This window comes from Ectopseudomonas composti, from assembly GCF_900115475.1.
Taxonomy (GTDB): domain Bacteria; phylum Pseudomonadota; class Gammaproteobacteria; order Pseudomonadales; family Pseudomonadaceae; genus Aquipseudomonas; species Aquipseudomonas composti.
Window position 1 is genome coordinate 284,273 of the sequence record NZ_FOWP01000001.1, and the last position, 115,343, is coordinate 399,615.

Below are 115,343 nucleotides of genomic sequence, written 5' to 3' on the forward strand. Positions count from 1 at the left end.
GATGGCGAGCCGATCACTCAGATCATGAAGCCGCTCAAGGTCGTGCCGGAAAGCATGAACGTGGAAAACCTGATGACCCTGCTCATGCAGGAGCGTCAGCACATGTGCCTGGTGTACGACGAATTCGGTAGCTGGCGCGGTCTGGTGACGCTGGAAGACATCATGGAAACCATCATCGGGAAACCGATCCTCGATGAAACCGACGACATCCCCAACATGCGCCGCTTCGCCAAGCGCCGCTGGGAGCATCGGATCAAGGCGATCCGCGCAGACTGATCACCAGTAGTTTTCCACCGCCACCTGACCCGGCCTACGGGTCAGGCTCAGGTTAAGACCGCGCGCCTTCAGCCGCTGGCGAATGTCGTCGATCATCTGCGGATTGCCGCAAATCATCACCCGCGAGTGTTCGGGAGTCAGCTCAAGGCCTGCTGCCCGCTCCAGCTCGCCGTTGTCGAGCAGCTCGGTGATACGCGCATTCAGGCAGCCCGGCGCCTGCTCACGGGTGACCACCGGCAGGTAGGTGAGCTTGTCGGCGAACTCAGACAGGTGCTCTAGCTCGGCGAAACCCCGGATCATCGGCTGATAAGCCAGCTCGGCGACACTGCGCGCGCTATACACCAGCACAATGCGCTCGAAGCGCTGCCAGACTTCGAAGTCCTGCAGGATCGACAGGAACGGCGCGATGCCGGTGCCGCTGCCGAGCAACCAGAGGTCGCGGCCATCGACGAAGCGATCGAGGGTCAGATAACCGGTGGCCATTTTCTCCACCAGCAGGCTGTCGCCGACGCGCAGACGGCTGAGTTCGCTGGTGAACTCGCCGCCCGGCACGACGATGGAGAAGAATTCCAGATGTTCGTCGTGCGGCGCGGAAACCAGTGAGTAGGCGCGCCACACCAACGAACCGTCGGCCTTTTCCACGCCGAGGCGAACGAACTGCCCGGCACGGAAACGAAAACCCGCATCGCGCGTGGTGCGCAGGGTGAACAGACTCGGCGTCAGCGTCTGCACATCAAGCAGGGTCTGACGGGTGAACTTGTCATCGCTGACGGTCATGCGAAGCTCCTGAGCGAATGATGTCGGCAGTGTCGCGCAAAAGGCAGACGACAAAAACCGGCAGATCGCAGGGGCATCAGGCCACGGTCATGCGCCCATCCGGCTCGCGGCGCAGGGCTGCCGCCAGCCAGCGAGCAATGTTCGGCACCTGCTCATCCTGCCCACGGGCGATGACGAACTGAGTGCCGACACGCAGGGCATAAGCCCCCGGGGTCGTCGGGTCGTTGCAGGTACCGACCAGAATGCCCTCCTGCTCCAGCGCCTTGATCGTCGCCGCGGCGTCTCTGACCGAACTCATCGGCACCAGCACCTGATGGGTGAAGATCTCGCCTGCGACCGGCGCTATCACACTCACGTTCAGCTCGCGCAGCACTTCGGCGAAAGTCTGGCTGGCCGTGCAGATGCGACGAGCGTAGGCGCCGCCATCGGCTTCAGCCTGCTGCAGGGTGACCAGGAAGGACGGCAGCTTGCCGGCGTCGTAGTTGGCCAGCAGCGCGCGGTCGATGAACCGTGCCAGGCGTTCGCCGTCCTCGGCATTGCCACCGGCGATCAGGCTGTGCGGCCGGCCCGGCAGGGTCTTGTAGGTGGAGCTGGTGAGGATATCGACACCCAGCGCCAGCGGATTGGGGAAGGTGCCGCCCGCGATCAACCCGGACACGTGCGAGGCGTCGAAGATGGTCTTGGTACCCACCTCGCGCGCGGCAGCCACCACCGGTTGGATGTCGTCGGGCGTGATGATCACCGAGCGCCCCAGCATCACCAGCGACGGGCGCAGCGTGCGTACCTGCTCGGCAGCAGCTTGAGCATCCAGGCGGCAGCGGCGGCTGTCGAACGGCAGCTCGGCAACCCGCAGCCCGGCCAGCTCCGGCGTACCACCACGGCGCTGGCTGAGGTGCCCGCCATGAGCCGCGGCCGGCGCCAGCAACAGGTCGCCCGGCCGACTGAAAGCATGAAACACAGCCAGGTTGGCGATGGTGCAACTGGGCAGTCGCGGCTCGGCCCACGCGGCGCCGAACAGGCTGCAGATGCGCTCGCGCACGGCCACTTCGAGGCCAGAGACCAGATCGGTATCAGGCTGTTCCTTGGCGTAGCTCGGCCCCATCGCCGGGTAGGCGCTAAGCTCGACGCTGTAGGCCTGCTGAGCCTCCTCGCTGGGCAGGTTGGCACCGGCGTAGAGCACCACGCGTCCGTCACGCAGCGCAGCGCCGCGCGCAGCCGCCATCGCCAGCAGTTGCTGCTCGTTGGGCATTTCCATGGTTTTCGTCCGGCGTCAGTGAGAGAGAATTTTCGACAGGAACTGCTGGGCGCGATCGGAGCGGGCGTTGATGTCGCCGAAGAACTCCTCCTTAGGGCAGTCTTCGACGATCTGTCCGGCGTCCATGAAGATCACCCGGTCGGCGACTTTGCGCGCGAAGCCCATCTCGTGGGTCACGCACATCATGGTCATGCCTTCGTGGGCGAGTTGCACCATGACGTCGAGCACTTCGTTGACCATCTCTGGGTCGAGCGCCGAGGTCGGTTCATCGAACAGCATCACCACCGGGTCCATGGCCAGGGCGCGGGCGATAGCCACGCGCTGCTGCTGGCCGCCGGATAGCTGGCCCGGATGCTTGTACGCCTGCTCCTTGAGGCCGACGCGTTCGAGCAATTGCAGCCCCTTCTTCTCGGCCTCGACCTTGCTGCGACCGAGCACCTTGATCTGCGCCAGCATAAGGTTCTCCATGATGGACAGGTGCGGAAACAGCTCGAAGTGCTGGAACACCATGCCGACGCGCGAGCGCAGCTTGGGCAGATTGGTGCCCTTGGCGGTGACGCTGACGCCATCGACACTGATCTCGCCGCTGTCGATGGGCTCCAGCGCGTTGACCGTCTTGATCAGGGTGGACTTGCCGGAACCGGAAGGCCCACACACCACCACCACCTCGCCCTTGGCAACGGTGGTCGAGCAGTGCGTCAGCACCTGGAACGAACCGTAGGATTTACAGACATCGCTGATGGTTATCATGGCGAAGGCACTCTTAGCGAATGATGGCGACGCGCTTTTGCAGGCGGCGTACGGCATAGGAAGCGAGCAGGGAGATCACGAAGTAGACCAGCGCGGCGAAGACGTACATCTCCAGCAGGCGGCCGTCGCGCTGGGCGATCTTCGCCGCCGCGCCGAGGAAGTCGGTGATCGAGAGGATGTAGACCAGCGAGGTGTCCTGGAACAACACGATGGTCTGCGTCAGCATCAGCGGCAGCATGTTGCGCAGTGCTTGCGGCAGCACCACGTAGAACAGGCCCTGGCGGCCGGTCATACCTAGCGCCATCGACGCCTGGGTCTGGCCCCTGGGCAGCGACTGGATACCCGAGCGGATGATCTCGCAGAAGTAACAGGCCTCGAACAGGGTGAAAGTGATCACCGACGACCAGAACGGGTCGATGCGCACAGGCCGTGACGCGCCGGTGATCCACTGCACCACGAAGGGCACCATGAAGTAGAACCAGAAGATCACCAGCACCAGCGGCAGCGAACGCAGCAGGTTGACGTAGCCACCCGCGAACATCGACAGCGCGCGATAACGCGACAGGCGCATGATCGCCAACAGCGAACCGAAGAAGATGCCGCCGATGGTGGCGAACAGCGTGAGCGTCAGGGTGAAACTCATGCCGGTGTAGAACAGATAGGGGAGCGAGTCGACCACCACTCCCAGGTCGAAACTGCCAAACATCTTCAGCTCTCCTTACGCAGGCCGTAGCCCGGCACAGCGGCCTTGCGTTCGACGGCGCGCATGGCGAAGACGATGAGCAGGTTGAGCACCAGGTATAGGGTGGTTGCCGCCGTGAAAGCCTCGAAGGTCTGGAAGCTGTTCTCCTGCATCGCGCGGGCGCTGCCGGTCAGCTCCATCAGGCCGATGGCCAGGGCGACGGAAGTGTTCTTGGTGCAGCTGAGAAACTCGGAGGTGATGGCCGGCACGACGATGCGGTAGGCCATCGGCAACAGCACATAACGGTAGGTCTGCACCAGCGTCAGGCCCATGGCCAGACCGGCCATGCGCTGCCCGCGAGACAGGCTTTCCAGCCCAGCGCGCACCACTTCGGCCATGCGCGCGGCGTGGTAGCAACCCAGGCAGATCACCGCCGTGTAGAACGCGGAATTCGGCAACTGCTTGAACCAGCGCCCCAGATCAGGCGGCAGCAGCTCCGGCAGCACGAAGTACCAGAGGAACATCTGCACCAGCAGCGGGATGTTGCGAAACAGTTCGACGAAGCCGGTGCCCAGCGCACGCATCCAGCCTAGCGGCGAGGTCCGTGCCACGCCGACCAGCGAGCCGAGCACCAGGGCAATAGTGAAGGCGCCGATGGCCGTGGCGACCGTCCAGCAGGCGCCCCAGATCAACGTCATCAGGTAGGTGTTGGTGCCATCGAGCGAAGGCTCGAAAAAGATCCACCAGTTCCAGTTGTAGCTCATGGCCTAGCCCGTCCAGTGCATGTCATGTCCCGGCCAGCGCGAATGCCGGCCGGGTTCGGCGACGCTCGATCAGCGATACAACTCGGGATTCGGGTCGTCGGTGGGCTGGGCGATGACTTTCTTCAACTGGCTGGACATCGGGAAGTTCATGTTGATGCCGCGTGGCGGAATCGCCTGAACGAACCACTTGTCGTAGATAGCGTTGATTTCACCACTGGCGTACAGCTCGTCGAGCGTGGCATTTACCAGCTCCTTGAAGGCCTCGTCGTTGCGACGCAGCATGATGCCGTATGGCTCGACCGATAGCGGTTCAGCCGACATGACAAAATCATCGGGGGTCTTCGAAGTGGCCGCAGCGCCAGCGATGGACACGTCATCGAAGATCAGCGCCACGGCGCGCTCGGTCTGCAGGGTGAGCATACCTTCGGCCAGGTCCTTGACGCTCAGCACGTTGAGACCGAGGTTCTGCGCAGCATTGATGTCGCTGATGACCTTGACGCTGGTGGTACCAGCGAGGGTGACCACGGTCTTGCCCTTGGCATCAGCCATGGTCTCGATGGGGGCGCTCTTCTTCGACAGCATGCGCACACCCGCGACGAAATAGGTGTTGGAGAAGCTCACCTGACGCTGACGCTCGGCATTGTTGGTGGTGGTACCACACTCCATGTCGATAGTGCCGTTGGCCAACAACGGCATGCGGGTGGCGCCGGTCACGGGCAGGTAGCTGACCTTCAGATCCGGCTCGTCGAGTTTGAGCTTGATGGCATCGACAACCTTCGCGCACAGGTCCATGGCATAGCCAATCGGGCGCTGCTGATCGTCGTAGTAGGAAAAGGGCACGGCCCCATCACGGTGACCGACGCTGATCTCCCCCAGCTCTGCGATTTTCTCCAGCGTGCCTTCCTTTGCCGATACACCCGCCGCCGCAAACATCAGCATCATCGACGAAGTCGCAAGAATCTTCTTCATGGTTTGCCCCCTGTTTTGTTATCGCGCAACGACTCCCTTTGATGGGGGCCGGCGTGCCCTAGCAAGCATCGCCAGGCCACTCTGCGGGACTGCAATCGGCACCGTCAACAAAAAAGAATAATAAATAATGAATTCATTTTAATTGCACGAGGATGGGGCAATTTTTCCTGCAAATGCTCGAATATCGGGCGCAAAACCGCCCACCCATAAAGAGATTTATACCGAGAGTGAACGGCTATTCTTGATCGCTGACGAACGCCGAGTCCTGCAGCTCGTCGATGGAGTGGCGCACCGTGCGTGCGGTGTTCATCACGTGCTGACGCATGATCTTGCCGAGCCGACTGCCATCCCGTGCAGCAAGGGCCTGAAGGATCTTCTCGTGGTCGCTCACCGCCTCTTTCCAGTCCCGCGGGGCCTGGCGCACGGTGTGGCGGATGTTACGAATGCGCAGTTCCAGGTTGCGGTACAACGCCAGCAGCGACGCATTGTCGGCCGCCTCGAAAATGGCGAAGTGAATGGCTCGGTTGAGCCGCGAATACTCCAGCGAGCGTGACGCCCGATAGGCCTCGATCATGTCCTCGTGCATCTGGCGGATTGCGTCGATCTGCGCATCACTGATCTTTTCGCAGGCCAGCTCGCCAGCCAGCGCCTCGATGCTGGCGATGATCGGGAACAGCTCCTGTAACTCCTCGTCGGTGATGGTGACCACGCGGGCCCCGCGCTGTGGCAGCAGTTCGATCATGCCTTCGGCGGCCAATGCCTTGAGCGCCTCGCGCAGCGGGGTGCGTGAGATGTCGAAGCGCTCGCACAGGGCTTTCTCCGGGATTTTCTGACCCGGCTCCAGCTCGCCGCTGACGATCAGCTCACGCAGATGGTCGACGATCTCGCTGTGCAACGTACGGCGCCGGATGGGTCTTGCTTCGGAAACGCTCAATCTTGTCTCTCGCTCATGCCTCACCAAGGTCTGCCGGCAGATCGCCCGCCAGACCACTGGTGTGAGACTTAGCCATTGGCGCTCACACTTGTCCAGCGACACATGTGGCCGCCTTCAGGAATGTTGGGGTGCATCGGCGCCAGCGGCTATGATGCGCCAGCTCCACACGCCTCCGGAAAACGCCTGCCATGCCGTCACTCGTCACCCCCTTCGCCGCCCTCGACCTGATTCGCCAGCCCGAACAGCAGAACGAACCACTGCAAGCCTTCGATGCTGCCGACGAATACCTGTTGAGTCATTTGCACGAACAGGGCATCGATGTCGCAAGCCGGGTGCTGGTGCTCAATGACAGCTTCGGCGCCCTCGCCTGCTCTCTGGCCGGGCAATGCCAGGTGACCAGCAGTGGCGACTCGCACCTCGGCCACCTGGCATTGCAAAAGAACCTGGCGCGCAACGGCCTGCCGGTGGAGGCAGTCCCCTTCGTGGCATCCAGCGAAACGCCGCAGGGGCCGTTCGACTGGGTACTGATCCGCGTGCCGAAGACCCTGGCATTGCTGGAGGAGCAGCTGATTCGCCTGCATGGCCAACTGGCACCGAATACCCGTGTGGTCGCCGGCGCGATGATCAAGCACCTACCGCGTGCCGCCGGTGACCTGCTGGAGCAATACATTGGCCCGGTGCAAGCCTCGCTGGCGGTGAAGAAGGCCCGGCTGCTCGTGGCCACGCCTGAAACCAAGACAGCACCGCACTCGCCCTACCCCACCCGCTACCGCCTGGATAAACCAGCGCTGGAGCTGATCAACCACGCCAACGTGTTCTGCCGCGACGGCCTGGACATCGGCACCCGCGCCTTCCTGCCGCACCTGCCGCGCCACCTGGAAGCGCGTCGCGTCGCCGATCTTGGTTGTGGTAACGGCGTGCTCGGCATCGCCTACGCCTTGGGCAGCCCACAAGCAGAGCTGACGCTGGTGGACGAGTCCTATATGGCGGTGCAATCGGCGCAGGAGAACTGGCGGGCGGCCCTTGGCGAGCGACCGGTGACGATCCGCGCCGGCGATGGCCTGGCCGAGCAAGCAGCCGACTCGCTCGATCTGGTGCTGTGCAATCCGCCGTTCCACCAGCAACAGGTGGTCGGCGATTTCCTCGCCTGGCGCATGTTCCAGCAAGCCCGCGCGGCGCTGGTCACCGGCGGCGAACTGTGGATCGTCGGCAATCGCCACCTGGGCTATCACGCCAAGCTGGCGCGCCTGTTCCGTGGCGTCGAGCAGGTGGCGGCCAATCCGAAGTTTGTGGTGCTCAAGGCGAGAAAGTGACCCGTTGATTGTAACGGCCGAAAAGTATCACTAAAGTGGCACTTTCATCTGCGCAGCGGGCACCGTCCATGAAAGTCGAGTTGGTCACCAACCTGAAGCGACAGGCCACCAAGATTCTGGCCGACCTTCACGAGTCCAAAGAACCTGTACTGATCACCGAACATGGAATGCCTTCGGCTTATCTGGTGGATGTCGATGATTACCAGTTCATGCAGAAGCGTCTCGCCCTTCTGGATGCTCTGGCTCGCGGTGAACGTGCCGTAATCGAGGGCAACACCCTGAACCATGAGCAGGCCAAGGAAAGGCTGAGCAAATGGCTGAAATAGTCTGGACGAACACCGCCCTCGAGCAGCTCGACGATCTCGCGCACTACATCGCCCTCGACAAACCGGATGCCGCGCGAGCACTAGTCAGAAGAGTCGTTGAAACAATCTCACGGTTAGTGGATTTCCCCCTCTCGGGCCGCGTTCCTGATGAGCTTCCACACTCGGTGTACCGCGAAATCGTCGTCCCACCCTGCAGAATTTTCTACCGCTATACAGACACAACGGTTTTCATCATCCACATCATGCGAGAGGAGCGCGTGCTGCGCGTCCAGATGCTCGAGTGATCGTCATAACGTCAGGGTAAAGCGCGACAACAACGCGCCCGGCAAGGCCATCGAGCCCGTCTGCCTGGCGCCGTAAGTGCCGCCTGGCAGCAGCAGCTCAGGTTCGCGGGTCAACGCCTCCAGGTGCGGGCCGAGGAAGTCGAACAGCGAATCATCGAAACGCATGGTGTCCACCGGCGCCTGGATCTGCCCATCCTCGACCCAGAAGGTGGCGAAGCGGGTCATGCCGGTCAGGCGCGCGGCGGGCAGGTCGGAGAAATTGCCGTACCACAGGTTGCCGATATACAGCCCGGTGCCGAGCCGTTGCAGCACGTCGTGCTCGTCCAACTCACCGCCTCGCATGTGCAAGGACAGCGGATATTCGCCACTGCACGCACCATTTGCGATCAGTCCATATTCTGCGGCACTGCGCGAGCTGATCAGGCGTTCGCCAGGTCGCCCCAGGCTGATCAGGCTAAGCGGCTGGCGTGGCCCCTCGGAGGTGAAAGCCGGCGCCAAGCCACCCTCGATACGTTCGTCCATCGTCAGCAACGGGCTGAGCTCGGCCTTACCGTTGAACAGACGCTGCAACGGGCTGCCACCTGACGCCAGCGCCTGGGCGCCGAAGCCCCAGCAGCACAGGCTGACCAACTCTTCCAGCGCAGCCGGCGCCAGATAGGCGCGATAGGCCCCTGGCTGCAGCGCCTTGGCCGGTCGACCGAGAAACTCCAGCTGTTGCCGTGCACGCTCCAGCTTGTGAGCGAACGCCTGGGCGTCCCACTGCTCGCCGGCATAAGCGCTTTTCACTGCCTGGCCGTTGCCGTGAAACAGGCTGAACTCCAAGTTGAAACTGCTCGCGGCGTACCAGCCGAACGCGCCCCAGGAACTGGCGAAGCCCTGGTACTGCGGCCCCACGGCCAGAAAGCCGACCAGATCCAGGCCAGCCGCCGCCGCGACGATCTGCTGCGCCATGGCCGCGCTATCGAGCCGCACCGCTTCGCCCGCCAACTCGCTGCGCCAGGCCTCAGCGTTCACGCGCAGATAAGGGTCGTCACTCAAGGTTGGCAGCACGCCACGCAGGCGCTGCACTATTTGCTGCAGGCGCTGCAAATCCTCGTCAAGCACACCGCTGAGCGCCAGTTTGCTTTCGGCATGGCGCTGGCCCTGGTACAGCGACAGGGTGACGTAGGCCTGCTGCACCTGCCCGGCCTGACGCACCTGGCCCTGATTGAAACGGATAAAGCTGGACACCTCGGCGCCGTAGGCCAGGGTAAAACCCTCCTCGCCCACGACCTGCTCCTGCAGGTGCTCCAGCAACGCACTGAAATGCTGACGTGCATCCATCAGGCAGCCCCTCCGAAAACGTCGATATCGGCGAAGACGCAGGCCGGCGAGGCATGCCCGACACGGATCACCTGGTTGGGTTCGCCCTTGCCGCAATAGGGCGTGCCCATCACCTCGAAGGTGCTGGCGTCGCCTACCGCGCGCAGGTTGCGCCAGAACCGCGAGCTGATGCCGCGGTAATTGGGGTTCTTCACCACGCCCTTGAGTTCGCCGTTTTCGATCAACTGGCCCCATTCGCAGCCGAACTGGAATTTGTTGCGCGCATCGTCGATCGACCAGGAGCGGTTGTTGCTCATCAGGATGCCGCACTCGATACCGCCGATCAGCTCAGCCCGAGTCTTGTCACCCGGCTCCAGATTGAGATTGGCCATGCGGTCGATGGGCGGCCGGTTCCAGTTGCATGCACGGCTGTTGGCCACACCCGGCAGGCCACTGCGCCACTGCGACAGCGCACCGCCGAGCGGGCGCTGCAGGACGCCATCGCGGATCAGGTAGTGGCGCTGCGCCGCGGTGCCGTCGTCATCATGGCTGTAGCTGGCCAGCTCGCCTGGCACGCCCGGATCGAAGGTCACGTTGAGCAGCGACGAGCCATATGGGTAATGACCGAAATCTTCCTGGCGAATGAAACTGGTGCCGGCGAAGTTGCGCTCGTCACCGAGGATGCGGTCCAGCTCCAGTGGATGGCCGATGGACTCGTGGATCTGCAGGATCATCTGGTCCGGCATCAGCAGCAGGTCACGCGAACCGTTCGGGGTGTTGGGTGCCAGCAGCAGTTGCAATGCCTCGTCGGCGATGCGCTCGGCACTGCCGATCACACACAACTGCTGCAGCACCTCGGCACCACCCTGCCGCGCCAGATGAGTGCCGCCGAAACTGCGGCTCTGGCTGTCATGCTCGTCGCTGGCGGTGACGCCCACCTGCGGGAAGACGTAGCGCTGGGCACGGCGCAGGCAGGCGCCCGCGCTGTTGAGGTAGATCTGCTCATGGCAGGTGAAGGTCAAGCCGACATGGCTGTCGACCAGACGCGCATCCTGTGGAATCCGCGCCGACTCGGCCATCAGCAACTCGAACCAGTGGCCGGCACCCGCCAGCGGCTGCGCGTAACCCGGCATCACATCGTCGCTTTGCTCGGTGGGGTACGGCAGGCTGGCGAGGTCGAGCAGGTTGTGCCCAGCCAACGTGCGTGCCATCTGCTCGGCGCGCTCCAGCGCGGCCTGCAAGCCGGCCTGACTGAGATCGCTGGTGGCCGCATAGGCTTCGACACCGGCGATACGTACGGTCAACATGGCGCCAGCATCGTCGACGAAGGAAGGCGCCTGCGCCACACGCCGCCGCACCCAGTAGGACTCCCTGCTCTCGCACACATGGCGCAGCGACCAGTAGTCGGCAGTGGATTTCAGCGCGGCGAAGCGGCGCTGCAGGGTATCGCTGAGGGCGAACATCGGGCTTCCTTGGCTGGCGACGAAAGGAGGCCAGTATGGGAACAAGCACGCGCCGGGATCAACCGCCGACCGGCAAGCAAAAGCCAGACGCCGCCCCGCTCCCGATCAGAAATCGACCGTCGCCGAGACCTTGAAGGTACGCGGCGCGCCCTGGGTCAGGTAGCCACCATTGGCCGAGGCCCAGTAGTTCTCGTCGGCGACGTTCTCCACTATCGCGTTGAAGGTCACGGCGCGCTGGTCGAGACGAGTCTTGTAGCGTGCGCCCAGATCGACGCGGGTCCAGGCCGGGATGCCGTAGTCATTGGCGGTATCGACATACTGACCACCGGTGCGCAACAGCAGGCCATTGAGGCTCAGCCCCGGCACGCCCGGCACATCCCAGTCGGCGCCGACATTGAACTGGAATTCGGGCACCCCGACGGCCTGGTTGCCATCGTTGCCACCACCGACCGTGCCGCGCAGCTCGGCTTCGGTCCAGGTCGACCCTCCCAACAGGCGTAACCCGCTGAGCGGCTCGCCGAACAGGCTCAGCTCGACACCGCGGTTACGCTGCTCGGCATCCACGCCGTAGTTGCCACTGCCGTCGAGCACACCTTGCGGCTGCTCGATACGGAAGACACTCAGGTTGCCCCCGAAGCGCCCCCAGTCGAGCTTCACCCCCCAGCTCGGTCTGCTTGGAGCGGTATGGCGCGAACATCGTCCCGCGATTGTTCGCAGCATTGGGCGCGGTCGGCCCCTGCTGCAGCGACTCCACACGGTTGGCATAGAGCGAGAGGTATTCGGTGGGTTTGATCACCAGGCCATAGGCGGGCGTGGTGATGCTGTCCTGGTAGTTGGAGGTACGGGCGCCACTGGCCGCGCTCCAGGCGTCGGCGCCAATGGTCTGCCGGCGCAAACCAAGCGTCAGCAGCACACGATCATCGACAAAACCCAGGGTGTCGGAGACGGCCAGGCTCTTGTTCTGCACCTTGGCGGTGGTGTCCGGGTCATGCAGATCGCCGGAGACGCTGGTGGCGGGCGGCTCTGCAATCGGCAGCGCTTCGTACAAGTTGCCATTGCCACGGCTACCAGCGGCGGTGGACTCGAAGGCATTGCGCTTTTCCTGCCAGATGCCGTTGGCCGCCAGATTGACCTTGTGGCTGACCGGGCCGGTCTGCAGGTCTCCGCGCAGCCCCGTGGCCAGGCTCAGGGTTTCCTGGTCGAGCGGCGAATACAGGCGGCCGATGCGGGCCGCACCATCGGCGCCGTACACGTAGTTGGAGGCGTACACGCCGTTCTCCCGCGTGTACTTGCCGCCGCCAATGAGGTAGGCGGTCCAGGACGGCGACAGATCATACTCGGCGCTGAACATCCCATAGCTGTCTTCCAGCTGCGACCAGCTCCAGGGCTGGGCATAGTTATGCGTGGAGTCAGGCGCCGAAGGCACCTTGCCATTCAAGGTTGAGGTGCCCCCCGTCGTGGTCAGGTAGACAACTGAACGCCCCTCGTTGACGCGCTGCTTCTGATAGCCAAGATCGGCTGCCAGGCGCAGGCGCTCACCACGGTAATCCAGCGCAACGGTGGCCAGGCTGAAGCGCGAATGCTCGTCGTCGATGCCCGTCTCGCCTTCACGCTGCGCCAGGTTGACCCGCACACCGAAGCGGTTGTCCTCACCGAACCGGCGCCCCAGATCGAGATGCCCGCCCACGCGACTGTCGTTGGCGTAGTCCAGGGTGAAGCTGCGGGTCGGGGTGTCCTCGGCGCGTTTGGAGACCACGTTGATCGCCCCGCCGACGCCGCTGCCGCCAGGCGCCACGCCATTGATGAAGGCGTTGGCGCCCTTGAATACCTCGACGCGCTCGACCGACTCGGTGGAAATGATCTGCCGCGGCAATATCCCGTACAGACCATTGAAGGCGATGTCGTCGCTGTACAGCTGGAAGCCGCGTACGACGAAGACCTGCGAGAAGTTGCCGAAGCCATAGGACTGGCGCACGCCCGGGTCGCTGGCCAGCACATCGGCCAGGGTCTGCGCCTGGCGCGTTTCGATCAGCTCGGAGGTGTAGCTGGAAAAGGCGAAGGGCACGTCCTGCATGTCCTGGTTGCCCAGCAGGCCGATGTTCGCGCCGCGCGCCACCTGACCGCCGGCATAGCTGGCCGGCAGGTCGCGGCGGCCATCGAGCTGGCCGCTGACGGTGGTGGCGCCCAGCTCCAGCACATCGCTGTTATCAGGACGCGGGATCAGCGTGACGGTGCCGTCGGCGCCGACACTGAAGGTCAGGCCGCTGCCCTGCAGCAACTGCTGCAGCCCTTCGCCGACGGAATAATCCCCCTTGAGTGCCTGGCGGCCACTGATCCCGCGAGTCAGGCTGGCATCGTAGAGCAGGCGGATGCCGGCCTGCTCGGCGAAATCGGTGAGCGCCGAATCCAGAGGCTGGGCCGGGATGTCGAGCTCGACGGCCTGCACCTGCGCTGCAGCGAGGCCGAGGGAAAGCACGATCAACGTCGGGAAGAAGGGAATCGAACGCATACGGATATCCTGTGTTCTGCTGGCCATTCATGCGAAAAAGTCGCATTTGCAGAAACAGAAGACGAAGGTAATTCGCATTCCTGAACCGGCACTGCAAATATTTTTGAAAAATGATTCGCGCCATCACCCAGTCGTAGCCCGGATGCAATCCGGGGGCTTTGTTCGCCGCCCCGGATTGCATCCGGGCTACAGCGTTTGTACGACCAAGGCTTGTCCACTATCGGCCTGGTAACGGGGTCGGCCAAAGACGGTGGACAAAAAGAGCGTTGTCCACCCTACGTGGATGCAGTCCGGCAGCAATCAGATTGGAAGATCAACCGTCGGACGACACCAGCAGCACGCCCGGCAAGTGGGTCAACTTGACCGGCAGAGCGGTCTCGATGGCGCGCAGTAAGGCCTGTGGATCATCCAGAGCGAATACGCCGGTGACCTTCAGCTCACGCGCCGCTGCATCGAGAAACAGCACCTGCTGTGCCTGCTGGCGCTGCAGCTCCTCGAACACTTCGGGCAACGGGCGATCACGGAATACCAGCCGCCCCCGTTGCCAGGCCAAAGCCCGCGCGGCATCCAGTGGCTGCAGTGATTGCAGACGACCACCACGCCAGGCGATCTGCTCGCCAGCCTGCACGGCTCGCTCGGTACCCTCGCTGTCACTGACCTGCACATGCCCTTCGCTGACCGCCAGCAACACCTGATCCCCCAGCAGGTTGACGTCGAACCGAGTACCGGTGACGCGAATGCGCGCCTCACCGGCCTCGATCACGAAGGGGTGGTTGGTATCGGCCGCTACCTGAAAATCGACCTGACCGCGATACAGACGCACTCGGCGCTGACCGTCTGCATCGGCGTACCAGTCAAGAGCGGTGGTGCCATTGAGCTGCAACCGCGAGCCATCCTCCAGCGTCACCTCGCGGATTTCTCCGGCCTGAGTACGTACATCGGCATGCCAGCCTGGCGGCGCCAGCCACAGCGCCAGCAGCAGGCAGGCCGCGCTGGCCAGTGGCAGCGGCCAGTGCCGCTTACGCCTGGGCATGGCCTGCACCACGGCAGCCGGCCGCTCGACCTGGCCGAGCAGCGCCCACAGACGCTCCGCCTCGGCCAGAGCACTGGCGTGCTCGGCACTGGCCTGGCGCCAGCGCTCGACCGCCGCGCGATCGGCGGCACTGGCTCGCCCGGAATTCAGCAGCACCAGCCACTCCCGGGCCTGGCTGCGCAGATCTGCCTCAGCGGTCATCCATGCGTTCCTGGCAATATTCGAGGGCCTTGAGGATATAACGTCCGGCCATGCTTTCCGAGACGCCCAGACGCTCGCCGATCTCACGCTGAGTCAGCCCGTCCAGGCGATTCCACAACAGCGCCTGGCGCAGGTGTTCGGGCAACTCATGCATCAGGATCTGCAGGCGAGCCAGACGGCGGCTGTCCTCGATGGCGCGTTCGGGTTCGGGGAGTTCGCTTTCCAGCGCATCGTCGAGCGGTGCCGACTGCGGACGAACCTGCTGCTGGCGATGATGGTCGATGAGCAGGTTGCGAGCGATGCGGTAGAGAAAGGCGCGCACGTTGCCGATCTCCTCGGTCCGGCGCCCTTGCAAGCGCAGCCAGGTTTCCTGGCGCAGGTCGGCGGCGAGCTCGCTGCAGCGTGTCTGCCGGGTGAAGAAGCGCAGCAGCTCCGAGGAATGGCGCCGGAACAGTTCTTCAGGAGGCAGTGGATCGACAGGCAGGGACACGCAGAGTTCTCGGTGCCGGGAAAGCCCGAGAAAATATTACAAACGCAAATGATTTTCAAATATATCCACTCGACCCAATCGGCCGAATGGAAGTTGGCTGGATCGCCGGGCTCAGCCCGGCGTCCCCAACCCCGCCGCGCTCATGAACTGGCGCAACAGCCAGGCCACGATACCCAGCGCGGTGACGCTGCAGGCCCAGATCAGCACCAGCCAACCCAGACGCTGCCACAGCGGTTTCTTCTCTTCGGTTTCGGTCATGACCGTCTCCTAAGAACCTGATTCAAAGCCTCGCGAGCTAGAGCCATGCAAGGCAAAAGCAGGCGAGGACGCGGAGTGTACAAGTGGTACATGAGCAGGCCGAGCCTGCTTTTAACGCCGCAGGGCCGACGCGCAGCAGGCTTTGGACAGGTTCTCAGTGATAGCCATCATCCACCGTCACCTTGCCTCTGAACACGTAGTAGCTCCAAGCGGTGTACATGAGGATGAAGGGAATGATGAACAGCGCGCCCACCAGCATGAAGCCCTGGCTCTGTGGCGGTGCAGAGGCCTCCCAGATGCTGATCGACGGCGGAATCACGTTCGGCCACAGGCTGATGCCCAAGCCGCTGTAGCCGAGGAAGATCAGCGCCAGGGTGAGCAGAAACGGCGAGTAGTTGCGGTTGTTGGCCACCGAACGCAGCAGTGCGTATGTGCACAGCAGCACCAGCACCGGTACCGGCATGAACCAGAACAGGTTGGGCAGGCTGAACCAGCGCTCGGCGATATCCGGGTGGGCAAAGGGCGTCCACAGGCTGACGATGCCCGTCACCGCCAGCAGGACGAACACCAGCGGCCGCGCCAGGTCATGCATCTGCTGTTGCAGGCGGCCTTCGGTCTTCATGATCAGCCAGGTACAGCCAAGCAGCGCGTAGGCGGCGATCAGCGCCAGGCCGCAGAACACCGAGAACGGCGTCAGCCAGTCGAACGCGCCACCGGCGAAGCGGCGATTGACCACCTCGAAACCGTCGATGTACGCGCCCAGTGCCACGCCCTGAAAGAAGGTGGCCGTCAGCGAGCCGCCAATGAAGGCCTTGTCCCAAAGATGACGCTTGGCGGCCTTGGCCTTGAAACGAAACTCGAAGGCCACGCCACGAAAGATCAGGCCCAGCAGCATCAGGATCAGCGGCAGGTACAAGGCATCCAGCACCACCGCATAGGCCAGCGGAAAGGCGCCGAACAGCGCCGCACCACCGAGTACCAGCCAGGTCTCGTTGCCGTCCCAGACCGGCGCGACGGTGTTCATCATCACGTCGCGCTCGCCATCGTCACGTACGAAGGGAAAGAGGATGCCTATGCCCAGATCGAAGCCATCCATCACCACATACATCATCACACCGAAGGCGATGATCACCGCCCAGATCAGCGGAAGGTCGATACCCATGTTCAGTTCCTCTCCGGCAAGGTGTCGGTTTCGCCATCTTCCAGGCCCTCTTCGGCCGCCGACAGCGGACGCGCTGGCGTACGCGGCTGGCCTGGCCCACCTTCGGAGGTTTCCTTACCCTCGTCGATCTTCGGCCCCTTGCGCACCAGGCGCAGCATGTAGCCGATACCCGCACCGAACAGCACGAAATAGACCACCACGAACAGCGCCAAGGTAAAGCCCAGTTGCGTCGCGCTATGCCCGGAGGACGCGTCGGCGGTGCGCATCAGGCCATGGATGATCCAGGGCTGGCGACCGATCTCGGTGGTGTACCAGCCCGCGAGGATGGCGATGATGCCGCTCGGCCCCATCCACACCGCCAGGTGCAGGAACGGCCGGCAGGTGTACAGCCGCTCGCCGCGTCGCAGCCAGGTGCCCCACAGGCCGGTGAGGATCATCATCAGCCCCATGGCGACCATGACGCGGAAGGTCCAGAACACGATCGTGGAATTGGCGCGGTCTTCCGGTGGGAAGTCCTTCAGAGCCGGCACCTGTTTGTCCAGGCTATGGGTCAGGATCAGGCTGCCGAGCGCGGGAATCTCCACCTTGAAGCGAGTTTCCTCACGCTGCATGTCCGGCCAGCCGAAGAGGATCAGTGGGGTCGGCTCGTCGCCAACGTTTTCCCAATGCCCTTCGATGGCCGCGATCTTCGCCGGCTGGTACTTGAGGGTATTGAGGCCATGCAGATCGCCGATGAAGGCCTGTATCGGCGCCACCAGCAAGGCCATCCACAGTGCCATCGAGAGCATCTTGCGGATCGCCGGGTTGTCACGCCCACGCAGCAGATGCCAGGCAGCGGATGAACCCACGAAGAAGGCGGTGGCGAGGAACGCCGCCGTCGCCATGTGCGCCAGGCGATAAGGGAACGAGGGGTTGAATACAACGGCGAACCAGTCCACCGGAATTACCCGGCCATCGATGATCTCAAAGCCCTGCGGCGTATGCATCCAGCTGTTGGAGGCGAGAATCCAGAAGGTGGAAATCAGCGTGCCGATGGCCACCATCACCGTGGAGAAGAAGTGCAGGCCTGGCCCGACGCGGTTCCAGCCGAACAGCATGACGCCAAGGAAACCCGCTTCGAGGAAGAACGCGGTGAGCACCTCGTAGGTCAGCAGCGGCCCGGTGACCGCCCCGGCAAAGTCGGAGAAGGCACTCCAGTTGGTGCCGAACTGATAGGCCATGACCAGGCCGGAGACCACACCCATGCCGAAGTTGACCGCGAAGATCTTCGACCAGAAGTGGTAGAGATCGCGGTACAGGGTATTTCCACTCTTCAGCCACAAGCCTTCGAGCACCGCCAGGTAGCTAGCCAGACCGATGGTGATGGCCGGGAAGACGATGTGGAAGGAAATGGTGAAGGCAAACTGGATTCGGGCGAGATCAAGCGCCTCTAGGCCGAACATGTCACATCCTCATTCAGGGTTATTTCGGCCCCAGCACGCAAAGCCGATCCATAGACTCCAGTCTTGGAGTCAAACGAGCTGAAATTGTTCTTATGGAGTGGAACTCAGCCGAATGGCTGTGGAGTAAAGCGCGAAAAGGCGCATTGATCTGGATCAATGCGCACTAAAAGACTAGCCGCTAAAGGCCCAACTGGCGCTGTGGTGATTTGCCGCGTGACAGGCCGCCACAGGAACCGAGCTCAACCCCCGAGTTCGGTAAGCAACCACTGGCGAAATGCCTTGAGCGAAGGCAGTACCGCGTTGCGCGACGGATAGGCCAGGCAGTAGGTGCGCTTGCTCGGAATCGGCTCACCGACGCTGAGCAGATGGCCATGGCGCACGTCGTCCTCCACCAGCATCTGCGGCACCAGGCCTACACCAATGCCGCTGCGCACCGCTTGCAACAGATGCGAGGTCAGCTCGAAGTTAGGCCCGCTGCGCATGCGTTCCGGCGCCAGGCCATGGCGGGCGAACCAGTTAGCCCAGAGCGGCGGATGGCTAGCCACCTGCAACAGCGTCTGCGCGGCGATGGTCTCGGCGTCGACCGGCGCCCCCGCTGCCAGCAGCGCGGGGCTGGCGACCACCACCATGCTTTCCTCCAGCAGTGGATGCACCACCAACTCCGGCCAGTCACCGCTGCCGACAGTAATTGCAGCGTCGATCTCACCGTCGGTGAAGTCCACGGCCTGGATACGCGAGTGCACATGCACCTGTACTCCAGGGTTGGCCGCGTAGAAACGGCTCAGCCGTGGCAGCAACCAGGTCGAGCCGAATGTCGGCAACAGCGCCAGGCGCAACGTGCCCATGCCAGAGCCGTAGGCCACCGCCTGCAGCGTGGCGCTGCGGATCTGCGCCAGGGCATCGCCAAGTTCGCGCAGGTACAAGCGGCCCACGTCGGTCAGCACGATGTTGCGCCCCTCGCGGCGGAACAGACGCACGCCCAACTGCGCCTCCAGCGTCTGCACCTGGCGGCTGACCGCACTCTGCGTCAGCGACAGCTCCCTGGCTGCACGGGTGTAGCTCTCGTGTCGGGCAGCGGCCTCGAAGGCCAGCAGCAGCGACATCGAAGGCGTCAGACGCCGATAATTCATTCATACTCCTCATGAGTTGACCGCGAAAAATACCTTTGTAGCACGGTCATGACCCTTGGAAAATCGACATTATCCATAACGATAGCGAGCCGTAGCCCTTCGTATTAAGAAGGTTTGAACGGCCATTTGCCGAGAGCCGACCATGATTGCCCGCATTCCCACACCCGCTGCACCGGCGGCACCCTATCTGGCCTTTCTCGACGCCCTGCGCAGCGCTGGCTTTCGCGGCGAGATCGCCCGCGACCATGCCAGCCGCACGGTACTGGCCACCGATAACTCGATCTACCAGCGTCTGCCGCAGGCCGCGGTGTTCCCGCTGGATGCCGACGATGTAGCGAAAGTTGCCGCATTGATGGCCGAACCGCGGTTCCGCCCGATCAAGCTGACCCCACGCGGCGGCGGCACCGGTACCAACGGCCAGTCGCTGACCGATGGTGTGGTGGTGGATCTGTCGCGGCACATGAACCGGATCCTCGAGATCAACGTCGAGGAGCGCTGGGTACGGGTCCAGGCCGGGGTGGTCAAGGATCAGCTCAATGCCGCACTCAAGCCGCACGGGCTGTTCTTCGCCCCGGAGCTCTCTACCTCCAACCGCGCCACCGTCGGCGGCATGATCAACACCGACGCCAGCGGCCAGGGCAGTTGCACCTACGGCAAGACCCGCGACCACGTGCTGGAACTGCACAGCGTGCTGCTCGGCGGCGAGCGCCTGCACAGCCAACCGCTGGATGACACCACCCTCGACGCGGCCTGCGCCCTGCCCGGCCGGGTCGGCGAGGTGTACCGCATGGCCCGGGAGATCGAGGAAACCCAGGGCGAACTGATCGAAAGCACCTTCCCCAAGCTCAACCGCTGCCTGACCGGCTACGACCTGGCGCACCTGCGCGATGACGAAGGCCGTTTCAACCTGAACAGCGTGCTGTGCGGCGCCGAGGGCTCGCTGGGCTATGTGGTGGAAGCCAAGCTCAACGTCCTGCCGATCCCGAAATACGCGGTGCTGGTCAACGTGCGCTACAGCAGCTTCATGGACGCCCTGCGCGATGCCAATGCGCTGATGGCGCACAAGCCGCTGTCGATCGAGACAGTGGACTCGCGCGTGCTGATGTTGGCGATGCAGGACATCGTCTGGCACAGCGTCGCCGAATACTTCCCGGCCGACCCGGACAAACCGACCCTGGGCATCAACCTGGTGGAGTTCTGCGGCGACGAGCCGGACGAGGTCAATGCCCGGGTCGCGGACTTCATCACCCACCTGCGGCAGGACACCAGCGTCGAACGCCTCGGCCACACCCTGGCCGAAGGTGCGGCGGCGGTAACGCGCGTCTACACCATGCGCAAGCGCTCGGTGGGCCTGCTCGGCAACGTCGAGGGCGAGGTACGGCCGCAGCCGTTCGTCGAAGACACTGCGGTGCCGCCGGAGCAACTGGCCGACTACATCGCCGAATTCCGCGCCCTGCTCGACGGCTACGGCCTGACCTACGGCATGTTCGGCCATGTCGATGCCGGTGTACTGCATGTACGCCCGGCCCTGGACATGAAGGACCCGGCCCAGGCCGCGCTGGTCAAGCCGATTTCCGATGCCGTGGCGGCACTGACCCAGCGCTACGGCGGCCTGCTCTGGGGCGAACATGGCAAGGGGCTGCGCTCGGAATACGTGCCGGCCTACTTCGGCGAACTGTACCCGGCGCTGCAACGCCTGAAAGGCGCATTCGACCCGCATAACCAACTCAACCCCGGCAAGATCTGCACCCCGCCGGACAGTACCGAAGGCCTGATCAAGGTCAACGAAGCGCCGCTGCGCGGCGAGCACGACCGGCAGATCGACGAGCGTGTGTGGCAGAACTATGGCAGCGCCGTGCACTGCAACGGCAACGGCGCCTGCTACAACTTTGACCCCGACGACGCCATGTGCCCGTCCTGGAAGGCCACCCGCGAGCGCGTGCAATCGCCCAAGGGCCGCGCCTCGCTGATCCGCGAATGGCTGCGCCTGCAGGGCCTGGCCGGGGTCGACGTGCTGGCCCCGGTCGCCGCTGGCCCACTGCAGTTCCTGCGCACGCTGCCCGCGCGCTGGCGCAACAGCCGCCAGGGCGAAGATGACTTCTCCCACGAGGTCTACGACGCGATGGCCGGTTGCCTGGCGTGCAAGTCCTGCGCGGGGCAATGCCCGATCAAGGTCAACGTGCCCGAATTCCGCTCGCGCTTTCTCGAGCTCTATCACCGCCGCTACCTGCGCCCGCTGCGCGACTACCTGATCGGCTCGCTGGAGTTCAGCCTGCCACTGCTGGCCCACCTGCCCAGGCTGTACAACGCGCTGATGGGGTCGCGCCTGGTCAGCACGCTGTTGGCCGAACGCCTGGGCATGGTCGACAGCCCCACGATCAGCGACTTCGACTTTCGCGACACCTGCCGGCGCTTCGCCGTACAGACGGCAACGCCCAAACGCCTGGCCGCGATGGACGAAAGCCTGCGCGCCAGGAGCCTGATCCTGGTGCAGGACGCCTTCACCCGTTACTTCGAGACACCGCTGTTCGCCGCCTTCATCGAACTGGCCAGCCGCCTCGGCTATCGGGTCCTGCTGGCCCCCTACTCGGCCAACGGCAAGCCGCTGCATGTGCAGGGCTTCCTCAGCGCCTTCGCCCGCACCGCCCGGCGCAATGCCCGGCGCCTGCAGGCGCTGGCAGGCTTCGGCATCCCCCTGGTGGGCCTGGACCCGGCCATGACCCTGGTCTACCGCCAGGAATACGCCAAGCTCGAAGGCCTCGACTGCCCACCGGTGCTGTTGCCGCAGGAATGGCTGGCCAAGGCCCTGCCGAACACCGCTGCCGGGGAGGCGCCGACCGCCAGCTACCGGCTGCTGGCACACTGCACCGAGAAGACCAACGCAACCGCCGCCACCGCCCTGTGGGGCCAGGTGTTTCGCCAGGCCGGCCTGCACCTTACGGCACAGGCCACCGGTTGCTGCGGCATGTCCGGCACTTATGGGCACGAGGCGCGCAATATGCAGTCATCACGGGCGATCTTCGCTCAGTCCTGGGAGCCAGCCTTGGCCCGCGAGGATGCCGCCGAAGCGCTGGCCACCGGCTACTCCTGCCGCAGCCAGACCCAGCGCCTGCGTCAGCAGCGCCTGCGCCATCCGATCGAGGCGCTGCTGGAGCATTGCCGCGCACGCGGCTAGGGCGTACTCAGAAGCCGTAGAGACGAGCGGGGTTATCCACCATGATCTGCCGGATCACCCCCTCGTCATCGTCGGCCCAGTCGTAGAACTCCTCTAGCAGACGCGTATCGTCCGGCATTGGCACGCTCAAGCAGACATGCGGCCAGTCGCTGGCCCAGAGGATGCGCGAGGGGTTGGCCTGAATCAGCGCCCTGGCGTAGGGTGCGGTGTCCACGTAAGGCATATCGCTGCGATTGGTGATGCGCGAGGCACCGGAGAGCTTGACCCAGACCTTGCCCTCACGAGTCAGGCGCAACAGCGCCGCAAAGCCTGGATGCTCGACACCGATACTGGCCGGCATGTGCCCCATGTGGTCGATCACCACCTCGACCGGCAGGCCGGCCAGGGTCTCGTAAAGGTCGGCGAACTCGGAGATATCGATCAGCAACTGCACGTGCCAGCCCAGAGGCGCGACCTTGCGTGCCAGGTTGGTCACATCAGACACCTCCACGCCACTCTTGTAGATCAAGTTGATGCGCACGCCGCGCACGCCCAGCTCATGCATCGCGCGCAGTTCGGCCTCGGTGGTCTGGTCGCTGATCACCACCACCCCACGAAAATCAGCACCACCCTCGCGCAGGGCCTCGAGCATCACGCGGTTGTCGTAGCCATAGACACTGGGCTGCACGATGACCCCGCGCCTGAGCCCCAGCATGGACTGCAGCTGGCGGTACTCCTCCAGCGAGGCCGGTGGCGGCGTGTAGGAGCGATGCGGCGTGAACGGCTGGGTAAGCGGATCGCCAATGATGTGAAAGTGGCAGTCACAGGCATCGGCCGGCAGGGCACGGCGCGGCATGCGGTGCACCGGTATCGGCGCAGCACAGGGCGGCGCATAGCTTTCGCCCAGCGAACTCATGCGCGTTGCCTCCCAGCCGTTGAGCCCGCGCAGGCCGTTACGCTCGGCCGAGTTGATGATGTGCTGCCAGGCGGCGCGCCGTGCCAGATCCGGATCACCCAGGGCAATGGCCTCGACGATGGCCTGGTACTCGCGCAACAGCACGCTGCCGAGCTGGCCACTGCCGTCCATGCGCCGCTCCAGCGATGCCGCCTCGAAGATATGCGCACTGAGAAACAGCATGAAGTTGCGAAAGTATTCGTTGGCCGTCGCCTCGGCGATACCACGCTTGAACGCCAGGCTGCTCTCGATCAGGTTCTGCCTTTGCTCGACCGCCAGGCGGAAGTCATCGACCACCGCGCGGATCTGCGCCAGCTGCAACTTGGAGCGCCGCCGCGCAGCCATACCAGCAGCGGCCACCTCCAGATCGAGCCGCAATTCGTATAGCTGGCGCAGCTTGGGCAGATCGGCGAGCTCTTCATGATCGATACGAAAGCTGTTGCGGTGGGCTTTATCGGACACGAATGCCCCCTTGCCCTGATGACTCTGCACCAGGCCGTCGGACTTCAGCCGCGCCACCGCCTCGCGCACGACATTGCGCCCCACGCCAAAGCGCGCCCTCAGTTGCGCCTCCGAAGGAATCCGATCACCAGGCTTTAGCCGGCCTTCGACAATTTCATCTTGCAGGTAGCGCGAGATATCCACCGACAACGGCTGGCGCCCGGGCACTCCATCGAGTTTCGTCATGCTCTGATCCTAGATTGACTGCGGCGTCCCTGACGCCAAGGGCGACGCCTGCACGGGGTCGCACCGAAACCCGCACATGATGCGCAAAGCGTCATCGGTTTGGAATGCAGACGATAAAAAACCTCTGACAGCCTAAGGAAACGGCCACAGAGAATCCGTTTTTTCTCAGCTTTTCATCACATATAACTTCAATTTATCGGCTTTTAGCATCATGAACCAAGCGCACTCAGCAGCGCTTTACAACGCCTGCGCCACTGTGATCCACTACTTGTAGGACAAGTTGCGCTCCTGCTTTTCACTTCGCAAATGTCCTTAGAACGCCAATAAGAATCCCTACAGGAAGACCGCGCATGGCACCTTCGCTCAAGCCCGTATGTCGGCTGATGACGTACACCCTGATGCTCTCCTCGCTCCTGGCCAGCAGCGCGCTGCACGCTGCTACGACCCTGCGTCTGGGCTGGACCACCTCCGACAGTCCGCTCGATCCCTATGCGATCACCGCGCACTATTTCCAGGAAGAGCTCGAAGCCACTGCCCCAGGTGAGTTTCAGGTTCGCTTCTTTCCGAGCAACCAATTGGGCAACGACACCGAGATGCTGCAGGGCATGCAGTTGGGGATGCTCGATGTCGGGGTAATCACTGGCACGCAATTGGGCACCCTGGATGCGAGCTTCCAGATCAACGACCTGCCGTTCCTGTTCAAGGACAGCGCACAAGCTCACCGCGTGCTTGACGGCGAGCTGGGGCAGACACTGTTCACTAGCCTGGAGCGCCTGGGCATCGTCGGCCTGGGCTTCTCCGAGGCTGGCTTTCGCCACACCATCAACAACAAGCGGCCGATCGAGAAACCGGCAGACTTCGCGGGCATCAAGCTGCGCGTGCAACCCAGTGACCTGTATCTGACCAGCTTCCGCGCACTCGGCGCCAACCCAGTACCGATGCCCTGGAGCGATGCCTTCACCGCGGTTCAGCAAGGCACCGTCGACGGCCTGGAGATTCCGCTGTCGGTGATCTACGCGAACAAATACGCCGGCGCCGTCAAGTACTTGTCTCTGACCAGCCACACCTACAACGCCCTGGCACTGCTGATGTCCAAACAGGCCCTCGAACGCCTGTCCCCCGAGTTGCAGGCCGTGGTTCGCAGCGCAGCACGCAAGGCCATCGAACGTCAGCGCGAAACCGTCGCAAGCAACGAGAAAGCGCTGATCGAGAAAATCAAGGCAGAGGGCATGCAGGTCAACGACATCGGCTCTGCTCAGCCCTTCCGCGATGCCGTGGCACCGGTGTATGAGCAGTACCGCGAGAGCATCGGCGCCGAGTTGCTCGACCGCACGCTCAAGCAGGTTTCCGAATAACCCCTGGGACCTGTTCCCCGACTGCACGGTTGCTCTTCCATGCATAGATTCCTTGATGCCCTCAGTCGGCACCTGGCTGCGCTCACCACGCTGCTCGGTTGCCTGTGCGCTCTGGTCATGGCTCTGGCCCTGATCGCTGGCGTGTTCTACCGCTACGTGCTCAATGCGTCGCTAACCTGGGCCGACGAAGTCGCGCTATTGGCGTTCAGCTGGAGCGTGTTTCTGTTCGCCAGTGAACTGGTACGCCAGCAGTCGCATGTGCGCATCACCCTGCTGGTAGAGCGCCTGCCTCCCACCATGCGCTCGCTGTTCGAGCGCCTGAGCCTGCTACTGGTGGCGATCTTCGGTGCGCTGATGCTGTGGGCTGGCTGGAAATTCGCCTCGTTCACCGCGCATCAGGTGTCGGCCGCGCTGCGCTACCCGCTGTGGCTGCAGAGCGCGTCCGTTCCGGTCAGCGGTGCATTGATCGTGCTGCACAGCCTGACGCAGTTGATGCAACCGACCTCGGCACCCGCGCAAGGAGTAACGCCATGAGCGAAATCGGCATGGTTCTGATCGGCGGGATGTTCATCCTGCTGCTGGCGGGAGTTCCCATCGCCGTCACCCTCGGCCTGCTGACCGTGGTCGGCCTGTGGATGGCTGACTTCAGCCCGTTGATCATGGCTCAGCGCCTGATTGCCGGCAGCACCGTCACCAGCTTGCTGGCCATCCCAGGCTTCATCCTGGCCGGCGACCTGATGACCGCTGGCGGGCTGTCGCGCCGTCTGGTGCGGATTGCCTCGACCTGCTTCGGGCATTTCACCGGTGGGCTGTCGATGTCCACCGTCGCCGCCGGCACCTTCTTCGGCGCGATCTCGGGCTCGGCACCGGCCACCACGGCGGCAGTCGGCTCGATCATGATCAAGGAGCTCGAGCTGCGCGGCTACTCGCGCGGCTACGGAGCCGCCCTGGCCACCGCCATCGGCCCGCTAGGGCAGATGATCCCGCCGTCTATCCCGATGATCATCTGGGGCGTGCTGGCGGAGGAGTCGATTTCCAAACTCTTCCTGGCCGGCATCATCCCCGGCCTGCTCGCCGCCGCCGGCTTCTGCCTGATCAGCGTGATCTATGCACGACGCCTGAACATCCCAAGGGAAAAGCGCCCCAGCTTTGCCGAGATACTCGCTGCACTGCGTGACGGGATCTGGGCTCTGTTGGCACCAGTGGTCATCCTCGGTGGCATCTACGGCGGCATCTTCACGCCTACCGAAGCCGCCATGATCGGCGCCCTGTACAGCCTGTGCATCGGCCTGTTCGTCTACAAGGATCTGAGCTGGAGCCAATTGCCAGGCATCCTGGTCGGAGCCATGCGCACCACCACGCTGATCATGTTCATCATCGTCACCGCCTATGGCTTCGCCTGGGTCATCGCCAGCGAACGCATTCCTTCCCAGATCAGCGAAGTACTACTGGGCATCACCGACAACCCACTGCTGTTGTTGCTGCTGCTCAACCTGATGTTGCTGGTGCTCGGCGCCGTCATGGACACGGTATCGGCAATGGTCATTCTCAGCGGCGTGCTGATCGCTGTCGGCGCCCAGATCGGCCTGGACCCGATCCAGCTCGGCGCCATGGTGGTGATCAACTTCGCCGTCGGCATGGTCACGCCACCTCTGGGCTATTCATTGTTCGTCGCCGCCTCGATCAGTGGCCTGAGCATCGAGCGGGTAACCCGCCACCTCTGGCCCTTCCTCCTGGTGCTGGTGGTCGTCGTCGGACTGGTGGCCTACATCCCGGCCATTACCCTCTTCCTGCCCGCATTGCTTGGCTGAGTCACCCCATGAACCTATCGCAACCGACCATTCCCGGCGCCGACCCAATGCCTCGCGCGCCTCGTGAAGCGCTACCCGCTGGTGCCTGTGACAGCCATGCCCACCTGTTCGGGCCGCAGGAGCACTACCCCTATCAACACATCCGCAGCTACACCCCGCCAGAAGCCAGCGAAGCCTCCTACCGGCGGCTTTTGCATACGCTGGGTTTCCAGCGCGCAGTACTGGTGCAACCCAGCGTCTACGGCACAGATAACCGCCTGATGCTCGACACGCTGGCACGCCAGCGCCCGGATGACGCCATCGAGTGGCGCGGTGTCGCGGTGGTCAATGCCGCGATCACTGACGCCGAGCTGCAGCACATGGACCGCCTGGGCGTTAGAGGGGTACGGGTCAATCTGGTGTTTCCCGGTGGCGTCGAGTTCAGCGACATAGAAGCGCTTTCACGGCGTATCGCAGAACTGGGCTGGCATGTGCAGTTTCTATTGGACGTCTCACGCTTCGAGGATCTGGCCGGCAAGCTCGGACGCCTGCCCACTCCAGTGGTCATCGACCACATGGGTCACCTTCCGGCCCATAAAGGCACGACAGAGCCGGGCTTCGCAGCGCTGTTGAAGATGCTCGACAACGGCAAGGCCTGGGTCAAACTCACCGGCCCCAACCGCATTTCGGCACACCAACGAGCCCCCTACCAGGACGTCGACCCATTGTTCCTAGCACTGGTAGAGGCCAACAGCGAACACTGCATATTCGGCACCGACTGGCCGCACGTGCAGTTGCCAACACCTATCCCAAACGACGGCGAGCTGGTCGATGAGTTACTGCGCCTGCTGCCATCGGCCGCGCTCAGGCAACGCATCCTGGTCGACAACCCCGCCAGGCTGTATGGCTTCGCGCCGAGCTGAACTCCGCAGCCGGCCAAAAAAAGGGCGGCCACGCGCTACGCGTGGCCGCCCGAATCACGGAGTTGCTTACATCGTATGACCGCGATGACATGCGACCACGCGTATTGGATTACCGTTCGAGGATCGCGGTCACACCCTGACCGCCTGCCGCGCAGATGGAAATCAGACCACGCCCCTCTCCGGCCACCGACAGCAGCTTGGCCAGGTTGGCGACAATGCGTCCGCCGGTGGCCGCGAACGGGTGGCCTGCAGCCAGCGAACTGCCCTTGACGTTCATCTTGCTGCGGTCGATGGAACCCAGAGCCGCGTCCAGGCCCAGGCGCTCCTTGCAGTAGTCGGCGTCTTCCCAGGCCTTGAGCGTGCACAGCACCTGGGCAGCGAAGGCCTCGTGGATCTCGTAGTAGTCGAAGTCCTGCAGGGTCAGGCCGTTGCGCGCCAGCAGGCGCGGCACCGCATAGACCGGCGCCATCAGCAGGCCTTCCTTACCCTGAACAAAATCCACTGCCGCTGCCTCGCCATCGCGCAGGTAGGCCAGCACCGGCAAACCACGGGCCTTGGCCCATTCCTCGCTGGCCAGTAGCACCAGCGAGGCGCCATCGGTCAGCGGCGTGGAGTTGGCCGGCGTCAGCGTGCCACGCGGGCCGCGTTCGAAGCAGGGTTTGAGAGTCGCGAGTTTCTCGGCGCTGATGTCCGGGCGCAGATTCTGGTCGCGGGTCAGGCCAAGAAACGGCGTCATCAGGTCATCGTGCCAACCCTCGGCGTAGGCGGCCGCCAGCTTCTGGTGACTGGCAAGTGCCAGTTGGTCCTGCTCGTCACGCGGGATGGCCCAGCGCTGCGCCATCAGCTCGCAATGCTCGCCCATCGACAGCCCGGTGCGCGGCTCGCCATTGCGTGGAATGTGCGGTGCCAGGTGGCGCGGGCGAATCTTCAGCAGGCTCTTGATCTTGTCACCGGTACTTTTGCCACGATTGGCTTCCAGGAGAATCTGCCGCAGCCCCTCATTGACGCCGATGGGCGCATCGGAGGTGGTGTCGACACCGCCTGCAATGCCGCAGTCGATCTGCCCGAGGGCGATCTTGTTGGCCACCAGAATCGCCGCTTCCAGGCCGGTGCCGCAGGCCTGCTGCAGGTCGTAGGCCGGCGTCTCCGGCGCCAGGCGCGAGCCCAGCACGCATTCACGGGTCAGGTTGAAGTCCCGCGAATGCTTGAGCACGGCACCGGCGACTACCTCGCCGAGGCGCTCGCCATGCAGATTAAAGCGCTCCACCAGCCCTTCGAGGGCGCTGGTCAGCATCTCCTGGTTGCTCGCCCTGGCGTAGACGGTGTTGGAACGCGCGAACGGAATACGGTTGCCGCCTACGATGGCGACCCGGCGCAACTGGGTCATGGTGACTCCTTGCTGGTCGAGAAATCGAAGAAACCTGAGGCGAACTATTGTCCGTCAGCCGGTTCCCAGAAACATGAGACTGACACTGTAGCCTTCTGGCCGTACAGGCTAAACCTCGGATAGGCACGAACATTGGCCGCCTTGCCGGCGCGTGAGGCAATAGAGTCAATTGCGCTTTGCCAGCTGCCGCGTACAGTGGCACGACTTTCGATTCGCCCGCAGGAGCCCTTCATGTCTGATCGTTATCTCGCTTTCGCCAACTCTTCCACCGGCCGCCGCCTGGTTGGCGCCCTCGGCCTGCCGGCGCCTGTGCGCCTGGAGCGCTGGATGGCCGGCCGAGTGCGACCGATCGATGGCGCCCTGCTGTTCGGCGGTGAAGGCGATCTGATCAAGGCCATCCAACCCTTCGCCAGCAAACTCACGGATCAGTTGTTCGCCGCGCGTGACGGCCAACTCGACCTGCCGCGCTGGACCGCCGAGCACGGCCCCAAGCTCAAGGCGCTGGTGTTCGACGCCAGCCACCTGACCCGCTTCGAGCAGCTGATCGAGCTGCGCGACTTCTTCCAGCCCGCTTTCAAGGGGTTGGCCAACAGCCCTCGCGTGGTGGTGCTGGGGCGTGCGCCGGAGTCGCTCAAAGACCCGATCGCAGCCAGCGTGCAGCGCTCGCTGGAGGGTTTTACCCGCTCGCTGGGCAAGGAGATTCGCCGCGGTGGCAGCGTGCAACTGCTCTATGTCGGCAAGGGTGGCGATCAGCAGCTGGAGGGCGCGCTGCGCTTCTTCCTCTCGCCGAAAAGCGCCTACGTTTCCGGCCAGGTGCTGCGTCTCGGCGCCTGCGGCGAACAGGTCAAGGACTGGACGCGCCCGCTGGCCGGCAAGAAAGCGCTGGTCACCGGTGCCTCGCGCGGTATCGGCGCGTCCATCGCCGAAGTGCTCGCCCGTGACGGCGCCGAGGTGGTGCTGCTTGATGTGCCCCAGGCGGCCGATGCGCTGCAGGCGTTGGCGGCGCGCCTGGGTGGGCAGGCGGTGACCCTGGATATCTGCGCCGACGATGCGCCGCAGCGCCTGGTCGAAGCCTTGCCCGACGGCCTCGACATCGTCGTGCACAATGCCGGCATCACCCGCGACAAGACCCTGGCGAAGATGAGCGACACGTTCTGGAACTCGGTGATCGACGTCAACCTCAAGGCGCCGCAAGTACTGACCCAGGCGCTGCTCGACGCCGACAAGTTGCATGACAACGGCCGCGTGGTGCTGATCGCCTCGATCAGCGGCATTGCCGGCAACATGGGTCAGACCAACTACGCGGTGAGCAAGGCCGGCGTGATCGGCCTGGCTCAGGCCTGGGCGCCGGCCCTGGCGAAGAAAGGCATCAGCATCAACGCGGTGGCCCCCGGTTTCATCGAAACCCAGATGACCGCGGCCATTCCGCTGGGCATCCGCGAAGCCGGCCGCCGGATGAATTCGATGAGCCAGGGCGGCCTGCCGCAGGACGTCGCCGAAGCCGTGGCCTGGTTCGCCCAGCCTGGCTCGGGCGCGGTGACCGCGCAGGTTCTGCGCGTGTGCGGGCAAAGCCTGCTGGGCGCCTGAGGCAGCGGAGCTGGTGGGCTAAAGCCCACCCTGCAGTCAGCTCCACTCTATTGTAGGGTGGGCTTTAGCCCACCGAATCGGCTCACGCCTTACCGCGTTTACGAAACTCCACCGGCGTTTCCCCGACCCAGCGCTTGAACGCGCGGTAGAAGGTGCTCGGTTCGGAGAAGCCGGTACGCTCGACGATTACTTCGATGCGCTCGTCGGTCTTGAGCAACAGCTCCTTGGCCAGGCGGCAACGGTAGTCGGTGATCAGGTCGTTGAAACGCACACCGGCCATGGCCAGGCGCTCGCGCAGGCGCCGCGCAGGCATGTTCAAGCGCGCCGCCACTTGCTCCAGCGTTGCACCGCCATCGACCAACAACTCGGCGATCAGCTCACGTACCTGACGTACCAGGTCCAGCCTCTCCACTTCCGCCAATTGCCGCCGCGCCAGCGACTCGTGCATGCGCAGCAATTCCGGTGCGGCGTGGCGCGAGGCTTTGTCCAGCACTGCGGCGTCGAACAGCAGTGCGCAGTCCTCGGCGCCGAGGCGCACCGGGCAGCCATAAACCGCCTGGTAGCGTTCCGCAGGTGCGCCCTCGGCATGCATGAAGCGCACTTCACGCGGGCGAAAATCGTTTTCGGTCAAAGCCGCGAACAGGCGGATCACCGCCCCTGCCAGCATCTCCGGGAAATGACGCGGCGTGTCGGCCTCCACGCCCAGCGTCAGCACGGCGATATCGCCGTCTACGTCCAGACGCGCGTTGAGGGTGTCGGAGAGCAGGCGCACGTAGCGCAGCGCATGGCGCAGGCCAACGCCAAAAGTTTCGCTGGAGAGAAACAGGTATTCCAGGAGCAGGCCATGGAAGGCTGGCAGGTGCTGGGCCAGGTACAGCCCGACGTGCTCTTCGCCGCACTCCTCGCTGGCGGCCTTCCAGAAGGCCGCCTGAGCCGCATGCGGAAAGCGGCCGGCCGGCAGCCCGCCGGGAGGTAGGCCAACGCGCACCAGCACGCGGTCAGGATCGGTTCCGCTGGCACGCAGGGCATCGATTACCGGGCGCATCAGCGCCACATCGTCGGTCAGATCACGCATGATTTCTGCTGTTCTTTTTATTAGTGAGCGTTATTCGTGAACGGCGCCATCTTAGGGGCAGCGAGCCACCGCGCGCAAACCGCGTAACAGACGGATTGGCTAGCCTGCGCACGTTCCGGGCAGAACAGCCAATGCCAGCGTGGGTCTGAGGGTTAAGCTGCCGTCATTCACTCGCCAAGGAGTTCGCCAATGGCCATCGACTGGCTCGATCTCGATACCCCCCCGGCCCTGCCCGGCCTGTTTCTGCGCGCGGCCCTGCGCCGCAAGGTAACTGGCCGCCAGTTGCCCAGCATCGGCTTGCGCTGCCGCGTGGAGGTGGACCCGAAGCACCTGGCGCGCTATCGCCAGGTCTGCGCCAGCGCAGACAGTCCCTACCTGCCGCCGGTCTATCCGCATGTGCTCGCCTTCGCTCTGCAGATGCAGTTGCTCACCGACCGCCGTTTCCCCTTCCCATTGCTGGGCCTGGTGCATCTGGAGAATCGTATCCGCGTGTTGCGCCCACTGGGTGGGCTGGGGCCATTTCAGATCAGCGTGCAGGTCACCGACCTGCAACCTCACGACAAGGGCGCCACGTTCAGCCTCATCACCCGCCTGGAAGATCAGCTCGGCCTGCTCTGGGAAGGTGACAGCCGCATCCTCTGCCGCGCCCTGCGGCTCGACGGCCAGGCGCCGGCACGTGCCGAACAACCGCCGCTGGAGCTGACGCCACTGGCCAACTGGGCCGCCCCTGCCGATGCGGGTCGGCGCTACGCACGGGTGGCTGGCGACTACAACCCGATCCACCTGTACGCCGTGACCGCACGCCTGTTCGGCTTCCCGCGAGCCATCGCCCATGGCCTGTGGAACAAAGCGCGCAGCCTGGCGGCCCTGCACGACCACCTGCCACAGGCCGGCTACGAGGTGGAGGTGCGTTTCCAGAAACCGGTGCTGCTGCCCACCCACGTTGCCCTGCAAGCCAGCGAGCCTGGCGCCAGCGGCCAGTTCCGCTTGATCGGCGAAGGTGACACCCCGCATATGGCGGGTAGCTGGCAGCCGTTGGAGGCCTGATTTGCACAGTCTGCCCCCTCTCCCATTCATGGGAGAGGGTGGTTCAGGCGGCACCGGTGTTATCGAACAGCCCTCTCCCCCGGCCCCTCGGCTTTAGCGTCCTGCGTCGCCCTACCTCCTGCATCCATGCAGTCGTCTCCCGCAAGCGGGAGAGGGGAGACAATCCGAAGTAAAGCGCAGCTTGCAGCGTGGGTCGTTCGAGCCGAAGCTATGCGGCTCGAACGGAGCCGCACCATGAACCTCGCTGAACTCACCGCCCGCATGCACGCCATTCGCGATCACAACGATTGGCGTCGTTACCAAAGCCCGAAGAACCTGGCCATGGCCGCCAGCGTGGAAATGGCCGAGTTGGTGGAGATCTTCCAGTGGCTGAGCGAAGAACAGTCGCGCCAGTTGCCTGCCGACCAGCTCGCCCATGCCGGGCAGGAAGTCGCCGACGTGGTGCTCTATCTGCTGCAACTGTGCAGCGAACTGGGCATCGACATGAACCAGGCGGTGCTCGACAAGCTCGCCGATAACGAACGGCGCTTCCTCAAATGAGCGACCGTCACTTCGACGAACTCGCCACCCGCTTCGCCGAGAAGATCTACGGCGGTGCCAAGGGCGCCATCCGTCTCGCCGTGCTGCAGGCCGACCTGGCCGAAGCCCTGCCGGATCGCCCGCTGCGTGTGCTCGATGTCGGTGCCGGCCTTGGCCACATGAGCCTGTGGCTGGCCCAACGTGGCCATCAGATCACCCTGGCCGAGCCGGCCGCACCCATGCTCGAAGGTGCACGCCAGCGTTTCGCCGAAGCGGGCCAGAGCGCCACCTTCATCCAGGCCCCCTGGCAAGAACTGCTCGGCCAGCTACAAGAGCCTTTCGACCTGGTGCTGTGTCACGCCGTGCTGGAATGGCTGGCCGAGCCGGCGGCCATCCTGCCGGTGCTGCACCAGCTGACGGCCAAGAACGGCTGGCTGTCGCTGGCCTTCTACAACAAGGACGCGCTGATCTACCGCAACCTGCTCAAGGGGCATTTCCGCAAACTGCGCAAGGAACACTTCGCTGGCGAGAAACAGAGCCTGACCCCACAACAGCCGGTCGACCCGCGCGAACTGGCCACGCAACTAGCAGCGTACTGGCAGGTCGAAAGCCGTAGTGGCGTGCGCGTATTCCACGACTACATGCCGCAGCAATTCCAGGCCAAGGCCGAACTGATCGACCTGCTGGAAATGGAGCTGGCGCACCGCCGCCATCCCAGCTTCGAGGGGCTCGGCCGCTACCTGCACTGGATCTGCCGACCACGCTGAGCGCGTTGGACGAAGCTGGCAGGCCGGCGTAGCCTGAAACCATCGGGGATGCCGCACGCGACCACGGAGACGACCATGCGCACCGCCATAGCCCTATTCATCTTGCCGCTGCTGGCCGCCTGTCAGAGCAAGAACCCTTACCAGGCCGAGTCGCTACCCATGCCACCGGCGCCGCCCGAAGCGGCCACCACCTTCGACCGCAGCGCCTACCCTGCCGCGCCGCGTGACTACGGCCGCTACCGCAGCTGGAGCTGGCTGGATGGCCGCGCGCCTGGCGGCGATCAATTGGCCGACAGCGTCAGCGCCGGCCTCGACCAGTATGGCCTGCGCCCGGCGCTCAATGGACCTGGCGACGTGCTGGTCAGCGCCCGCATCAGCCAGGAAACCCGCCTGCGCCAATACCAGGACAACGTCGGTGGCCACTACGGCACCGGCAGCCACTGGGATCGACGCTACGGCGCCTACGGCAGCGTCCCCATCGTGCGCACCTACGAACAGAAAGTGGCCGTGGTACGCATCGAACTGATCGACCCACACGACCGCCAGGTGGTCTGGTCCGGCAACGGCGAAGCCGTGGCCGGCAAGGACCAAGCGGCGCAGGCCGATGCCATGCGTGCGGCCATCCGCAGCGCGCTGGACGGCTACCCACCCTATTGATCGACAGCCCTGGAGAGCACCATGCGTAACCTGTCCTACCTGATCGTGGCGCTGCTCCTGAGCGGCTGCGCCAGCGTCAGCCTGGAGCGCGACTTCGACCCCAGCCGCGACTTCGGCGCCTACCGCAGCTGGAGCTGGATGGATGAAAAACTGACCTACCAGCCCGACGACGCACGCCTGAAAAGCGACATCACCGAAGCGCGCATCAGCCAGGCCGTCGCCGAACAACTCGAGCAACGTGGCCTGCGCCAGGCAGCCGATGGCAAGGGCGACCTGAAAGTCCAGAGCGTGCTGATCGTCGACGAGCGCCAGGATCAGATCACCACCCAGTACGGCGGTGGCTGGGGCGGCTATTGGGGTGGTTACTGGGGCGGCCCGGCCTTCACCGAAACGCGCCGCGTGGACTACAAGGTCGCCACCCTGCAGATCGATCTGTACGACGCAAAAGACGGCAAGCTGGTCTGGCGCGGCAGCGGTGAGCAAGTCATGCGCAGCCAGCCGCCGACACCGGCCGAGCGCGAACGGGCAATCCGCGAAACCGTCACCCAGGTGCTCTCGCAGTATCCACCACGCTGAACAAGGACCATTCGGCTTGAACGCAAACCTGCAGCACCGCCCGGCCACGGCCACCGACCTCGGTGACGTGGTCGGCTTCCCGCAGAACGTCGATGAACTGTTCTTCTGCTACCCCAAGGCCATCTGGCCACTCAACGTCGGCCAGCTCGCCGCCGCCATCGCCGAGCGGCGTGAAAGCACCGTGGTGGAACTGGCTGGAAAAGTCGCCGGCTTCGCCAATTTCTACCAATGGCAGCACGGCGAATTCTGCGCCCTTGGCAACCTGATGGTGGCGCCCTGGGCGCGCAGCCAGGGCGTGGCTCAACACATAGTGGAAGTGATGGAGCAGATCGCCCGCGAGCGCTACAAGGCGCCGCTGATGAAGGTGTCCTGTTTCAACGCCAACACTGGCGGCCTGCTGCTCTACACCCGTCTCGGCTATAAGACCGTCGGTATCGTCGAACGCCGCGCTCCGAACGGCAGCCGCGTCGCCTTGGTGCAGCTGGAAAAGCCGCTGTAACCGCGCTCAGTCCTCGCCGAGCAGAGGCGGCGCCAGCTCTGGCTCTTCCATATTTTCCAGAAAATGCAGGCGAAACAGCGTCTGCCGGGCAATGGATACCAGCGCATCGAGCTGCATATCCGGCGTTTCCGTCATGTAGGACACGCAGAAGCGCGCCGGCGCAATCGGTGGGTCGCACGGCAACGTACGCAGCAGGTTGAGCGCCAGCATCTCGCGGATCAGCGGCACCGGCAGGATGCCAATGGCGTGGCCGGCGGAGACCAGCTTGGCCATCAGTCCCAGGGAGTTGCTGGTGTGGAAGGCCTCCGAGCTGGCATTACCACTCTTCAGCCAGCTCTCGACCACCGAGTACAAAGTCGATGGTGCCGAGTGAGTGACGATCGGATGGCCACTGGCGTGCTCGGGTAAAAACGGGTTGGCTGTGATGTCGAACTGCGGCGAAGCGACCCACTGAAAAGTCATCCAGCCGATGAAGATATCGGTGACGTCCTCACGGGTCGCCGGGTTGGTCAGCAGCGCCAGATCCAGCTCGTGATCGTTGAGCTTGCGGTTGAGCACCGCGCCGACATCGATGGTGATTTCCAGGGTGATCTCCGGGAAATGAGCCTTGATCTCGGCGATAACAGCAGTCAGGCCGACCATCGCCGAACACTCGTCGGCCCCCAGACGCAGGCGTCGGTGCTGTTTCTGCTTGGCGGCGAACTGTTCCAGCTTGGTGCTGTTGTTCAGCACCAGCTCGGCATGGCGCAGGGCGATGTGACCATCAGGGGTGAGGGTCATGCGCTGCTTGCTGCGGTCGAACAATTTGACGTCGAGCAGCGACTCCATTTCACGGATGCGCGAAGAGATGGCCGGTTGGGTCAGATGCAGGTGGCGCGAGGCGGCATGAACCCCTCCTAGCCGTGCCGTCCAGTAGAAGGCTTCGATCTGCATCAGGGTAATACGCATGATAAAAATCGCCCTCTGTTCGAGTCGCCCGTTTTTATTATCGTCATAAAAACAGGCTTGTTAGCATCCGGCTCAACCTCTCGGATGACGTGGACAAGAACAACGCATGTACATCATCGAAGCCTTGCCAGAACCGATCGAGCAGAACGCGCTGGACGTGCTTGCCGGTGCCGAACCGGCCACCATCGGCCACTTCATCACCACCGGCATATTGAACCCGCGCATACGCGCGCACTTCAAGAATCTGCGCTGCGTCGGCACCGCCGTGACGGTGAAGATGCCCGGCGCGGACGGCGGCATCTTACATTACGCGATGGGCTGCGCCAGACCTGGCGACTTCCTGATCGTCGACCGCTGTGGCGAGAGCGTGACCGCCGCCATGGGTGGCGCGATGGCCTACGCGGCCAAGCAGGCCGGCATCGCCGGCATCGTTATCGATGGCTACGTCACCGACCTCGGCGAGCTTCGCGATCATGGTGTACCGATCTGGTCGTGGGGCGCCAGCGCCATCACCACACGGGTGAAAGGCGAGGAAGGCGAGTTCTGTACCCCAGTGCAGTGCGGCGGCGTCGTGGTACATCCAGGCGATGCGGTGATCGCCGACGAGAACGGCATCGTCATCCTTCCCAAAGCGCTGGCCCTGCCGCTGGCGCAGCGCGCCATCGAGTTCCAGAACAATGAAAAGCACACCCTGGCGCGCCTCGCCAATGGCGAGAAATTCCCCGATATCGTAGGCTCGCGCGCCGTCATCGATGCCGCCATCCAGCCGCGCTGACGCCCCCGTAACACGAATACCGCGCCACTGGCGCCGCAACACCTGCCAGGCCAGGCGACACGAAAACAATACTGGCCAAGGACATCGTCAGGTTTCTGCCTCGTAGCTCCAAGAAAAACAAAAGGACTACCATGAAACTGCAGTTGCTCCACGGAGTGGTTCTCTTCGTGCTTGGCTGTGCGTTCGCCGCCAGCAGCCCGGCCGAGGAACACCCAACGCTCCAGCTCAATGTCATCGGTGGCGGTAGCCACAACTACAGCTTCCGCACGGTCGAGCGGCCGTTCTGGAGCCAGACGCTGCCAGCCGCCTCCGATGGCAAGGTCACCGCACGCCTGCGCGGCCTCTCCGAAACCGGCCTCAAGGGCCCGGAGATGGTGCGCCTGCTGCGCTCCGGCGCGGTGGAGGTCGGCATGGGCGTGTTCGCCTTCGTCGCCGGTGACGACCCCGCTTTCGAGGGCATCGACCTGCCAGGCATGGCTGCCGACATCGACACCGCCCGCAGCATCGCCAATGCCTACAAACCGGTGCTGCAGCAACGCATGGCCGAGCGCCACGGCGTCAAGCTGCTGGCCACCGTACCCTATACCGCTCAAGTGTTCTTCTGCCGTGATGCCGTCGAATCGCTCGACGACCTGCGCGGACGCAAGGTGCGCGTACGCGGGCGCAACATGGCCGATCTGGTCAATGCACTGGGTGCCTCACCAATCACTCTGCCCTTCGCCGAAGTGGTCACCGCCATGCAGACTGGTGTCATCGATTGCGCGGTGACCGGCATCGGCTCGGGCAATGCCGCCAAGTGGTACGAAGTGGCCAATCACCTCTACAACCTGCCGGTGGACTGGTCGCTCGGTTTCTACGGCATAGGCCTCAAGCGCTGGGAACAATTGCCAGCGGCGACCCAACAGTTGCTGCTGGAGCAGGCCCAGGTGCTGGAAGATGACTTGTGGCAGGAGACTGCCCGCGAGAACCGCTATGCCCTGGCCTGCAACACCGGTGTCGGTGACTGCCAGATCCACCGACCGGCCCACATGCAGGCCAATGCCCCGAGCGCCGAGGAACGGCAGCACCTGCACGAGACGGTGATGAAGATCGCCGAAACCTGGGGCCAGCGCTGCGGCACGGACTGCGTGGAGCGCTGGAACGCCACGGTCGGCAAGACCATCGGCACACGACTCGACACTGCGCACATGGAGCATGCAAATGACTGATGTCCCCGCACCGCTCGAACGCATCGTGCGCGCCAGCGCCTGGGTCGGCGGAATCGCCCTGCTCGCTTGCGCCCTGCTGATCAGCATCGATCTTATCCTGCGCAAACTGTTCGGTATTTCCATGGGCGGTGCCGACGAGATTGCCGGTTACGTGCTGGCCATCGTCAGCAGCTGGGCCTTCCCCATTGCCCTGCTCAAGCGCTCGCACATCCGCGTCGACATTCTCTACTCGCGCCTGCCGCTGAAACCCAAGGTCGGCCTCGACCTGCTGGCCCTGGCCGGCATGGCGGTGTTCGTCGGCGCGCTGCTGTGGCACAGCGGCCAGGTGCTGCTGGACTCGATCCACTACCGCTCGGTATCCACCACGCCCTTGCAGGTACCGTTGTGGATGCCGCAGTCGCTGTGGTTCGCCGGCTACCTGTTCTTCGCCGTGACCATCCTGGTATTGGCCTGGGCCAGCCTGATGCAGATACGCCAGCAACGTCTGACGACAGTCAGCGCACTGATCGGTATCCACTCGGTGGAGGAGGAAATCCATGAGGAAGTCTCCGGCCGCAAAGAAGGAGCACGCTAGATGCTGATTTTCACTCTATTCGTGCTGCTCGGCCTGCTCGCCCTCAGCGTGGCCGCTGCCGTCAGCGTCGGCCTGCTCGGCATGTCGCTGGCCGAGTTCTACTCGACCCTGCCGTTGACCAGCGCACTCGGTGAAATTGCCTGGAGCACCAGCGCCGAGTTCCTCCTGGTGGCCATTCCACTGTACGTACTGATGGGCGAACTGCTGGTCTGCTCCGGCGCCGCCGGGCGCATGTACGGTGCCGCGAGCAAGTGGCTGTCGTGGCTGCCGGGCGGTTTGATGAACTCGAACATCGGCGCGTCGGCATTGTTCTCCGCCACCAGCGGCTCCAGCGTCGCCACCGCCGCGACCATCTCCACCCTGGCGCTGCCGGAACAGGAGCGCAAAGGCTATCCGGCGCCGCTGTTCCTCGGTTCCATCGCCGCCGGCGGCACCCTGGGCATCCTGATTCCACCGTCGATCAACATGATCCTCTTCGCTTTGATCGCCAACCTGTCGGTGCCCAAGCTGTACCTGGCTGCGACCATTCCCGGCATCCTGCTGTGCTTCATGTTCGTGGCTGTGATCGTTCTGGCCTGCCTGATCCGTCCCGAGCTGGGCGGCCATCGCCAGCACGCCAGCTGGGCCGAGCGTCTGTCCTGCCTACCGGATCTGCTGCCGCCGCTGGCAATCTTCGCGCTGGTGGTTGGCGCCATCTACAGCGGCTTCGCCACCGCCAGCGAATCCGCCGCCCTCGGTGTGCTCGCCGCCTTCGGCCTCGGGCTGTGGCGCCGTGCCTTCACCTGGCAGACGCTGGGCCAGGCGTTCGAATCGACCATGCGCACCAGCGGCATGATCATTTTCATCACCCTGGCGGCGTTCTTCCTCAATTTCGTGTTGTCGGCCATCGGTTTGACCTCATCGCTGGTCAGCTTCATCACCGACTTGCAGTTGTCGCCGATGACCACGCTGCTGGCAATCATCATGTTCTACATCGTGCTCGGTTGTTTCATGGACACCCTGGCGATGCTGATCACCACTGCGCCACTGGTCGTGCCGGTAATCGTCGCACTGGGTTTCGATCCGCTGTGGTTCGGCGTGATTCTGATCGTGCTCTGCGAGATGGGCCAGATAACGCCACCCTTTGGCATGAACCTGTTCGTGGTGCAAAGCATCCGTGGCAAGGGCAACTTCATGGACGTGATATACGGCGCACTGCCCTTCTGCCTGGTGCTCTTGTTACTTATCGCCCTGCTTATATGCTTCCCACAACTGGCACTGTGGCTGCCGCAGTTCGCCTGAGACAACACGAACCACAAAAAAAGTTCCAGCAACGCAACTACCACAGCTCAAACAACACGACCCAACGGAAGCATTCAACCAACCGAAAGTTCTCCAACAAGAACCCCTGCATGCAAAAGGACTTTTGCTCATACGTCACCCGCTCTCTCTTGGGTGACGCCAAAACACTGCCGCGAACCCTCTTTTGGCGCGGCACTACGCCCCTGCGCGCGCCCGTTTAAAAACCTCTAAAAACCCCGCCAAACCTGGCATCAGCGCGACTGAAAGCCAGGTCATCTTTTGCTGCGACCGCACGATAAAAGTGCACACCCGCCGCGCCTCCCGGCTTTTATCAGCCTAATAAAAACATTGAATCCGACTCTGCGTGACAGCATCGCGCATTCAGAAAAAAATCGTCACACCTCATACGACGACGTATGACCAATAACAATAAAGGTGACATATGCCCAATGACGACCCTACGGCCGAAGATGCCGAATCGCGAACTTTCACAGTTCCCGAAAACAACAGGCTCGCAACTTTCTTATTTCTCTCAACTGCCGCCCCGCTGGAGAGAACATCGTGAAAACCATCCTCAATTTTTATTTCAGCACCTTGAAAGTGCTGATCTGTAGCACCCTCGTCTGCATCACCACGCTGATCTTCCTCAACGTGGTACTGCGCTACGGCTTCAACTCGGGTCTGTTCTTCAGTGAAGAGATCTCTCGCTTGGCATTCGTCTGGCTGGTATTCGCCGGCGCCCAACTGATGCTCCACGAGAACGGCCACATCGGTGTCGACATGCTGACCAGTCGTGTGTCGCCCAAGGTCGCCAAGGGCATGCTGGTACTCAGCCAAGTGCTGATGCTTTACGTCACCTGGCTGTTCCTGCAGGGCAGTTGGAAACAGACGCTGATCAACCTGCATGTCGGTGCGCCGTCCACCGGTGTGTCCATGGGGATGTTCTACGGTGCCGGGCTGGTGTTCTCGATATTCAGCTTCGGCCTGATCACGGTGCAACTGCTGGATAGCCTGCGCAAGCCGGCCGGCACCTACGCCCAGCAGATCAGTGACGGCCCAGCAACGCTGGCTCCCACTCAAGAAAACGGGGTGCTCAAGTAATGGCCCTCACCGTCTTCATTGGCGTGCTGATGGCCGCCATCCTCATCGGCACCCCCATCGCCTACGCGCTGATTCTCTGCGGCGTAGCGCTGATGTGGCTGCTGGGCCTGTTCGATGGGCAGATCATCGCGCAGAACATCATCAACTCTGCAGGCAGCTTCCCACTGCTGGCGATCCCGCTGTTCATCATCGCAGGCGAGGTGATGAACAACGGCGGACTGTCCAAACGCATCATCAACCTGGCCATCGCCATGGTCGGCCATCTGCGTGGCGGCCTAGGCTACGTGGCAATCTTCGCCGGCGTGCTGCTGTCGAGCCTGTCGGGGTCGGCGCTGGCCGACGCCGCCTCGCTGACGGCCCTGCTGCTGCCGATGATGGTCATCGCCGGCTACAACAAGAACCGCTCCGGCGGCCTGATAGCCTCAGTTTCGGTACTGGGTTCGATCATCCCGCCAAGCATCGGCTTCGTGGTGCTCGGCGTGGCTTCCGGCCTGTCGATCACCAAGCTATTTCTCGCCGGCATCGCCCCCGGCCTGATGATCGCCATGGCGCTATGCGTGGCCTGGTGGCTGGTGTCACGTCGCGATAGTGATGTCGAACTGAGCCCGAAAGCCTCAGGCAAGGAGCGTTTGAAAGCTTTCGTCGACAGCATCTGGGCATTGATGCTGCCGGTGATCATCGTCGTCGGTCTGCGCTTTGGCGTTGTCACCCCGACCGAAGCTGGAGCCGTGGCCAGCGTCTACGCGCTACTGGTCTCGACCCTGATCTACCGTGAGCTGGACTTGAAGAAGCTCAACGAGTTGCTGCTCAACGCCGGCAAGACCACCGCCGCGGTGATGTTCCTCGTGGCCGCCGCCTCGATCCCAGCCTGGATGATCACCATCGCCGACATTCCCGGCCAGATCATCGACCTGATCCAGCCAGTGATGGACAACCCCAAGCTGCTGATCCTGGTGCTGATGCTGCTGATCCTGATGATCTCCATGGTCATGGATCTGACCCCGACCATCCTGCTGCTCGCGCCGATCCTGGTGCCGGTGGTCAGCGCCGCCGGTATCGATCCGATCTACTTCGGCGTGCTGTTCATGATCAATTGCTCCATCGGCCTGATCACTCCACCTGTAGGCACCGTGCTCAACGTGGTCTGCGGCATCGGACGAATGCGCTACGAAGCGCTGCTCAAGGGCACTCTCCCGTTCCTGATTGCAGAAATAGTCGTGCTCATGCTGCTCGTGGCCTTCCCCGAGCTGGTCACCGTGCCCGCTCAGTGGTTCGCCCACTAACGGTTCATCCAATAACAACAGCCAACAAGAAGGACACCACCATGAAAAAGCAACTGACGCTCCTCGCTACCCTGCTGCTCGCCAGCAGCATGACCTTCGCCACCGAGTACAACGCACGCACCATCAAGTTCGCCGCCACCAGCCCCAAGGGCACACCACCGGCCATCGGCATGGAGCTATTCGCCGAGAAGGTCGCCGAGCGCAGTGGCGGCAAGATCAAGGTGCGTACCTTCCCCAACGGCGTGCTGGGTGGTGACGTGCAGGTGCTGTCATCGCTGCAGGGCGGCTTGATCGAGATGATGACTTGGAACGCGGGTCTGATGCTCAACCATGTCACTGACTTCGGCATTCTCGACTTCCCCTTCCTATACACCGATACCGCCAAAGTCGACGCCATGCTCGACGGTGAGGTAGGCAAGATGCTGACCGATCAGTTGCCACAGCAGAATCTGGTCGGCCTGGCCTTCTGGGAATTGGGGGTGCGCAACCTGACCAACAACAAGCGCCCCGTGACCAAGCTCGAAGACATCGCTGGACTGAAGATCCGCGCCCAGCAATCACCGCTGTTCCTTGATGTGTGGCGCGAGCTCGGCGCCAACCCGACGCCGCTGCCATTCACCGAAGTGCACACGGCGCTTGAGACCGGCACCGTCGACGGCCAGGAAAACCCAGCAGCGCTGATTCTCGCCTCCAAGTTCAACGAGGTGCAGAAGTACCTGAGCCTGACTCGCCACAACTACAACCCGCAGATCGTTCTGATCGGCAAGGGTTTCTGGGACACGCTCAACGAAGACGAGAAAAAGTTGCTCACCGACGTCGCTATGGAGGTGCGCCTGGAGCAGCGTCGCATCTCCCGTGAAGCCGATAGCAAGGCCATCGCCCAACTGGAAGCCGCCGGCATGCAGGTCAACGAGGTGCCGGTGGCGGAGATCACTCGTATCCAGGCAAAGATCAAGCCGGTAGTGGACAAGTACGCCGCCCAGATCAACCCGGAGCTGGTGAAGAAAGTCTACGAGGCCATGGACGTCCCCCAGCAATGATGCCGTGTGGGGCCTCTTCAGGCCCCCTGAAATGCCTAAACAACCGGCGCGTCTGATCCGGCACGCCCAGCACATCCATGAGGACACCATGAAGATTTCGGTTGCGCAGATTCACCCCATAGCGGGCAACCCGACCCAGACCATCGAGAAAGTTGCCGAGACATCGCGCCAGGCGGCCAGCGAAGGCTCGCGACTGATCGCCTTTCCCGAGTGCCTGCTCACTGGCGGCTCGTTCGACAGCCGCGAAGAACTCGAGCGCGGCGCCATCGAGATCGAAGCGCTGGCCCCCCTGCTAGCCGTCAGCGCCGAGACCGGCATCTACATCATCGCCGGTTTCTATGAACGCTTGCCGGATGCGATCTTCAACACTGCGGCGCTAATCGGCCCGAAAGGTATCGTCGGCCTGCATCGCAAGCGCCACCTGCCGTTCATGATCGGCGACCGTTTCACCGACACCCCGGATGAATGGACGCCGCCGGTATTCGACACCGACATCGGTCGCATCGGTATGGCCATCTGCTACGAGATTCGCTTCCCGGAAGTGGTGCGCACACTGGCTCTCGAAGGCGCCGATATCGTCGTCCTGCCTGCAGCCTGGCCAGAGCAGGCGCGCATGCTGCCGGATCTCTTCAGCACCGTGCGCGCGGCGGAGAACATCGTCTATTTCGTCGCGCCTAACCGCAACGACATGGACGGCGGCATGCAATTCATCGGCATGAGCCACATCATCGAACCTTCCGGCAAGACGCTGGTGCGTGCCGGCCTGGAAGATGGTGTGTACAGCGCCGAGATCGACATCGAGAAGGCACGCAACAAATCGCTGATCCGTGAACCCGGCGTGTTCGAAGTGCACCCGTTCAAGGATCGCCTACCCGATACCTACCGCATCTAAGGCGCCAGCTATGAAAGACACACTGAAACAACGGATGGCGTGCGGCACCACCTACGGTATGAACATCTACGGCACCGCCTCGATGCCGATCGAAGTCGCCGGCAACTGGGGGCTGGATTTCGTCTTCATCGACGCCGAGCACACCTCACTCGGCATCGACCGCGACATGGAGAAACTAGTCCTGGCGGCCCACTACGCCAAGATCCACAGCCTGGTGCGGGTGCGCGGCACGCTCGATTGGGACATCCGCAAGGCCCTGGAAATGGGTGCCAGCGGTGTGATCATTCCGCAGGTGCACAACGCCGAACAGATGCGCAGCATCATCCGCAGCAGCAAGTTCCCGCCCATGGGCCGCCGAGGTGGCGACAGCTCAGTACGCTCGGCCCAATACGCCGGGCCGAACTTCGACTGGAGCACCTACATCCAGACGGAGAACGAACGCACCGTGATCGTGCCGATGGCCGAGAGCTACGAGTTCTTCGACAACATCGACGCCATTCTCGATGTCGAGGGTATCGACGCCGTGCACTTCGGTCCGGCCGACTACTCGCTGTCACGCCAGTTGCCGGTGGATTACCGCCTGGGCAACCCCGAGGTGCGCGAGCGCCTGGAGCTGCTGATCGAGAAATGCCACGCCCGTGGCATTCAGGTCATGGTGCCCTGCTTCCCTGCAGACAGCGAAACCGCCATACGCCTGATCGAGATGGGCAGCGACATGCTTTTGATGGGGAGTGACCTGTCGTGGCTAAACCAGGCCGGACAGCGCATCTCCACCGTCCGCCAGGAGATCGGGCAGTAGAAACCTGCCTGCCAGTGCCACGGGGTTTCAGGTTCAGCCCTGACAGAGCACTTGCAGGAAAGGGGTTCGCACGGAGGCGGAACCATAAAGCTTTGCGGGGCAAGGATGCTCTGCGTTTGCCATTCCTCTGGTAGAGATGTCGGCAACGAGGCTGCTACCCTCCCTCCGCTTTTCCTTCTGCGGAGCTCTACCCATGAATCCAATCAGCGGCTGGCTGCTGGCCCTGCCCTTTCTCGCAGGCGCTGTGCTGCCTCTGCAGGCCGGTATCAACGGCCAACTCGCCCGCCAGCTGTCCAGCGTCTTCGCCGCGGCGCTGATCTCCTTCGCCGTCGGCAGCTTGGCGTTGTTGCTGATGACCCTGAGCCAGCGCGAAATGCCGGGGCTCGGCGCACTCAAGGAGCTGACCTGGTGGCACTGGAGCGGCGGCCTGCTCGGCGCCTTCTTCATCGCCACGGCGGCCTTCGCCGGGCCGAGGGTCGGAGCGCTACTGTTCATGGTGCTGGTGATCGCCGGGCAGTTGGCCATGGCCATCACCCTCGATCATTTCGGCTGGGCGGGCTTTCGCGAGTCGCCCATCACCTTCGGCAAAGTCGCAGGCCTGTTGTTGATCGTCGCCGGCATCTGGATGATTCGTCGCGGCTGACGGGCGGCTACAAATACTGGCCAATGGACACTCTGACGCTCACAAAAAGGCGCTATGCTCGGACATGCAGTTTCTGTGATCACAAAAAAGCCTCCTGGAGAAGGTTCTGACGTCGCCTGCGACGGCCCGGAGGTGGCCGCCAGCGGTGGCAGGCCAAAACGATGACCGACGCCGAAGTACCGCGCCAGCTCAATACATTCGCCTTGTGGCGTGAAGTGGATGACACCCGCATCCGCACTCGCCTGGGTGGCTTTTTCTACCTGCTTGCCTGGCTGCTGACCTGGGCCTTCAGCACAGCGCCAGACAGCCTGGTGTTCAGTGGGGTGTTGGGCTGCACCCTTTTCGCTACGCTGCTGGCGGCGCGCCTGCTGCATCGCCCTGACGGCATCGAAAGCCCCGAACAGTTGCAGCGCTGGCTCGACCGCCACTGGGGCCTGATCCTCCTGACCTCGCTGTGCTGGGGCCAGGCCCATGCGCTGGCGGTTTACAGCGACGCCTACAACGACTCGGAGATGATCGCCACCCTGGCCACGGTCGCCTTCGCCACGGCGATGACCTTCAACTTCGCCATGCGCCGCGGCCGCGCCCTTCTGGCGCTGGCCCTGATCTACCTGCCAGGCCTGATAGTGATGGCGCTGAACTGGCAGCAGAAGCACGCGATGCTGATCACTCTGACGTTCTATCTCAGCTACCTGATTCTGGTACTGGGGCGTAACCATCGCGAGTACCGCGCCACCCTCGACCTGGAGCTCAAGCTGCTGGAGCAGCAAAGCCAGTTGGATCTGCTCAGCCGCACCGACAGCCTGACCCAGCTGGGCAACCGCTATCAGTTCAACAGCCTGTTCCCCAGCCTGGTGGCCAATGCGGTACGCCAGGGCGAACCGCTGTCGCTGGTGCTGATGGATATCGATTTCTTCAAGAAGGTCAACGACGAGCATGGCCATGCCGGTGGCGATGCCTGCCTGAGCGCCTTCGCCGAACGCATGCGCACGGTGTTTCGCCGCGATGCCGACGCACTGCTGCGCCTGGGTGGCGAGGAGTTCGGTGTGCTGCTGCCGGGTACCACGCTGGCCCAAGCCTGGGACCTGGCCGAGCACTTTCGCCAGGAGCTAGAGGCGCAAGGCCTGCTGCTAGCCGATCAGCGCCTGGACCTGACCACCAGCCTGGGCGTCGGCTGCTTCAGCAGTCGCCATGATGGCGACGCCGAAGCCTTCTTCAAGCGCGTGGATGGCGCGCTCTACCGCGCCAAACGCGAGGGCCGCAATCGTCTGGTTGCGGCCGATCACTGAGGCGCGGCGGATTCAAGATCACGCGCATCTCGCGGGCCGCCCAGGCTGCACGCACCAGCGCTTAGGCGGCGATAAGCGCCGCGCACGGCTCCTTACAAACACCATTACGACTAGAGACGGAACTTGCCCATCTGCCCGGCCAGATCATCGGCCAGTCGGCTCAGGGTCTGGCAATCCTCACGACAGGCACGCACCTCACCGGCCGTGGCGTGGGCCAGGTCGGCGATGCCCTGCACATTGCGGTTGATCTCCTCGGTCACCGAACTCTGCTCTTCGGTCGCCGAAGCCACTTGAGTGTTCATGTCGCTGATACGCTCGATCTGCTCGGTAATCGCGCCGAGCGACTGCCCGGTGCGCTGACTGGATTCGACGCCAGTGCCGGTGGCCGACTGCCCCGCGTGCATGGAGCTGACGGCCGTTTCCGCGCCCTGTTTGAGGCGTTGAATCATTTGCTGGATCTCGTCCGTCGACGCCTGGGTACGGCTGGCCAGCGTGCGCACCTCATCGGCGACCACGGCGAAGCCGCGGCCCATCTCCCCGGCGCGCGCGGCCTCGATGGCCGCGTTGAGCGCCAGCAGGTTGGTCTGCTCGGAGATACCGCGAATCACTGCCAGCACCTGGTCGATGGAAGCAACCTGCTCGGCCAGCTCGGTCACCGCTCCGGCCGCGCTGCCAATATCGGCAGACATGCGTTCTATGTGGGCGATGGACTGGCCCACCACCTGGCGCGCCGTTTGCGCCTCTTCGCGCGCACTGCGCGAGGACTGCGCGGCGTTGCTGGCGTTACGCGCGATCTCCTGCACGGTCAGGCCCATCTCGTGCACGGCGGTGGCCACCATATCGGTCATTTCCTGCTGTTGGCCGGCGCGCCCTGCGGTGTTTTCCACCACCCGCGCTACCTGAACGACCGCCGTACGTAGCCGCTCACTGGTGGCCAGCACATCGCCGATCAGGTCGCGCTGGCTGGCAAGAAAACGGTTGAACCCGCGTGCCAGGTCGCCCAACTCGTCGGCACGCGACTCATCCAGACGCCGCGTCAGGTCACCACCACCGCCACCGATTTCCACCAGCGCCTGGGTCACCTGACGAATCGGCCGCACCAGGCCGCGGGCCAGCAGTACCACCAGGCCGAGGAACAATAGCGCCACGGCCACACCGATGAGGCTGGTCACCAGCAGCGCCTGGCGGGCCTCGGCGTAGACTTCCGCCTCGGGCACCTCGCTGACCAACAGCCAGTCGATGCTGGCGAACTTCTGCGCGACGGCGAGAAAGGTTTCGCCGTCGCGCTCGAACCTTACCGCCCGGCTATCGCCTGACAGTACCTGGCGGCTGGCGTCGGCGCCGAAGAGTTCGGCGAGCTTGCCGCTGCCACTCAGCTCCGAACGCGGGTGGACCTTGACGTTACCCTGGCCGTCGACGAGAAACACCTGACCGCGCTCGCCGAAGCGGAACTCGCTGATCATCTTCGACATGTCCGCCAGGTTGTAGCCAAGCCCGGCCACACCCAGTGTCTTGCCGCCCTGCTTGATGCGTTGGTTGATGAACAGGGTGGGCAGCCGGGTGGTCTTGTCGATATCGATTTCCAGCACCCGGTCGCGGTCACTGTCGACCAGACGATAGAACCACTGGTTCTCCGTCTGGCTGCGGTCGAGGGTGCGCATCAAGCCTTCGCCGGTGGTGTAGTTGCCACTGACCAGGGCGACGATAGAGGTGGTCATGGCGTTCTGCTGGGCGCGTACGCCTTCCAGGTAGCGCGCGAAGTCGCTACGCCGCGCCTCCTCCTCGCCAGCGGCCAGCCAGTCCTGCACCAGGCTGTTTTCGGCAATCGAGGCGTTGGCGGTAATGGGGGCAGTCAGCACCCGCTCCAGGTCGTTGCGGATCGCCAGTACGCGCGCCGGCAGCGCTTCTTCGATCAGATAGCGTTCGGTCAGGCGATTGACCACCGCCGAGTAGATGCCGACGACGATCAGAATGCTGGCCAGCAGGGCGGCGCCCATGCTGAGGATCAATTGCCACTGAATACTGCGTTGCCAGAGGCGCATGGAGGCTTCTCCCGCTGGTGGTTTGGAATTGGCCAGGCAATTGGATACAAAAATGTACACAAATTGCAAATAAGTTACCGCCAGATTTCATATCGGCTAGCCAGGGCCAAGCTTTATTCACTCTAGTCAGGATTATTCGCTGCCATGATCAGACGCTCAGGCCAGAGCGGCCGGCGCCCGAAGGCAGTCAGGTGATTGGCCTCAGGGCCCTACGCTGAATTCCAGACGGGCGGTCTGACCGCCCTCATCGAGCACGCTCAGTTGATGCCTGCCGCTGTCGAACGCGTGGGTGAAGGGTGCGTCAAGCGCACTCTCACCCAGGGGGCGGCCATCGAGAAACCACCAGCGCTGACCACTTCCGCCCAGCGCCGACAGGCTGAGGCGCAGCGGCTCATGATTGCCCTGTGGTCGGCGCAGGCGATCGCCGTCGCGTACACCGACGATGGACAGCGGCGCCACCTGATTGCTGCGCGGTGGCGGACAGCTCGGTTCGACGCTCGGCAAGCGCGCGCTACGCCGCTCGCGACGCGGTAGCCAGGGCTCCAGCGGCGCCGGCCACAAGGCCAGCTCGCGCTCCTCGGCGCCGAGACAACCGGGACCAACGCGACGCCCTTCGGCATTGACCCAATAGCGCTCGCGCAAACCGCTACCCAGCGGCTGATCGGCTGCCAGCAGCGTGGGCGGCGTGGTGCCTTCGAGCGTCCAGGCAAAGCGCAGGCGCCGACAGTTGGGATCGTCCTTGCTCATCGGCTGCCCCAGCGGCCAACAGATAGCCGCCACGCCCACCTCGGCAGGTTGCGGATCGGGCGGTGCGGCAATGCCGCGCTGGCTGTCGCGATTGACCAGCAGATCGTGGACCTGCAACAGCAGCGGCGCGGCGGAAGCCAGGCCGAACTGGCCCGGCACCGGGGTACCGTCCGGGCGGCCGATCCAGATGCCGATCAAATGGCGCGGACCGACGCCGATGGCCCAAGCGTCGCGAAAGCCATAGCTGGTGCCGGTCTTCCAGGCCAGGGTCGGACGCTGCGCCAGGTAGGCGCGCGGGTCACGATCGGGGCGCGCCTGGCCGCTGAGAATGCGCCTGATGATCCACGCTGAGCCGGGTGACAGCAGCCGCCGCTCGCGCAGCTCATCGCTCGGCTGCAGGCGCGGTTTGGCCGCCATACCGCTACGCGCGAACGCGCTGTAACCCGCCACCAGCGACTCCAGGCGCGAGCCGCCGCCACCCAGAATCAGCGCCAGGTTTGGCTCGGCCAGCGCCGGCAGGCGAATCGGCACACCGGCGCTGCGCAATTCGCCGGCAAAACGCTTCGGCCCGTAGGCTTCGAGTAACTGCACAGCCGGAAGATTGAGCGAGGTGGCCAGCGCCTCGCTGGCCGACACCGGGCCGATGAAGCCGGCGGCGAAGTTGCCGGGCCGGTAGTCGCCATAGTGCCGGGGCACGTCCTGCAGCAGCGACTCGGAATGGATCAGGCCGGCATCCAGGGCCATGCCGTAGAGAAAGGGTTTCAACGTCGAGCCAGGCGAGCGCAGGGCGCGCACCATGTCGACATGACCGAAGCGCGCGGTGTCGGCGATATCCACCGAGCCGATGTAGGCGCGCACGGCCATGCTCTCGTGCTCGACCACCAGGATCGCCGCCGAGGTGCGCTCCGGCAGACGTGCCCGCCAGCCCAGCAACAGGTCTTCCAGGCGCAGTTGCAAGCCAGCATCGAGGGTGGTGCGGATCAGCGGTGGGCTGCCAGCACGGTTCAGGCGGCGCGCCAACAAGGGCGCCAGGCTGGGCTCACGGCGCGGCGCGAGAAACACCGGCTCCTCCAGGGCTTCATCCACCTGGGCCTGCGGCCACACCTGAAATTCGCCCAGGCGTCGCAGTACCTTGTCACGCGCGGCCTGGGCGCGCTCGGGATGGCGGTCCGGGCGCAACCGGCTGGGCGCCTGCGGCAACACCGCGAGCAACGCGGCATCGGCACGGGTCAGTTGGCTCGGCGGCTTGCCCAGGTAACTCCAGCTGGCCGCTGCCACGCCCTCAAGGGTGCCACCGAAAGGCGCACGATTGAGGTACAGGGTGAGAATTTCGTCCTTGGACAGGTGCCACTCCAGCTGCGCGGTCCGCCACAGCTGCTTGAGCTTGCCGGGCAGGTCACGCCCATGCGGATCGAGCAGCCGCGCTACCTGCATCGACAGCGTGCTACCACCGGACACCACACGCCCGCCCGTGAGGTTCTGCCAGGCCGCACGCCCCAGCGCCAGCGGGTTGACCCCGGGATGCTGGCGAAACCAGCGGTCCTCGTAGGTCAGCAGCGCTTCCAGGTAATAGGGCGAGACCTCGCCCGGCGTCACCGGGTAGCGCCAGACACCGTCACGATCGGCGAAGCGCCACAACGGCGTGCCGTCCTCGGCCAACACCACGCGGGCCAGGTCGTCTTCGGGTAAAGGCAGCGGGAACAGGCGGTCGGCTAGCCAGAGCAGGGTCAGGGGAAGCAGGAGGATAAGGAGCCAATGCCGCCAGCGTTTGAATGGCATGGTCAGCACAAGCCCCCGGATTGCATCCGGGCTACAGATCCCGCGTAGCCCGGATGCAATCCGGGGAATACCTCATTCACCAGCATCTTCGATCCCGACGCCTGCTCCGCCGGCCCAGTCGATGGGTAACAAGTCTCGACGCACATAGTGATGAAAGCTGGAAAACGGCCAATCCTGCACCCGAGTGACCAGACCATGCTTGAGCGGGTTGATATGGATGTAATCCACATGATGGCGGTAATCCTGCTCGTCACGGATCAGATGTTCCCAGAAACGTCGCTGCCAGATGTTGGCTTCACCCTTGGCGTTGGTGTGCACGTTTACGCCAGACTGCTGGCGCAACGCGGCGACGAATGCGCTCTTGAATTTACGAACCCGCGCGGAGAAGTCTGCGTCACCGCTCGGTAATACCATCAACATGTGCAAATGATCTGGCAGCACGACCAGAGCGGGAAGGCGACAAGGCATCTGCGTTTGAACTTTTAGCAGGCACTGGCGAAGTTGCGTTACGTAGCGGACCAACAAATCGCTGGACCTGTCTTGCAGCGTCAGGGTCAGGAAATAACAACCACCTGTCGCCCTGGCTCTTCGATAAGCGACCATGATCGGGCCTCCGTGCCGACCGAACAAAGCCCCCGGATTTCATCCGGGCTACGAGATCTGTAGCCCGGATGAAATCTGGAGCCGATCTAACGCCCCCTAACCACCAACGATGACGGCGCACTCCCCAGTGCCTGCCAGCTCGGCCGGTACATGGACTCGACCTGAGGTGGCGGTACGCGATAGCTGCCTGGCGTTACCGCGCGGGCCAGGTAGAGCAGGTGGGTGGTGCCATACTCATCTACGTCCACGGCAGCCACATAGCGGTCACCACGGTATTCCTGGTGTTTGATCCGCGCGTTCTGCATGGAGCGGCGCCATTCCTTGACGTTGCTGCCCGCGTCATCGAGGCTCGCCGCGCTCTGCGCCAGGTTCTGGTTCTCCAGCTCCAGGCCGGCCGGCAGCAGGTCGACGACCAGAGCGTCCGGCACACGCTGCTTGGCGCGCACGGCCAGGTGCACCAGCACCAGCTCGCCGCTGTCCAGGCGCTGCAGATCGAGCGGGCGGCCATCCATGCCGAGGTACTCGCGCTCGATGCTGAGGTTCACACCACCAGCACGCGGCGCCTGGCTCGGGTAACCGGACAGGGTCAGCTGCTGATACAGCGTGGCGCTACCGGCGTTGCTCACGCTCAGCGGTTCGGCCAGCTCCGCACGCTCGAGTTTGATGCCGGGCTGCTGGTTGCTCAGGTCGAACTGGAAGGCGCCGCTGGCCAGTTTGGCGCTCCAGGCCTGCTCCGGCTTGCCGAGAATGCCGCGACCGGCGAGGAATAGCGAGTTGCGCTCCTGGGTCGACAGCCAACGCTGACCAGCCAGCTCGTCTGCCAGATTGAACAAACGCTGCTCGCGCTGGCCGGCAGCCAGATCATGCTCTTCCAGCAGAGCAAGAATTAGCGCCTGGTCACGCAGCGGGCTGCCGTAATCGGCCATCCAGCGTTCGCTATCGCGCTGTTGGATCAAGCCCTGATTCAACGCCTGCTCGGCACGCGGCGCATCGCCCATCAGCTTCAATGCGGCGGCCAGTTGCACCAGCGGCAGACCGGAACGCGCATCGCTGCGGCGGTCGAACAGGCTGCGCAGCGCGCCCAGCGGTGCCTGCTGGCTGCGCGCCAGCACGTAGCCGGCGTAGGCCTGCACGGCGAAGCGGGTGTGAGCGAAGTCCTGGCTGTAGCTGGCCTCGATCAGGCTGCTCTGCTGCAGGTAGCGCAGCAGGCGGTCGTTGGCCTTTTTCAGTGCCTCTGGCGGTACACCGAAGCCCTGCTCGCGAGCACGCAGGAGGAAGTCGGTGACGTAGGCGGTGAGCCAGTATTCCTCTTCACTCTCGGCGCTCCACAGGCCGAAGCCGCCGTTATGCCGCTGCATGCCGAGCAGACGCTCGATACCCAGTTCGATGCTCTTGCGCCGCTGCTCGTCCGGCTCGCCTTCCAGGCCAAGACGTTTGAGACTCGCGGCGTCGGCGTAGAGCGACGGGTACAGACCACTGGTGGTCTGCTCCAGGCAGCCGTAGGGGTACGCCTTGAGTGCACGAATCTGTTCACCGAGGTTGAGCGGCGGCCGGCTCGACAGGGCCAACACGGCCTCCAGCCCGGCAGGTTCGAACTGGTTGAGGGTGCCAGCCGGCATGCTCCACGGCTCGCCCTCACCCAGTACTGCGCGGAAATGCTGCAGCTGCGCCGGATACGCCGGACGAATGCCTAGTTTCCACTCGCGGCTGAAGTCAGCCAGATCCTCGTTCGGCAATGCCAGGCCCTGCACCTCGACATGGATACGACCCTGGCCCAGGCCACCTTCGGCGCGCACCGGAATGCGCAAGGTGGTGCGCTGCCCATCCTTCAGGCTGATCGGCGACTCACCCTTGCCGAGCAGGCGCAGCTGCCCCTCCACGCCCAATTGCACGTCGAGATTCTGCTCGCTGCCAGACAGGTTGGTCAGGTCCAGCGCCAGGGTGGTTTCGTCGCCACCGGCTAGGAAGCGCGGCATCGACAGTTCGGCGATCAGCGGCGCGGCCACCACCGTCTTGGCCTCGGCCATGCCGAAGCGCTCGCCGGTCCAGGCCTGCGCCATTAGACGCAGCTCGCCGTTGAAGTCGGGGATATCCAGGCTGACTTCACCCTCGCCCTTGTCGTTCAGCTTCAACGCATCGCTCTGCAACGCGACGATCAGCACGCTGGTATCCGGGCGTTTGCCACCGGCGGCGAGGCCGGCATCACCGCCGAAGGCCAGGCTGGCGACACGCCCCTGGGCCTCGATCAGTTGGCCGTAGATATCCAGCTGGTCAGCGCCATAGGCCTTGCGCCCGAAGAAGTTGGCGAAAGGATCGGGCGTGGCATAACTGGTGATATTGAGGATACCCACGTCTACTGCGGCGACCAGCACATGCACGCGCTCGGGAATGCTGCCATCGGCGTTGCGCGCGCTGACCTTGACCTTCAGCGGCTGCTTCGGACGCATCTTTTCCGGCGCTTCCAGGCTGACCGCCAGCTTGCGCGGGGCGCGTTCCAGCGGCAGGTGCAGCAGGCCAACGGCACGCTTGGGCGTGACCTGTGCCTTGCGCTCGCCAGGGCGAATCACCAGGGCGCTGAGATAGAGATCATGACGCGCCCATTTCTTGTCGATGGGCAGCTCAAAGGTCTTGCCCTCGGCCGGTACGCTGATTTCCTGCCACCACAGAGGGCCGTCGCTGGACTCGACCAGCAGGTAGCCGTTGCCCGCAGCCGGCGGGGTGACGGTGATCTTGGCCACCTCGCCAGCAGCGTAGGCAGGCTTGTCCAGCGCCAGCTTGACCTGGTCCGGGCGCACCGCGCCGCCGTCGGCGTTGTCCTGCCAGCGGTAGCCCGCCCAGAAGCGCATGCTGCTGACCAGGCCGGTTTGAGTGTCCACCACCTCGACCCGGTACGGCCCCCACTCCACCGGGAAGCTGACCTTGGCAGTGCCGCCGGCGGCGACCTTCAGCGGTTCGTCGCTGAGGGTGAGGAACTTCTCGTTGTAGTTGTGACGCCAGCCTTCACCGTCGGAGAAGCTCCAGAAGTAGTCGCGGCGCTCACGCACCAGGCGCACGTTGAGGTTATCGGCGGCCAGCTTGTTGCCAGCCGCGTCGGCCACGAGGATTTCGAATTCGGCCAGGCTGTCGGCATCGACTTCCTCACCATCGAACAGCCCACGCAGCCCCGGTAGGCGCTCGGCCGGCCATACCGGCTGGATGAGGCGGCGGGTGATCGGGCGGCCACCGGACTCCTGCAGGCTGGCCTGGAGAATCAGACGCAGCGGCGACTTGGCGTCACTCCAGCGATTTTCCGGGCGCAGCACGGCGCGGCCCTGGTCATCCAGATTCTGCTCGTCGAACTCCTGATCCTGGCTCAGGTCGGCCTCGGTGATGTCACCGAACTGATAGCCCGGCAGACTGGCCACTGCTTCGCGCAGCGGACGCACGTAGAGCTGCCCGGTCAGACGGTTGCCAGCGGCCGGCGCACCGTAGAGGTAGCGTCCGGTCACCGCGAACTCGGCGCTGTCGCCAGGCGCGTAGGGCTGCTCCTGGCCCTTGAGCTCCAGGGCCATACGTTCGGGCAGGAAGTCCTCGACGAGGAATTCGTAGAGCTGAGGGTTGCCGTCACCCAGGTCGAGCAACAGTTGCCAGCGACCGGTCGGGGCCTCTTCGGCGAGCGGCAGCTGATACTGATAGAGACCGTCATCACCGGCATTCCAGACGAACTTGCGGCTGATCTGCTCATCCGGGCGGCGTACCTCGACGCTGACTGGCTGAGCCTTGACCGGGCTGCCGTCGGCATCACGCAGCAGGCCGTTGAGCAGCACGGTCTCGCCGGGGCGATACAGGTCGCGCGGGCCGAACACGAAGAACTGCAGGGCATGTGCCTTCGGGCCGGTGATGTCGAATTCGGCCAGGTCCAGCGCCGGCGTGTTCAGGCGCAGCAGGCTGGTCTGCTCGTCCTGCTTGGCCACCAACACCTGGGCCTTTTCCGGCAACGGCAGTTGCGCATGGCCGGCCGAATCGGTCTTGCCTTCGGCGAGCAGAGCACCTTCGCCATCGAGCAACTCGAGCTGCACGCCGGACTGCGCCTTGCCGCCTTCCAGCGCCTGGGTGAATACGTCCAGTCGGTCGCGATAGCGATGCGCGGACAGGCCGATATCGCTCAGGGAAAACAGCGTCGCCGGTTGCGAGTAGCTGTAGCTGCCAGCTTCACGCATCACTGCCAGATAAACGCCTGGCTGCTTGAATGGCTCCAGGCCGGCGATGGGCAGCAGCAGAGTTTCGCGGGTATTGCGCGCCGGGTTGAGGTCGAAGCGCCCGCCATAGACCAGATCGGCCATCGGCAGCAGCTCGCGGGCTTCCCAGGTGTCCAGGTTGCTGGCCCGGCCCCAGCGGGACAGGAAGCGCGGCAGCGCCTCGGGCTTGATGCGGAAGAACTCGACGTTGACCTTGTCGACGTTCAGGGCGATCACCGGCAGGCCTTCGGCCAGTCGGGTCGGCAGCAGCGAGCCACGGCTGGCGAAACCGACGCTGGCCTGCAGGTCACGGGTTTCGAAGCGGCTGACGTGCTCTTTGGCGAGCTTGCCGCCATTGATCGATTTCAGGCCGGCATCGATGGTCAGCACCAGTTTGCGCTGCGGCTCCAGGTGGCGCAGGCGCAACTCGCTGAGGTTGTCGGTCAACTCCCAGGCGCCATCGACCTTGCCGGCCGTGCTGTCGACCAGGTGCAGGCGCTCAGCGAAGGGCTGGTCGGGGTCCAGCGGGATGGAGAAGGTCACCGATAGCGCACTGGCGCCGTCGAGCTGCACCTCGGAGACGTCGACCACCTCCAGCTCGCGAGCGGCATAGCGCTTGGCCAGCGCGTCGCGGTCGACCGCCGCCTTGGGCGCCTGCGCCTGTTGCGCAGCTGGTGCCGCGGGGGTCACCGTGGCAGGGGGTTCAGAAGAATCGCAGGCGCTGAGCAGGGTCAGGGGCAGCGTGAGTGCGAGGGCCAGAAGCAGTCCTTTGTTCGGCATTGCGGGCTCCGGAGAGTGGGGGCGCGAAGGCCGATACTATAGCCGAGAGGCCACTGCGCCGACGAGGCGAAGCGACGAAATCCGCCAAGCTGCGCACACTCCGCCCTGTGCCTATAATCGGCGCTTTGCTGGAACGGAAGCCCCCCATGTACGCCCTGTTCGAAGCCTGGCGCCATGCGCCGACCCAGAGAAAGGTCTGGGCCCTGGCCGCACCGATGATTCTCTCCAACCTGTCGGTGCCCATGGTGGCGCTGGTCGACACCGCCGTGATCGGCCACCTGCCACATGCGCATCAACTGGCGGCCGTGGCGGTGGGCGGTAGCCTCTATACCCTGCTGACCTGGGCCATGGGCTTTCTGCGCATGGGCAGTACCGGCTTCGCGGCCCAGGCCGCAGGGCGCGAGGACGGCAGCGCACTGCGCCAAGTGCTGGTGCAAGGGCTCGGGCTGGGTGTGTTCATGGCCTTGCTGCTGGGCCTGCTGGCACTGCCGTTGAGCGGTGCGGCGCTGAGCCTGATGCAACCCTCGGCCGAGCTGGACCAGCTGGCGCGCCAGTATTTTCAGATTCGCCTGTTCGGCCTGCCCGCCAGCCTGGCGACCTACGCCCTGATCGGCTGGCTGCTCGGCACGCAGAGCGCACGCGGCCCGCTGGCCATCCTGATGACCGCCAACCTGATCAACGTGGCGCTCGACCTGTTGTTCGTGCTCGGTCTCGAATGGGGCGTGGCCGGTGCGGCCTGGGCCTCGGTGATCGCCGAATGGAGCGGCACCCTGCTCGGCCTGTGGCTGGCTCGCGGCGCGCTGGCACGCTATCCCGGCCGCCTCGACAACAGCGCGCTGAAGCGCTGGAGCAACTGGCGTCCATTGCTGGCGGTCAACCGCGATATCTTCATCCGCACCCTGGCACTGCAACTGGTGTTCTTCCTGATCACGGTGAAAGGCACGCGCCTGGGCGATGCCACGGTGGCGGCCAATGCACTGCTGCTAAACGGCCTGACGCTGACCGCCTACGCCCTCGACGGCTTGGCGCATGCCGTCGAAGCCCTTTGTGGCCACGCGCTGGGCGCGCGTGATCGCGATGCGCTGCGCCGTTCGCTGCTGGTAGCCGGAAGCTGGTCGCTGTTGGCCAGCGCCGTTTTCGCGCTGTTCTTCCTGTTTGGCGGCCACTGGTTCGTTGGCATGCTCACCAACATCGCCGAAGTACGCGAACTGGCGCTGACCTTCCTGCCGTACCTGGCCGTGCTGCCGCTGCTGGCCGTGTGGAGCTATCTGCTCGACGGCCTGTTCATCGGCGCCACCCGCGCCCGCGAGATGCGCGACGCCATGCTCATCGCCCTGGCCCTGGCGCTGCCGCTGGCCTGGTGGCTGCAAAGCTTGGGCAATCACGGGCTGTGGTTGGCGTTTCTGGCATTCATGGGGCTGCGCAGCCTGGTGCTGGCTGTCTATGCTTGGCAACTGAGCCGTCGCGACCTGTGGTTCCCTTCCACTGTTTAAGGAGAGATCGCCCCCATGCTCGATGCCCCAAATCCCGTTGACGAGACGCTACGCCAACAGGCCCTCGATCGACTGGAACTGCTCGACACCCCTGCCGACCCTTACCTGGACACACTGACTCGTCTGGCGCACGACCTGTTCGGCGTCACGACGGCTCTGGTTACCCTGGTCGACCGCGATCGCCAGTGGTTCAAAAGCCGCCAGGGCCTCGACGTAGCGGAGACGCCACGCAGCCTCTCCTACTGCTCGCATGCCGTGATGCAGGACGAGCCCCTGTTCATCGAAGACAGCCACGTCGACGTGCGCTTCGCCGGTACCGAACTGGCCCTGCGCAATCCTGGCGCACGCTTCTACGCCGGCTGGCCGCTGCACGATGCCGAGGGTGTTCCCCTGGGCACCCTGTGTCTGGCCGATCCCAAGGCGCGCCAGCTGAGTGAACGGGAGAAATCCCAATTGCGCGACCTGGCCTACCTGGCCGAAGGCTACCTGCAACTGCAGCAGAACTCGCAGCAGCTCGATGACTTGCGTGACGCCCTCAGCCGCGAGCAGCGCAAGGGCATGCTCGATGCACTGACACAACTCTGGAACCGCGCCGGACTGCTGCACTTTCTGCCGCTGGAGCAGGCCGCGGCCGAGCGCAGCCAGCTGCGCCTGGGCCTGATCTATTGCGACCTGGATCATTTCAAGCGAGTCAACGATACCCATGGTCACGATGGCGGCGATCATGTGCTGTGGGAGAGCGCGCGACGCATGAGTGGCGCAGTGCGCCCGCAGGATGTGGTGACCCGTAATGGCGGCGAGGAATTCGTCATCCTCACCCGAGTTCACGATGAGCAGGAGCTGCTGCAGATTGCCGAGCGCATCCGCCTGGCCATCGCCAGCCAGCCCATGCAGCTGGAGCAGGCCCAACTGCAGCAGACCGCCAGCCTCGGCTGTGCCCTGCTGGGCCCCGACGAGAGCAGCGCGGATGCGCTCAAACGTGCCGATCAGGCGCTCTACCGGGCCAAGCATGGCGGCCGCAACCGCACCGAGTTCGCCCCCAGTCCCCACTGAGAGGAAGTACGTATGGCTGCCGCGTTCGTCGCCTATCTGCACTACCTGTCGATCTTCGCCCTGTTCGCCTTGCTCAGCATCGAACACGTGCTGTTCAAGGCGCCGCTGGATCTTTACCGCGCACGCAGCCTGATGATCACCGACCTGGCCTATGGCATCTGCGCCATTCTGGTGCTGGTCACCGGTATCGCCCGCGTGCTGTGGTTCGGCAAGGGTGCCGCCTACTACATGGGCAACAGCCTGTTCCATGCCAAGGTCGGGCTTTTCGTCCTGGTCGGCCTACTGTCGATCCTGCCCACGGTGGTGTTCATCAAATGGCGTAGCGCCGTGAAAGCTGGCCAGGTGCCCGAGCCAAGCGCTCGGCAGGTTCGCCTGGTGACCTGGAGCATTCGCCTGGAACTGTTGGCGTTGCTGGTCATTCCGCTGCTAGCCGCGCTGATGGCGCGCGGCTATGGCGTGATCGCGACGGGTTAGCGCATCAAAGACGCATGCCGATGGCCAACCGGTTCAACCCGCTCATCAGGGCCACGGCGATGGTCAGATCGGAGATTTCCCGGGGCGAGAAATGCGCCTCCAACGGCAGATAGTCATCATCGACGGCGTGGCTGCTGGCGACATCGCTCAGCGACTCGGCCCAGGCCAGTGCCGCCTGCTCCCGTGCATCGAAATGCCGACTCACGCGCCACCCAGCCAGGCTGTCCAGCTTGAGCTGAGACACACCCTCCCCACGCAGCGATTCACTGTGTTTCTCCAGGCAGTAGGCGCAGCCGTTGAGCTGCGACACACGCAGATAGAGCAGCTCCACCAGCGCCTTGCCCAGCGGACCGCGCTCCAGCGCTGCCTTGGTCGCGAGCAGGCCCTGCATCGCCTCGGCGGATAATTCGTAATAGGGCTGACGCAATGCGCTCATGACGCTTCTCCTTGAGGCGTGAGTTGGGGATTGAAAGCCAGTTGTTCGCGCGCCTGCGCCAGCATCGTTTCGGCGTGTTCCTGACCGCGCACCAGGCCCTGCAGGTGGATGAACTCCAGATCATGGATACCGATGGTGCTCAGTACATGGCGCAGGTAGGAGGTGAGGAAATCCGGCTGGCGTGCCTGCTCGCCGCGGTAGACACCGCCGGCGCTGACCACCACGAAGGTCGGTCGATCCGCCAGCAGCCCGACCTTGCCCGCCTCGGTAGCGGCAAAGCTGCGGCCGATACGTAGCACATAGTCGATCCACAGTTTTAGCGCGGCCGGCACGCTGAAGTTGTGCATCGGCGTGGCGATCACCAGGCAATCGCTGTTTTCCAGCTCCTGGATCAAACGCTCGGAGACTCCCAGCGCCGGATCATCGTTCGGCGCCAGCGCCACCAGCGCTCCGGCATAGTCCGCCGTTAGCGCCGGCAAGGGCTCGCCGGCCAGATCACGCTCAAGAAGCTGCGCCGCAGGATGACGCTGGCGCAAACGCTCGACCAGTTCCTGAGCCAGCCCGCTGGCTCGGCTCTGGCGACCATGGGGGCTGCAATGCAGCATGAGGATTCGTTGCATCTTAAAGTGCCTCGCGAAAGTGCATGCCCAGGCCCAGCAAGCCCTGACGGTAGTAGAAACGTTGCCCGCGCGCATTGCCCAGCGCGGTATCCAGTACCAGATTGACGCAGCCCAGCCGCCGCGCCTGTGCGCGTACCTCGCTCAGCAGACGCTCGCCGATGCCATGGCTGCGCTGATCCTCACGGGTCACCAGATCATCGACGTAGAAGAAGCGCCCGTGCAGCAGGTTCTCCTGCAGGCGGCAACCGGCCAGGCCCAGCACCTCGTCACCGGCACGCGCGGCCAGCAGGCAATAGCCCTGCTCGGCCTGGCGTTGCAGGCGCTGCAAAAAGTCATCGGCGTCGCTCAGGTGTGGGCGCAGAACACGCATCAGCGGGAAGCAGGCGCGTAACCCGTGCGGGTCGACGAGCCAGTCGTAACGACAATCAGTGGCGAGGGTCATGGCGGTTCTCCAGCGAAGATGCCGCTACTTTAGGCAGAGCATGGCATAGTCAACAGAGCCAAGACCTTGCCAATTGACTAGGACATAGCTATGCACAGCATTCGCCTCACGCCCGAGCGCGACCAGGCCACGCCGATCTACCTGCAGCTCTACCAGCGCCTGCGCGAGGCCATCGGCGAAGGCCGCCTGCAGCCCGGTGAGCGCGTGCCGTCGGTACGCGCGCTGGCCAGCGAGCTGAACCTGGCGCGCGGCACGGTGGAGGCAGCCTATCAGTTGCTGGTCGGCGAAGGTTATCTGCTGCCACGCGGCCCAGCCGGCACCGTAGTTTCGCCGCAACTACCCCACGCGCCGACGAGCGCGGCCATTGCGCCCCGCCCCCAGACACCATCACGCTCAGGCAGTGGCCCAGCCAGCGAGGCCTTGCCCTTTCAGCTCGGTCTGCCGGCGCTGGATGCCTTCCCACGCAAACTGTGGAGTCGGCTCGGCGCGCGTCACTTGCGCCAGTTGGCGCCCACTGATCTCGACTACCCGGACTCTCAGGGCCTGCCAGCCTTGCGCCGCAGTCTGGTGCGCTACCTGGGCGTGTCGCGTGGCATCGCCTGCGAACCGCAGCAGGTGTTCATCACCGCTGGCTATCGCAGTGCACTGCTGCTGATTCGTCGCGCGCTGCTGCAGGCGGGCGACGCCTGCTGGTTCGAAGACCCCGGCTACTTCAAGGCACGCGAAGTACTCGAAGGCGCCGACCTGCGACTCATCCCGCTGCCCGTGGATGAACAGGGCCTGCACGTGGACGAGGGCCAGCGACTCGCCGCCGATGCCCGCTGCGCACTGGTCACGCCCTCGCACCAGAGCCCGCTCGGCGTATCGCTGAGCCTGCCGAGGCGCCTGGCGCTGCTGGAGTGGGCGCAGGCCAGCCAGGCGTGGATCGTCGAAGACGATTACGACAGCGAATACCGCTACGTCGGTCGACCACTACCGGCGCTGAAAAGCCTCGATCACCACGGCCGCGTGCTGTACTGCGGCACCTTTAGCAAAGTGCTGTTCCCCGGCGTGCGCCTCGCCTACCTGGTGGTGCCACCGGCGCAGGTGGAACGCTTCACCGCCTGCGCGCGCACCTTCGATCATGGCTGCCCCGCACTGGCGCAGGCCATCACCGCGGACTTTCTCGATCAGGGCCACTTCGCCCGTCACCTCAAACGCATGCGCGCGCTCTATGCGCAGCGTCGAGGCTTTCTGGCTGCGGCGCTGGAGGTGGTATTCGGTTCGCGTTTGCAGGTGGAGCTGCAGGCCGGCGGCATTCACCTGCTGGCGCGGCTCGACGAGTCAGAAAATGACGTCGACCTGGCGGCCCGCGCACAAGGCGCGGGGCTGGTTGTAATGGCGTTGTCGCAGTGGGCACGCCAGCATCCGTGTGGCAGCGGGCTGCTGCTGGGCTTCACCAATATCGCCAGCGCCGAGCAGGCGTTGCACCTGGCTCGGCGGTTGGCGACGGCGATCAGCTGAGGATCAGGACGCCAGGTAGGACGAGCGCGTCAGGCCCAAACGCAACGCATCGAGGAACTGCGTGCGCTCACGTGCGCTGATCTTGGCGCTGGCGACCTTGTCACGGTAGTGGGTCATCAACTCCTCGGGGGACAGATGCACGTAGCGCAACATGTCCTCGATGGTGTCGTGGGTCTCGATGCCGGCATGCACCACGCTGCCATCGGCGCCCTGGTAGATGTTCACCGAGTCGGTGTCACCGAACAGGTTGTGCATGTCGCCGAGAATTTCCTGGTAAGCACCGACCAGGAAGATGCCAAGCACATAGTCCTCGCCTTCGCGAAGCTCGTGCACCGGCAGGCTGGTCTCGATGGACTGCTCGTCGACGTACTGGCGGATCTTGCCGTCGGAGTCGCAGGTCAGGTCCTGCAGCACCGCGCGGCGCAGCGGCTCCTCGTCCAGACGCGACAGCGGCAGGATTGGCAGGATCTGCCCGATGGCCCAGGTGTCCGGCAGGCTCTGGAACACCGAGAAGTTGCAGATGTACTTGTCGGCAAGTTTGTCGTTGAGCTCGTCGAGCACCGCGCGGTGCGAGCGCTGACGCGCCTTGAGCTGGTTGTGCAGGCGACGACAGATGGCGAAGTAGCACTGCTCGGCCAGCGCCTTCTGCGCCAGGCTCAGTTTGCCGGACGAGTACTGAGCCGCTACTTCCTCGATGTAGTGGGTGGCGCGCCAGTAGGTTTCGGCGACCATTTCCGGGTCGCTGTCGTCGAGCAGCTCGATCAGTACCTGGAGGATTTCCGGTTGTTCGATGCTGGCGTCGATCTCCGGCACCTTGTCGTTGTGCCGCTCGACATCGGTGACCTGCACCAGCAGCACGGCATGGTGCGCGGTCATCGCCCGGCCGCTCTCGGAGAAGATGTGCGGATGAGGGATTTCCTGGCGGTCGCAGAATTCCTTGAGCATGTCGACCACAGCGTCGGCGTAGTCCTGCATGTCGTAGTTGATCGAGCTGGCATTGCGCGAATGAGTGCCGTCGTAGTCCACGCCGAGGCCGCCGCCGACGTCGATGTGATCGACCGGCAGGCCCATAGCACGCAGCTCTCCGTAGTAGCGGATGGCCTCGCGGAAACCCTTGCGGTAGTCGGCGATGTTGGCGATCTGCGAACCCATATGGAAATGCAAGAGCCGGATGCCCTGATCCAACCCGGCCGCGCGGAAGCGCTCGACCACCGAAAGGATCTGCGCGGCGGACAGACCGAACTTGGATTTCTCGCCGCCGGTGTCGGCCCACTTGCTCGATGCCAGCGAGGACAGGCGTACGCGCAGGCCGATCTGCGGCGCGACCTTGAGCTCGGCCGCCTCCTCGATCACCAGGGCGACTTCCGATTCCTTCTCGATGACGATGAACACGTTGTGGCCGAGCTTCTGCCCCATCAGCGCCAGACGGATGAACTCGCGGTCCTTGTAGCCGTTGCAGACGATGGTGCCGCCCTTCGGCGCCAGCGCCAGCACCGCCAGCAACTCGGGCTTGGAACCGGCTTCGAGGCCGATGGAAACGTTCTGCGTGGCGATGATGTTCTCGATCACCGCTTCCTGCTGATTGACCTTGATCGGGTACAGCGCGGTGTAGCGGCTCTGGTATTCCAGGCGCTCGATACTGGCATCGAAGGCGCCGGTCAGGCGGCGCACGCGGTCTTGCAGGATATCCGGGAAGCGCACCAGCAACGGTAGCGACAGGCCGCTCTGACGCAGCTCGTCGACCTGCTGATAAAGATCGATGGGCTGGCTGTCCGGTCCATTGGGGCGCACTTCGATACGCCCGGCATCGTTGATCGAAAAGTAACCGGCGCCCCAATGGCGAATGCCATAGACACTGCGGCTATCGGCTACGGTCCATTGGCTGCCGTCGTCTTTGCGGGTGCGTCGTGCGGACATCGGGTTCTCCCATGAGAAAAGCCTGACCTTGCTGGCGGCCAGTTTAGAAATGATGAAAGCAAGATGACGTTTGCTCGGCGGTTGACCGTATGAGCGTCATCGAAGTTTAGAAAAGGACTTATCAGCCGCCAGACTTCTTCGCAGTAAACCCACGCTTGCTCAGCTCGGCCAACAACAGATCGACGTGATCGCCCTGGATCTCGATCACCCCGTCCTTGACCGCGCCACCAGTGCCACAGCGCTTCTTCAGCGCGCTGGCCAGCTCCTTGAGCGGCTCTTCGGCCAACGGCACACCGCTGACGGTGGTGACGGTCTTGCCGCCACGACCCTTGGTTTCACGGCGCACACGGGCAATACCATCGCCTTCGGGAATCTGCGTCTGTTTGCAGATACAGGCATCCACGGGCGCGTTGCAGTCCGGGCAATGGCGACCGCCATCGGTGGAATAGACGAGACCGCTAAGGGCGGAGAATGAAGAGGCTTTCTTGACCACCGGCTTGTCCTCGTAGGGGTCAGGATAGCGACTGGCTGAACAGGTTCAGCCGCGAAGCCCCACTCAGGCAGGGGCAGCGCAGGCGGACTGGCGTCCGCCAAAAGGCCGCGCAGTTTAACGGCAAAGGCCGGGCTTGCTAAGACCAAATTTGCGTCATTGTGCGGCACTTTGGCGACGCTGTTCGCTATCAGACACAGCATGCTCGCAATGCCTTACGCCATAGGGTGCGCCGTGCGCACCGCCTTTGCATCTGATACGAAGCTTCGGTGCGCACAGCGCACCCTACAAGATCGACGAACCACGGGAGCCGATACAACCACCCTCTCCCGCCCTTCGGGCACCCTCGGCTTGGGCATCCTGCGTCGCTCTAACTCCTGCATCCCTGCAGTCGTCTCCCATAAATGGGATAGGGTTATCGGGAGGCCGCAAGCGGCTTGTTCATATAGCGCTCCAGCGCCGCCAGCGAATCCGGGCAATAGGGCAAACGGTGGGTTTCCTCCAGCGCCTGCTCGATGCTGATGAAGCGCGCCTCCAGCACTTCTTCCGGCTGCAACACCAGTGGTGCGTCGGATACCGCCGAATAGGCCATGCACCACAGGCGGCTTTCCGGGGCGTCATAAAGGAAGTGCGCATGCTCGACCAACTCGGCATCGACGACGCCCAGCTCCTCGGCCAGCTCGCGCTCTGCAGACAGGCGGTAGCCCTCGCCTTCAAGCACCATGCCGCCGGCCGCCACGTCCCAGTAGCCGGGATACAGCGCCTTGCTCAGGGTGCGCCGGTGCACGCACAGCAGTCCGGCAGTGTTGAACAACAGGATGTAGGTGCCGCGCCCGATCAGCCTGCGCTCGCGCAGCTCGGCGCGGGAAACGCCACCCAGCGGCTGATCATGCTCATCGACCCAGGCCACCAACTCCTGATCGGAGGCGGCGCGATGCGCCACCTCCGCTGCCGAAATCCCGGCCATCAACCCTGGCTCAGCAACTGGCGCAGGTCGATCAGGCCAGCGTTGGCACGGGAGATGTAGTTGGCCATCACCAGCGAGTGGTTGGCGAGAATGCCGTAGCCGCTGCCGTTGAGGATCATCGGGCTCCACAAGGTGGCCTGCGCCGCCTCCAGCTCACGGATGATCTGGCGCACGCTGACGGTGGCGTTCTTCTTCGCCAGCACGTCGGCGAAGTCCACCTCTACCGCGCGCAGCAGGTGCGCCAGCGCCCAGGCCTGGCCGCGCGCTTCGTAAAACACGTTGTCGATCTGCAACCACGGCGTCTCGTATACGCCGCCCTCACCCACCACACCGGACTCTTCGGCGTCGTTGCCGACCTGCAGGTTCTCGCTCAGGCGCACCTGGCCAACGCTGGCCGACAAACGCTGCGACAGCGAACCGAGGCGCGTACCGGCATCGCCGAGCCAGTTGTTCAGGTTATCGGCACGAGCATAGAACTGTGCATTCTTCTGCCCCGTATCGGAGAGGCGCGCCAGGTAGCGATCCAGCGACTTGATACCGTCGCGATACTCGGACTCGGACGCAGGCAAAGCCCAGCTCTTGTTATCGAAGTGAAAGCGCGGTTCAGCCTTGGCCAGGTCCGGATCTTCGGTGGATTGCGACTGCGAGCGGGCGAAATCCTTGCGCAGCGCGCGGGAGAAATCACGCACCTGCACCAGCACGCCGTATTCCCAGCTCGGCATGTTGTCCAGCCACAGGCCCGGCGGAGCGAGGTCGTTGGACAGGTAGCCGCCCGGTTTGTCGAGCAGCGTGCTGGCAACCTGCTTGAGGGTTTCCACCGTGGTGTAACCGGTAACCATCTGCCGCTGGGCCTGCTGCGCCGCGCTCTGAGCATGCTGCTGTACCTGGAACGCAGACGGCTCCTGACTCCAGTACCAACCGACCACCAGGGCGATCAGCAGATAGACACCGATCAGGCCGCCCAGAGATCGAGCGATCAGGCTGCCGCTACTGCGGCTGCCCCCTGAGGCCTTATCGGTGCTGCCCTGCGAGTTCGTCGAACGATTCTTCCAGTCCAGCATGACAGTGTCCCTTTTTAAGCGAATTCGAGTGTTCGACCACAACCTGGCCAACGGGTTGCGACCTATTCCGCACTATAAGGCAAGCCCACTGCAAAACGCAGGGCGCAGGCGCAAACTTACCGCTGGTACGAGAAATCTATGTTTCTGTCGCTTATTCGACAGAAATACGGCCGTCAATTGATCGACGGCAATGCCAGCGCCCGCAGCAAGTGATAGCATCAAGCCACCACTGACTTAACCACTTATAGAAGTCGGCCCATGACCGAGCACCTGGATCCCAGTCGCGATCGCCTCAAGCATCATTTCGCCCAGCGCGTGATTCACCAGGCGCGCCAGGTGTTGGAGGTGTGGCAGCGCCTGCAGCGCAGCGAATGGAGCGACGCCGGCATGGCCGAGCTGACCGAGGCCAACCTGCGCCTATTGCGTTACGCAGAGCGCTTCGAACAGATCGAGCATGCGCAACTGGCGCAAAGCATCGGCACCAGCCTCGACGAGGTGGTGGAGAACCGAGGTCGTCTCAACAGCACCCTGATCGCCCGCCTCAACCAGGCCATGCAGCGCCTTTCGCGTACCGGCTTGCGGCATAGCGATGCCTTCGAACAGACCTTCCTGCCGCCGCTGCGCAAACCCGTCTATCTCGCCCTGCAGGATGCCCAGCGCGCCGAGCGCCTGGCCCAGCAACTCGAGTTCTTCGGTCTGGCTGCGCAGGCGCTGAGCGATGAGCGCGCCTTCCGCGCCGCCATTACCGAACGCCACCCCGCCGCCATCGTGATGGATGTCGACTTCGCCGGCGCCGGCCTCGAGCTGGCCAACTCGCTGCAGGAAGGCCTGGAACAGAAGATTCCGCTGCTGTTCTTCAGCCATTGCGATACCGACACGCCGACACGCCTGGCCGCAGTACGCGCCGGCGGTCAGGAGTTTTTCACCGGCTCGCTGGACGCATCGAGCCTGCTTGAACGCATCGAAGTGCTGACTCACGTCTCGCAATACGACCCGTACAAAGTGCTGATCGTCGACGACTCCAAGGCCCAGGCGACGCACACCGAGCGCGTACTCAACAGCGCCGGCATCCTCACCCACACTCTCACCGAGCCTATCCTGGCGATGGATGCGCTGGCCGAGTTCCAGCCGGATCTGATCATCCTCGACATGTACATGCCGGAGTGCAACGGCACCGAACTGGCCAAGGTGATCCGCCACAACGACCGTTACGTCAGCGTGCCGATCATCTACCTGTCGGCCGAGGACGACCTCGACAAACAGCTCGACGCCATGAGCGAAGGCGGCGACGATTTCCTCACCAAGCCGATCAAACCGCGCCACCTGATCGCCACCGTGCGCAACCGCGCGGCGCGTGCACGCAACCTCAAGGCGCGCATGGTACGTGACAGCCTGACCGGTCTGTACAACCACACCCACACCCTGCAGTTGCTCGATGACGCCTGCTACCGCGCACGCCGCGAAGATCAGCCGCTGGCCTTCGCCATGCTCGATATCGACCACTTCAAGAAGGTCAACGACACCTATGGCCACCCCATGGGCGACCGGGTGATCAAGAGCCTGGCGTTGTTCCTCAAACAGCGTTTGCGCAAGACCGACCACATCGGCCGTTACGGTGGCGAGGAGTTCGCCGTGGTGCTGCCTGACACCGACGAGCAGTCGGCGCTCAAGGTGCTGGAGGAAATTCGCCAGCGCTTCGCCGAAATCCACTACCCAGCCCAACCGCAGGACCTGTCCTGCACCTTCAGCTGCGGTATTGCCATGCTGCAGCCGAGCCTGGACGGCAACACACTGTCCAAGCGCGCCGACGAAGCGCTGTACAAGGCCAAGCACGGTGGTCGTAACCGGGTGGAGCTGTATAGCGGCGATTGATCGCCCACCCAGAACGTGACGCATCGCACAGCGTCATCAGGCTGTAACCGAAACGCAATAACCTCGCGGGCATCGTTAAGTCGTCGATCGAGCCCGCCATGCGCCTCAAGCTGCTCACCAACCTCAATACCCTGCTGCTGGTCACCGTCTGCGTCGCCCTGGCAGCGACGTTATGGTGGTCGCAGCGCGCACTGCAGCAGCCAGTGCAACTGATGGAGCGCTACCTGACGCTGTCCCAGCAGTTCCAGCGCGAGGTCGCCGACAACATCCAGGCCTATCTGGCCAGTGGCAACGCCGTGCAGCACAGCAGCGCGACCCAGGCCATCGATACCTTCGACGACGCCCTCGACCAACTGCCGCAGCAACTGGCCGCTGAGCTGCGTCCCAGCCTGGAACAACTGCGCGACTTCAGCGCCAATCAGTTGCTGGCGGCTGGCAAGCTGGCTGGCGACCCGCAAGGCCTGCTGTTGCAGGCCGAGCGCGAGATGCTCGCCGCGCTGGAGCAGTTGAACCAGTACGCGGCCAGCGCCAATGGCCCGGCCGCCAACGACTATCGCCAACCTTTGCAGGACGCGGGCTCGCGCCTGCTGAAGCTGGCTCACGCCCGCGAACGCTTCATCAGCCAAGGCCGCAGTGAACTGCTCGGCGATGTCGAGCGTGAACTCAAGGCCCTTGCTCAGCAGGTCGAGACGCTCGATAAGTTACCATTGCTCGGCGTGCAACAGACCGACAGCTCCGCCAACGTCGGTTTCGCCGCACTGCTTGGGCTGGATGATGCACAACAGGAGCAACAAGCGCAGGATCGCGGCGTCGAGATGAAACGCGAACTGAGCACCCTGGTGCGCCGCTACCCCAGCGAACTGCAGCGCACCCGCGAACTGGTCGAGCAGCGCCAGCAGTTGGCCGTGACCACCAGCGAGCGCGTGACCCAGGTGCAACAGGCACTGGCGGCGCTGGAGCCACTGGTAAAGGGCGAGTACGCACGCATCCAGGGCGAGGTACGGCTGATTCAGGGCCTGATGATCGGCCTGATCCTGCTGATCGCCCTGGTCATCGACCGCATTCAGCGCCGCCTTTCACAGGTGCTCGGGCGCCTGGTGCCAGCACTGTCGCAGTGGGCCAGCGGTGATTTCGCCACGCCGATCAGCATCAATTCGCGCACCCGCGAACTGCGCGATATCGAGGACTCGCTCAACCATCTGCGCCGCTATCTGGTGGAATTGGTCGCCAGCATCCGCGGTCATGCCGAACAGGTCGCCGGCTCCAGCCGCACCTTGGCCGACCTCAGTGGCGGCCTGCACGGCGGCGCCGAACGCCAGGCCGGCGATACGGCGCTGATCCGCGACGCGCTGGGCGAGCTGGAAGCGACCATCGGCCAGGTCGCCGAAGACGCCAGCCAGACGGCCGACGCCAGCCGCGACGCCGACCGCGCTCTGGTCCAGGGCCAGCAGGTCATCGGCCAGAGCCTGCAGGGGTTGCACGCACTGGTCACCGAGGTTCAGGGCAACGCCCAGGCCATCGAACGCCTGGCTGACGAAACGGCGACTATTGGCAGCGTGCTGACGGTGATCCGCGGCATTGCCGAACAGACCAACCTGCTCGCGCTCAACGCCGCCATCGAGGCCGCTCGTGCCGGCGAGGCCGGCCGAGGCTTCGCCGTGGTCGCCGACGAAGTGCGTTCATTGTCGCAACGCACCGGCAGTGCCACGGCGCAAATCCAGGATGTCATCGGCCGCCTGCAACAGGCTGCGCACCAGTCGGTGCAAGCCATGCGTGCCCAGGTCGAACATGCCGAAGCGACCGCAGGCCAGGCCGAGGCAGCAGACGGCGCACTGGACGAGATCGTCAGCGCCATCCGCACCATCGCCAGCATGGCCGAGCGCATCGCCGAGGCCACCGCGCAGCAGAGCGATGCGGTCAGCGAGATTCGCGAACACGGTGAACGCATTCATCAACTGGGTGACGACAATCTCGGCCTGATTGCCAGCGGACGCAACGAAAGCGAACGCCTGCTGCACCTGGGCGGCCAGCTACATAGCGCCGTACAGGCGTTTCGCGTCTAGCAGGCTGTTGAAAAACTACCTACGTTGCCATTGCTGCGTTAAAAACAGGCTCAAAATGCTCATTTACAACTCGTAAAGTCGAGCGCGACTCCGAGCGTTTTTCGCCTGTTTTTGCGGGGCCGCCATCGGTATTGCACTGACTGCCTCGCCCACGTTTTTCAACGGCCTGCTAGCCAGCTGCGACACGGCAGCGCAGGCTGCAACTGACCGGGAACTCGACAAGAGCGGGCTTCTCCAAGGTTCCGCTCATCCCTGGCATTCGACGCTCCGGCGCGGCGACGGCGATGCGGGTGGGCGCTTTCCGGTATCATGCCGCCACCTTTCGCCGAGATATTTCCCCGATGTCACTGCGTCGTCTGCTGTTTCCCCTGCTTCTGCTCTGCCTGAGCCTGCCCGCCAGCGCTGGCCTGTTCGACCAGCGCCCAGCCGCCTCACCGATTGGCGCACCACTGAACAACAGCAGCGACTTCCTGCCCGTACGCGAAGCCTTCAAGCTGAGCCTGGTGAGCAGCGATGCACAGGCAGTGACGTTGCGCTTCGTCGCGACCGAGGGTTATTACCTCTATCGCCATCGCCTGAATTTCAGCGTCGAACCGGCGGAGCTGGTGCTCGGCGACGCCGAATTGCCGCCAGGCGAGGCCAAGCACGACGAATTCTTCGGTGATGTCGAGGTGTACTACGGCGTACTGGATATCCGCGTGCCGCTGGACAATCCGGATAACCGCCCGCTGCGCCTGCAGGTCGGCTATCAGGGTTGCGCCGACAAGGGCCTGTGCTATCCGCCGGAAACCGAGTTCATCGAGATCGGCGATATGCCCGCTGTCAGCAGCGGCGATGTGGCGCCAGTGGCAACCGGCTGGAGCTGGAAAGAGCTGGCACTGTTCTTCCTTGGCGGCCTGGCGCTGACCTTTACACCTTGCGTGCTGCCGATGCTGCCGATCCTGTCTGGCGTGGTGCTGCGCGGCCAACTCGGCGGCCTGCGTAGCCTGACCCTGTCACTGGCGTACGTCCTGCCGATGGCCGCCTGCTTCGCCATTCTCGGCACGCTGATGGGGCTGTTTGGCGCCGGTCTTAATCTGCAGGCACGCCTGCAATCGACCTGGATATTGGTGCCTTTCGCCGCCTTCTTCACCTTCTTCGCCCTGGCCATGTTCGGCCTGTTCGAATTGCGCCTGCCCCGCGCCATCAGCGAACCGCTGGATCGTCTGGCCGGCAAGACCCACGGTGGCTCGCACCTGAACGCGGCATTGCTCGGGGTGCTCTCCAGCCTGCTGGTCAGTCCCTGCGTCTCGGCGCCACTGGCCGGCGCGCTGCTTTATATAAGCGCCAGTGGCGATGCCCTGGGTGGCGGCCTGAAGCTGCTCGCACTCGGCCTCGGCATGGGTACGCCGTTGGTGCTGTTCGCCGTTGGCGGCGGTGCACTACTGCCGAAAACCGGTACCTGGATGGTCACGGTGCGCAACGCCTTCGGCGTGCTGCTGCTGGCCGTTTCGGTGTGGCTGCTCGAGCGCGTGCTGCCGGGCAGCCTCAGCCTGGCCCTGTGGGGCCTCCTGGCTGGCGGTGTAGCGGTGTTCCTCGGCGCGCTGGAGTTCGGCCCCAAGACGCATCGGCAGAAGCTCAGCCAGATCGCCGGTCTGGCCCTGCTGGTCTATGCCCTGGCTGCCTGGGTTGGCGCCTTGCAGGGGGCGACCGATCCGCTCAAGCCGCTCGGTCAGCTGCAGGCCGGTGTCAGCCAGAGCAGCGCCAAGAGCGGTGCCTGGCAAACCCTGAGCAGCCCGGCAGAACTGGACGCGGCCCTGGCCGAGGCCAAAGCCGGCGGCCAGCCGCTGCTGCTGGACTGGTATGCCGACTGGTGCATCAGCTGCAAGGTCATCGAGCGCGAGGTATTCGGCAATGCCGAAGTAGGCAGCAAACTGGCCGGCTGGCGGCTGATCCGCTTCGACATCACCGAAAGCAACGCCGCCCAGCGCGCCCTGCTGGACCGTTACAAATTGTTTGGCCCGCCTGCCATCCAGTTGTTCGCCGGTAATGGTGACGAATTACTCGATCTGCGTGTCGTAGGTGAGGTCGATGCCGCCACCTTCGCAGGGCGTCTGGATCAGGCCAGTAGCCGCCTAGGAAAACGCTGAAAAGCCCCGAACTGTCACGCCCGCGAAGGCAGGAGTCCAGGTGCTGCGGGGTCTGGATTCCCGCCTACGCGGGAATGACGACTATTTCAGACCATCCCCAGTTAGCTGAACGCCGCCAACAGGATCATCGCCAGCGCCTGGCAACGACCGAAACCAGCGCTATAGTCATATTTCTGCCGCAAACAGCAGGCATCGTGTCGACTATTGCTGACATCGCGCAGCTGCGGCATAGTCCCGCGCAGCCCGAACAACAAGGAACGCGTACATGGCCACCCTACTGGTGCTGCACGGCCCCAATCTGAATCTGCTGGGCACCCGCGAGCCCGACAAATACGGTGCAACCACCCTCGCCGAGATCAATCAGGATCTGGAGCGCCGCGCACGCGAGGCTGGCCATCACCTGCTGTACCTGCAAAGCAATGCCGAGTACGAATTGATCGAACGCATTCACGCCGCACAGGGTGAAGGTGTCGACTTTATCCTGATCAATCCTGCCGCTTTTACCCATACAAGTGTCGCATTACGTGACGCATTGCTGGCGGTGAGCATCCCATTCATCGAAGTGCACCTGTCCAACGTGCACAAGCGTGAACCTTTCCGCCATCACTCCTACTTTTCCGACGTTGCAGTAGGGGTGATCTGCGGCCTTGGCGCCAGCGGTTATCGGCTGGCCCTGGAAGCGGCACTCGAACAACTGACCGGGCGCGCCTGACGCGTAGCCTGGTAGACAAGTCCTACCTCACCTCTGGGAGTTGACCATTCATGGATATCCGTAAAGTCAAGAAACTGATCGAGCTGCTGGAAGAGTCCGGTATCGACGAGCTGGAGATCAAAGAGGGCGAAGAGTCCGTACGCATCAGCCGTCACAGCAAACAACCGGCCTACGCCCCACAACCGATGTACGCACCTGCACCGGCTCCGGTAGCCGCGCCTGTTGCAGCAGCCGCTCCGGGCGCTGAAGCCGCCCCGGCCGCCGCACCGAAACTGAACGGCACCGTCGCTCGTTCGCCGATGGTCGGTACCTTCTACCGCGCCGCTTCGCCAACCTCGGGCAACTTCGTCGAAGTCGGTCAGAGCGTGAAGAAAGGCGACATCCTGTGCATCGTCGAAGCGATGAAGATGATGAACCACATCGAAGCCGAAGCCAGTGGTGTGATCGAGTCGATCCTCGTGGAAAACGGCCAGCCGGTTGAGTACGACCAGCCCCTGTTCACCATCGTCTGATGCACGGGGAGCCCGTAATGCAGAAGCTGGAAAAAGTCCTGATCGCCAACCGCGGCGAAATCGCCCTGCGTATCCTGCGCGCCTGCAAGGAACTGGGTATCAAGACGGTGGCCGTACACTCCACCGCCGACCGTGAGCTGATGCACCTGGGCCTGGCCGACGAATGCGTTTGCATTGGCCCGGCACCCGGTAACCTGTCCTACCTGAATATCCCGGCGATCATCAGCGCCGCCGAACTGACTGGCGCTACCGCCATTCACCCGGGTTATGGCTTCCTGGCCGAGAACGCCGACTTCGCCGAGCAGGTGGAGAATTCCGGCTTCGCCTTCATCGGCCCGAAAGCCGACACCATTCGCCTGATGGGCGACAAGGTGTCTGCCAAGGACGCCATGATCAAGTCTGGCGTACCGGTGGTGCCTGGCTCCTCCGGCCCGCTGCCGGAAGACGAGGAAGAAGCCCTGCGCATCGCCCGTGAAGTCGGCTACCCGGTGATCATCAAGGCCGCTGGCGGCGGCGGTGGTCGCGGCATGCGCGTGGTGTACAAGGAAGAAGACCTGATCAAGTCGGCCAAGCTGACCCGCACCGAAGCCGGTGCGGCGTTCGGCAACCCGATGGTCTATCTGGAAAAATTCCTCGGCAACCCGCGTCACGTGGAAGTCCAGGTGCTGTCCGACGGCCAGGGCAACGCGATTCACCTGTATGACCGCGACTGCTCGCTGCAGCGCCGTCACCAGAAGGTGATCGAAGAGGCTCCGGCCCCGCTGATCGACGAGAAAGCCCGCGCCGAAGTGCTCAAGCGCTGCGTCGATGCCTGCATCGAGATCGGCTACCGTGGTGCCGGCACCTTCGAGTTCCTCTACGAAGATGGTCGTTTCTACTTCATCGAAATGAACACCCGCGTTCAGGTGGAGCACCCGGTTACCGAGATGGTCACTGGTATCGACATCGTCAAGGAGATGCTCAGCATCGCCGCTGGCAACAAGCTGTCGATCAAGCAGGAAGACGTGAAGATCCTCGGCCATTCCATCGAATGCCGGATCAACGCCGAAGACCCGGACAACTTCATGCCCAGCCCCGGCAAGGTCAAGCACTTCCATGCCCCGGGCGGTAACGGCGTACGCGTCGACTCGCACCTGTACAGCGGTTACAGCGTGCCGCCGCACTACGACTCGCTGATCGGCAAGCTGATCACCTACGGTCGTGACCGTGACGAAGCGATGGCGCGCATGCGCAATGCCCTGGACGAGATCGTCGTCGACGGCATCAAGACCAATGTGCCGCTGCACCGCGATCTGACCCGCGACAAAGGCTTCCTCAAGGGTGCGGTGAACATTCACTACCTGGAGAAGAAGCTGGGCATGGACAAGCACTAAGTCCTGACTCGCTGCATGACAGGGGCTGCCTTCGGGCGGCCCTTGTCGTTTCAGCGGCCGAACTGGCAAGCCGCCTTGCCCTTCAAGTAAGCTGCGCGGCCAAACGCGCGCCCTTCACGAGGTTTCTCATGCCCTGGTTACAAGTCCGTCTCGCCATCACTCCTGAGCAGGCAGAAACCTACGAGGACGCCCTGCTGGAAGTGGGCGCCGTATCGGTAACCTTCATGGACGCCGAAGATCAGCCGATCTTCGAGCCGGACCTGGGCACCACCCCACTGTGGTCGAACACCCACCTGCTCGCCCTGTTCGAAGCCGACACCGACGAAACCGCGCTGACCGCTCACCTGCAGTTGCTGTGCGGCGGCGCGCTGCCGGAACATCACCTCGAGCGCATCGAGGATCAGGACTGGGAACGCAGCTGGATGGACAACTTCCAGCCGATGCGCTTCGGCCAACGCCTGTGGATCGTGCCGAGCTGGCACGCAGCCCCAGAGCCGGACGCGGTCAACCTGTTGCTCGATCCGGGCCTGGCCTTCGGCACCGGTACCCACCCGACCACCGCACTGTGCCTGGAATGGCTCGACGGCCAGCAACTGAACGACTGCAGCGTGATCGACTTCGGTTGCGGCTCGGGCATTCTCGCCATCGCCGCCCTGCTGCTCGGTGCACCGCAGGCCGTCGGTACCGATATCGACCCGCAAGCCCTCGAAGCCTCGCGCGACAATGCTTCGCGCAACGGTATCGATCCGGCCCGCTTCCCGGTCTATCTGCCCGCCGACATGCCGCAGCAGCCCGCCGACGTGGTCGTCGCCAACATCCTCGCCGGCCCGCTGGTGTCGCTGGCACCTCAGATCACCGCGCTGGTCAAAGGCGGTGGGCGCCTGGCGCTGTCGGGCATCCTCGCCGAACAGGCCGAGGAAGTCCGCGCCGCCTACGCAGGCGCCTTCGACCTCGACCCAACGGCCGTCAAGGATGGCTGGGTACGTATCAGCGGGATCAAACGCTAAGCAAGCGGCAAGATGGAAGGCCGCCCCCTGCAAGCGAATCAGGATAAAGGCCGGGCTGCTTTTGCCCTTACTTGCAGCTTGTGGCTTGCAGCCTGGGGCTGCTCCTTTAGACTAGCCGCTTGGATTTTCCGGACCCGCGCATGAGCGAAAGCCACGTCACCCAGTGCCCCCATTGCCGTACCAGCTTCCGCGTCAGCCAGGCACAGCTGGCCGCCGCCCATGGCGCAGTACGCTGTGGCGCCTGCCTGCACGTGTTCAACGCCGCCGAGCAGCTGTTCGGCCCGCGCGCGAGCACACCTGCGCCAGCGGTCGTCAAAACGGCAACTGCCCCGGTCAGCAAGGTTCAAGCCGACGCCAGCAGCAAGCCGACAGCGACGAAGCCTGCCGATGACACGCTGTGGATCCATGACGACCTCGACCTGGACAGCCTCGACCTCGACGAGGAGCTGGCCAGGCTGGAAGAGCAGGAACAACAGCTGTCGCAGCAGTTCCTTGCACTGGAGCGGGCACCTCGCTACGCCGAGAACTTCGACCGTCACCAGGCGGACGAGCGCGAAGAAGCACATGACGAAGCCTGGGCAGAAGCGCTGCTGCGTGACGAGCCGGTAAAGCGCGAACGCGCCAGCTTCGAGCTGCAACCAAGCGACAAACTGCCTGAGCCTACCGCTGCAAGCGAGCCCGAAGCGGCCATTGAATTCGTCACGCCCGCCACCCCGAGCAAGCAGCCTGTTGCCGATGAGTTCGATGCAAGCGATGAACCGCGCCTGGGCAGTCTCGATGAAGAACCGCACGAGCAAGAGCGACAGGACGAAGAACTGCGCAGCGAACGCGAAGAACCCAAGGCCACGCGCAACGAGCCGGGGCTGCGTGAAGAACGCCTGTTCGAACTGGACGACGAACCACTACAGCTCGACTGGCAGCAGCCACAGGGCAGGTCGTGGGGACGCTTGTTCGGCTGGAGCCTGCTCAATCTGCTGGCGGCGGGCGGCCTGCTGGCGCAGTACGCCGCCTACAACTTCGATGAACTGGCGCGCCAGGATCGCTATCGCCCCTGGTTCGAACAGCTGTGCCCGAACATCGGCTGCACCCTGCCATCGAAAGTCGACATCGGTCAGATTCGCAGCAGCAACCTGGTGGTGCGCAGCCACCCCGAGTTCTCCGGCGCGCTGATCGTCGACGCCATCCTGTATAACCGCGCCTCGTTCGCCCAACCCTTCCCGCTGCTGGAAATGCGCTTCGCCGACCTGGGCGGGCAACTGGTCGCCAGTCGTCGCTTCAAACCCAGCGAGTACCTCGCCGGCGAACTCGCAGGGCAGAGCGAAATGCCGCCGCAAACGCCCATTCACATCTCCCTGGACATCCTCGATCCGGGCCCGCGCGCCGTGAACTACAGCCTCAGCTTCCACTCCCCCGAGTAGCCTGGAGACGCCGCGACCGGTGGTCGCAGGCCTTCCATCTAACTACTGGCGATAAGCCCATAGCTGTTCAGAATTTGTTCAAAACGACCTTTATCCGGTCATCCAGAGCGGGTATCATGCCCACCCTTTCGCGAGCACCGACCCACCACCGTTCCCCCTGAGGAAACAGTGGCGTGTGGGTGTCGAGCGCCCTTTGTCTCAACTGCGCACCAACAAGCAGGGACGCCCCATGTCGGCCCCACGTATTGGCCCCTACACATTGCCCAATCGGTTAATCCTGGCTCCCATGGCCGGCGTCACCGATCGCCCGTTCCGCCAGCTGTGTCGCCGTCTCGGCGCCGGCCTGGTGGTGTCGGAGATGGTCACCAGCGATGTGCGCCTGTGGAATAGCCGCAAGTCCAGCCTGCGTTTGCTGCACGCGGGTGATCCCGAGCCGCGCTCGGTACAGATCGCCGGCGGTGACCCGCAGATGATGGCCGAGGCGGCGCGCAAGAACGTCGAGCTGGGTGCGCAGATCATCGACATCAACATGGGCTGCCCGGCCAAGAAGGTCTGTAATAAGGCCGCCGGCTCCGCGCTGCTGCGTGACGAGCCGCTGGTACGGGAAATCCTCGATGCCGTGGTCGCTGCAGTTGATGTACCGGTAACCCTGAAGATCCGTACCGGCTGGGATCGGCAGAACAAGAACGGCATTAGCGTGGCGAAAATCGCCGAAGACGCCGGCATTGCTGCGCTGTCCGTACACGGTCGTACCCGCGCCGACCTTTATACCGGCGAAGCCGAGTACGACACCATCGCCGCCATCAAGCAGGCGATATCGATTCCGGTGTTCGCCAATGGCGACATCGACTCCCCACAAAAAGCCAAGGCCGTGCTCGACGCTACCGGCGCCGATGCCCTGCTGATCGGTCGCGCCGCTCAGGGTCGGCCGTGGATATTCCGTGAAATCGAGCACTACCTGCGCACCGGCGAAACCCTGCCGGCACCGGGCCTGCTCGAAGTGGAACGCATTCTGCTGGAACACCTTGCCGCACTGCACGCCTTCTATGGCGATTTGATGGGCGTACGCATCGCCCGCAAGCATGTCGGCTGGTATCTCGCAACCCTGCCGGGCGCCAGGGAGTTTCGCGCCCAGTTCAACCGTCTGGACAGTACGGACGCACAGTGCGCCAACGTTCGCGAGTTCTTCAGCGAACGGCATAACGATGGAAACGAGGTGGCCGCATGACGTTGATGACAGAGACCCTAGTGAGTGGAATTGCACCCGTGAGTGACAACACCAGCCTTAAACAGCACCTGAACACGCCGAGCGAAGAGGGCCAGACCCTGCGCGGCGCCGTGGAGAAGGCGCTGCACAATTACTTCGCCCACCTCGAAGGCGCGGACGTCACCGACGTGTACAACCTGGTGCTCACCGAAGTCGAAGCGCCGCTGCTGGAAACCGTCATGAATCACGTGAAAGGTAACCAGACCAAGGCTTCCGAACTGCTCGGCCTGAACCGTGGCACGCTGCGCAAGAAGCTCAAGCAATACGATCTGCTGTAACCCCGAACTCCCGAAAAGGGCGGCCCGCATGAGCCGCCTTTTTTGCTGATATCCCCGCTCTGATGGATAGTGAAATGACCGACCAGACCACCCTTCTGCCCGTCCGCCGCGCGCTGATCAGCGTTTCCGACAAGACCGGCGTCCTCGAATTTGCTCGCGAACTGGCAGCACTCGGTGTCGAGATTCTCTCCACCGGCGGCACCTACAAGCTGCTCAAGGACAACGGCGTAGCCGCAGTAGAAGTGGCTGACTACACCGGCTTCCCGGAGATGATGGACGGCCGCGTGAAGACCCTGCACCCGAAGATCCACGGCGGCATCCTCGGCCGTCGTGCCCTCGACGGTGCGGTGATGGACGAGCACGGCATCAAGCCGATCGACCTGGTCGCGGTCAACCTCTACCCCTTCGAAGCCACCGTGGCCAAGCCTGATTGCGATCTCGCTGACGCCATCGAGAACATCGACATCGGCGGCCCGACCATGGTCCGTTCGGCGGCGAAAAACCACAAAGACGTCGCCATCGTGGTCAACACCGGCGACTATGCCGGCATCGTCGCTTCGCTCAAGGCCGGCGGCCTGAGCTACGCCCAGCGCTTCGACCTGGCCCTCAAGGCTTTCGAACACACCGCTGCCTACGACGGCATGATCGCCAACTACCTGGGCACCATCGACCAGGCACGTGACGCGCTGTCCACCGAAGGCCGTGGCGCCTTCCCGCGCACCTTCAACAGCCAGTTCGTCAAGGTGCAGGAAATGCGCTACGGCGAGAACCCGCACCAGAGCGCGGCGTTCTACGTCGAGGCGAAGAAGGGCGAAGCCAGCGTCTCCACCGCCGTGCAGCTGCAGGGCAAGGAACTGTCGTTCAACAACGTCGCCGACACCGACGCCGCGCTGGAATGCGTGAAGAGCTTCGTCAAGCCAGCCTGCGTCATCGTCAAGCACGCCAACCCCTGCGGCGTCGCCGTGGTACCGGAAGACGAAGGCGGCATCCGCAAGGCCTACGACCTGGCCTACGCCACCGACACCGAATCGGCGTTTGGCGGCATCATCGCCTTCAACCGCGAGCTGGATGGCGAAACCGCCCAGGCCATCGTCGAGCGTCAGTTCGTCGAAGTGATCATCGCCCCGAAAATCAGCGCTGCCGCCCGTGCAGTGGTGGCTGCCAAGGCCAACGTGCGCCTGCTCGAGTGCGGCGAGTGGCCAGCCGAGCGCACCGCCGGTTGGGACTTCAAGCGCGTCAACGGTGGCCTGCTGGTGCAGAGCCGCGATATCGGCATGATCAAGGCCGAAGACCTGAAGATCGTTACCCAGCGCGCGCCGAGCGAGCAGGAAATCCACGACCTGATCTTCGCCTGGAAAGTGGCCAAGTTCGTCAAATCCAACGCCATCGTCTACGCCAAGAACCGCCAGACCGTCGGCGTCGGCGCCGGCCAGATGAGCCGCGTCAACTCCGCCCGTATCGCCGCGATCAAGGCCGAGCACGCCGGCCTGCCAGTACCGGGCGCAGTCATGGCCTCGGACGCCTTCTTCCCCTTCCGCGACGGCATCGACAACGCCGCCAAGGCCGGTATCACCGCGGTGATCCAGCCAGGCGGTTCGATGCGCGACAACGAAGTGATCGCCGCTGCCGACGAAGCTGGCATTGCCATGGTGTTTACCTCGATGCGTCACTTCCGCCATTGAGGGTGATCGTTCCCACGCGGCGCGTGGGTATGCAGCCCGAGACGCTCCGCGTCTCAAAGCCGGACGCAGAGCGTCCACAGTGACATTCCCACGCAGAGCGTGGGAACGATCCAGGAGAATGCAATGAACGTACTGATCATCGGCAGCGGCGGTCGTGAACACGCCCTGGCCTGGAAAGTGGCGCAGGACAAGCGCGTCGAGAAAGTCTTCGTCGCCCCGGGCAACGCCGGCACTGCGGTGGAAGCCAAATGCGAGAACGTCGCCATCGACGTACTGGCCATCGAACAGCTGGCCGACTTCGCCGAGAAGAACGTGCAACTGACCATCGTCGGCCCGGAAGCGCCGCTGGTCAAAGGTGTGGTCGACCTGTTCCGCAGCCGCAAACTGGACATCTTCGGCCCCACCGCCGCCGCTGCCCAGCTGGAAGGCTCCAAGGCCTTCACCAAGGACTTCCTGGCACGCCAGCAGATCCCCACTGCCGACTACCAGAACTTCACCGAGATCGAGCCTGCGCTGGCTTACCTGCGCGAGAAAGGCGCACCGATCGTGATCAAGGCAGACGGCCTGGCTGCCGGCAAAGGCGTGATCGTCGCCATGACCTTGCAGGAAGCCGAAGACGCGGTGCGCGACATGCTCGCTGGCAACGCCTTCGGTGAAGCTGGTTCGCGCGTGGTGATCGAGGAGTTCCTCGACGGCGAAGAAGCCAGCTTCATCGTCATGGTCGACGGCGAAAATGTATTGCCGATGGCCACCAGCCAGGATCACAAACGCGTTGGCGATGCCGACAGCGGCCCGAATACCGGCGGCATGGGCGCATACTCCCCGGCTCCGGTGGTCACCGCCGAGGTGCACAAGCGGGTGATGGACGAGGTGATCTACCCCACCGTGCGTGGCATGGCCAGCGAAGGCAACGTCTACACCGGCTTCCTCTATGCCGGCCTGATGATCGACAAGGCGGGCAAGCCCAAGGTCATCGAGTTCAACTGCCGCTTCGGCGACCCAGAAACCCAACCGATCATGTGCCGCCTGGAAAGCTCCCTGGTGCTGCTGGTCGAGGCTGCCCTGGCCAAGGCACTGGACAAGGTCGAAGCGACCTGGGATCCGCGACCGACCGTGGGCGTGGTACTGGCTGCCGGTGGCTACCCGGGCGACTACGCCAAGGGCGATGTCATCGAAGGTCTGGATGAAGCCGCCCAGCTCGACGGCAAGGTGTTCCACGCCGGTACTGCGCTGAAAGACGGCCAGATCGTCACCGCAGGCGGTCGCGTGCTGTGCGCCACCGCCATCGGCGCCAGTGTTGCCGATGCCCAGCAGCAGGCCTACCGCCTGGCCGAGAAAATTCGCTGGAACGGCATGTTCCATCGTAACGACATCGGCTATCGGGCCATTGCCCGCGAGCGCGGCGAGAGCTGATCGTTTGAGCGAAAATGCGGCACAAACAAGGCAAAATCGCTGTTTGTGCCGTATTCCCCCGAGCAAATGCTTGGCTATAATCCGGCCACTCATTTAGAAGGATTTGCCCGTGCGCCGGCCCAGGATTGCCATCGGACTACTCGCCAGCTTGCTGCTGTTCGGCCTTGCCCTGACAGCCACGGCGAACACAGCCCAGAGCGGCGTACAGGGCTGGTCCTATCTGGTCGACGCCAGCGCTCGCCTGGGTCTAGAGGAGGTACGCGCCCAGCGCCAGCAGTTCAAACCCCTCAGCAAGCAATCCTTCACCTTCCCGCCCAGTGACCACGCTGTCTGGCTGCGTGCTGAGTTCGCACCGCAGCAGCAACCCGCCTGGCTGTGGATCTTTTCACCACGGGTGCAGTACCTCGATTACTACCTGCTGAGAGACGGTGTGCTGGAGCAGAACCTGCACACCGGCGAGGCCATGCCGCTGGATTCGCGACCGCTGCCGTCGCGCTTCTACCTGATGCCGTTGCCAAATGACGGCCAGGCCCGCGTCGCCTATGTCCGCCTGACCTCCAACCACCCGCTGATGACCTGGTTCAAGGTCATGGATCAGGCTGAGCTGGTCAGCCTGGAAAAGCCCGCCTACCTCTATGGCATGCTGTTCGGCGCCCTGCTGCTGCTGACCCTGTACAACCTCATTCGCTTCATCTACAGCCGCAGCGCCAGTGGTCTGTGGCTGGCCGGGGTGAACATCGGCCTGGCCGTGTGTTCGTCGGCCAATCTCGGCATCTTTGCCCAGTGGCTGCCCAGCTTGGGCTACAACCAGTCACTGATCGCCGACCTCTCTGCCCTGTTCGCCGCCTTCAGCGCCCTGGCTTTTGGCCTGAGTTTCATGCACGGCACGCCAGTACAGCACAGCCCACTGAACCGTCTGCTGCGGGGTAATGCCCTACTGCTCCTGGCCTATGCGCTGTGCATCGTCGTCACCGGTCTGTTCTGGTACAGCTCGCTGGTCTACCTGCTGGTGGCCCTGAGCGCGATCAACCTGCTGCTGGTGAGCGGCCTGCACTGGCGCGCCGGTTACCAGCCGGCACGCCTGATCGCCTTGGGCATGCTGGTGTTCAACATGGGCTTCGGTTTCTTCGTGCCGGTGCTGCTCGGCTTCGATCAGCTCAATCCGGGCTGGCTGGTGCTGGGCGTATTCAGCGTTGCCACTCTGGCCGGCCTGATCCTCAGCGTGTCGCTGACCGAGCGGCAGCGGCAGATCCAGCGCGACACCCTGCAGGAAAGCACCGCCCTGGCTGCCAGCAGTGCCGAGCTGAAGGCCAAGGCCGAGTTCCTGGCCAAGATCAGCCACGAGATCCGTACGCCAATGAACGGCGTGCTGGGTATGACCGAGTTGCTGCTGGGCACGCCGCTGTCGGCCAAGCAGCGTGACTACGTGCAGACCATCCACAGCTCGGGCAACGAGCTGCTCACCCTGATCAACGAAATCCTCGACATTTCCAAGCTCGAGTCCGGACAGATCGAACTGGACGACGTGCAGTTCGACCTCGGCGCCCTGATCGAAGACTGCCTCGACATCTTCCGCGCCAAGGCCGAACAACAGCGCGTGGAGCTGATCAGTTTCATCCAGCCACAGGTGCCACGGGTGATCAGCGGTGACCCGACGCGCCTGCGCCAGGCTCTGTTGAGCCTGCTGGACAACGCCTTCAAGCAGACCGACGAGGGCGAGATTCTTCTGGTCGCCGCCCTCGACAGCAGCGACGGTCAACATCGTCTGCGCGTCGCCGTACAGGACAGCGGTCGTCCACTCCTGCCGGAGGAGCGCGACGCCCTGCTCAACGCCGAACTGCAGAGCCGCGACTTCCTCTCCGCCACCCGCCTGGGCGGGCGCCTCGGCCTGATCATCGCGCGCCAGTTGGTACGTCTGATGGGCGGCGAGTTCGGCATCCAGGGCAGCGGCAATCAGGGCACGACCCTGTGGCTGACCCTCCCGCTGGACGCCGCCCGCCTGGAACAACCGGAAGCCGACCTCGACAGCCCACTGCAGGGCGCGCGCCTGCTGGTAGTGGACGACAACGACACCTGCCGCAAGGTGCTGATGCAGCAATGCAACGCCTGGGGCATGCAGGTCAGTGCGGTCCCTTCCGGCAAGGAAGCCCTGGCCCTGCTGCGCACCAAGGCGCACATGCGCGAATACTTCGACGCAGTGCTGCTCGACCAGGACATGCCCGGCATGACCGGCATGCAGCTGGCCGCCAAGATCAAGGAAGACCCGAGCCTCAACCACGACATCCTGATCATCATGCTCACCGGCATCAGCAACGCGCCGAGCAAGGTGATTGCACGCAACGCCGGGATCAAGCGCATCCTGGCCAAGCCGGTGGCCGGCTACACGCTCAAGACCACCCTGGCCGACGAATTGGCCCAGCGCCCCAACGACACCCCCGCCCAAGCAGCACCAACTCCGGTGAGTACGCCGCTGAACGTGCCGGCCGACTTCCGCATTCTGGTGGCCGAAGACAACAGCATCTCGACCAAGGTGATTCGCGGCATGCTCGGCAAGCTCAACCTCAAGCCGGACACCGCCAGCAACGGCGAGGAAGCCCTCAGCGCGATGAAGGCGCAGCCCTACGACCTGGTGCTGATGGACTGTGAAATGCCGGTGCTCGACGGTTTCTCCGCCACCGAACAGCTACGCGCCTGGGAAAAGAGCGAGAAACGCCCGCGCACACCGGTGGTGGCGCTGACCGCGCATATCCTCAGCGAACACAAGGAACGCGCGCGCGCTGTCGGCATGGATGGCCACATGTCCAAGCCAGTGGAGCTGTCGCAACTGCGCGAACTGATCGAGCACTGGATCGCCGAGCGCGAGCTGCGCCGCCAGCGTGATGCGCTGCCACACTGATAGTCTTCTTTACCTTTACTGCCTTTCTGCGAGCCTGCCACCATGGCGTCCGAGTTGTTCAGCCTGTACCTGAAGATGCTGGTGCTCTACAGCCCCTTCTTCGTCCTCTCCTGTTTCATCGGCCTCAGCCGCGGTTATACCCTCAAGGAGCGCAAGCGCCTGGCCTGGAAGGTGGCGCTGGCCACACTGATCGCCAGCGTGCTGCTGTACCTGTTCGGCAAACACATCTTCACCCTATTCGGCATCACCATCGACGCCTTCCGCATCGGCGCGGGATCGGTGCTGTTCATCTCCGCCCTCGGCATGGCCCAGGGCAAGTCAGCGGTGCAGACAGACAACGTGCAGCAGGACGTGACCATCGTGCCGCTGACCATCCCCCTGACCGTTGGCCCCGGCACCATCGGCGCCCTGCTGCTGATGGGCGCGAGCCAGCCGCACTGGGACGACAAGCTGGTGGCCGTGGCGGCGATCTTCCTCGCCAGCCTCACCGTGGGCGTGGTGCTGTACCTTTCCAACCAGTTCGAGCGCCTGCTCGGCGACCAGGGGCTGCAGATCGTCAGCCGTTTGATGGGCCTGTTCGTCTGCGCCCTGGCCGCGCAGATCATCTTCACCGGGGTGAAGAACTACCTGGTGCCGTAAGACACCGGGCTTCGAGCCCTCGGTGCGCACGGCGCACCCTACCCCTCTCGATACCGTAGGGTGCGCTGTGCGCACCGCCAGCGCCGAAGAGCCTGCACCATTCGCTTGCAGGTCAGCCCCACCTCGGTGCAACGCCTCTCGCCAAAGCCCCTGCCGCTGCCCTGAAATCCCCGAAAATAAAGGCTTTCGCAAAACTGGCACCGTCATTGCTCTAGCGATTCCAACTTGGATACAAGATGGAATCTCGAAGCATGTCCAACGCACCTATCGCTTTCACCCTCGCGCAATGGCAACAGGCCTACCGTGACGGCCAATCCCCTGCCGAACTGCTGCACGCCCTGCGCCTGGAACTGCGCACTGATGACAGCGCCTGGATCGCCCTGACCAGCGAAGCTCAGCTAGACGCTCAACTCGATGCACTGACTACTGCACTGCAAGGTGTAAACGGCGATATGAGCAAGCTGCCGCTGTACGGCGTACCCTTCGCCATCAAGGACAATATCGACGCCGCCGGCTGGCCCACCACGGCCGCCTGCCCCGAGTTCGCCTACAGCGCCGAAGTCGACGCCACCGTAGTCGCGCGCCTGCGCGCCGCCGGCGCCATCCTCATTGGCAAGACCAACCTCGACCAGTTCGCCACCGGCCTGGTCGGCACCCGTTCGCCTCACGGCGCGGTGCCCAACAGCTTCAACCCCGATTACGTCAGCGGCGGCTCCAGCTCCGGTTCGGCCAGCGTAGTCGCGCGCGGTCTGGTGCCCTTCTCGCTGGGCACCGACACCGCCGGTTCGGGCCGCGTACCGGCAGGCTTCAACAATATCGTCGGGCTCAAGCCGACCAAGGGCTGGCTGCCCAATACCGGCCTGGTGCCGGCCTGCCGCACGGTCGACTGCATCTCGGTGTTCGCCCTGACCGTCAGCGACGCCCTGACCGTGGCCAATATCGCCGGTGGCTATGACGCCGCCGACGCCTACAGCCGCAAGAACCCGAACAGCGCCAAGGTCGGCATGCCGGCCAAGCCGCACCTGGCCGTGCCGGCCAACCCCGAGTTCTTCGGCGACAGCCAGAACCAGGCCGTCTATGAGGCGGCACTGGGCAAACTGCGCGAACTGGGCGCCGAGCTGGTGGAGATCGATTTCGCCCCCTTCCAGCAACTGGCCGAGCAGCTTTACTACGGCCCCTGGGTCGCCGAACGCACGGTCGCGGTGGAAGGCGTGAACCCCGAACACATCAACCCGGTGGTGCGCGGCATCGTCGACAACGGTCACAAGTACAGCGCCTGCGACGCCTACAAGGCCGAGTACATTCGCGCCGAACTGAGCCGCGTCATCAACGACGCCCTGGCCGGCTTCGACGCCATGGTGGTGCCGACTTCGCCAACCATCCGCACCCTGGCCGAGATGGAGGCCGAACCGGTGCTGTTCAACAGCCAGTTCGGCACCTACACCAATTTCACCAACCTCGCCGACCTGGCCGCCCTCGCCGTGCCGGCCGGTCTGCGTGACGACGGTCTGCCAGCCGGCATCACCCTGCTCGCCCCGGCCTGGCATGACCAGGCACTGGCCGCCTTCGGCCAGCGTTGGCAGCAGACTGTCGACCTGCCGCTGGGCGCCACCGGCAAGCCGCTCCCGGCTCAAGCAACGAGCGACAAACCGGCACCCGGCTGCATCCGTGTCGCCGTGGTCGGCGCACACCTCACCGGTATGCCGCTGAACTTCCAGCTCACCAGTCGCGATGCCGTGTTGGTGGAGCAGACCACCAGCACTTCCAGCTATCGCCTTTACGCCCTGCCCGGCACCGTGCCGCCCAAGCCGGGCCTGGCACGGGTCACCGAGGACGGCGCGGCGATCATCGTCGAGCTGTGGGACGTACCGCAGGCGCGCTTCGGCGAGTTCGTCGCCGAGATCCCGCCACCGCTCGGTATCGGCAACCTGGAGTTGGCCGACGGACGCTGGGTCAAGGGCTTTATCTGCGAGCCCTACGCACTGAATGGCGCGCGTGACATCACCAGCTTTGGTGGCTGGCGCGCCTATATCGCCAGCCTACACGCCGCCAAGAACTGAGGAAGGGATAGCCCAATGTTCCATACCGTACTGATCGCCAACCGTGGCGACCAGCCGCGCAGCGGCGCAGCGACGAAGTCAAAGTGCCGGACGGGCGTAGCCCGTCACGGCGATCTCGCCACGGAGAACCGCCATGTTTGAAACAGTCCTGATCGCCAACCGTGGCGAGATCGCCGTCCGCGCCATCCGCACGCTCAAGCGCCTGGGCGTGAAAAGCGTGGCCGTCTACTCCGACGCCGACCGCAATGCCCAGCACGTACGCGACGCCGATATCGCCATCGCCCTGGGCGGCGACAAGCCGGCTGACAGCTATCTGCGTATCGACAAGATTCTCGCCGCTGCGCAGGAAACCGGCGCCCAGGCGATCTACCCCGGCTACGGCTTTCTCTCGGAAAGCGCCGAGTTCGCCGATGCCTGTGAAGCAGCCGGCATTGCCTTCGTTGGCCCAACCGGCGAGCAGATTCGCGAGTTCGGCCTCAAGCACAGAGCCCGCGAATTGGCCGCCCAGGCCCAGGTGCCAATGGCGCCGGGCACCGGCCTGCTGCAAAGTCTGGAAGAAGCGCTGAGCGCCGCCGAGAGCATCGGCTACCCGGTGATGCTCAAGACTACCGCAGGCGGTGGCGGCATCGGCCTGACCCGCTGCAGCGACGCCGCCGCGCTGGAAAGCGCCTATGAAAGCGTCAAGCGCATGGGCGAGCAGTTTTTCAGCGATGCCGGGGTGTTCCTCGAGCGTTTCGTCGATCAGGCGCGCCACGTCGAGGTACAGATTTTCGGCGACGGCCAGGGCCGCGTCGCCGCCCTCGGCGAGCGCGACTGCTCGCTGCAGCGGCGCAACCAGAAGGTGGTCGAGGAAACCCCGGCGCCGAACCTGCCGCAGGCCACCCGCGAACGCTTGCACGCCGCAGCCGTGCAGTTGGGCGAGTCGGTTAAATACCGCAGCGCCGGCACCGTGGAGTTCATCTATGACGCCGCCCGCGACGACTTCTACTTCCTCGAAGTGAACACCCGCCTGCAGGTCGAGCACCCAGTCACCGAAATGGTCACCGGTCTCGATCTGATCGAGTGCATGCTGCGCGTGGCCGCAGGCGATGCGCTGGACTGGCCCGTGCTGAACCGCGCCCCGCAAGGCGCCGCCATCGAAGTGCGGATCTACGCCGAAGACCCGCTGAAGAACTTCCAGCCCAGCCCGGGCGTGCTCACCGATGTGCATTTCCCGGACGATGTGCGTGTCGACGGCTGGGTCAGCACCGGCAGCGAGGTTTCGGCCTTCTACGACCCGATGATCGCCAAGCTGATCGTCCACGCGGCTACTCGTGACGAAGCCATCGCCAAGCTGCAGAAAGCCCTGGGCGAAACCCGCCTGCACGGCATCGCCAGCAACCTCGACTACCTGCGCCAGGTGGTGGCCGACGAACGCTTCGCCAAGGGCGAAGTGTGGACGCGCCTGCTCGACAGCTTCACCTTCAAGGCCAGCGTCATCGAAGTGCTGGAGCCGGGCACCTACTCCAGCGTGCAGGACTATCCTGGTCGCCTCGGTTACTGGGATATCGGCGTGCCGCCGTCCGGGCCGATGGATGATTTCGCCTTCCGCCTGGCCAACCGTATCGTCGGCAACGCGGCCGAGGCCGCCGGCCTGGAATTTACCCTGCAAGGCCCGACGCTGCGCTTTCACAGCGACGCGCTGATCGCCCTGACCGGCGCCGACTGCCCGGCCACCCTGGACGATGCGCCGGTTGCCTACTGGCAGCCAGTCGCGGTCAAGGCCGGCCAGGTGCTCAAGCTGGGCCGCGCCGTCAGCGGCTGCCGCACTTATCTGGCCGTGCGCAATGGCCTGGACGTGCCGCTGTACCTGGGCAGCCGCTCCACCTTCGCCCTCGGCCAGTTCGGCGGGCATGCCGGGCGCACCCTGCGTACCGCCGACATGCTGGCCATCTCCCAGCCCGAGTTGCCGGCCTGCACCACGCCTGCGCCAGTCGCCCCGCCGCAGGCGGCTCACCCGAGCCTGATCCCCAGCTACGGCAGCACCTGGAACATCGGCGTGCTCTATGGCCCGCACGGCGCGCCGGACTTCTTCACCGCTGACGCCATCGAGGAATTCTTCGCTGCAGAGTGGGAAGTGCACTACAACTCCAACCGCCTCGGCGTGCGCCTGAGCGGCCCGAAACCGAGCTGGGCGCGGGCCGACGGCGGCGAAGCCGGCCTGCATCCGTCCAACGTGCATGACTGCGAATACGCCATCGGTGCGATCAACTTCACCGGCGACTTCCCGGTGATCCTGACCAAGGACGGCCCCAGCCTCGGCGGTTTCGTCTGCCCGGTGACCATCGCCAAGGCCGAGCTGTGGAAGGTCGGTCAGGTCAAGCCTGGCGACAAGCTGCGCTTTCACCCCATCGGTTTCCAGCAGGCGCAGAGCCTGGAACAGGCGCAACTGGGCAGCATCGAAGCACTGGCGGCGATCAGCGCGGTGACCCTGCCGGCACCGTCGCTGCAACCTGATAACACCGTTTCCGCCACCGTGCTGGCCGAGCTGCCGGCCGATGGCAGCCGCCCGCGGGCGGTGTATCGCCAGGCCGGCGACGCCTATATCCTGCTGGAATACGGCGACAACGTGCTGGATCTGGCGCTGCGACTGCGCGTGCATCTGCTGATGGAGGCACTCAAGGCCGAGCCGCTGCGCGGCCTGGAAGAGCTCGCTCCCGGCGTGCGTTCGCTGCAACTGCGCTACGACAGCCGCGTGCTGCACCAGCGCACCCTGCTCGACCACCTGCTGCGCCTGGAGCGCCAGCTCGGTGATGTCGCCGAGCTCAAGGTGCCGACCCGCATCGTCCATCTGCCCATGGCCTTCGAGGACAGCGCAACGCTGGCCGCCGTCGAACGCTACCGCGAAACCGTACGCAGCGAGGCGCCCTGGCTGCCGAACAACGTCGACTTCATCCAGCGCGCCAATGGCCTGGAAAGCCGCGAGGAAGTTCGCGACATCCTGTTCGACGCCAGCTATCTGATCCTCGGCCTCGGCGACGTCTACCTCGACGCGCCCTGCGCCGTGCCGCTGGACCCGCGCCATCGCCTGCTCAGTTCCAAGTACAACCCGGCGCGCACCTTCACTGCCGAGGGCACTGTGGGCATCGGCGGTATGTACATGTGCATCTACGGCATGGACTCGCCCGGCGGTTATCAACTGGTCGGTCGCACCCTGCCGATCTGGAACAAGTACGTGAAGAACGCCCAGTTCGAGAACGGCCAGCCCTGGCTGCTGCGCTTCTTCGACCAGGTGCGCTTCTATCCGGTCAGCGAGGCCGAGCTGGATGAATTCCGCGAAGCCTTCCGCGAGGGCCGCGCGCAGATTCGCATCGAGAAAAGTGAGTTCGACTTCGCCGCCTACAACCATTTCATCGCCGACAACGCCGCCGATATCGAAGCCTTCCAGAGCCAACAGAAAGCCGCCTTCGACGCCGAGGTCGAGCTGTGGAAGGACGACGATCCGAGCGCCGCACAAGCGCTGAGCGCCATGACTGACGACGACGCCGATCTGGACGGCCATCTGGTCGCCGCCGAGATGAGCGGCAGCGTGTGGAAGGTGCTGGTCGAGCCCGGCCAATATGTGGCGGCCGGCACGCCGCTGCTGGTGGTCGAGGCGATGAAGATGGAGCTGGCGGTGACCGCGCCGGTGGCCGGCACGGTCAAGTCGCTGCGCTGTGCCCCCGGCAAGGCGGTGACGCCGGGCGATACCCTGCTCCTGCTGACCCCGAACGAGGCGGCCTGAGATGCAACTGGTCAGCCCGGCCAAGCGCGGCAAGGAGCGCCCGGAGAATCTCGCCGAGCGCATCTACCTGCAGCTCAAGGACGACATCTTCGAGTTTCGCCTGCTGCCCGGTGATCGCTTCAGCGAGGGCGAGATCGCCGAGCGCATGGCCGCCAGCCGCACGCCGGTGCGCCAGGCGCTGTATCGCCTGGAGCGCGAGGGCTACCTGGAGGTGTATTTCCGCAGCGGCTGGCAGGTCAAGCCGTTCGATTTCGCCCATTTCGAGGAGCTCTACGAGGTGCGGATCGTCCTCGAACTGGAGGCGGTCAAGCGCCTGTGCGAGCGCCCCAATGAAGAGCTGCCGGATGCACTGGAACAGTTGCGTCGCACCTGGATGGTGCAACCCGAGCAGCGCCTGCAGGACGGCCGCGAAGTCTCGCGTCTGGACGAGCGTTTTCACTGCCAACTGGTGGAGGCCGCCGGCAACCGCGAGATGGCTCGCCTGCACGCCGAAGTCAGCGAAAAGATCCGAATTATCAGGCGCCTGGACTTCACCCAGGAGCCGCGCGTGGAGCTCACCTACGAGGAACACGCACGCATCCTCGGCGCGATCCTGTCGCGTCGCTGCGAAGAGGCACAGCTATTGCTCAAGACCCACATAGAGGTCAGCAAAGCGGAAGTGCGCAAGATCACCCTGCACATGCTGCACAGCGCCCGACAACGGGCACTGCCGGCGCAAGGGTGACGGTATGACCTTTGAATCACTGCCACCAATAACAACGCTGTCCACTTACTCACAATTGTGAATGGAGATCGCACCATGCAACGTCGCAGCCTGATCAAGGCCTTTACCCTTTCCGCTTCCATCGCCGCCATGGGCCTGAGCTGGTCCATCCAGGCCGCCGAGACCATCAAGGTCGGCGTCCTGCACTCACTGTCCGGCACCATGGCCATCTCAGAAACTTCGCTGAAAGACATGGCGCTGATGACCATCGACGAGATCAACGCCAAGGGCGGCGTGCTCGGCAAGCAACTGGAAGCCGTAGTGGTCGACCCGGCCTCCAACTGGCCGCTGTTCGCCGAGCGTGGCCGCCAGCTGCTGACCCAGGACAAGGTCGCGGTGACCTTCGGTTGCTGGACCTCGGTGTCGCGCAAATCCGTGCTGCCGGTCTATGAAGAGCTCAACGGCCTGCTGTTCTACCCGGTGCAGTACGAAGGCGAAGAAATGTCGCCGAACGTGTTCTACACCGGTGCGGCGCCAAACCAGCAGGCCATCCCGGCGGTGGAATACCTGCTCAGCGAAGACGGCGGCGCCGCCAAGCGCTTCTTCCTGCTCGGCACCGACTACGTCTACCCGCGCACCACCAACAAGATCCTGCGCGCCTTCCTCAACAGCAAGGGCATTGCCGACAAGGACATCGAAGAGGTCTACACCCCCTTCGGTCATAGCGACTATCAAACCATCGTCGCCAACATCAAGAAGTTCTCCGCTGGCGGCAAGACTGCTGTGGTTTCCACCGTGAATGGCGACTCCAACGTGCCGTTCTACAAGGAACTGGCCAACCAGGGCCTGGAAGCCACCGAAGTGCCGGTGGTGGCCTTCTCCGTGGGTGAAGAAGAACTGCGCGGCATCGACACCAAGCCGCTGGTTGGCCACCTGGCGGCCTGGAACTACTTCCAGTCCGTGGAGAACCCGGTCAACGAGAAGTTCGTCGCCGACTGGAAGGCCTACGCCAAGGCCAAGAAACTGCCGAACGCCGACACCGTGGTGACCAACGACCCGATGGAAGCCACCTACGTGGGCATCCACATGTGGGCGCAGGCCGTCGAGAAAGCCGGCACCACCGACGTCGACAAGGTGCGTGAAGCCATGGCTGGCCAGGAGTTCGCGGCACCGAGCGGCTTCACCCTGAAGATGGACGAGAAGAACCACCACCTGCACAAGCCGGTAATGATCGGTGAGATCCAGGATGACGGTCAGTTCTCCGTGGTCTGGGAAACCGACGGCCCGATCCGCGCTCAGCCGTGGAGCCCGTACATCGAGGGTAACGACAAGAAAGCCGATACCCCGGTGAAGTCGAACTAAGGCAAAAGCCCCTCTCGCCCAGCCCTCTCCCCCTCTCCATAGAAAGAAAGGGGTGAGAGGGGACCAGTACGGTGTTTCAACGACACACCGAGTCGCTTGTCTCCCCTCTCCCGCTTGCGGGAGAGGGGCCGGGAGAGAGGGTCGCCGTAGCCCGGATGCAATCCGGGAAGCTCGCCCCGGACTTCATCCGGGCTACGCCAAGGACACCCTTATGCCCACTGCCCTTACCCGAATTCTCCTGAGCCTGCTGCTGTTGCTGCCACTGGCGGCGCAGGCTGGCGAGGCCGACGACTTCGTCGCTGCCAGCGCCAGCAAACAGGCCAAACTGCTGCAGAACTGGGCCGCCGCGCCCAGCCCTGAGCGCATGCCCCTGCTGCAAGCCCTGCAGCAAGGCCACGTCGGCAGCGATGCCGACAAACGCGCCTTCATCGAACAGAACGGCACCTGGCAAGCTGCCGATGGCTCAGCCGAGGCCAATGGCACGCCGCGCAAACTGCGCCTGAACAACCGCCTGCGCGGTCTGATCGCTTTCGCCGTGGCCAGCCATCAGTTGCTCGAACACGATGTCGCTGCGCGTCTGGCCGCCGCCAAGCAGCTGCAGCGCAATACGCCGCCTGCCTTGCTGGCACTGCTGGAAAGCCGCGTGAGCGCCGAGGCCGACGAAAACGTACGGGACGCGCTGACGCTGGCCCTGGCCAACCTGCAGCTGGAGGCCAGCGACCCAGCCGTACGCCTGGCTGCCGTGGAGCGCCTGGGCAAGACCGGCGACCCGCAGGCCCGTACGCGTCTGCAAAGCCTGCTCGATGGTGAAGAAAGCGATACCGCCGTGCGCGCCGCCGCCGAACAGAGCCTGGCCCAGGTGAAAAACAAACTGCTGATCGGCGAACTGCTCGGCCAGGCCTTCAGCGGCCTGTCGCTGGGTTCGATCCTGCTGCTCGCCGCCCTCGGTCTGGCCATCACCTTCGGTCTGCTCGGGGTGATCAACATGGCCCACGGCGAAATGCTGATGCTCGGCGCTTACACCACCTACGTGGTGCAGCTGAGTTTCCAGCGCCTGGCCCCCGAATACCTCACGCTCTACCCGCTGGCCGCGCTGCCGATCGCCTTCCTGGTCACCGCCTGCATCGGCATGGCCCTGGAACGCACGGTGATCCGCCATCTCTACGGTCGCCCGCTGGAAACCCTGCTGGCCACCTGGGGCATCAGCCTGATCCTGATCCAGCTGGTACGCGTCACCTTCGGCGCGCAGAACGTCGAAGTGGCCAACCCGGCTTGGCTGTCTGGCGGCATGCAGGTGCTGCCGAACCTGGTGCTGCCGTACAACCGCATCGTCATCATCGGCTTCGCCTTGTTCGTCGTGGTCCTGACCTGGCTGCTGCTGAACAAGACGCGCCTGGGCCTGAACGTGCGCGCGGTAACCCAGAACCGCAACATGGCCGCCTGCTGCGGCGTGCCCACCGGGCGCGTGGACATGCTGGCCTTCGGCCTCGGTTCGGGCATCGCCGGCCTCGGCGGCGTGGCCCTGAGCCAGATCGGTAACGTCGGCCCGGACCTCGGCCAGAGCTACATCATCGACTCCTTCCTGGTGGTGGTGCTCGGCGGCGTCGGCCAACTGGCCGGTAGCGTACTGGCTGCCTTCGGCCTGGGCGTGGTGAACAAGTTCCTCGAACCGCAGATCGGCGCCGTACTCGGCAAGATCCTCATCCTCGCGCTGATCATTCTGTTCATCCAGAAACGCCCGCAAGGCCTCTTCGCTCTCAAAGGACGGGTGATCGACTGATGACCATGCCACTCAATCAAACGTTGCTGGCCCGCGCCAGCGCCAAGCTCGGCCCGCAGGTATCCATCGCCATCGGCCTGCTGGTACTGGCCGTGCTGCTCGCCATGCCGCTGTTGCACCTGTTGCCGGGTGATCACGCCCTGCACGTCTCGGCCTATTCGCTGACCCTGGTGGGCAAGATCCTCTGCTACGCCATCGTCGCCCTGGCGCTGGATCTGGTCTGGGGCTACGCCGGCATGCTGTCGCTGGGCCACGGCCTGTTCTTCGCCCTCGGCGGCTACGCCATGGGCATGTACCTGATGCGCCAGTCGGCGGGTGACGGCCTGCCAGCGTTCATGAGCTTCCTCGCCTGGAGCGAATTGCCCTGGTACTGGTACGGCACCTCTAGCTTCCTCTGGGCGATGTGCCTGGTGGTGCTGGCGCCCGGCCTGCTGGCCCTGGTGTTCGGCTTCTTCGCCTTCCGCTCGCGGATCAAGGGCGTGTACTTCTCGATCATGACCCAGGCGCTGACCTTCGCCGGCATGCTCCTGTTCTTCCGCAACGAAACCGGCTTCGGCGGCAACAACGGCTTTACCGGCTTCACCCGCATCCTCGGCTTCGACATCACCGCGCAGAGCACTCGCGCCGCGCTGTTCTTCGCCACCGTGGTGTTGCTGGTGGGCAGCCTGTACCTGGGCTTTCGCCTGGCACGCAGCAAGTTTGGCCGCGTGCTCACGGCCCTGCGTGACGCCGAGAACCGCCTGATGTTCTGCGGTTACGACCCACGCGGTTACAAGCTGTTCATCTGGGTGCTGAGCGCGGTGCTGTGCGGCCTGGCCGGCGCGCTGTACGTGCCGCAGGTGGGCATCATCAACCCCAGCGAAATGGCACCGACGCAGTCCATCGAAGCCGCCGTGTGGGTCGCCCTGGGCGGTCGCGGCACGCTGATCGGCCCGCTGCTTGGCGCCGGCCTGGTCAACGGCATGAAGAGCTGGTTCACCGTGGCCTTCCCGGAATACTGGCTGTTCGCCCTCGGTGCGCTATTCATCGTCGTCACCCTGTTCCTGCCACGAGGCGTGGTTGGCCTGCTGCGCAAGGAGAAGGATCAATGAAAGCCACTCCGGTACCTGAAACCATGCTCGAAGCCGCTTTCGACCCCACCGGCCTGGCGCTGGACACCGGCAAGAACGTCGGCAAGGGCGTCAACGTCCGTCACGGCACCATCCTCACCCTGGAAGACATCAACGTCAGCTTCGATGGCTTCAAGGCGCTGACCAACCTGACCCTGTACATCGGCGTCGGTGAGCTGCGCTGCATCATCGGCCCCAACGGCGCCGGCAAGACCACCATGATGGACGTGATCACCGGCAAGACCCGCCCGGACAGCGGCGTCGCCTACTTCGGCGAACAGTACGACCTGACCGCCATGAGCGAAGTGCAGATCGCCCAGGCCGGCATCGGTCGCAAGTTCCAGAAACCCACGGTGTTCGAAGCGCTGACGGTGTTCGAGAACCTGGAGCTGGCGCAGAAGACCAACAAGTCGGTGTGGGCCAGCTTGCGCGCCCGGCTCAGCGGCGAGCAGCAGGACCGCATCGAGGAAGTGCTGACCACCATCCGCCTGGAAGCCTCGCGCAACCGCCCGGCTGGCTTGCTCTCCCACGGTCAGAAGCAGTTCCTGGAGATCGGCATGCTGCTGATGCAGGAGCCGCACCTGCTACTGCTCGACGAGCCGGTGGCGGGCATGACCGATGCCGAGACCGAGTTCACCGCCGAGCTGTTCAAGTCACTGGCACGCAAGCACTCATTGATGGTGGTGGAGCACGACATGGGCTTCGTCGGCTCCATCGCCGACCACGTCACCGTGTTGCACCAGGGCAGCGTGCTGGCCGAAGGCTCGCTGGAACAGGTGCAGAACGACGAGCGGGTGATCGAGGTTTATCTGGGGCGCTGAAAAGCCCCTCTCCCCCGGCCCCTCTCCCGCAAGCGGGAGAGGGGAGAAGGCTGGCGCTCCGTAGGGTGCGCCGTGCGCACCGCATGCTAAAGGACATCGATATGCTGCAAGTCCAACAACTCCACCAGTATTACGGCGGCAGCCACATCCTCCGTGGCCTGTCGTTCGACGTGAAGGTCGGCGAAGTCACCTGCCTGCTCGGCCGCAACGGCGTGGGCAAGACCACCCTGCTCAAATGCCTGATGGGCCTGATTCCGGCCAAGGACGGCAGCGTGCAATGGGAAGGTAAGGCCATCACCGGCTTCAAACCCCACCAACGAGTGCACGCCGGCATCGCCTACGTGCCACAGGGACGCGAAATCTTCGGCCGCCTGACCGTGGAAGAGAACCTGCTGATGGGCCTGTCACGTTTTCCCGGCAGCCAGGCCAAGGCCGTGCCGGAATTCATCTACGAGCTGTTCCCGGTGCTGCGCGAGATGAAGCATCGCCGTGGTGGTGACCTGTCCGGCGGCCAGCAACAACAGTTGGCCATCGGTCGCGCGCTGGCCAGCCAGCCGCGCCTGCTGATCCTCGACGAGCCCACCGAAGGCATCCAACCCTCGGTGATCAAGGAGATCAGCGTGGTGATCAAGAAGCTCGCCGCTCGCGGCGACATGGCCATCCTGCTGGTGGAGCAGTTCTACGACTTCGCCGCCGAGCTGGCCGACCAGTACCTGGTGATGAGCCGTGGCGAGATCGTCCAGCAAGGCCGTGGCGAGAACATGGAAACCGAAGGTGTACGCGGGTTGGTGGCGATCTGACCAGCCTCGCAGGGTGGACGATGCTTCATCCGTCCACCACTCTGCGATGCAATGGTGGATGAAAAACGTCATCCACCCTACGTCCTGATCCTCCTTGTGGGAGGGGCTTTAGCCGCGATTCGGTAACCGCCTCAGTCACCGCTAAAGCGCCTCCCACAGGACGTCGCCGTCCTACTCAGCGAAATCCGATCCCTCACGCAGCAACTGGCGTTTCACGCTCTCAAGATGCAGATGCGCGCTTTCGGCGTTGCCTTGCTGCATCTGCCGGCAGGCGGCACTGGCAATCGCCGGTGCCACGGCCTTCAGCGGCCGACCGCTGGCCATGGCCTTGAGCTGCACCTCGGCGGCGCGCTCCAGGTAGTAGAGGTCGTCCCAGGCTTCGGCAATGCTCGGCCCCAACACCAACGGGCCATGGTTCTTCAGCATCACCACATCGGCATCACCTGCCGCACGGGCGATGCGCTCGCCTTCGGCATAGTTCAGCGCCAGACCCTGGTAATCCTCATCCACTGCCAGGCGCTCGTAGAACTTCAGCGCGGTCTGCCCGGCCCAGACGAAGGGCTCGCCCTCCAGCATGCACAGCGCCGTGGCGTTGGGCATATGGGTGTGAAAGGCTGCCGTGGCACGCGGGTTGAGACGGTGCAGCTGGGCGTGGATAAAGAACGCCGTGGCCTCCGGGCGGCCCTCGCCCAGCACCACGTGACCATCGAAATCGCAGATCAACAACGATGACGCCGTGACCTCGGCGAAGGCCAGGCCATAAGGATTGACCAGAAACAACTCGGGCCGCCCCGGCACCACCACGGAAAAGTGATTGCAGATGCCTTCGCCCATGCCGAGCCGTGCCGCCATGCGAAAGCAGGCGGCCAGGTCGATACGCGCTTGGGCGATCTCGGGGCTGTTCAGGCCCTCTGTGGACGCCAGCGGGGCGGTGTTGATTTCGAATGCGTGGGCCATGGTTTCACTCCTGAAAACGGATGCCTCCAGCCTAGCCTGTGCACACCAAGCGCCTAGGGACAGTTGCCCGATGTCGGCGAGCCAGACACGCTGACCCAGCCACTTCCGGCATCTGGCCCTACGGCACACGGCCGCTTTGTTCCTATGGTGCAGCCATCCGCAACGACCAGCCCGAGGTCATCATGAGCACACCGATCAGCAACCAGTACGTCCACGATCTGGATCGCCAGCACGTCTTCCATTCCTGGTCGACCCAGGGCGCCCTCAACCCGCTGGTGATTGCCGGCGGCGAGGGCTGCACGCTGTGGGACTACGACGGCAAACGCTACCTCGACTTCAGCAGCCAACTGGTCAACACCAATATCGGCCACCTGCACCCGAAGGTCATCGCCGCCATCCAGGAACAGGCCGGCAGCCTGGTGACCATCGCCCCGGCCACCGCCAACCTGATGCGTGGCGAAGCGGCCAAGCGCATCCTCGCCCGCGCGCCGGCCGGTTTCTCCAAGGTGTTCTTCACCAACGCCGGGGCCGATGCCAACGAGAACGCCATGCGCATGGCGCGCCTGTACACCGGTCGCGACAAGATCCTCTCCGCCTACCGCTCGTACCACGGCAGCACCGGCGCGGCCATCGTCGCCACCGGCGACCCACGCCGCGTGCCCAATGAGTACGCCCGTGGCCATGTGCACTTTTTCAATCCCTACCTGTATCGCACCGAGTTCAATGCGGCGAACGAAGAAGAAGAATGCGCGCGTGCCCTGCAGCACCTGCGCCGGGTCATCGAATGTGAGGGGCCGGGCGCCATCGCCGCTATCCTGCTGGAGAGCATTCCCGGCACCGCAGGCATTCTGGTACCGCCGAAAGGCTATATGCAGGGCGTGCGCAAGCTGGCCGACGAGTTCGGCATCATGCTCATCCTCGATGAAGTGATGGCCGGTTTCGGCCGCACCGGCAGTTGGCTGGCGCTGGAACATTTCGACGTGGTGCCGGATCTGATCGTCTTCGCCAAGGGCGTCAACTCCGGCTACGTCCCGGCCGGCGGGGTGATGATTTCCAAGCCGATCTGCGAGCACTTCGACAACCACTTCTTCCCCGGCGGGCTGACCTATTCTGGGCACCCGCTGGCCATGGCCGCCATCGTCGCCACGCTGGATGCGATGAGCGAAGAAGGCATGGTGGAGAATGCCCGGGACATCGGCGCCCAGGTGCTCGGCCCGGGCCTGAAGAAACTGGCCGAACGCTACCCGATGATCGGCGAGGCGCGTGGCGTCGGCCTGTTCTGGGCACTGGAATTCGTCAGCGACGTGCAGAAGAAGACGCCGATGCCGGCAGCGGTGATGCAGGAAATGAAGGCGGCGCTGACCGCGCGCGGGCTGCTCAGCTTCGTGGTGGAGAACCGCATCCATGTGGTGCCGCCGTGCATCGTCAGCGCCGCGCAGGTAAACGAGGCGCTGGCGATCTTCGACGAGGTGTTCGCCCTGTTCGCGCCGCGCTTTGGCTGATAACCGTCGCGGCTAAAGCCCCCCCACAGCGTCACGGAGCATTTGTGGGAGGGGCTTTAGCCGCGACCGCATTTCACAACTCCGCCAGCACCTCCCCCAGCTTCTGCACGCCCGGCCGAATGCGTTCGGCATCGATGGCGTGAAAACCCAGTCGCATGAAATTCTTCGGCGCCTCGCCATCACCAAGGAAGAACTGCGCGCCGGATTCGATCAGCACGCTCTGCTGCGCCGCAGCCCAGGCCAGGCGCTGGGTATCGACACCGCGTGGCGCGGCCAGCCAACAGGCGCTGGCACCCGGGCTGCCCATCGGCTGGCAGTCGCTCAGGTCGCTGCGCAGCGCCTGGTAGAGCAGCTCGCGGCGGCGGCAATGTTCCTCGCGAAAGCGCCGCAGGTGTGCGTCGTAATGCCCTTGGGCGAGGAAGTCGGCGAGCATGCGCTGGTTGTTCAGCGGCGGGTGGCGGTACATCAGCCGGCGCAGAGCGCGCAGTTCGTCGATTAGTTCGGCGTCGGCGACCATGTAGCCGATCCTCAGCCCCGGCGAGAAGGCCTTGGACAGGCTGCTCAGGTAGATCACCCGGCCACTACTGTCGCTGGCCTTGAGCGCTGGCAGCGGGTGGTTGTCGAGATTGAATTCGGCGTCGTAGTCGTCCTCGATCAGCACCTGGTCGTGCTCGCGAATCTGCCGCAGCAGTTGTTCACGCCGTGCCGCGCTCATCGCCACGCCGGTGGGCACCTGGTGCCCCGGCGTTACGTAGAGGTATTGGCAGTCATCCAGACGCCGGTCCACCACTAGGCCCTGATCGTCGACATCCTGCAGGTGCACCTTGGCGCCGTGAATGTCGAAGATGCTCGCCGCATCGCGAAAGCCAGGGTTCTCCATGCCAACACGCACCCCGCGCGCCATCAGCAGGCTGGCCAGCAAGTACAGCGCGTTCTGCGAACCGAGGGTTACCAGGATCTCGTCGGCGCGCGCCCAGATGCCGCGCTTGGGCAGCACGCGGGTGCGCAGCTGCTCGATCAGCTGCTCATCGTCACGGTCGAAACGGTCGCCCAACCACAGCTGGTCGCGCTCACCGCTGAGGTTCTTGCGCGACACCTCGCGCCAGCGCTCCAGTGGGAACAGTTCGCTGATCGGCTGACCGTAGATGAAGGGGTAGGTGAAGCGGCTCCAGTTGCTCGGGCGCAGCACGCCGTGCTTCAAACTGGGCTGCATACGAAAGCGCGCGGCCCAATCCGGGGCAGTGGCGGCGCTGCTGTCATCGGACGGTTCCGGTTTTCGCAGCGGCGTCATGCGCAATACGGCATCGGTCTGCCCGCAGTAATCGGGGTGCAGGTAGTAACCACTGCGCGGGCGGCTGACCAGGTAGCCGTTGTCGAGCAGGCTCTCGTACACCAGCGCCACGGTGTTGCGCGAGACCGACAACTGCTGGGACAGCTTGCGACACGACGGCAGCGGCTCGTCGGCCGGGAAGCCGCCGCCGAGAATGGCCGACACCAGCGACTCGCGAAGCTGCTCCTGAAGGCCGCGCTGACGGTCGAAATCGAGGTGGTAGAAGTGATCGATCATGGCGCCCTCCAGCAGCCAAACAACCCTGTGATGTAGCAAGTAGCGCGCCACTGTCGCTGGCCAGAACAAAGGCCGGAACTGCCCCTATCTCCGCCTTGCCGGGCCTCTCTAAGGTGAAAACGAAACCGCCGCTGAGCGGCCTGTCGACATCCCTGGAGCACGCCCATGAAGCCATCGAACACCGATTTCAAACCCTTCGGCCTGCTGCGCAAGCTGGCCCTGGCCAGTTGCCTGGTCGGCGCCTCACTGAGCGCCCACGCCGACCTCGACGATATCAAGGCCAAGGGCGTGATGACCGTCGCCACCGAGGACGACTACGCGCCGTTCAACTTCATCGTCGACGGCAAGCCGGAGGGCTTCCACAAGGAACTGCTGGAGGATCTCAAGGCCTACGCCAAGGCGCAGGGCTTCGACGTGAAGCAGGAAATTCTGCCCTGGACCGGTCTGCTCGCCTCGGTGTCGTCCGGCCAGTACGACATGGCCTTCACCGGCGCCCTGGTCACCGATGACCGCCTGCGCGTGTTCAACTTCGCCCCGCCCTTCGCCTCGGCGCAGCACTTCTACGTCAAGCGCGCAGGCGATGACAGCCTCAGCGATATCGCCAGCCTGTGTGGCAAGACCGTCGGCCTGCAGGCAGGCAGCGCTCTGCTCGCGCGCCTGCCGGAGCTGAAGAAGATGATGGAGGCCGAAGGTTGCAAGATCGGCAAGGTCACCGAATACCCGTCCTACCCGGAGGCCTACGCCGACCTGGCCAACGGTCGCCTGGACTACGTGATCAACGCGCTGATTTCGGTCAACGACCTGGTCAAGACCCGTGGCGATACCTTCGCCAAGGGCATCGCCGTGTCCGGTGATGGTTTCGCCGCCTGGCCGGTACCGAAGAGCAGCCCCGAGCTGCTGGAATTTCTCACCGGCTTCATGACCGAAGTGCGCGACAGCGGTCGCCTGGCCGAGCTGCAGAGCAAGTGGTTCGGCGAAGCCTTCCCGGCCATGCCCAAGGAGCCGATCACCACGGTCGAGCAGTTCCACGAACTGGCCGGCATGTGACAGCGGGCCGGGGCCAGGTCTCTGACATGGCCTCGTAGGGTGCGCCGCGCACCAGCGTCAATGGTGCAAGCGCCTCGGTGCACACGGCGCACCCTACATGCTTATCGCCAACGCACTGCCGTCTATCAGGGCCAGCTCTGGCCCTGACCTTGCTTACAACACCCCATCCCTTTCCCTGGAGCCCGACATGAACGGACAAGCCTGGTTATTGCTGCTCGAAGGCGCCTGGACGACTCTGTGGATCTCCTCGATCGCCATTGCCCTTGGCGTGATCATCGGCCTGGGCATCGCCCTGCTGCGCATGGCGCGCATTCCCTTCGTGGAGCAAGCGCTGGTGCTCTACGTCAGCCTGGCTCGCGCCACACCGCTGGTCACCCTGGTGCTGTTCATCTTCCTCTCGGCACCGACCTTCGGCCTGGCCATGGATCGCAACACGGCAGCGATCCTCGCCCTCACCCTGAACACCGCGGCCTTCAACGCAGAGGTGTGGCGCGCGGCCTTCATCAGCTTCTCCCGCGAGCAGAAGGAAGCGGCCTTGGCCTGCGGCATGACCAATGGCGTGTTCTTTCGCCGCATCATGCTGCCGCAGATGGTCACCAGCAGCCTGCCCGGCCTGGTCAACGAGATGTCCTTCCTGATCAAGAGCAGCCCGGCCATCGCGGTAATCGGCATCGTCGACCTGACCCGCGTGACCAACCGCATCAGCGCCGTGACCTACGAGCCGCTGCCACCGATTCTCGCCGCTGCCCTGCTGTACATGCTGATCATCGGCGTGCTGCTCAAGGTGCAGGCCATCGCCGAGAAAAAAGCCAACCGACTGGCCATGTGAGGACGCGACCATGACCGAATGGAGCATCATCTGGGAGGCGCGCGACGCCTTCCTCAGCGGCGCACTCAACACGCTGATCTTGTTCGTCCTGTCGGTGCTGGCAGCCTTCGTCATCGGCTGCTTCAGCGTCTACCTGCTGGAGGGCCGCACCTGGCTGTCGACGCTGTTGCGCGGGGCGATCAACCTGATGCGCATGCTGCCCTTCCTGGTGCTGGCCTACCTGCTCTACTACGGCCTACCGGCACTTGGCATCAAGCCCAGCGCCTGGGGCGCGGGCCTGGTGGCGCTGGCCATCTATCACGCGGCGTACTTCGCCGAGATCCTGCGCGGTGCGCGCCTGGTGCTGCCCCTCGGCCAGGTCGAGGCGGCCAAGGCGCATGGCTTTCGCCCCGCTCGCCTGTACTGGCGGATCATCCTGCCGCAACTGGTGATCCGCACCCGCCCGCTGCTCGGCAATCAGCTGATCTACGCACTCAAGGACACCGCCTTTCTCACCATCATCACCGTGCAGGAACTGACCGCCGCGGCCAACTCGGTACAGGCCACCTACTTCATCCCCACCGAGGCGTTCATCGTGGTCATCGCCCTGTACTGGATCATCAGCATCTGCCTGGAACTGGCGCTCAAGTGGGCGAGCCGGTTCGGCGCCAAACGAGGTTTCGAACATGCCTGAGGCACCTGCGGTACAGATCGACAATCTTTCCAAGAGCTTCGACGGCGTCGAGGTACTGCGCGACATCTCGCTGACCGTGAACAAGGGCGAGGTGGTCAGCGTGCTGGGCTCGTCCGGCTCGGGCAAATCCACTCTGCTACGCTGCATCAACTGGCTCGAGGAGCCGGATCGCGGCAGCATTCATATCGCCGGCCAGCGCATCGGCGTCGACGCCCAGGGCAAGCGCATGAACAACCGCGACCTGGCGGCGATCCGCGCCAGAACCGGTATGGTGTTCCAGAGCTTCAACCTGTGGCCGCACCTGAACGTGCTGCAGAACGTCATGGAAGCACCGATGCAGGTGAAGAAGATGCGCAAGGACGAGGCCCGCGCCATCGCCCAGACCCTGCTGGACAAGGTCGGCATGCAGGAGAAGGCCGAGGCCTTTCCCTACACCCTCTCCGGCGGGCAGAAGCAGCGCGTGGCGATTGCCCGCGCCCTGGCCATGAGCCCGGAGGTGATCCTGTTCGACGAACCGACCTCGGCACTCGACCCGGAGCGGGTCGGCGAAGTGCTGACCGTGATGAAGAACCTTTCCAGCGAGGGCTACACCATGATCGTGGTCACCCACGAAATGGAGTTCGCCCGCGCGGTGTCGGATCAGGTGGTGTTCCTGGAGAAGGGCCTGCTGATCGAAAAATCCGCGCCGGAGAAGTTTTTCACCAACCCGGAAACCGAACGCGTGCGTAAGTTTCTCGAACTGTCCGCATGAATCCGCGGCCAGCTGTGGAGCGCGGCCTTTCGGCCAAGGCCTTACACTGGCGCCCCAGCCCCAATAGGACTGCTCTACGTGCACCCGACAGCGGATGCAGGAGCAGGCCATGAACCCTGATAGCAAAACGAGGTTATCCATGAGCAAGGTGGCATTCATTACAGGCGCGACATCTGGTTTCGGCCGCGCCACGGCTCGACGCTTCGCCGAGGCCGGCTGGGCCCTGGTGCTCAGCGGCCGACGCCTGGAACGCTTGGAAGAGCTGAAGGCAGAACTGCAGGACAAGGTGCCGGTGCACATTGCCACGCTCGACGTGCGCGATGCCGCAGCGGTGAAGGCAATGGTCGATGGCCTGCAGGCGCCCTTCGACCGCATCGATGTGCTGGTCAACAACGCTGGCCTGGCACTGGCCCCGGAGGCCGCGCAAAAGGTCGCCCTGGAAGACTGGCACACCATGATCGACACCAACGTCACCGGCCTGGTCAACGTCACCCACGCGGTGCTGCCCAAGCTGCTGGCCATCGGCAAGGGCACCAGCATCATCAACATCGGCTCGGTGGCCGGCGAATGGCCCTACCCGGGCGGCCACGTGTATGGCGCCACCAAGGCCTTCGTCAAACAGTTCAGCTTCAACCTGCGTTGCGACCTGGTATCCACCGGCGTGCGCGTCACCGACATCGCACCGGGCATGGCCGAAACCGAGTTCACCCTGGTGCGCACCAAGGGCAACCAGGCCGCTTCCGACACGCTGTATGGCAGCACCACACCGCTGACCGCCGAAGATATCGCCGAGCAGATTTTCTACGTCGCCACCCTGCCGGACCACATCAACATCAACCGCCTGGAAATCATGCCCAGCCGCCAGGCCTGGTCGCCCTTCGCCATCGACCGCGATTGAAGGACGCGCCTCGCAGGGCGGGTCATCGACGCCGAACCCGCCCGCAGGGTGCGCCATGCGCACCGCCGTGATCCCGCAGCAACGGATACTTCTCGGTGCGCACAGCGCACCCTACGACCACAACACCCGTAACAGACTCCCCACCGGCAGTAACCCTGGTAACGCACCGGCCAACACATGCAAAGGTAACGGCTGCCTACGCGGATACAGCCCGCAGGGTGCGCCGTGCGCACCGCCGTGATCGCGTAGCAACGGATACCTCTCGGTGCGCGCGGCGCACCCTACCAGATCGCCTTCAGCAGGCTGCCCAGCGACAACAGCACCAGCAGCCCACCGACCAGCACCCGCAGCGGCAAGGGTTGCCAGCGTGGATGCAGCCACTGGCCGAGCAGGTTACCGGCCAACGCCGGCAATGCCAGCTCCAGCGCCAGTCGCCATTGTTCTCCGCTCAGCACACCCGCGACGCCTAACCCGATCAGCGCAGCGCCACTGCTGGCGAGGAAGAACAGCACCGCTGTGCCGCGTAACTGGCGCGCGTCCAAACCGCTGCGCAACAGGTAGATCATCAAGGGCGGGCCGCCGGCCGAAGCCATGGTAGTCGCCAGCCCTGATGCCAGCCCAGCCAACCAAGCCATGCCCTGGCTCACCGGCGTGGCCACGGACGGCCGCCATAACACCAGCACGCCCCCGCTCAAACACAGCACAGCCACCAGCGGCGCCATGATGTGAGCAGGCAGCCACTGCAGCAGCCAGGCGCCCAGCGGCACCGCCAGCAGCATGCCCATCAACAGGCGTCCCAGCACGCGCCCATGAACGGCGCGCATCGCCGCCGGCCACAGCGTCACGCTGCAGGCCACGTCGAGAATCAGCGCCACCGGCACTGCCTCGGCTGGAGGCAGTCGCAGCATCAGTCCGAGCGCCATCAGCATGGCAAAACCGAAGCCGCTGTAGCCGCGCACCAGGCCGGCGGCGAAGGCGATAAAGATGAACATGAGCGCTCCGAGCGAATCGATGCCCGACTCTAGAACTGCCCAGGCGCGGTCAGGCAGAGCCAGATGCAGACTTGTGACTGGCCACGTCTGCAGCTATGCGCTAATACGCACCGAATTGGTTCAGGGCACGCCTCTTGCTTGCCCACTCGGTCAACTATCCTGCGGAACCGCTGCCTCAATATGAATCTGCCTGCTGCCCTGTTCACGCCAAGCTGGCCTGCCGAGCTGGAGCTGGCCTACGCGCGCCACGGCGAACGCACCACGCCGGTGCAGAGGCGTCACCTTGGCCCGCTTAGAGTGCAGAAACACCTGTACGCAGAAGGGCCGGAAGTCTGCCAGCACATCATCGTTCATCCGCCCGGCGGCATCGCTGGCGGCGACCGTTTGGACATCAGCGCCCATGCCGGCGAAAACACATGGGTGCAGCTCACCAGCCCAGGTGCAGCCAAATGGTACCGCGCCGCGGGCGTGGCCCATCAGGATCTGCGCCTGCGCGTCGACGCCGGCGCCACCCTGGAATGGCTACCACAGGAAACCATCATCTATGCCGGCGCCCAGGCCGAACTGCACACGCAGATCGACCTGCATGGCGACGCCCGCCTGTTCTACTGGGACATCGTCGCCCTCGGCCGCCCCGCTGCTGGCGAGCGCTTTGCCAGCGGCCACTTCCAGGCCGCGCTGGATATCCGCCGTGACGGCAAACTGCTCTGGCACGAGCGCCAGCGCGTAACCGGTGACGACGGCCTGCTCGACTCGCCCATCGGCCTCGACGGCCAGCCGGTATTCGCCACGCTGCTGGTCAGCGGCGAGCTGGATGCCGAGCTACTGGAGCGCTGCCGCGAGTTGACCATTGAAGGTGTGCGTGGTGACCTCAGCCAGCTCGCGGGCCTTTTGGTCGCGCGCTGCCTGGCCAGTGAAGCACTCAAGGCCCGCGCCTGGCTGATCGCCCTCTGGCGCCTGCTGCGCCCGGCGCTGCTGGGGCGTGAGGCGGCGCCCCCGCGAATCTGGAGTACATGAGCACAACACACAGGTAGGAGTTGGCTTACCGGCGATCAGCAGAGGTCTAATCGCCGGCAAGCTGGCCCCTACGAACTGCAGTACAGCTACGCCAGAGTGGAACAGCGCACGCCGCGCTCCACCAGGCGACCGAAGCACCATTGCGGACAAGGCAGAGCCTTGCCCGCTCCACGACTGGAGCCGTCATGGATTTGTCCCCAAGAGAAAAAGACAAGCTGCTGATCTTCACCGCCGGCCTGGTGGCCGAGCGCCGCCTGGCGCGCGGGGTGAAGCTGAACTACCCGGAGGCCATGGCCTACATCTCCGCCGCCCTGCTCGAAGGCGCACGCGACGGCCGAACCGTGGCCGAGTTGATGCACTTCGGCACCACCCTACTGGCCCGCGATCAGGTGATGGAGGGCGTGCCGGAGATGATCCCGGAGATCCAGATCGAAGCCACCTTTCCTGACGGCACCAAACTGGTGACCGTTCACCAGCCGATTGCATAAGCCATGAGCAACGAAATAGCGAATGCCAGCGAAGCCGACCTGCCCGGCATCCTGGCCATCTACAACGACGCGGTGCAACACACCACGGCGATCTGGAACAAGACCCTGGTGGACCTGGCCAACCGCCGTGCCTGGCTGGCCGAACGCACCGCAGCGGGCTTTCCGGTGCTGGTGGCACGGGACGCGTCCGGTGAAGTGCTCGGCTACGCCAGCTATGGCACCTGGCGCACCATCGAAGGCTTTCGCCAGACCGTCGAGCACTCGGTCTACGTGCGCGCCGACCAGCGCGGCCAGGGCCTGGGCCCGGCGCTGATGCAGGCACTGATCGAACACGCCCGCGCCACCAACCTGCACGTCATGGTCGCCGCCATCGAGTCGGAAAACGCCGCCTCCATCCGCCTGCACCAGCGCCTTGGTTTCGTCACAACCGGGCAGATGCCCCAGGTCGGCCGCAAGTTCGGCCGCTGGCTGGATCTGACCTTCATGCAACTGATTCTGGAGTGAGCACCCCATGATTCCCGGCGAATACCAGATTGCCGACGGCGAGATCGAGCTCAATGCCGGCCGCCGCACCCTGACCCTGTCCGTGGCCAACAGCGGTGACCGACCGATCCAGGTCGGCTCGCACTACCACTTCTTCGAAACCAACGACGCCCTGCTGTTCGACCGCGCCGCCGCGCGCGGTATGCGCCTGAACATCCCCGCTGGTACCGCCGTGCGCTTCGAGCCAGGGCAAAGCCGTGAGGTGGAGCTGGTCGATCTGGCTGGCGCACGTCGGGTGTTCGGTTTCGCCGGCCGGGTGATGGGCGCTCTATAACCCGTAGGGTGCGCCGTGCGCACCAGCAACGACACAGATAGCAACGGTGCGCATAGCGCACCCTACGAGGACTTCCAATGAAGATTTCCCGCCAAGCCTACGCCGACATGTTCGGCCCCACCGTTGGCGACAAGGTGCGCCTGGCCGATACCGAGCTGTGGATCGAGGTCGAGCAGGACTTCACCACCTATGGCGAAGAAGTGAAGTTCGGCGGCGGCAAGGTGATCCGCGACGGCATGGGCCAGGGCCAGTTGTGCGCCGCCGATGTGGTCGACACCCTGATCACCAACGCCCTGATCATCGACCACTGGGGCATCGTCAAAGCCGACGTCGGTCTCAAGGACGGCCGTATCGCCGCCATCGGCAAGGCCGGCAACCCGGATATCCAGCCGGACGTGACCATCGCCATCGGCGCGGGCACCGAGGTGATCGCCGGCGAAGGCATGATCCTTACCGCTGGCGGCATCGACACCCACATCCACTTCATCTGCCCGCAGCAGATCGAAGAGGCGCTGATGAGCGGCGTCACCACCATGATCGGTGGCGGCACCGGGCCGGCCACCGGCACCAACGCCACCACCTGCACCTCCGGGCCGTGGCATATGGCGCGCATGCTGCAGGCCGCCGATGCCTTCCCGATGAACCTGGGCTTTACCGGCAAGGGCAACGCCTCGCTGCCCGAGCCCTTGATCGAACAGGTCAAAGCCGGCGCCATCGGCCTCAAGCTGCACGAGGACTGGGGCACCACCCCGGCAGCCATCGACAACTGCCTGTCGGTCGCCGACGAATACGACGTGCAGGTGGCGATCCACACCGACACGCTGAACGAGTCCGGCTTCGTCGAAACCACCCTCGGCGCATTCAAGGGCCGCACCATCCACACCTACCACACCGAGGGTGCCGGCGGCGGCCATGCGCCGGACATCATCAAGGCCTGCGGTTTCCCCAACGTGCTGCCGTCCTCGACCAACCCGACGCGCCCGTTCACCAAGAACACCATCGACGAGCACCTGGACATGCTCATGGTCTGCCACCACCTCGACCCAAGCATCGCTGAGGACGTGGCCTTCGCCGAGAGCCGTATTCGCCGCGAAACCATCGCCGCCGAAGACATCCTGCATGACCTCGGCGCGTTTTCCATGATCAGCTCCGACAGCCAGGCCATGGGCCGCGTCGGCGAAGTGATCACCCGCACCTGGCAGACCGCCGACAAGATGAAGCAGCAGCGCGGCCCGCTGCCCGAGGACGTGCCAGGCAACGACAACTTCCGCGCCAAGCGCTACATCGCCAAATACACCATCAACCCGGCCATCACCCACGGCATCAGCCATGAGGTGGGCTCCATCGAAGTGGGCAAGTGGGCCGACCTGGTGCTCTGGCGCCCGGCCTTCTTCGGCGTCAAGCCGACGCTGATTCTCAAGGGCGGAGCGATTGCCGCCAGCCTGATGGGCGATGCCAACGCCTCGATCCCGACGCCACAGCCGGTGCACTACCGGCCGATGTTCGCCAGCTATGGTGGCAGCCGCCATGCCACCAGCATCACCTTCATCAGCCAGGCAGCGCTCGACGCCGGGGTGCCGCAGCAGCTCGGTTTGCAAAAGCAGATTGGCGTGGTGAAGGGCTGCCGCGAGGTGCAGAAGACCGACCTGATCCACAACGGCTACCTGCCGAATATCGAGGTCGATCCGCAGAACTACCAGGTCAAGGCCGACGGCCAGTTGCTATGGTGCGAGCCGGCCGAGGTGCTGCCGATGGCGCAGCGGTATTTCCTGTTCTGACGCAAGGGCCGGGCATAACGCCCGGCTCTCGTTGATCTGTCAGGACGCCTGCTTCATCTCATCGTAGGCGCTGAGATAGTCGCCGGCCAATTGCTGCTTCTCCTTGTCGCGAAGCAGTTTGCCGGCCATCTGGAAGAAGGTACGTTCTTCTTCCTTGAGGTGATGCTCGACCTTCTCCGCCAGCGCCTTGGCTTGCGCCAGCCAGCTCGGGCTGCTGGGGTCGGTTTCTTCCAGATCCTCGATCATTTCATCCATCTGGTGATGCTCGGCAATCGCGTGGCGCGACAGATCCACGCCTGCGTCCTGCTGCATCAAGGGGATGTAGAAATGGCGTTCTTCGGCCACTGAATGTACGGCCAGCTCCTGCTTGAGCTGAGAGAACAAGGCGTGGCGCTCGGAGCTGTCGCCCTGAGTGGCAATCAGCTTCTGCGCCAGCTCGCGCTGGATGTTGTGGCTGATGCGCAAGGCTTCGAAAATCGTCATGCAGGCACCTCTTCCTGAGTCACGGTCGTAGTAGCACTAGACCGTCAGATCATGGATAGGTGCCGTACTGGCTCATCAACGTAGCTGGCTGTCCTTACTCCCCCGACGGTTGTAACCCGTGAACGCGGCGTTCTCACGGTCGTGCTCGGCTTGGCAGTTGACGCACAGGCGCACACCGTGAATCGCCTGACGACGAGCCTCGGGAATGACCGCGTCGCACTCTTCGCAATGACGCAAACTCTCGCCTTTCGGCAACTGGCTACGGGCACGCGCGACGGCGTCTTCGATGCTGCTGTCGATCTGCTCCTGAACCGCGTCGTCGCTTGCCCAACCACCTGCCATGCTCGACCTCCTCGCACTCTCCAGACAGATATGCGCCCGGGCAATGCGAAGTGCAAGTGCTGGTCGTCGAGGAAGGTTATTCGCGAACTTCCATGAACTCCTTGGCCCAGAGAATGTAATCCTCGGGCATGGTGTACTTGTGGGTCAGCTCGGTGGCGTTGAGGTCGCACGGCTGCGCGCCGCGCTGCTCGCGCAGACAGTCGTAGGTGGCCTTGATCGCAGCGAAGTAGGCGGCATGGCCGTTGACCACGATGCGCACGCCGAGGCGCGCCAGGCGCTGGTTATCGCGCAGCTCGGGGTTGCCATAGGTGACCAGCATCAGCGGCACCTTGAGGCCTGCGGATATCTGCTCGAGGTGAGCGAAATCCTTGATCCCGACCAGGCAGATGCCATCGGCGCCGGCGGCCTCGTAGGCGCGGGTGCGACGAATCACTTCGTCCACCTCCAGAACGCCGGCATGGGTCCGGGCGATGATCGCCAGATCCGGATCGACGCGCGCCTCCAGCGCAGCGAGGATCTTGCCGACGCCTTCCTCGATGGAGATCAGGTCGGTGGACTTGCGGCCGAATTGCGCCGGCAGCAGCGTGTCTTCGATGGTCAGCGCGGCGACGCCGGCGCGTTCCAGCTCGACCACGGTGCGCATCACGTTGAGCGCATTGCCGTAGCCGTGGTCGGCGTCGGCGATCACCGGCAGGCGCGAGACGCGGCCGATGCGCGCGGCCTGCTCGACGAATTCGCTGAGGGTGATCAGGGCAAAGTCAGGCGCACCGAGCACCTGCAGGGAAGCG

Annotated in this window: 100 protein-coding genes and 1 pseudogene (2 of these 101 running past the window's edge); 64 read left to right on the forward strand and 37 right to left on the reverse strand. The window is 64.1% G+C overall.

What is annotated here, in order from left to right:
- Positions 1-276: the 3' end of a CNNM domain-containing protein gene (locus BM059_RS01295; RefSeq protein ID WP_037000751.1), read on the forward strand. Its footprint begins 750 nt before the window's first position; the window shows 276 of its 1,026 coding nt (coding positions 751-1,026); its start codon lies beyond the left edge, outside the window; its stop codon occupies positions 274-276.
- On the opposite strand, the gene BM059_RS01300 is transcribed toward BM059_RS01295, so the two are convergent.
- From BM059_RS01300 to BM059_RS01330, 7 genes are all read right to left on the reverse strand, one after another.
- On the reverse strand, positions 277-1,053 hold the full coding sequence (locus BM059_RS01300; RefSeq protein ID WP_074936182.1) for a ferredoxin--NADP reductase: 777 nt from the start codon (positions 1,051-1,053) through the stop codon (positions 277-279). It abuts the gene before it with no gap.
- Between the two features lie 76 nt (positions 1,054-1,129).
- Positions 1,130-2,308 (reverse strand): glycine hydroxymethyltransferase, encoded by a 1,179-nt coding sequence (locus BM059_RS01305; protein WP_074936185.1) that lies wholly within the window; start codon positions 2,306-2,308, stop codon positions 1,130-1,132.
- Between the two features lie 15 nt (positions 2,309-2,323).
- Positions 2,324-3,058, reverse strand: coding sequence for an amino acid ABC transporter ATP-binding protein (locus BM059_RS01310; protein WP_037000754.1), 735 nt, complete (start codon positions 3,056-3,058; stop codon positions 2,324-2,326).
- Between the two features lie 13 nt (positions 3,059-3,071).
- Positions 3,072-3,764: an amino acid ABC transporter permease gene (locus BM059_RS01315; protein ID WP_074936186.1), complete on the reverse strand. Its 693-nt coding sequence runs from the start codon at positions 3,762-3,764 to the stop codon at positions 3,072-3,074.
- A gap of 2 nt (positions 3,765-3,766) precedes the next feature.
- Complete coding sequence (locus tag BM059_RS01320; RefSeq protein WP_037000756.1) at positions 3,767-4,504, reverse strand: amino acid ABC transporter permease; 738 nt, start codon at positions 4,502-4,504, stop codon at positions 3,767-3,769.
- 69 nt (positions 4,505-4,573) lie between these two features.
- Positions 4,574-5,473 (reverse strand): transporter substrate-binding domain-containing protein, encoded by a 900-nt coding sequence (locus BM059_RS01325; RefSeq protein ID WP_074936188.1) that lies wholly within the window; start codon positions 5,471-5,473, stop codon positions 4,574-4,576.
- A gap of 235 nt (positions 5,474-5,708) precedes the next feature.
- A complete protein-coding gene (locus tag BM059_RS01330; protein ID WP_074936190.1) occupies positions 5,709-6,407 on the reverse strand; it encodes a GntR family transcriptional regulator in 699 nt (232 codons plus the stop codon).
- Between the two features lie 188 nt (positions 6,408-6,595).
- Between BM059_RS01330 and BM059_RS01335 the strand changes: the two genes are divergently transcribed.
- The 3 genes from BM059_RS01335 (at position 6,596) to BM059_RS01345 (ending at position 8,330) form a co-directional block, all read left to right on the forward strand.
- Positions 6,596-7,720 carry a methyltransferase gene (locus BM059_RS01335; protein WP_074936191.1) on the forward strand — a complete coding sequence of 375 codons (1,125 nt, stop codon included), beginning with the start codon at positions 6,596-6,598 and terminating at the stop codon, positions 7,718-7,720.
- A gap of 68 nt (positions 7,721-7,788) precedes the next feature.
- Entirely contained in the window at positions 7,789-8,046 is a 258-nt protein-coding gene (locus BM059_RS01340; RefSeq protein WP_021487971.1) for a type II toxin-antitoxin system Phd/YefM family antitoxin, read from the forward strand.
- Positions 8,034-8,330: a type II toxin-antitoxin system RelE/ParE family toxin gene (locus BM059_RS01345; protein ID WP_074936193.1), complete on the forward strand. Its 297-nt coding sequence runs from the start codon at positions 8,034-8,036 to the stop codon at positions 8,328-8,330. Before BM059_RS01340 ends, BM059_RS01345 begins: the two co-directional genes overlap by 13 nt.
- 3 nt (positions 8,331-8,333) lie before the next feature.
- Here BM059_RS01345 and BM059_RS01350 read toward each other — a convergent pair whose 3' ends face one another.
- The 9 genes and pseudogenes from BM059_RS01350 to BM059_RS01390 all read right to left on the reverse strand — a co-directional run bounded on the left by BM059_RS01350 (position 8,334) and on the right by BM059_RS01390 (position 19,320).
- Positions 8,334-9,653 carry a TldD/PmbA family protein gene (locus BM059_RS01350; RefSeq protein ID WP_074936194.1) on the reverse strand — a complete coding sequence of 440 codons (1,320 nt, stop codon included), beginning with the start codon at positions 9,651-9,653 and terminating at the stop codon, positions 8,334-8,336.
- The gene (locus tag BM059_RS01355) at positions 9,653-11,095 is read right to left on the reverse strand and encodes a TldD/PmbA family protein (RefSeq protein WP_074936196.1); all 1,443 of its coding nucleotides are present in this window, start codon (positions 11,093-11,095) and stop codon (positions 9,653-9,655) included. The genes BM059_RS01350 and BM059_RS01355 overlap by 1 nt, the downstream gene beginning before the upstream one ends.
- A 105-nt stretch (positions 11,096-11,200) precedes the next feature.
- Positions 11,201-13,604: pseudogene (locus tag BM059_RS01360) on the reverse strand (TonB-dependent siderophore receptor).
- Positions 13,605-13,917: 313 nt separating this feature from the next.
- Positions 13,918-14,838: a FecR family protein gene (locus BM059_RS01365; protein WP_074936198.1), complete on the reverse strand. Its 921-nt coding sequence runs from the start codon at positions 14,836-14,838 to the stop codon at positions 13,918-13,920.
- A complete protein-coding gene (locus BM059_RS01370) occupies positions 14,828-15,328 on the reverse strand; it encodes an RNA polymerase sigma factor (RefSeq protein ID WP_074936200.1) in 501 nt (166 codons plus the stop codon). The genes BM059_RS01365 and BM059_RS01370 overlap by 11 nt, the downstream gene beginning before the upstream one ends.
- A gap of 111 nt (positions 15,329-15,439) precedes the next feature.
- Entirely contained in the window at positions 15,440-15,586 is a 147-nt protein-coding gene (locus tag BM059_RS01375) for a DUF2474 domain-containing protein (RefSeq protein WP_004425073.1), read from the reverse strand.
- 154 nt (positions 15,587-15,740) lie between these two features.
- Positions 15,741-16,748, reverse strand: a complete 1,008-nt coding sequence (gene cydB / locus BM059_RS01380; RefSeq protein ID WP_074936201.1) for a cytochrome d ubiquinol oxidase subunit II — start codon at positions 16,746-16,748, stop codon at positions 15,741-15,743.
- A 2-nt stretch (positions 16,749-16,750) separates the two neighbouring features.
- Positions 16,751-18,190, reverse strand: a complete 1,440-nt coding sequence (locus BM059_RS01385; protein WP_074936203.1) for a cytochrome ubiquinol oxidase subunit I — start codon at positions 18,188-18,190, stop codon at positions 16,751-16,753.
- Between the two features lie 239 nt (positions 18,191-18,429).
- The gene (locus tag BM059_RS01390) at positions 18,430-19,320 is read right to left on the reverse strand and encodes a LysR substrate-binding domain-containing protein (protein ID WP_037000769.1); all 891 of its coding nucleotides are present in this window, start codon (positions 19,318-19,320) and stop codon (positions 18,430-18,432) included.
- A 142-nt stretch (positions 19,321-19,462) separates the two neighbouring features.
- Here BM059_RS01390 and ydiJ point away from each other — a divergent pair, with 142 nt between their 5' ends.
- Entirely contained in the window at positions 19,463-22,495 is a 3,033-nt protein-coding gene (gene ydiJ, locus BM059_RS01395; protein ID WP_074936205.1) for a D-2-hydroxyglutarate dehydrogenase YdiJ, read from the forward strand.
- Positions 22,496-22,502: 7 nt separating this feature from the next.
- Here ydiJ and BM059_RS01400 read toward each other — a convergent pair whose 3' ends face one another.
- The gene (locus BM059_RS01400) at positions 22,503-24,116 is read right to left on the reverse strand and encodes an amidohydrolase family protein (RefSeq protein WP_074936207.1); all 1,614 of its coding nucleotides are present in this window, start codon (positions 24,114-24,116) and stop codon (positions 22,503-22,505) included.
- A gap of 350 nt (positions 24,117-24,466) precedes the next feature.
- Here BM059_RS01400 and BM059_RS01405 point away from each other — a divergent pair, with 350 nt between their 5' ends.
- From BM059_RS01405 to BM059_RS01420, 4 genes are read left to right on the forward strand one after another with little or no spacing between them, the layout of a single operon-like run.
- Entirely contained in the window at positions 24,467-25,471 is a 1,005-nt protein-coding gene (locus BM059_RS01405) for a TRAP transporter substrate-binding protein (protein ID WP_083413215.1), read from the forward strand.
- Positions 25,472-25,510: 39 nt separating this feature from the next.
- Positions 25,511-26,005 (forward strand): TRAP transporter small permease, encoded by a 495-nt coding sequence (locus BM059_RS01410; RefSeq protein WP_037000772.1) that lies wholly within the window; start codon positions 25,511-25,513, stop codon positions 26,003-26,005.
- Positions 26,002-27,282, forward strand: coding sequence for a TRAP transporter large permease (locus tag BM059_RS01415; RefSeq protein ID WP_037000773.1), 1,281 nt, complete (start codon positions 26,002-26,004; stop codon positions 27,280-27,282). The genes BM059_RS01410 and BM059_RS01415 overlap by 4 nt, the downstream gene beginning before the upstream one ends.
- A gap of 8 nt (positions 27,283-27,290) precedes the next feature.
- Complete coding sequence (locus BM059_RS01420; RefSeq protein WP_074936209.1) at positions 27,291-28,184, forward strand: amidohydrolase family protein; 894 nt, start codon at positions 27,291-27,293, stop codon at positions 28,182-28,184.
- A gap of 109 nt (positions 28,185-28,293) precedes the next feature.
- Here BM059_RS01420 and BM059_RS01425 read toward each other — a convergent pair whose 3' ends face one another.
- Positions 28,294-29,571 carry an acetyl-CoA C-acetyltransferase gene (locus BM059_RS01425; protein WP_037000775.1) on the reverse strand — a complete coding sequence of 426 codons (1,278 nt, stop codon included), beginning with the start codon at positions 29,569-29,571 and terminating at the stop codon, positions 28,294-28,296.
- A 231-nt stretch (positions 29,572-29,802) separates the two neighbouring features.
- Here BM059_RS01425 and BM059_RS01430 point away from each other — a divergent pair, with 231 nt between their 5' ends.
- On the forward strand, positions 29,803-31,158 hold the full coding sequence (locus tag BM059_RS01430; RefSeq protein ID WP_074936211.1) for a 3-oxoacyl-ACP reductase: 1,356 nt from the start codon (positions 29,803-29,805) through the stop codon (positions 31,156-31,158).
- 82 nt (positions 31,159-31,240) lie between these two features.
- On the opposite strand, the gene BM059_RS01435 is transcribed toward BM059_RS01430, so the two are convergent.
- Positions 31,241-32,233, reverse strand: a complete 993-nt coding sequence (locus BM059_RS01435; protein ID WP_074936213.1) for an AraC family transcriptional regulator — start codon at positions 32,231-32,233, stop codon at positions 31,241-31,243.
- 189 nt (positions 32,234-32,422) lie between these two features.
- On the opposite strand from BM059_RS01435, the gene BM059_RS01440 reads away from it, so the two are divergent.
- The 6 genes from BM059_RS01440 to BM059_RS01465 all read left to right on the forward strand — a co-directional run bounded on the left by BM059_RS01440 (position 32,423) and on the right by BM059_RS01465 (position 36,298).
- Complete coding sequence (locus tag BM059_RS01440; protein WP_074936215.1) at positions 32,423-33,280, forward strand: MaoC family dehydratase; 858 nt, start codon at positions 32,423-32,425, stop codon at positions 33,278-33,280.
- Between the two features lie 234 nt (positions 33,281-33,514).
- The gene (locus BM059_RS01445) at positions 33,515-33,820 is read left to right on the forward strand and encodes a nucleotide pyrophosphohydrolase (RefSeq protein ID WP_037000779.1); all 306 of its coding nucleotides are present in this window, start codon (positions 33,515-33,517) and stop codon (positions 33,818-33,820) included.
- On the forward strand, positions 33,817-34,566 hold the full coding sequence (locus BM059_RS01450) for a methyltransferase domain-containing protein (protein ID WP_074936216.1): 750 nt from the start codon (positions 33,817-33,819) through the stop codon (positions 34,564-34,566). The genes BM059_RS01445 and BM059_RS01450 overlap by 4 nt, the downstream gene beginning before the upstream one ends.
- 75 nt (positions 34,567-34,641) lie before the next feature.
- Complete coding sequence (locus tag BM059_RS01455; RefSeq protein WP_074936219.1) at positions 34,642-35,223, forward strand: DUF4136 domain-containing protein; 582 nt, start codon at positions 34,642-34,644, stop codon at positions 35,221-35,223.
- Positions 35,224-35,244: 21 nt separating this feature from the next.
- Positions 35,245-35,799, forward strand: a complete 555-nt coding sequence (locus tag BM059_RS01460) for a DUF4136 domain-containing protein (protein ID WP_074936221.1) — start codon at positions 35,245-35,247, stop codon at positions 35,797-35,799.
- A gap of 16 nt (positions 35,800-35,815) precedes the next feature.
- Entirely contained in the window at positions 35,816-36,298 is a 483-nt protein-coding gene (locus BM059_RS01465) for a GNAT family N-acetyltransferase (protein ID WP_074936222.1), read from the forward strand.
- A 6-nt stretch (positions 36,299-36,304) separates the two neighbouring features.
- Here BM059_RS01465 and BM059_RS01470 read toward each other — a convergent pair whose 3' ends face one another.
- Positions 36,305-37,246 carry a LysR family transcriptional regulator gene (locus tag BM059_RS01470; RefSeq protein WP_037002609.1) on the reverse strand — a complete coding sequence of 314 codons (942 nt, stop codon included), beginning with the start codon at positions 37,244-37,246 and terminating at the stop codon, positions 36,305-36,307.
- A gap of 106 nt (positions 37,247-37,352) precedes the next feature.
- On the opposite strand from BM059_RS01470, the gene BM059_RS01475 reads away from it, so the two are divergent.
- From BM059_RS01475 to BM059_RS01525, 11 genes are all read left to right on the forward strand, one after another.
- Positions 37,353-38,021 carry an RraA family protein gene (locus BM059_RS01475; protein WP_074936223.1) on the forward strand — a complete coding sequence of 223 codons (669 nt, stop codon included), beginning with the start codon at positions 37,353-37,355 and terminating at the stop codon, positions 38,019-38,021.
- A gap of 131 nt (positions 38,022-38,152) precedes the next feature.
- On the forward strand, positions 38,153-39,229 hold the full coding sequence (locus tag BM059_RS01480; RefSeq protein ID WP_074936225.1) for a TRAP transporter substrate-binding protein: 1,077 nt from the start codon (positions 38,153-38,155) through the stop codon (positions 39,227-39,229).
- Positions 39,222-39,803 carry a TRAP transporter small permease subunit gene (locus BM059_RS01485; protein WP_074936227.1) on the forward strand — a complete coding sequence of 194 codons (582 nt, stop codon included), beginning with the start codon at positions 39,222-39,224 and terminating at the stop codon, positions 39,801-39,803. The genes BM059_RS01480 and BM059_RS01485 overlap by 8 nt, the downstream gene beginning before the upstream one ends.
- Positions 39,804-41,084, forward strand: a complete 1,281-nt coding sequence (locus tag BM059_RS01490; protein ID WP_074936229.1) for a TRAP transporter large permease — start codon at positions 39,804-39,806, stop codon at positions 41,082-41,084.
- A gap of 561 nt (positions 41,085-41,645) precedes the next feature.
- Positions 41,646-42,185: a TRAP transporter small permease gene (locus BM059_RS01495; protein WP_074936231.1), complete on the forward strand. Its 540-nt coding sequence runs from the start codon at positions 41,646-41,648 to the stop codon at positions 42,183-42,185.
- Positions 42,185-43,468 carry a TRAP transporter large permease subunit gene (locus BM059_RS01500; protein WP_037002594.1) on the forward strand — a complete coding sequence of 428 codons (1,284 nt, stop codon included), beginning with the start codon at positions 42,185-42,187 and terminating at the stop codon, positions 43,466-43,468. The genes BM059_RS01495 and BM059_RS01500 overlap by 1 nt, the downstream gene beginning before the upstream one ends.
- 41 nt (positions 43,469-43,509) lie before the next feature.
- On the forward strand, positions 43,510-44,508 hold the full coding sequence (locus tag BM059_RS01505) for a TRAP transporter substrate-binding protein (protein ID WP_037002591.1): 999 nt from the start codon (positions 43,510-43,512) through the stop codon (positions 44,506-44,508).
- A gap of 88 nt (positions 44,509-44,596) precedes the next feature.
- On the forward strand, positions 44,597-45,400 hold the full coding sequence (locus BM059_RS01510; RefSeq protein WP_074936233.1) for a carbon-nitrogen hydrolase family protein: 804 nt from the start codon (positions 44,597-44,599) through the stop codon (positions 45,398-45,400).
- Positions 45,401-45,410: 10 nt separating this feature from the next.
- Positions 45,411-46,199: an HpcH/HpaI aldolase family protein gene (locus tag BM059_RS01515; protein WP_074936235.1), complete on the forward strand. Its 789-nt coding sequence runs from the start codon at positions 45,411-45,413 to the stop codon at positions 46,197-46,199.
- A gap of 193 nt (positions 46,200-46,392) precedes the next feature.
- The gene (locus tag BM059_RS01520; RefSeq protein WP_037002586.1) at positions 46,393-46,842 is read left to right on the forward strand and encodes a DMT family transporter; all 450 of its coding nucleotides are present in this window, start codon (positions 46,393-46,395) and stop codon (positions 46,840-46,842) included.
- A 161-nt stretch (positions 46,843-47,003) separates the two neighbouring features.
- A complete protein-coding gene (locus tag BM059_RS01525) occupies positions 47,004-48,131 on the forward strand; it encodes a GGDEF domain-containing protein (protein WP_074936237.1) in 1,128 nt (375 codons plus the stop codon).
- 110 nt (positions 48,132-48,241) lie between these two features.
- Here the strand turns inward: BM059_RS01525 and BM059_RS01530 are convergent, their stop codons facing one another.
- The 4 genes from BM059_RS01530 to BM059_RS01545 all read right to left on the reverse strand — a co-directional run bounded on the left by BM059_RS01530 (position 48,242) and on the right by BM059_RS01545 (position 58,299).
- The gene (locus BM059_RS01530) at positions 48,242-50,173 is read right to left on the reverse strand and encodes a methyl-accepting chemotaxis protein (RefSeq protein ID WP_074936239.1); all 1,932 of its coding nucleotides are present in this window, start codon (positions 50,171-50,173) and stop codon (positions 48,242-48,244) included.
- A gap of 201 nt (positions 50,174-50,374) precedes the next feature.
- Positions 50,375-52,699: a peptidoglycan glycosyltransferase PbpC gene (pbpC, locus tag BM059_RS01535; RefSeq protein WP_074936790.1), complete on the reverse strand. Its 2,325-nt coding sequence runs from the start codon at positions 52,697-52,699 to the stop codon at positions 50,375-50,377.
- Positions 52,700-52,771: 72 nt separating this feature from the next.
- A complete protein-coding gene (locus BM059_RS01540) occupies positions 52,772-53,302 on the reverse strand; it encodes an REP-associated tyrosine transposase (protein ID WP_074936241.1) in 531 nt (176 codons plus the stop codon).
- A gap of 86 nt (positions 53,303-53,388) precedes the next feature.
- On the reverse strand, positions 53,389-58,299 hold the full coding sequence (locus BM059_RS01545; RefSeq protein ID WP_074936243.1) for an alpha-2-macroglobulin family protein: 4,911 nt from the start codon (positions 58,297-58,299) through the stop codon (positions 53,389-53,391).
- A 146-nt stretch (positions 58,300-58,445) separates the two neighbouring features.
- Here BM059_RS01545 and BM059_RS01550 point away from each other — a divergent pair, with 146 nt between their 5' ends.
- From BM059_RS01550 to BM059_RS01560, 3 genes are read left to right on the forward strand one after another with little or no spacing between them, the layout of a single operon-like run.
- On the forward strand, positions 58,446-59,792 hold the full coding sequence (locus BM059_RS01550; protein WP_074936244.1) for an MATE family efflux transporter: 1,347 nt from the start codon (positions 58,446-58,448) through the stop codon (positions 59,790-59,792).
- Between the two features lie 15 nt (positions 59,793-59,807).
- Positions 59,808-60,845: a GGDEF domain-containing protein gene (locus BM059_RS01555; RefSeq protein WP_074936246.1), complete on the forward strand. Its 1,038-nt coding sequence runs from the start codon at positions 59,808-59,810 to the stop codon at positions 60,843-60,845.
- Between the two features lie 12 nt (positions 60,846-60,857).
- Positions 60,858-61,319, forward strand: coding sequence for a DUF2214 family protein (locus tag BM059_RS01560; protein ID WP_074936248.1), 462 nt, complete (start codon positions 60,858-60,860; stop codon positions 61,317-61,319).
- A 4-nt stretch (positions 61,320-61,323) separates the two neighbouring features.
- On the opposite strand, the gene BM059_RS01565 is transcribed toward BM059_RS01560, so the two are convergent.
- Genes BM059_RS01565 through BM059_RS01575 form a run of 3 tightly spaced genes read right to left on the reverse strand, consistent with a single transcriptional unit; the run spans position 61,324 to position 62,817 of the window.
- On the reverse strand, positions 61,324-61,755 hold the full coding sequence (locus tag BM059_RS01565; protein ID WP_074936250.1) for a carboxymuconolactone decarboxylase family protein: 432 nt from the start codon (positions 61,753-61,755) through the stop codon (positions 61,324-61,326).
- Positions 61,752-62,375 (reverse strand): FMN-dependent NADH-azoreductase, encoded by a 624-nt coding sequence (locus tag BM059_RS01570; protein WP_074936252.1) that lies wholly within the window; start codon positions 62,373-62,375, stop codon positions 61,752-61,754. Before BM059_RS01570 ends, BM059_RS01565 begins: the two co-directional genes overlap by 4 nt.
- A gap of 1 nt (position 62,376) precedes the next feature.
- Positions 62,377-62,817: a GNAT family N-acetyltransferase gene (locus BM059_RS01575; RefSeq protein ID WP_074936253.1), complete on the reverse strand. Its 441-nt coding sequence runs from the start codon at positions 62,815-62,817 to the stop codon at positions 62,377-62,379.
- Positions 62,818-62,907: 90 nt separating this feature from the next.
- Between BM059_RS01575 and pdxR (BM059_RS01580) the strand changes: the two genes are divergently transcribed.
- Positions 62,908-64,320 (forward strand): MocR-like pyridoxine biosynthesis transcription factor PdxR, encoded by a 1,413-nt coding sequence (gene pdxR / locus BM059_RS01580; RefSeq protein ID WP_074936255.1) that lies wholly within the window; start codon positions 62,908-62,910, stop codon positions 64,318-64,320.
- 3 nt (positions 64,321-64,323) lie between these two features.
- Here pdxR (BM059_RS01580) and speA read toward each other — a convergent pair whose 3' ends face one another.
- The 4 genes from speA to BM059_RS01600 all read right to left on the reverse strand — a co-directional run bounded on the left by speA (position 64,324) and on the right by BM059_RS01600 (position 68,755).
- Positions 64,324-66,237 carry an arginine decarboxylase gene (speA, locus tag BM059_RS01585; protein ID WP_074936257.1) on the reverse strand — a complete coding sequence of 638 codons (1,914 nt, stop codon included), beginning with the start codon at positions 66,235-66,237 and terminating at the stop codon, positions 64,324-64,326.
- A 121-nt stretch (positions 66,238-66,358) separates the two neighbouring features.
- Positions 66,359-66,730, reverse strand: a complete 372-nt coding sequence (locus tag BM059_RS01590; protein WP_074936259.1) for a translation initiation factor Sui1 — start codon at positions 66,728-66,730, stop codon at positions 66,359-66,361.
- A gap of 412 nt (positions 66,731-67,142) precedes the next feature.
- Positions 67,143-67,694 (reverse strand): NUDIX hydrolase, encoded by a 552-nt coding sequence (locus tag BM059_RS01595; RefSeq protein WP_074936261.1) that lies wholly within the window; start codon positions 67,692-67,694, stop codon positions 67,143-67,145.
- Positions 67,694-68,755, reverse strand: coding sequence for a DUF2333 family protein (locus BM059_RS01600; protein ID WP_074936263.1), 1,062 nt, complete (start codon positions 68,753-68,755; stop codon positions 67,694-67,696). The genes BM059_RS01595 and BM059_RS01600 overlap by 1 nt, the downstream gene beginning before the upstream one ends.
- Before the next feature lie 258 nt (positions 68,756-69,013).
- Between BM059_RS01600 and BM059_RS01605 the strand changes: the two genes are divergently transcribed.
- The 22 genes from BM059_RS01605 (at position 69,014) to urtE (ending at position 100,414) form a co-directional block, all read left to right on the forward strand.
- The gene (locus tag BM059_RS01605; RefSeq protein ID WP_074936264.1) at positions 69,014-70,627 is read left to right on the forward strand and encodes a response regulator; all 1,614 of its coding nucleotides are present in this window, start codon (positions 69,014-69,016) and stop codon (positions 70,625-70,627) included.
- Positions 70,628-70,725: 98 nt separating this feature from the next.
- Complete coding sequence (locus BM059_RS01610; protein WP_074936266.1) at positions 70,726-72,690, forward strand: methyl-accepting chemotaxis protein; 1,965 nt, start codon at positions 70,726-70,728, stop codon at positions 72,688-72,690.
- Positions 72,691-73,031: 341 nt separating this feature from the next.
- A complete protein-coding gene (gene dsbD, locus BM059_RS01615) occupies positions 73,032-74,819 on the forward strand; it encodes a protein-disulfide reductase DsbD (protein ID WP_074936268.1) in 1,788 nt (595 codons plus the stop codon).
- Positions 74,820-75,084: 265 nt separating this feature from the next.
- Complete coding sequence (gene aroQ / locus BM059_RS01620; protein ID WP_037005723.1) at positions 75,085-75,531, forward strand: type II 3-dehydroquinate dehydratase; 447 nt, start codon at positions 75,085-75,087, stop codon at positions 75,529-75,531.
- 50 nt (positions 75,532-75,581) lie between these two features.
- A complete protein-coding gene (gene accB, locus BM059_RS01625) occupies positions 75,582-76,043 on the forward strand; it encodes an acetyl-CoA carboxylase biotin carboxyl carrier protein (RefSeq protein WP_074936270.1) in 462 nt (153 codons plus the stop codon).
- 17 nt (positions 76,044-76,060) lie between these two features.
- A complete protein-coding gene (gene accC, locus BM059_RS01630; protein ID WP_074936272.1) occupies positions 76,061-77,416 on the forward strand; it encodes an acetyl-CoA carboxylase biotin carboxylase subunit in 1,356 nt (451 codons plus the stop codon).
- A gap of 128 nt (positions 77,417-77,544) precedes the next feature.
- Positions 77,545-78,423 carry a 50S ribosomal protein L11 methyltransferase gene (prmA, locus tag BM059_RS01635; protein ID WP_074936273.1) on the forward strand — a complete coding sequence of 293 codons (879 nt, stop codon included), beginning with the start codon at positions 77,545-77,547 and terminating at the stop codon, positions 78,421-78,423.
- Between the two features lie 140 nt (positions 78,424-78,563).
- Complete coding sequence (locus BM059_RS01640) at positions 78,564-79,841, forward strand: DUF3426 domain-containing protein (RefSeq protein ID WP_074936275.1); 1,278 nt, start codon at positions 78,564-78,566, stop codon at positions 79,839-79,841.
- A gap of 229 nt (positions 79,842-80,070) precedes the next feature.
- The gene (gene dusB, locus BM059_RS01645) at positions 80,071-81,069 is read left to right on the forward strand and encodes a tRNA dihydrouridine synthase DusB (protein WP_074936277.1); all 999 of its coding nucleotides are present in this window, start codon (positions 80,071-80,073) and stop codon (positions 81,067-81,069) included.
- A complete protein-coding gene (gene fis / locus BM059_RS01650; RefSeq protein WP_003242613.1) occupies positions 81,066-81,386 on the forward strand; it encodes a DNA-binding transcriptional regulator Fis in 321 nt (106 codons plus the stop codon). The genes dusB and fis overlap by 4 nt, the downstream gene beginning before the upstream one ends.
- Before the next feature lie 74 nt (positions 81,387-81,460).
- On the forward strand, positions 81,461-83,068 hold the full coding sequence (gene purH, locus BM059_RS01655) for a bifunctional phosphoribosylaminoimidazolecarboxamide formyltransferase/IMP cyclohydrolase (RefSeq protein WP_074936279.1): 1,608 nt from the start codon (positions 81,461-81,463) through the stop codon (positions 83,066-83,068).
- A gap of 123 nt (positions 83,069-83,191) precedes the next feature.
- Complete coding sequence (purD, locus tag BM059_RS01660; protein ID WP_074936281.1) at positions 83,192-84,481, forward strand: phosphoribosylamine--glycine ligase; 1,290 nt, start codon at positions 83,192-83,194, stop codon at positions 84,479-84,481.
- A gap of 109 nt (positions 84,482-84,590) precedes the next feature.
- On the forward strand, positions 84,591-87,377 hold the full coding sequence (locus BM059_RS01665) for a hybrid sensor histidine kinase/response regulator (RefSeq protein WP_074936282.1): 2,787 nt from the start codon (positions 84,591-84,593) through the stop codon (positions 87,375-87,377).
- A gap of 42 nt (positions 87,378-87,419) precedes the next feature.
- Positions 87,420-88,016, forward strand: a complete 597-nt coding sequence (locus BM059_RS01670; RefSeq protein WP_074936284.1) for a MarC family protein — start codon at positions 87,420-87,422, stop codon at positions 88,014-88,016.
- Between the two features lie 251 nt (positions 88,017-88,267).
- A complete protein-coding gene (gene atzF / locus BM059_RS01675) occupies positions 88,268-90,076 on the forward strand; it encodes an allophanate hydrolase (protein WP_208606082.1) in 1,809 nt (602 codons plus the stop codon).
- A 133-nt stretch (positions 90,077-90,209) separates the two neighbouring features.
- Positions 90,210-93,839 (forward strand): urea carboxylase, encoded by a 3,630-nt coding sequence (gene uca, locus BM059_RS01680; protein ID WP_074936287.1) that lies wholly within the window; start codon positions 90,210-90,212, stop codon positions 93,837-93,839.
- 1 nt (position 93,840) lies between these two features.
- Positions 93,841-94,563, forward strand: a complete 723-nt coding sequence (locus BM059_RS01685; RefSeq protein ID WP_037005741.1) for a GntR family transcriptional regulator — start codon at positions 93,841-93,843, stop codon at positions 94,561-94,563.
- Positions 94,564-94,638: 75 nt separating this feature from the next.
- Positions 94,639-95,904 carry an urea ABC transporter substrate-binding protein gene (urtA, locus tag BM059_RS01690; RefSeq protein ID WP_037005742.1) on the forward strand — a complete coding sequence of 422 codons (1,266 nt, stop codon included), beginning with the start codon at positions 94,639-94,641 and terminating at the stop codon, positions 95,902-95,904.
- Between the two features lie 211 nt (positions 95,905-96,115).
- A complete protein-coding gene (urtB, locus tag BM059_RS01695; protein ID WP_074936289.1) occupies positions 96,116-97,684 on the forward strand; it encodes an urea ABC transporter permease subunit UrtB in 1,569 nt (522 codons plus the stop codon).
- Positions 97,684-98,775 (forward strand): urea ABC transporter permease subunit UrtC, encoded by a 1,092-nt coding sequence (gene urtC, locus BM059_RS01700; RefSeq protein ID WP_074936291.1) that lies wholly within the window; start codon positions 97,684-97,686, stop codon positions 98,773-98,775. Before urtB ends, urtC begins: the two co-directional genes overlap by 1 nt.
- Positions 98,772-99,614, forward strand: coding sequence for an urea ABC transporter ATP-binding protein UrtD (gene urtD, locus BM059_RS01705; protein ID WP_037005746.1), 843 nt, complete (start codon positions 98,772-98,774; stop codon positions 99,612-99,614). Before urtC ends, urtD begins: the two co-directional genes overlap by 4 nt.
- 101 nt (positions 99,615-99,715) lie before the next feature.
- On the forward strand, positions 99,716-100,414 hold the full coding sequence (urtE, locus tag BM059_RS01710; RefSeq protein WP_074936292.1) for an urea ABC transporter ATP-binding subunit UrtE: 699 nt from the start codon (positions 99,716-99,718) through the stop codon (positions 100,412-100,414).
- A gap of 171 nt (positions 100,415-100,585) precedes the next feature.
- On the opposite strand, the gene BM059_RS01715 is transcribed toward urtE, so the two are convergent.
- Complete coding sequence (locus BM059_RS01715; RefSeq protein WP_074936294.1) at positions 100,586-101,371, reverse strand: aldolase; 786 nt, start codon at positions 101,369-101,371, stop codon at positions 100,586-100,588.
- 182 nt (positions 101,372-101,553) lie between these two features.
- Between BM059_RS01715 and BM059_RS01720 the strand changes: the two genes are divergently transcribed.
- Positions 101,554-102,873, forward strand: a complete 1,320-nt coding sequence (locus tag BM059_RS01720; protein ID WP_074936296.1) for an aspartate aminotransferase family protein — start codon at positions 101,554-101,556, stop codon at positions 102,871-102,873.
- A 73-nt stretch (positions 102,874-102,946) separates the two neighbouring features.
- Here BM059_RS01720 and pdxR (BM059_RS01725) read toward each other — a convergent pair whose 3' ends face one another.
- Positions 102,947-104,440 (reverse strand): MocR-like pyridoxine biosynthesis transcription factor PdxR, encoded by a 1,494-nt coding sequence (gene pdxR / locus BM059_RS01725; RefSeq protein ID WP_074936298.1) that lies wholly within the window; start codon positions 104,438-104,440, stop codon positions 102,947-102,949.
- A 165-nt stretch (positions 104,441-104,605) separates the two neighbouring features.
- Between pdxR (BM059_RS01725) and BM059_RS01730 the strand changes: the two genes are divergently transcribed.
- From BM059_RS01730 to BM059_RS01750, 5 genes are all read left to right on the forward strand, one after another.
- Positions 104,606-105,487, forward strand: a complete 882-nt coding sequence (locus tag BM059_RS01730) for a transporter substrate-binding domain-containing protein (RefSeq protein ID WP_074936300.1) — start codon at positions 104,606-104,608, stop codon at positions 105,485-105,487.
- Between the two features lie 187 nt (positions 105,488-105,674).
- Positions 105,675-106,316 carry an amino acid ABC transporter permease gene (locus tag BM059_RS01735; RefSeq protein WP_074936301.1) on the forward strand — a complete coding sequence of 214 codons (642 nt, stop codon included), beginning with the start codon at positions 105,675-105,677 and terminating at the stop codon, positions 106,314-106,316.
- 10 nt (positions 106,317-106,326) lie between these two features.
- Positions 106,327-106,989: an amino acid ABC transporter permease gene (locus BM059_RS01740; protein WP_074936302.1), complete on the forward strand. Its 663-nt coding sequence runs from the start codon at positions 106,327-106,329 to the stop codon at positions 106,987-106,989.
- Positions 106,982-107,740 carry an amino acid ABC transporter ATP-binding protein gene (locus BM059_RS01745; RefSeq protein ID WP_074936304.1) on the forward strand — a complete coding sequence of 253 codons (759 nt, stop codon included), beginning with the start codon at positions 106,982-106,984 and terminating at the stop codon, positions 107,738-107,740. The genes BM059_RS01740 and BM059_RS01745 overlap by 8 nt, the downstream gene beginning before the upstream one ends.
- 139 nt (positions 107,741-107,879) lie before the next feature.
- The gene (locus BM059_RS01750) at positions 107,880-108,638 is read left to right on the forward strand and encodes an SDR family NAD(P)-dependent oxidoreductase (protein WP_074936305.1); all 759 of its coding nucleotides are present in this window, start codon (positions 107,880-107,882) and stop codon (positions 108,636-108,638) included.
- A 281-nt stretch (positions 108,639-108,919) separates the two neighbouring features.
- Here BM059_RS01750 and BM059_RS01755 read toward each other — a convergent pair whose 3' ends face one another.
- Positions 108,920-109,630 carry a sulfite exporter TauE/SafE family protein gene (locus BM059_RS01755; protein ID WP_074936307.1) on the reverse strand — a complete coding sequence of 237 codons (711 nt, stop codon included), beginning with the start codon at positions 109,628-109,630 and terminating at the stop codon, positions 108,920-108,922.
- A gap of 180 nt (positions 109,631-109,810) precedes the next feature.
- Between BM059_RS01755 and BM059_RS01760 the strand changes: the two genes are divergently transcribed.
- The 5 genes from BM059_RS01760 to ureC all read left to right on the forward strand — a co-directional run bounded on the left by BM059_RS01760 (position 109,811) and on the right by ureC (position 113,730).
- A complete protein-coding gene (locus BM059_RS01760) occupies positions 109,811-110,647 on the forward strand; it encodes an urease accessory protein UreD (protein ID WP_074936309.1) in 837 nt (278 codons plus the stop codon).
- Between the two features lie 185 nt (positions 110,648-110,832).
- Positions 110,833-111,135 (forward strand): urease subunit gamma, encoded by a 303-nt coding sequence (ureA, locus tag BM059_RS01765; protein WP_037005765.1) that lies wholly within the window; start codon positions 110,833-110,835, stop codon positions 111,133-111,135.
- Positions 111,136-111,138: 3 nt separating this feature from the next.
- A complete protein-coding gene (locus BM059_RS01770) occupies positions 111,139-111,639 on the forward strand; it encodes a GNAT family N-acetyltransferase (RefSeq protein ID WP_074936311.1) in 501 nt (166 codons plus the stop codon).
- 7 nt (positions 111,640-111,646) lie between these two features.
- Entirely contained in the window at positions 111,647-111,952 is a 306-nt protein-coding gene (locus BM059_RS01775; protein WP_037005767.1) for an urease subunit beta, read from the forward strand.
- A gap of 77 nt (positions 111,953-112,029) precedes the next feature.
- The gene (gene ureC / locus BM059_RS01780; protein WP_074936313.1) at positions 112,030-113,730 is read left to right on the forward strand and encodes an urease subunit alpha; all 1,701 of its coding nucleotides are present in this window, start codon (positions 112,030-112,032) and stop codon (positions 113,728-113,730) included.
- A gap of 39 nt (positions 113,731-113,769) precedes the next feature.
- Here ureC and BM059_RS01785 read toward each other — a convergent pair whose 3' ends face one another.
- The 3 genes from BM059_RS01785 to BM059_RS01795 all read right to left on the reverse strand — a co-directional run.
- Positions 113,770-114,213, reverse strand: coding sequence for a hemerythrin domain-containing protein (locus tag BM059_RS01785; RefSeq protein ID WP_074936314.1), 444 nt, complete (start codon positions 114,211-114,213; stop codon positions 113,770-113,772).
- A gap of 75 nt (positions 114,214-114,288) precedes the next feature.
- Positions 114,289-114,555 carry a DksA/TraR family C4-type zinc finger protein gene (locus BM059_RS01790; protein ID WP_037005771.1) on the reverse strand — a complete coding sequence of 89 codons (267 nt, stop codon included), beginning with the start codon at positions 114,553-114,555 and terminating at the stop codon, positions 114,289-114,291.
- 76 nt (positions 114,556-114,631) lie between these two features.
- Positions 114,632-115,343 carry the 3' portion of an isocitrate lyase/PEP mutase family protein gene (locus BM059_RS01795; RefSeq protein ID WP_037005858.1) on the reverse strand. It continues 152 nt past the right edge of the window, so only the last 712 of its 864 coding nucleotides appear in the window; its start codon lies beyond the right edge, outside the window; its stop codon occupies positions 114,632-114,634.

Coding starts and splice junctions, on each gene's coding strand:
- BM059_RS01300 (WP_074936182.1), bottom strand. CDS start 1,053: ATGACCGTCAGCGATGACAAGTTCACCCGTCAGACCCTGCTTGATGTG.
- BM059_RS01305 (WP_074936185.1), bottom strand. CDS start 2,308: ATGGAAATGCCCAACGAGCAGCAACTGCTGGCGATGGCGGCTGCGCGC.
- BM059_RS01310 (WP_037000754.1), bottom strand. CDS start 3,058: ATGATAACCATCAGCGATGTCTGTAAATCCTACGGTTCGTTCCAGGTG.
- BM059_RS01315 (WP_074936186.1), bottom strand. CDS start 3,764: ATGTTTGGCAGTTTCGACCTGGGAGTGGTGGTCGACTCGCTCCCCTAT.
- BM059_RS01320 (WP_037000756.1), bottom strand. CDS start 4,504: ATGAGCTACAACTGGAACTGGTGGATCTTTTTCGAGCCTTCGCTCGAT.
- BM059_RS01325 (WP_074936188.1), bottom strand. CDS start 5,473: ATGAAGAAGATTCTTGCGACTTCGTCGATGATGCTGATGTTTGCGGCG.
- BM059_RS01335 (WP_074936191.1), top strand. CDS start 6,596: ATGCCGTCACTCGTCACCCCCTTCGCCGCCCTCGACCTGATTCGCCAG.
- BM059_RS01340 (WP_021487971.1), top strand. CDS start 7,789: ATGAAAGTCGAGTTGGTCACCAACCTGAAGCGACAGGCCACCAAGATT.
- BM059_RS01345 (WP_074936193.1), top strand. CDS start 8,034: ATGGCTGAAATAGTCTGGACGAACACCGCCCTCGAGCAGCTCGACGAT.
- BM059_RS01350 (WP_074936194.1), bottom strand. CDS start 9,653: ATGGATGCACGTCAGCATTTCAGTGCGTTGCTGGAGCACCTGCAGGAG.
- BM059_RS01355 (WP_074936196.1), bottom strand. CDS start 11,095: ATGTTCGCCCTCAGCGATACCCTGCAGCGCCGCTTCGCCGCGCTGAAA.
- BM059_RS01365 (WP_074936198.1), bottom strand. CDS start 14,838: ATGACCGCTGAGGCAGATCTGCGCAGCCAGGCCCGGGAGTGGCTGGTG.
- BM059_RS01375 (WP_004425073.1), bottom strand. CDS start 15,586: ATGACCGAAACCGAAGAGAAGAAACCGCTGTGGCAGCGTCTGGGTTGG.
- cydB (WP_074936201.1), bottom strand. CDS start 16,748: ATGGGTATCGACCTTCCGCTGATCTGGGCGGTGATCATCGCCTTCGGT.
- BM059_RS01385 (WP_074936203.1), bottom strand. CDS start 18,190: ATGTTCGGCCTAGAGGCGCTTGATCTCGCCCGAATCCAGTTTGCCTTC.
- BM059_RS01390 (WP_037000769.1), bottom strand. CDS start 19,320: ATGAATTATCGGCGTCTGACGCCTTCGATGTCGCTGCTGCTGGCCTTC.
- ydiJ (WP_074936205.1), top strand. CDS start 19,463: ATGATTGCCCGCATTCCCACACCCGCTGCACCGGCGGCACCCTATCTG.
- BM059_RS01400 (WP_074936207.1), bottom strand. CDS start 24,116: ATGACGAAACTCGATGGAGTGCCCGGGCGCCAGCCGTTGTCGGTGGAT.
- BM059_RS01405 (WP_083413215.1), top strand. CDS start 24,467: ATGGCACCTTCGCTCAAGCCCGTATGTCGGCTGATGACGTACACCCTG.
- BM059_RS01410 (WP_037000772.1), top strand. CDS start 25,511: ATGCATAGATTCCTTGATGCCCTCAGTCGGCACCTGGCTGCGCTCACC.
- BM059_RS01415 (WP_037000773.1), top strand. CDS start 26,002: ATGAGCGAAATCGGCATGGTTCTGATCGGCGGGATGTTCATCCTGCTG.
- BM059_RS01420 (WP_074936209.1), top strand. CDS start 27,291: ATGAACCTATCGCAACCGACCATTCCCGGCGCCGACCCAATGCCTCGC.
- BM059_RS01425 (WP_037000775.1), bottom strand. CDS start 29,571: ATGACCCAGTTGCGCCGGGTCGCCATCGTAGGCGGCAACCGTATTCCG.
- BM059_RS01430 (WP_074936211.1), top strand. CDS start 29,803: ATGTCTGATCGTTATCTCGCTTTCGCCAACTCTTCCACCGGCCGCCGC.
- BM059_RS01435 (WP_074936213.1), bottom strand. CDS start 32,233: ATGCGTGATCTGACCGACGATGTGGCGCTGATGCGCCCGGTAATCGAT.
- BM059_RS01440 (WP_074936215.1), top strand. CDS start 32,423: ATGGCCATCGACTGGCTCGATCTCGATACCCCCCCGGCCCTGCCCGGC.
- BM059_RS01445 (WP_037000779.1), top strand. CDS start 33,515: ATGAACCTCGCTGAACTCACCGCCCGCATGCACGCCATTCGCGATCAC.
- BM059_RS01450 (WP_074936216.1), top strand. CDS start 33,817: ATGAGCGACCGTCACTTCGACGAACTCGCCACCCGCTTCGCCGAGAAG.
- BM059_RS01455 (WP_074936219.1), top strand. CDS start 34,642: ATGCGCACCGCCATAGCCCTATTCATCTTGCCGCTGCTGGCCGCCTGT.
- BM059_RS01460 (WP_074936221.1), top strand. CDS start 35,245: ATGCGTAACCTGTCCTACCTGATCGTGGCGCTGCTCCTGAGCGGCTGC.
- BM059_RS01470 (WP_037002609.1), bottom strand. CDS start 37,246: ATGCGTATTACCCTGATGCAGATCGAAGCCTTCTACTGGACGGCACGG.
- BM059_RS01475 (WP_074936223.1), top strand. CDS start 37,353: ATGTACATCATCGAAGCCTTGCCAGAACCGATCGAGCAGAACGCGCTG.
- BM059_RS01480 (WP_074936225.1), top strand. CDS start 38,153: ATGAAACTGCAGTTGCTCCACGGAGTGGTTCTCTTCGTGCTTGGCTGT.
- BM059_RS01485 (WP_074936227.1), top strand. CDS start 39,222: ATGACTGATGTCCCCGCACCGCTCGAACGCATCGTGCGCGCCAGCGCC.
- BM059_RS01490 (WP_074936229.1), top strand. CDS start 39,804: ATGCTGATTTTCACTCTATTCGTGCTGCTCGGCCTGCTCGCCCTCAGC.
- BM059_RS01500 (WP_037002594.1), top strand. CDS start 42,185: ATGGCCCTCACCGTCTTCATTGGCGTGCTGATGGCCGCCATCCTCATC.
- BM059_RS01505 (WP_037002591.1), top strand. CDS start 43,510: ATGAAAAAGCAACTGACGCTCCTCGCTACCCTGCTGCTCGCCAGCAGC.
- BM059_RS01510 (WP_074936233.1), top strand. CDS start 44,597: ATGAAGATTTCGGTTGCGCAGATTCACCCCATAGCGGGCAACCCGACC.
- BM059_RS01515 (WP_074936235.1), top strand. CDS start 45,411: ATGAAAGACACACTGAAACAACGGATGGCGTGCGGCACCACCTACGGT.
- BM059_RS01520 (WP_037002586.1), top strand. CDS start 46,393: ATGAATCCAATCAGCGGCTGGCTGCTGGCCCTGCCCTTTCTCGCAGGC.
- BM059_RS01525 (WP_074936237.1), top strand. CDS start 47,004: ATGACCGACGCCGAAGTACCGCGCCAGCTCAATACATTCGCCTTGTGG.
- BM059_RS01530 (WP_074936239.1), bottom strand. CDS start 50,173: ATGCGCCTCTGGCAACGCAGTATTCAGTGGCAATTGATCCTCAGCATG.
- pbpC (WP_074936790.1), bottom strand. CDS start 52,699: ATGCCATTCAAACGCTGGCGGCATTGGCTCCTTATCCTCCTGCTTCCC.
- BM059_RS01540 (WP_074936241.1), bottom strand. CDS start 53,302: ATGGTCGCTTATCGAAGAGCCAGGGCGACAGGTGGTTGTTATTTCCTG.
- BM059_RS01545 (WP_074936243.1), bottom strand. CDS start 58,299: ATGCCGAACAAAGGACTGCTTCTGGCCCTCGCACTCACGCTGCCCCTG.
- BM059_RS01550 (WP_074936244.1), top strand. CDS start 58,446: ATGTACGCCCTGTTCGAAGCCTGGCGCCATGCGCCGACCCAGAGAAAG.
- BM059_RS01555 (WP_074936246.1), top strand. CDS start 59,808: ATGCTCGATGCCCCAAATCCCGTTGACGAGACGCTACGCCAACAGGCC.
- BM059_RS01560 (WP_074936248.1), top strand. CDS start 60,858: ATGGCTGCCGCGTTCGTCGCCTATCTGCACTACCTGTCGATCTTCGCC.
- BM059_RS01565 (WP_074936250.1), bottom strand. CDS start 61,755: ATGAGCGCATTGCGTCAGCCCTATTACGAATTATCCGCCGAGGCGATG.
- BM059_RS01570 (WP_074936252.1), bottom strand. CDS start 62,375: ATGCAACGAATCCTCATGCTGCATTGCAGCCCCCATGGTCGCCAGAGC.
- BM059_RS01575 (WP_074936253.1), bottom strand. CDS start 62,817: ATGACCCTCGCCACTGATTGTCGTTACGACTGGCTCGTCGACCCGCAC.
- pdxR (WP_074936255.1), top strand. CDS start 62,908: ATGCACAGCATTCGCCTCACGCCCGAGCGCGACCAGGCCACGCCGATC.
- speA (WP_074936257.1), bottom strand. CDS start 66,237: ATGTCCGCACGACGCACCCGCAAAGACGACGGCAGCCAATGGACCGTA.
- BM059_RS01595 (WP_074936261.1), bottom strand. CDS start 67,694: ATGGCCGGGATTTCGGCAGCGGAGGTGGCGCATCGCGCCGCCTCCGAT.
- BM059_RS01600 (WP_074936263.1), bottom strand. CDS start 68,755: ATGCTGGACTGGAAGAATCGTTCGACGAACTCGCAGGGCAGCACCGAT.
- BM059_RS01605 (WP_074936264.1), top strand. CDS start 69,014: ATGACCGAGCACCTGGATCCCAGTCGCGATCGCCTCAAGCATCATTTC.
- BM059_RS01610 (WP_074936266.1), top strand. CDS start 70,726: ATGCGCCTCAAGCTGCTCACCAACCTCAATACCCTGCTGCTGGTCACC.
- dsbD (WP_074936268.1), top strand. CDS start 73,032: ATGTCACTGCGTCGTCTGCTGTTTCCCCTGCTTCTGCTCTGCCTGAGC.
- aroQ (WP_037005723.1), top strand. CDS start 75,085: ATGGCCACCCTACTGGTGCTGCACGGCCCCAATCTGAATCTGCTGGGC.
- accB (WP_074936270.1), top strand. CDS start 75,582: ATGGATATCCGTAAAGTCAAGAAACTGATCGAGCTGCTGGAAGAGTCC.
- accC (WP_074936272.1), top strand. CDS start 76,061: ATGCAGAAGCTGGAAAAAGTCCTGATCGCCAACCGCGGCGAAATCGCC.
- prmA (WP_074936273.1), top strand. CDS start 77,545: ATGCCCTGGTTACAAGTCCGTCTCGCCATCACTCCTGAGCAGGCAGAA.
- BM059_RS01640 (WP_074936275.1), top strand. CDS start 78,564: ATGAGCGAAAGCCACGTCACCCAGTGCCCCCATTGCCGTACCAGCTTC.
- dusB (WP_074936277.1), top strand. CDS start 80,071: ATGTCGGCCCCACGTATTGGCCCCTACACATTGCCCAATCGGTTAATC.
- fis (WP_003242613.1), top strand. CDS start 81,066: ATGACGTTGATGACAGAGACCCTAGTGAGTGGAATTGCACCCGTGAGT.
- purH (WP_074936279.1), top strand. CDS start 81,461: ATGACCGACCAGACCACCCTTCTGCCCGTCCGCCGCGCGCTGATCAGC.
- purD (WP_074936281.1), top strand. CDS start 83,192: ATGAACGTACTGATCATCGGCAGCGGCGGTCGTGAACACGCCCTGGCC.
- BM059_RS01670 (WP_074936284.1), top strand. CDS start 87,420: ATGGCGTCCGAGTTGTTCAGCCTGTACCTGAAGATGCTGGTGCTCTAC.
- atzF (WP_208606082.1), top strand. CDS start 88,268: ATGTCCAACGCACCTATCGCTTTCACCCTCGCGCAATGGCAACAGGCC.
- uca (WP_074936287.1), top strand. CDS start 90,210: ATGTTTGAAACAGTCCTGATCGCCAACCGTGGCGAGATCGCCGTCCGC.
- BM059_RS01685 (WP_037005741.1), top strand. CDS start 93,841: ATGCAACTGGTCAGCCCGGCCAAGCGCGGCAAGGAGCGCCCGGAGAAT.
- urtA (WP_037005742.1), top strand. CDS start 94,639: ATGCAACGTCGCAGCCTGATCAAGGCCTTTACCCTTTCCGCTTCCATC.
- urtB (WP_074936289.1), top strand. CDS start 96,116: ATGCCCACTGCCCTTACCCGAATTCTCCTGAGCCTGCTGCTGTTGCTG.
- urtC (WP_074936291.1), top strand. CDS start 97,684: ATGACCATGCCACTCAATCAAACGTTGCTGGCCCGCGCCAGCGCCAAG.
- urtD (WP_037005746.1), top strand. CDS start 98,772: ATGAAAGCCACTCCGGTACCTGAAACCATGCTCGAAGCCGCTTTCGAC.
- urtE (WP_074936292.1), top strand. CDS start 99,716: ATGCTGCAAGTCCAACAACTCCACCAGTATTACGGCGGCAGCCACATC.
- BM059_RS01715 (WP_074936294.1), bottom strand. CDS start 101,371: ATGGCCCACGCATTCGAAATCAACACCGCCCCGCTGGCGTCCACAGAG.
- BM059_RS01720 (WP_074936296.1), top strand. CDS start 101,554: ATGAGCACACCGATCAGCAACCAGTACGTCCACGATCTGGATCGCCAG.
- pdxR (WP_074936298.1), bottom strand. CDS start 104,440: ATGATCGATCACTTCTACCACCTCGATTTCGACCGTCAGCGCGGCCTT.
- BM059_RS01730 (WP_074936300.1), top strand. CDS start 104,606: ATGAAGCCATCGAACACCGATTTCAAACCCTTCGGCCTGCTGCGCAAG.
- BM059_RS01735 (WP_074936301.1), top strand. CDS start 105,675: ATGAACGGACAAGCCTGGTTATTGCTGCTCGAAGGCGCCTGGACGACT.
- BM059_RS01740 (WP_074936302.1), top strand. CDS start 106,327: ATGACCGAATGGAGCATCATCTGGGAGGCGCGCGACGCCTTCCTCAGC.
- BM059_RS01745 (WP_074936304.1), top strand. CDS start 106,982: ATGCCTGAGGCACCTGCGGTACAGATCGACAATCTTTCCAAGAGCTTC.
- BM059_RS01750 (WP_074936305.1), top strand. CDS start 107,880: ATGAGCAAGGTGGCATTCATTACAGGCGCGACATCTGGTTTCGGCCGC.
- BM059_RS01755 (WP_074936307.1), bottom strand. CDS start 109,630: ATGTTCATCTTTATCGCCTTCGCCGCCGGCCTGGTGCGCGGCTACAGC.
- BM059_RS01760 (WP_074936309.1), top strand. CDS start 109,811: ATGAATCTGCCTGCTGCCCTGTTCACGCCAAGCTGGCCTGCCGAGCTG.
- ureA (WP_037005765.1), top strand. CDS start 110,833: ATGGATTTGTCCCCAAGAGAAAAAGACAAGCTGCTGATCTTCACCGCC.
- BM059_RS01770 (WP_074936311.1), top strand. CDS start 111,139: ATGAGCAACGAAATAGCGAATGCCAGCGAAGCCGACCTGCCCGGCATC.
- BM059_RS01775 (WP_037005767.1), top strand. CDS start 111,647: ATGATTCCCGGCGAATACCAGATTGCCGACGGCGAGATCGAGCTCAAT.
- ureC (WP_074936313.1), top strand. CDS start 112,030: ATGAAGATTTCCCGCCAAGCCTACGCCGACATGTTCGGCCCCACCGTT.
- BM059_RS01785 (WP_074936314.1), bottom strand. CDS start 114,213: ATGACGATTTTCGAAGCCTTGCGCATCAGCCACAACATCCAGCGCGAG.
- BM059_RS01790 (WP_037005771.1), bottom strand. CDS start 114,555: ATGGCAGGTGGTTGGGCAAGCGACGACGCGGTTCAGGAGCAGATCGAC.